Origin of the sequence: Faecalibacterium sp. BIOML-A1 (genome assembly GCF_009679715.1) — a bacterium.
Taxonomy (GTDB): domain Bacteria; phylum Bacillota; class Clostridia; order Oscillospirales; family Ruminococcaceae; genus Faecalibacterium; species Faecalibacterium taiwanense.
The window spans coordinates 115,343-230,685 of sequence record NZ_WKZJ01000003.1 but is presented as its reverse complement, the minus strand read 5'-3'; the positions used below and the strand labels follow the sequence as shown (position 1 = coordinate 230,685).

116 protein-coding genes, 1 tRNA gene, 4 pseudogenes and 1 CRISPR repeat array (2 of these 122 running past the window's edge) are annotated in these 115,343 nt (G+C 52.4%); of the genes and pseudogenes, 87 read left to right on the top strand and 34 right to left on the bottom strand.

From position 1 onward, the window contains the following. Positions 1-1,203: the 3' portion of a M81 family metallopeptidase gene (locus GKG36_RS05330; RefSeq protein ID WP_154259574.1), read on the top strand. Its footprint begins 240 nt before the window's first position; only the last 1,203 of its 1,443 coding nucleotides appear in the window; the start codon falls outside the window, past its left edge; its stop codon occupies positions 1,201-1,203. A 50-nt stretch (positions 1,204-1,253) separates the two neighbouring features. Further along, a complete protein-coding gene (locus GKG36_RS05325; RefSeq protein WP_005942549.1) occupies positions 1,254-2,642 on the top strand; it encodes a M24 family metallopeptidase in 1,389 nt (462 codons plus the stop codon). 63 nt (positions 2,643-2,705) lie between these two features. Here GKG36_RS05325 and GKG36_RS05320 read toward each other — a convergent pair whose 3' ends face one another. Beyond that, positions 2,706-3,263: a hypothetical protein gene (locus GKG36_RS05320; protein WP_154256224.1), complete on the bottom strand. Its 558-nt coding sequence runs from the start codon at positions 3,261-3,263 to the stop codon at positions 2,706-2,708. A gap of 210 nt (positions 3,264-3,473) precedes the next feature. Here GKG36_RS05320 and GKG36_RS05315 point away from each other — a divergent pair, with 210 nt between their 5' ends. The 12 genes from GKG36_RS05315 to GKG36_RS14815 all read left to right on the top strand — a co-directional run bounded on the left by GKG36_RS05315 (position 3,474) and on the right by GKG36_RS14815 (position 19,343). After that, positions 3,474-4,874: a Wadjet anti-phage system protein JetA family protein gene (locus tag GKG36_RS05315; protein WP_005942556.1), complete on the top strand. Its 1,401-nt coding sequence runs from the start codon at positions 3,474-3,476 to the stop codon at positions 4,872-4,874. Then, entirely contained in the window at positions 4,871-5,518 is a 648-nt protein-coding gene (locus GKG36_RS05310) for a DUF4194 domain-containing protein (RefSeq protein ID WP_005920847.1), read from the top strand. Before GKG36_RS05315 ends, GKG36_RS05310 begins: the two co-directional genes overlap by 4 nt. Then, positions 5,469-8,852, top strand: coding sequence for an SbcC/MukB-like Walker B domain-containing protein (locus GKG36_RS05305; RefSeq protein ID WP_005942560.1), 3,384 nt, complete (start codon positions 5,469-5,471; stop codon positions 8,850-8,852). Before GKG36_RS05310 ends, GKG36_RS05305 begins: the two co-directional genes overlap by 50 nt. Next, positions 8,812-10,050, top strand: coding sequence for a Wadjet anti-phage system protein JetD domain-containing protein (locus GKG36_RS05300; protein WP_154259572.1), 1,239 nt, complete (start codon positions 8,812-8,814; stop codon positions 10,048-10,050). The genes GKG36_RS05305 and GKG36_RS05300 overlap by 41 nt, the downstream gene beginning before the upstream one ends. Positions 10,051-10,517: 467 nt before the next feature. Further along, positions 10,518-13,238, top strand: coding sequence for a CRISPR-associated helicase Cas3' (cas3, locus tag GKG36_RS05295; RefSeq protein ID WP_243138978.1), 2,721 nt, complete (start codon positions 10,518-10,520; stop codon positions 13,236-13,238). Beyond that, entirely contained in the window at positions 13,219-14,832 is a 1,614-nt protein-coding gene (gene casA / locus GKG36_RS05290) for a type I-E CRISPR-associated protein Cse1/CasA (RefSeq protein ID WP_154259568.1), read from the top strand. The genes cas3 and casA overlap by 20 nt, the downstream gene beginning before the upstream one ends. A gap of 12 nt (positions 14,833-14,844) precedes the next feature. Next, complete coding sequence (gene casB / locus GKG36_RS05285) at positions 14,845-15,459, top strand: type I-E CRISPR-associated protein Cse2/CasB (protein WP_154259567.1); 615 nt, start codon at positions 14,845-14,847, stop codon at positions 15,457-15,459. Positions 15,460-15,461: 2 nt separating this feature from the next. After that, complete coding sequence (cas7e, locus tag GKG36_RS05280; protein WP_005942576.1) at positions 15,462-16,520, top strand: type I-E CRISPR-associated protein Cas7/Cse4/CasC; 1,059 nt, start codon at positions 15,462-15,464, stop codon at positions 16,518-16,520. Beyond that, positions 16,520-17,182 carry a type I-E CRISPR-associated protein Cas5/CasD gene (gene cas5e / locus GKG36_RS05275; protein WP_154259565.1) on the top strand — a complete coding sequence of 221 codons (663 nt, stop codon included), beginning with the start codon at positions 16,520-16,522 and terminating at the stop codon, positions 17,180-17,182. Before cas7e ends, cas5e begins: the two co-directional genes overlap by 1 nt. A 15-nt stretch (positions 17,183-17,197) precedes the next feature. Beyond that, positions 17,198-17,830 carry a type I-E CRISPR-associated protein Cas6/Cse3/CasE gene (gene cas6e, locus GKG36_RS05270; protein ID WP_154259563.1) on the top strand — a complete coding sequence of 211 codons (633 nt, stop codon included), beginning with the start codon at positions 17,198-17,200 and terminating at the stop codon, positions 17,828-17,830. A gap of 1 nt (position 17,831) precedes the next feature. Beyond that, entirely contained in the window at positions 17,832-18,782 is a 951-nt protein-coding gene (gene cas1e, locus GKG36_RS05265; protein ID WP_154259561.1) for a type I-E CRISPR-associated endonuclease Cas1e, read from the top strand. 111 nt (positions 18,783-18,893) lie between these two features. After that, positions 18,894-19,343 (top strand): 3'-5' exonuclease, encoded by a 450-nt coding sequence (locus GKG36_RS14815; RefSeq protein ID WP_347563245.1) that lies wholly within the window; start codon positions 18,894-18,896, stop codon positions 19,341-19,343. 35 nt (positions 19,344-19,378) lie between these two features. Next, positions 19,379-19,711: direct repeats of the CRISPR family, unit length 28 nt; unit sequence CTTTTCCCCGCATACGCGGGGGTGATCC. Positions 19,712-20,103: 392 nt separating this feature from the next. On the opposite strand, the gene GKG36_RS05250 is transcribed toward GKG36_RS14815, so the two are convergent. From GKG36_RS05250 to GKG36_RS05235, 4 genes are all read right to left on the bottom strand, one after another. Further along, positions 20,104-20,592, bottom strand: coding sequence for a response regulator (locus tag GKG36_RS05250; RefSeq protein WP_154259555.1), 489 nt, complete (start codon positions 20,590-20,592; stop codon positions 20,104-20,106). A 39-nt stretch (positions 20,593-20,631) separates the two neighbouring features. Then, the gene (nagA, locus tag GKG36_RS05245) at positions 20,632-21,768 is read right to left on the bottom strand and encodes an N-acetylglucosamine-6-phosphate deacetylase (protein WP_154259553.1); all 1,137 of its coding nucleotides are present in this window, start codon (positions 21,766-21,768) and stop codon (positions 20,632-20,634) included. Between the two features lie 273 nt (positions 21,769-22,041). Further along, on the bottom strand, positions 22,042-22,392 hold the full coding sequence (locus GKG36_RS05240; protein WP_005942608.1) for a type II toxin-antitoxin system PemK/MazF family toxin: 351 nt from the start codon (positions 22,390-22,392) through the stop codon (positions 22,042-22,044). 136 nt (positions 22,393-22,528) lie between these two features. Further along, positions 22,529-22,936 carry a 4'-phosphopantetheinyl transferase superfamily protein gene (locus tag GKG36_RS05235; RefSeq protein ID WP_005942611.1) on the bottom strand — a complete coding sequence of 136 codons (408 nt, stop codon included), beginning with the start codon at positions 22,934-22,936 and terminating at the stop codon, positions 22,529-22,531. Between the two features lie 161 nt (positions 22,937-23,097). On the opposite strand from GKG36_RS05235, the gene GKG36_RS05230 reads away from it, so the two are divergent. Next, a complete protein-coding gene (locus GKG36_RS05230) occupies positions 23,098-23,343 on the top strand; it encodes an IreB family regulatory phosphoprotein (protein WP_097774456.1) in 246 nt (81 codons plus the stop codon). 198 nt (positions 23,344-23,541) lie between these two features. Here the strand turns inward: GKG36_RS05230 and GKG36_RS05225 are convergent, their stop codons facing one another. Together GKG36_RS05225 and cysK are read right to left on the bottom strand one after the other, a co-directional pair. Beyond that, the gene (locus tag GKG36_RS05225; protein WP_120020418.1) at positions 23,542-24,486 is read right to left on the bottom strand and encodes a tRNA-dihydrouridine synthase family protein; all 945 of its coding nucleotides are present in this window, start codon (positions 24,484-24,486) and stop codon (positions 23,542-23,544) included. Positions 24,487-24,579: 93 nt separating this feature from the next. Continuing rightward, positions 24,580-25,512: a cysteine synthase A gene (cysK, locus tag GKG36_RS05220; protein WP_154259551.1), complete on the bottom strand. Its 933-nt coding sequence runs from the start codon at positions 25,510-25,512 to the stop codon at positions 24,580-24,582. A gap of 222 nt (positions 25,513-25,734) precedes the next feature. Here cysK and GKG36_RS05215 point away from each other — a divergent pair, with 222 nt between their 5' ends. The 4 genes from GKG36_RS05215 (at position 25,735) to GKG36_RS05200 (ending at position 28,221) form a co-directional block, all read left to right on the top strand. Continuing rightward, a complete protein-coding gene (locus GKG36_RS05215; protein ID WP_005942625.1) occupies positions 25,735-26,166 on the top strand; it encodes an RrF2 family transcriptional regulator in 432 nt (143 codons plus the stop codon). A gap of 31 nt (positions 26,167-26,197) precedes the next feature. Continuing rightward, a complete protein-coding gene (locus GKG36_RS05210; protein WP_243138979.1) occupies positions 26,198-26,989 on the top strand; it encodes an NERD domain-containing protein in 792 nt (263 codons plus the stop codon). Positions 26,990-27,200: 211 nt separating this feature from the next. Continuing rightward, positions 27,201-27,533 carry a CidA/LrgA family protein gene (locus tag GKG36_RS05205; RefSeq protein WP_242702883.1) on the top strand — a complete coding sequence of 111 codons (333 nt, stop codon included), beginning with the start codon at positions 27,201-27,203 and terminating at the stop codon, positions 27,531-27,533. Then, positions 27,514-28,221, top strand: coding sequence for an LrgB family protein (locus GKG36_RS05200; RefSeq protein WP_097774460.1), 708 nt, complete (start codon positions 27,514-27,516; stop codon positions 28,219-28,221). Before GKG36_RS05205 ends, GKG36_RS05200 begins: the two co-directional genes overlap by 20 nt. A gap of 133 nt (positions 28,222-28,354) precedes the next feature. On the opposite strand, the gene GKG36_RS05195 is transcribed toward GKG36_RS05200, so the two are convergent. The 4 genes from GKG36_RS05195 to GKG36_RS05180 form a co-directional block, all read right to left on the bottom strand. Further along, the gene (locus GKG36_RS05195; protein ID WP_154259548.1) at positions 28,355-28,804 is read right to left on the bottom strand and encodes a MarR family transcriptional regulator; all 450 of its coding nucleotides are present in this window, start codon (positions 28,802-28,804) and stop codon (positions 28,355-28,357) included. Between the two features lie 12 nt (positions 28,805-28,816). Then, the gene (locus tag GKG36_RS05190; protein WP_082210853.1) at positions 28,817-30,175 is read right to left on the bottom strand and encodes a citrate/2-methylcitrate synthase; all 1,359 of its coding nucleotides are present in this window, start codon (positions 30,173-30,175) and stop codon (positions 28,817-28,819) included. Between the two features lie 441 nt (positions 30,176-30,616). Continuing rightward, a tRNA-Pro gene (locus tag GKG36_RS05185) sits at positions 30,617-30,689 on the bottom strand. 86 nt (positions 30,690-30,775) lie between these two features. Next, complete coding sequence (locus tag GKG36_RS05180; protein ID WP_005942639.1) at positions 30,776-31,660, bottom strand: YitT family protein; 885 nt, start codon at positions 31,658-31,660, stop codon at positions 30,776-30,778. A 408-nt stretch (positions 31,661-32,068) separates the two neighbouring features. Between GKG36_RS05180 and GKG36_RS05175 the strand changes: the two genes are divergently transcribed. From GKG36_RS05175 to GKG36_RS05165, 3 genes are all read left to right on the top strand, one after another. Continuing rightward, a complete protein-coding gene (locus tag GKG36_RS05175; protein ID WP_005942643.1) occupies positions 32,069-33,727 on the top strand; it encodes a glutamine--tRNA ligase/YqeY domain fusion protein in 1,659 nt (552 codons plus the stop codon). A 37-nt stretch (positions 33,728-33,764) separates the two neighbouring features. Then, positions 33,765-34,151 (top strand): FMN-binding protein, encoded by a 387-nt coding sequence (locus tag GKG36_RS05170; RefSeq protein WP_154259546.1) that lies wholly within the window; start codon positions 33,765-33,767, stop codon positions 34,149-34,151. A gap of 76 nt (positions 34,152-34,227) precedes the next feature. Next, on the top strand, positions 34,228-35,679 hold the full coding sequence (locus GKG36_RS05165) for an aminoacyl-histidine dipeptidase (protein ID WP_154259544.1): 1,452 nt from the start codon (positions 34,228-34,230) through the stop codon (positions 35,677-35,679). Between the two features lie 57 nt (positions 35,680-35,736). On the opposite strand, the gene GKG36_RS05160 is transcribed toward GKG36_RS05165, so the two are convergent. Beyond that, on the bottom strand, positions 35,737-36,834 hold the full coding sequence (locus tag GKG36_RS05160; RefSeq protein WP_097774465.1) for a dipeptide epimerase: 1,098 nt from the start codon (positions 36,832-36,834) through the stop codon (positions 35,737-35,739). A gap of 134 nt (positions 36,835-36,968) precedes the next feature. Here GKG36_RS05160 and GKG36_RS05155 point away from each other — a divergent pair, with 134 nt between their 5' ends. Next, complete coding sequence (locus tag GKG36_RS05155; RefSeq protein WP_005942653.1) at positions 36,969-38,132, top strand: DUF819 family protein; 1,164 nt, start codon at positions 36,969-36,971, stop codon at positions 38,130-38,132. A gap of 63 nt (positions 38,133-38,195) precedes the next feature. Here the strand turns inward: GKG36_RS05155 and GKG36_RS05150 are convergent, their stop codons facing one another. From GKG36_RS05150 to GKG36_RS05125, 6 genes are all read right to left on the bottom strand, one after another. Beyond that, complete coding sequence (locus tag GKG36_RS05150) at positions 38,196-38,909, bottom strand: ABC transporter ATP-binding protein (protein WP_005942657.1); 714 nt, start codon at positions 38,907-38,909, stop codon at positions 38,196-38,198. Between the two features lie 3 nt (positions 38,910-38,912). Then, positions 38,913-39,752: an ABC transporter ATP-binding protein gene (locus GKG36_RS05145; protein ID WP_097774466.1), complete on the bottom strand. Its 840-nt coding sequence runs from the start codon at positions 39,750-39,752 to the stop codon at positions 38,913-38,915. Then, positions 39,745-40,770: a branched-chain amino acid ABC transporter permease gene (locus tag GKG36_RS05140; RefSeq protein WP_097774467.1), complete on the bottom strand. Its 1,026-nt coding sequence runs from the start codon at positions 40,768-40,770 to the stop codon at positions 39,745-39,747. The genes GKG36_RS05145 and GKG36_RS05140 overlap by 8 nt, the downstream gene beginning before the upstream one ends. Positions 40,771-40,783: 13 nt before the next feature. Next, positions 40,784-41,662 (bottom strand): branched-chain amino acid ABC transporter permease, encoded by an 879-nt coding sequence (locus GKG36_RS05135; protein ID WP_120079884.1) that lies wholly within the window; start codon positions 41,660-41,662, stop codon positions 40,784-40,786. Between the two features lie 170 nt (positions 41,663-41,832). Further along, positions 41,833-43,050: an ABC transporter substrate-binding protein gene (locus GKG36_RS05130; RefSeq protein ID WP_154259542.1), complete on the bottom strand. Its 1,218-nt coding sequence runs from the start codon at positions 43,048-43,050 to the stop codon at positions 41,833-41,835. Positions 43,051-43,316: 266 nt separating this feature from the next. Continuing rightward, positions 43,317-44,738 (bottom strand): MATE family efflux transporter, encoded by a 1,422-nt coding sequence (locus GKG36_RS05125; protein WP_154259540.1) that lies wholly within the window; start codon positions 44,736-44,738, stop codon positions 43,317-43,319. Positions 44,739-45,126: 388 nt separating this feature from the next. On the opposite strand from GKG36_RS05125, the gene eno reads away from it, so the two are divergent. Both eno and asnA read left to right on the top strand, forming a co-directional pair. Continuing rightward, the gene (gene eno, locus GKG36_RS05120; RefSeq protein ID WP_097781302.1) at positions 45,127-46,425 is read left to right on the top strand and encodes a phosphopyruvate hydratase; all 1,299 of its coding nucleotides are present in this window, start codon (positions 45,127-45,129) and stop codon (positions 46,423-46,425) included. A gap of 443 nt (positions 46,426-46,868) precedes the next feature. Then, positions 46,869-47,882, top strand: a complete 1,014-nt coding sequence (gene asnA, locus GKG36_RS05115; protein WP_005942692.1) for an aspartate--ammonia ligase — start codon at positions 46,869-46,871, stop codon at positions 47,880-47,882. A 148-nt stretch (positions 47,883-48,030) separates the two neighbouring features. Here asnA and GKG36_RS05110 read toward each other — a convergent pair. The 8 genes and pseudogenes from GKG36_RS05110 to GKG36_RS05075 all read right to left on the bottom strand — a co-directional run. Beyond that, positions 48,031-49,470: pseudogene (locus GKG36_RS05110) on the bottom strand (recombinase family protein); the annotation flags it as partial. A gap of 300 nt (positions 49,471-49,770) precedes the next feature. Beyond that, positions 49,771-50,427, bottom strand: coding sequence for a hypothetical protein (locus GKG36_RS05105; protein WP_004851532.1), 657 nt, complete (start codon positions 50,425-50,427; stop codon positions 49,771-49,773). A 589-nt stretch (positions 50,428-51,016) separates the two neighbouring features. Then, positions 51,017-51,676: a hypothetical protein gene (locus GKG36_RS05100; RefSeq protein WP_146746227.1), complete on the bottom strand. Its 660-nt coding sequence runs from the start codon at positions 51,674-51,676 to the stop codon at positions 51,017-51,019. Next, a complete protein-coding gene (locus GKG36_RS05095) occupies positions 51,669-52,592 on the bottom strand; it encodes a Kiwa anti-phage protein KwaB-like domain-containing protein (RefSeq protein WP_154259538.1) in 924 nt (307 codons plus the stop codon). The genes GKG36_RS05100 and GKG36_RS05095 overlap by 8 nt, the downstream gene beginning before the upstream one ends. A 35-nt stretch (positions 52,593-52,627) precedes the next feature. Further along, entirely contained in the window at positions 52,628-53,836 is a 1,209-nt protein-coding gene (locus GKG36_RS05090; protein ID WP_243138980.1) for a hypothetical protein, read from the bottom strand. Between the two features lie 229 nt (positions 53,837-54,065). Then, positions 54,066-55,166: a glycoside hydrolase family 172 protein gene (locus tag GKG36_RS05085; protein ID WP_347563022.1), complete on the bottom strand. Its 1,101-nt coding sequence runs from the start codon at positions 55,164-55,166 to the stop codon at positions 54,066-54,068. A 471-nt stretch (positions 55,167-55,637) separates the two neighbouring features. Continuing rightward, on the bottom strand, positions 55,638-56,438 hold the full coding sequence (locus tag GKG36_RS05080) for a transposase (protein WP_173012889.1): 801 nt from the start codon (positions 56,436-56,438) through the stop codon (positions 55,638-55,640). Between the two features lie 2 nt (positions 56,439-56,440). Beyond that, the gene (locus GKG36_RS05075) at positions 56,441-56,797 is read right to left on the bottom strand and encodes a hypothetical protein (protein ID WP_242702882.1); all 357 of its coding nucleotides are present in this window, start codon (positions 56,795-56,797) and stop codon (positions 56,441-56,443) included. Positions 56,798-56,846: 49 nt separating this feature from the next. On the opposite strand from GKG36_RS05075, the pseudogene GKG36_RS05070 reads away from it, so the two are divergent. Next, a pseudogene (locus tag GKG36_RS05070) lies at positions 56,847-57,002 on the top strand (NAD(P)/FAD-dependent oxidoreductase); the annotation flags it as partial. Between the two features lie 204 nt (positions 57,003-57,206). Here GKG36_RS05070 and GKG36_RS05065 read toward each other — a convergent pair. The 4 genes from GKG36_RS05065 to GKG36_RS05050 form a co-directional block, all read right to left on the bottom strand. Next, positions 57,207-58,601: a PTS transporter subunit EIIC gene (locus tag GKG36_RS05065; protein WP_154259534.1), complete on the bottom strand. Its 1,395-nt coding sequence runs from the start codon at positions 58,599-58,601 to the stop codon at positions 57,207-57,209. 29 nt (positions 58,602-58,630) lie between these two features. Next, positions 58,631-60,094: a glycoside hydrolase family 1 protein gene (locus tag GKG36_RS05060; RefSeq protein ID WP_154259532.1), complete on the bottom strand. Its 1,464-nt coding sequence runs from the start codon at positions 60,092-60,094 to the stop codon at positions 58,631-58,633. A 249-nt stretch (positions 60,095-60,343) separates the two neighbouring features. Next, on the bottom strand, positions 60,344-61,201 hold the full coding sequence (locus GKG36_RS05055) for a MurR/RpiR family transcriptional regulator (protein ID WP_154259518.1): 858 nt from the start codon (positions 61,199-61,201) through the stop codon (positions 60,344-60,346). A gap of 76 nt (positions 61,202-61,277) precedes the next feature. Beyond that, positions 61,278-61,430: a hypothetical protein gene (locus GKG36_RS05050; protein ID WP_173012879.1), complete on the bottom strand. Its 153-nt coding sequence runs from the start codon at positions 61,428-61,430 to the stop codon at positions 61,278-61,280. Positions 61,431-61,884: 454 nt separating this feature from the next. On the opposite strand from GKG36_RS05050, the gene GKG36_RS05045 reads away from it, so the two are divergent. The 10 genes from GKG36_RS05045 (at position 61,885) to GKG36_RS14940 (ending at position 69,759) form a co-directional block, all read left to right on the top strand. Then, positions 61,885-62,820 (top strand): DUF932 domain-containing protein, encoded by a 936-nt coding sequence (locus GKG36_RS05045; RefSeq protein ID WP_154259515.1) that lies wholly within the window; start codon positions 61,885-61,887, stop codon positions 62,818-62,820. Between the two features lie 11 nt (positions 62,821-62,831). Next, a complete protein-coding gene (locus GKG36_RS05040; RefSeq protein ID WP_154259513.1) occupies positions 62,832-63,170 on the top strand; it encodes a DUF3848 domain-containing protein in 339 nt (112 codons plus the stop codon). Beyond that, entirely contained in the window at positions 63,167-64,099 is a 933-nt protein-coding gene (locus GKG36_RS05035) for a lambda-exonuclease family protein (RefSeq protein ID WP_154259511.1), read from the top strand. Before GKG36_RS05040 ends, GKG36_RS05035 begins: the two co-directional genes overlap by 4 nt. Before the next feature lie 121 nt (positions 64,100-64,220). After that, positions 64,221-65,420 carry an ATP-binding protein gene (locus GKG36_RS05030; protein ID WP_154259509.1) on the top strand — a complete coding sequence of 400 codons (1,200 nt, stop codon included), beginning with the start codon at positions 64,221-64,223 and terminating at the stop codon, positions 65,418-65,420. A gap of 72 nt (positions 65,421-65,492) precedes the next feature. Then, a complete protein-coding gene (locus GKG36_RS05025; RefSeq protein ID WP_154259507.1) occupies positions 65,493-66,203 on the top strand; it encodes a DUF1071 domain-containing protein in 711 nt (236 codons plus the stop codon). A gap of 112 nt (positions 66,204-66,315) precedes the next feature. Further along, positions 66,316-67,989: an AAA family ATPase gene (locus tag GKG36_RS05020; RefSeq protein WP_154259505.1), complete on the top strand. Its 1,674-nt coding sequence runs from the start codon at positions 66,316-66,318 to the stop codon at positions 67,987-67,989. A gap of 92 nt (positions 67,990-68,081) precedes the next feature. Continuing rightward, positions 68,082-68,420 (top strand): DUF3846 domain-containing protein, encoded by a 339-nt coding sequence (locus GKG36_RS05015; RefSeq protein WP_154259503.1) that lies wholly within the window; start codon positions 68,082-68,084, stop codon positions 68,418-68,420. Between the two features lie 12 nt (positions 68,421-68,432). Further along, positions 68,433-68,783: an LPD28 domain-containing protein gene (locus GKG36_RS05010; protein WP_154259501.1), complete on the top strand. Its 351-nt coding sequence runs from the start codon at positions 68,433-68,435 to the stop codon at positions 68,781-68,783. A 123-nt stretch (positions 68,784-68,906) separates the two neighbouring features. Then, positions 68,907-69,647: a recombinase family protein gene (locus GKG36_RS05005; protein ID WP_173012888.1), complete on the top strand. Its 741-nt coding sequence runs from the start codon at positions 68,907-68,909 to the stop codon at positions 69,645-69,647. Further along, on the top strand, positions 69,625-69,759 hold the full coding sequence (locus tag GKG36_RS14940) for a hypothetical protein (RefSeq protein ID WP_256466396.1): 135 nt from the start codon (positions 69,625-69,627) through the stop codon (positions 69,757-69,759). The genes GKG36_RS05005 and GKG36_RS14940 overlap by 23 nt, the downstream gene beginning before the upstream one ends. A 332-nt stretch (positions 69,760-70,091) precedes the next feature. On the opposite strand, the gene GKG36_RS05000 is transcribed toward GKG36_RS14940, so the two are convergent. Beyond that, entirely contained in the window at positions 70,092-71,705 is a 1,614-nt protein-coding gene (locus tag GKG36_RS05000; RefSeq protein WP_154259497.1) for a hypothetical protein, read from the bottom strand. A gap of 154 nt (positions 71,706-71,859) precedes the next feature. On the opposite strand from GKG36_RS05000, the gene GKG36_RS04995 reads away from it, so the two are divergent. Next, positions 71,860-72,201: a helix-turn-helix domain-containing protein gene (locus GKG36_RS04995; RefSeq protein ID WP_154259495.1), complete on the top strand. Its 342-nt coding sequence runs from the start codon at positions 71,860-71,862 to the stop codon at positions 72,199-72,201. Between the two features lie 396 nt (positions 72,202-72,597). On the opposite strand, the gene GKG36_RS14810 is transcribed toward GKG36_RS04995, so the two are convergent. After that, the gene (locus tag GKG36_RS14810; RefSeq protein WP_243145073.1) at positions 72,598-72,828 is read right to left on the bottom strand and encodes a LysR family transcriptional regulator; all 231 of its coding nucleotides are present in this window, start codon (positions 72,826-72,828) and stop codon (positions 72,598-72,600) included. Between the two features lie 199 nt (positions 72,829-73,027). Here GKG36_RS14810 and GKG36_RS04985 point away from each other — a divergent pair, with 199 nt between their 5' ends. From GKG36_RS04985 to GKG36_RS04920, 14 genes and pseudogenes are all read left to right on the top strand, one after another. After that, entirely contained in the window at positions 73,028-74,362 is a 1,335-nt protein-coding gene (locus GKG36_RS04985) for a threonine/serine exporter family protein (RefSeq protein ID WP_154259493.1), read from the top strand. A 286-nt stretch (positions 74,363-74,648) separates the two neighbouring features. Beyond that, positions 74,649-76,028, top strand: a complete 1,380-nt coding sequence (locus GKG36_RS04980) for a ParB/RepB/Spo0J family partition protein (RefSeq protein ID WP_154259491.1) — start codon at positions 74,649-74,651, stop codon at positions 76,026-76,028. A gap of 309 nt (positions 76,029-76,337) precedes the next feature. Continuing rightward, entirely contained in the window at positions 76,338-76,694 is a 357-nt protein-coding gene (locus GKG36_RS04975) for a hypothetical protein (protein WP_055194555.1), read from the top strand. After that, positions 76,681-77,766: a DNA cytosine methyltransferase gene (locus tag GKG36_RS04970; protein WP_154259488.1), complete on the top strand. Its 1,086-nt coding sequence runs from the start codon at positions 76,681-76,683 to the stop codon at positions 77,764-77,766. Before GKG36_RS04975 ends, GKG36_RS04970 begins: the two co-directional genes overlap by 14 nt. Before the next feature lie 4 nt (positions 77,767-77,770). Continuing rightward, complete coding sequence (locus GKG36_RS04965) at positions 77,771-78,484, top strand: antirestriction protein ArdA (RefSeq protein WP_005927704.1); 714 nt, start codon at positions 77,771-77,773, stop codon at positions 78,482-78,484. 14 nt (positions 78,485-78,498) lie between these two features. Continuing rightward, entirely contained in the window at positions 78,499-79,548 is a 1,050-nt protein-coding gene (locus GKG36_RS04960) for a hypothetical protein (protein WP_154259486.1), read from the top strand. Positions 79,549-79,639: 91 nt separating this feature from the next. Then, a complete protein-coding gene (locus tag GKG36_RS04955) occupies positions 79,640-80,110 on the top strand; it encodes a PcfB family protein (protein WP_012741698.1) in 471 nt (156 codons plus the stop codon). Then, the gene (locus GKG36_RS04950) at positions 80,107-80,895 is read left to right on the top strand and encodes a type IV secretory system conjugative DNA transfer family protein (protein ID WP_154259484.1); all 789 of its coding nucleotides are present in this window, start codon (positions 80,107-80,109) and stop codon (positions 80,893-80,895) included. Before GKG36_RS04955 ends, GKG36_RS04950 begins: the two co-directional genes overlap by 4 nt. A gap of 633 nt (positions 80,896-81,528) precedes the next feature. Next, entirely contained in the window at positions 81,529-83,436 is a 1,908-nt protein-coding gene (gene ltrA, locus GKG36_RS04945) for a group II intron reverse transcriptase/maturase (RefSeq protein WP_154259482.1), read from the top strand. 137 nt (positions 83,437-83,573) lie between these two features. Next, positions 83,574-84,671, top strand: a pseudogene (locus GKG36_RS04940) (TraM recognition domain-containing protein); the annotation flags it as partial. Positions 84,672-84,760: 89 nt separating this feature from the next. After that, entirely contained in the window at positions 84,761-84,919 is a 159-nt protein-coding gene (locus GKG36_RS04935) for a Maff2 family mobile element protein (protein WP_003500126.1), read from the top strand. A gap of 157 nt (positions 84,920-85,076) precedes the next feature. Then, positions 85,077-85,349 carry a helix-turn-helix domain-containing protein gene (locus GKG36_RS04930; protein WP_002593556.1) on the top strand — a complete coding sequence of 91 codons (273 nt, stop codon included), beginning with the start codon at positions 85,077-85,079 and terminating at the stop codon, positions 85,347-85,349. Next, the gene (locus tag GKG36_RS04925) at positions 85,309-85,686 is read left to right on the top strand and encodes a TnpV protein (protein WP_005927690.1); all 378 of its coding nucleotides are present in this window, start codon (positions 85,309-85,311) and stop codon (positions 85,684-85,686) included. Before GKG36_RS04930 ends, GKG36_RS04925 begins: the two co-directional genes overlap by 41 nt. 29 nt (positions 85,687-85,715) lie before the next feature. Continuing rightward, on the top strand, positions 85,716-86,678 hold the full coding sequence (locus GKG36_RS04920) for a DUF3658 domain-containing protein (protein ID WP_005927687.1): 963 nt from the start codon (positions 85,716-85,718) through the stop codon (positions 86,676-86,678). 61 nt (positions 86,679-86,739) lie between these two features. Here the strand turns inward: GKG36_RS04920 and GKG36_RS04915 are convergent, their stop codons facing one another. Further along, positions 86,740-87,546: a helix-turn-helix transcriptional regulator gene (locus GKG36_RS04915; protein WP_117814525.1), complete on the bottom strand. Its 807-nt coding sequence runs from the start codon at positions 87,544-87,546 to the stop codon at positions 86,740-86,742. A gap of 483 nt (positions 87,547-88,029) precedes the next feature. On the opposite strand from GKG36_RS04915, the gene GKG36_RS04910 reads away from it, so the two are divergent. The 25 genes and pseudogenes from GKG36_RS04910 (at position 88,030) to GKG36_RS04785 (ending at position 107,743) form a co-directional block, all read left to right on the top strand. Beyond that, entirely contained in the window at positions 88,030-88,218 is a 189-nt protein-coding gene (locus GKG36_RS04910) for a hypothetical protein (protein ID WP_117536679.1), read from the top strand. Next, a complete protein-coding gene (locus tag GKG36_RS04905; RefSeq protein WP_005924748.1) occupies positions 88,215-88,556 on the top strand; it encodes a DeoR family transcriptional regulator in 342 nt (113 codons plus the stop codon). The genes GKG36_RS04910 and GKG36_RS04905 overlap by 4 nt, the downstream gene beginning before the upstream one ends. After that, entirely contained in the window at positions 88,549-88,845 is a 297-nt protein-coding gene (locus GKG36_RS04900) for a DUF3847 domain-containing protein (protein WP_154259480.1), read from the top strand. Before GKG36_RS04905 ends, GKG36_RS04900 begins: the two co-directional genes overlap by 8 nt. Before the next feature lie 345 nt (positions 88,846-89,190). Next, a complete protein-coding gene (locus tag GKG36_RS04895) occupies positions 89,191-90,039 on the top strand; it encodes a MerR family transcriptional regulator (RefSeq protein WP_025544158.1) in 849 nt (282 codons plus the stop codon). A gap of 109 nt (positions 90,040-90,148) precedes the next feature. Next, positions 90,149-91,723, top strand: coding sequence for a MobQ family relaxase (gene mobQ, locus GKG36_RS04890; protein ID WP_025544159.1), 1,575 nt, complete (start codon positions 90,149-90,151; stop codon positions 91,721-91,723). 66 nt (positions 91,724-91,789) lie between these two features. Continuing rightward, on the top strand, positions 91,790-92,434 hold the full coding sequence (locus GKG36_RS04885) for a CHC2 zinc finger domain-containing protein (RefSeq protein WP_025544160.1): 645 nt from the start codon (positions 91,790-91,792) through the stop codon (positions 92,432-92,434). Next, positions 92,403-93,740, top strand: a complete 1,338-nt coding sequence (locus GKG36_RS04880) for a virulence-associated E family protein (protein ID WP_008394605.1) — start codon at positions 92,403-92,405, stop codon at positions 93,738-93,740. Before GKG36_RS04885 ends, GKG36_RS04880 begins: the two co-directional genes overlap by 32 nt. 242 nt (positions 93,741-93,982) lie before the next feature. Continuing rightward, complete coding sequence (locus GKG36_RS04870) at positions 93,983-94,180, top strand: hypothetical protein (protein ID WP_002595176.1); 198 nt, start codon at positions 93,983-93,985, stop codon at positions 94,178-94,180. After that, positions 94,181-95,851, top strand: a complete 1,671-nt coding sequence (locus GKG36_RS04865) for a recombinase family protein (protein WP_154259478.1) — start codon at positions 94,181-94,183, stop codon at positions 95,849-95,851. A 90-nt stretch (positions 95,852-95,941) separates the two neighbouring features. Next, positions 95,942-96,025: pseudogene (locus GKG36_RS04860) on the top strand (Maff2 family protein); the annotation flags it as partial. Between the two features lie 40 nt (positions 96,026-96,065). Further along, positions 96,066-96,932, top strand: coding sequence for a VirB6/TrbL-like conjugal transfer protein, CD1112 family (locus GKG36_RS04855; RefSeq protein WP_007887863.1), 867 nt, complete (start codon positions 96,066-96,068; stop codon positions 96,930-96,932). Positions 96,933-96,974: 42 nt separating this feature from the next. After that, entirely contained in the window at positions 96,975-97,616 is a 642-nt protein-coding gene (locus GKG36_RS04850) for a septation protein SpoVG family protein (RefSeq protein ID WP_015567066.1), read from the top strand. 9 nt (positions 97,617-97,625) lie between these two features. Next, on the top strand, positions 97,626-98,279 hold the full coding sequence (locus GKG36_RS04845; RefSeq protein WP_050005645.1) for a hypothetical protein: 654 nt from the start codon (positions 97,626-97,628) through the stop codon (positions 98,277-98,279). Between the two features lie 44 nt (positions 98,280-98,323). Next, positions 98,324-98,710: a PrgI family protein gene (locus GKG36_RS04840; RefSeq protein WP_154259476.1), complete on the top strand. Its 387-nt coding sequence runs from the start codon at positions 98,324-98,326 to the stop codon at positions 98,708-98,710. Positions 98,711-98,789: 79 nt separating this feature from the next. Then, complete coding sequence (locus tag GKG36_RS04835) at positions 98,790-101,057, top strand: VirB4-like conjugal transfer ATPase, CD1110 family (protein ID WP_025543441.1); 2,268 nt, start codon at positions 98,790-98,792, stop codon at positions 101,055-101,057. A gap of 279 nt (positions 101,058-101,336) precedes the next feature. After that, positions 101,337-103,004, top strand: coding sequence for a CD1108 family mobile element protein (locus GKG36_RS04830; RefSeq protein WP_055194533.1), 1,668 nt, complete (start codon positions 101,337-101,339; stop codon positions 103,002-103,004). Positions 103,005-103,026: 22 nt separating this feature from the next. Further along, positions 103,027-103,293, top strand: coding sequence for a DUF4315 family protein (locus tag GKG36_RS04825; protein ID WP_005927622.1), 267 nt, complete (start codon positions 103,027-103,029; stop codon positions 103,291-103,293). Beyond that, positions 103,280-103,927: a DUF4366 domain-containing protein gene (locus GKG36_RS04820; RefSeq protein ID WP_154259475.1), complete on the top strand. Its 648-nt coding sequence runs from the start codon at positions 103,280-103,282 to the stop codon at positions 103,925-103,927. The genes GKG36_RS04825 and GKG36_RS04820 overlap by 14 nt, the downstream gene beginning before the upstream one ends. After that, positions 103,924-104,121, top strand: a complete 198-nt coding sequence (locus tag GKG36_RS04815; RefSeq protein WP_005927616.1) for a hypothetical protein — start codon at positions 103,924-103,926, stop codon at positions 104,119-104,121. The genes GKG36_RS04820 and GKG36_RS04815 overlap by 4 nt, the downstream gene beginning before the upstream one ends. Continuing rightward, positions 104,122-104,523 (top strand): cysteine-rich VLP protein, encoded by a 402-nt coding sequence (locus GKG36_RS04810; protein WP_154259473.1) that lies wholly within the window; start codon positions 104,122-104,124, stop codon positions 104,521-104,523. It begins immediately after the preceding gene. 132 nt (positions 104,524-104,655) lie between these two features. After that, positions 104,656-105,246 (top strand): hypothetical protein, encoded by a 591-nt coding sequence (locus GKG36_RS04805; RefSeq protein ID WP_226942657.1) that lies wholly within the window; start codon positions 104,656-104,658, stop codon positions 105,244-105,246. 12 nt (positions 105,247-105,258) lie between these two features. Further along, the gene (locus GKG36_RS04800; RefSeq protein ID WP_003500078.1) at positions 105,259-105,441 is read left to right on the top strand and encodes a DUF4316 domain-containing protein; all 183 of its coding nucleotides are present in this window, start codon (positions 105,259-105,261) and stop codon (positions 105,439-105,441) included. After that, the gene (gene mobC / locus GKG36_RS04795; protein WP_012741672.1) at positions 105,441-105,782 is read left to right on the top strand and encodes a plasmid mobilization relaxosome protein MobC; all 342 of its coding nucleotides are present in this window, start codon (positions 105,441-105,443) and stop codon (positions 105,780-105,782) included. The genes GKG36_RS04800 and mobC overlap by 1 nt, the downstream gene beginning before the upstream one ends. Before the next feature lie 175 nt (positions 105,783-105,957). After that, complete coding sequence (locus GKG36_RS04790) at positions 105,958-106,248, top strand: CD1845 family protein (RefSeq protein ID WP_055194528.1); 291 nt, start codon at positions 105,958-105,960, stop codon at positions 106,246-106,248. A 79-nt stretch (positions 106,249-106,327) separates the two neighbouring features. Further along, complete coding sequence (locus tag GKG36_RS04785; RefSeq protein ID WP_117535860.1) at positions 106,328-107,743, top strand: relaxase/mobilization nuclease domain-containing protein; 1,416 nt, start codon at positions 106,328-106,330, stop codon at positions 107,741-107,743. A gap of 169 nt (positions 107,744-107,912) precedes the next feature. Here the strand turns inward: GKG36_RS04785 and GKG36_RS04780 are convergent, their stop codons facing one another. After that, positions 107,913-108,278 (bottom strand): helix-turn-helix transcriptional regulator, encoded by a 366-nt coding sequence (locus tag GKG36_RS04780; protein ID WP_173012887.1) that lies wholly within the window; start codon positions 108,276-108,278, stop codon positions 107,913-107,915. 147 nt (positions 108,279-108,425) lie between these two features. On the opposite strand from GKG36_RS04780, the gene GKG36_RS04775 reads away from it, so the two are divergent. From GKG36_RS04775 to GKG36_RS04730, 11 genes are all read left to right on the top strand, one after another. Beyond that, positions 108,426-108,614 carry a helix-turn-helix domain-containing protein gene (locus GKG36_RS04775; RefSeq protein WP_024738628.1) on the top strand — a complete coding sequence of 63 codons (189 nt, stop codon included), beginning with the start codon at positions 108,426-108,428 and terminating at the stop codon, positions 108,612-108,614. Then, positions 108,607-109,299 carry a response regulator transcription factor gene (locus GKG36_RS04770; protein ID WP_154259469.1) on the top strand — a complete coding sequence of 231 codons (693 nt, stop codon included), beginning with the start codon at positions 108,607-108,609 and terminating at the stop codon, positions 109,297-109,299. The genes GKG36_RS04775 and GKG36_RS04770 overlap by 8 nt, the downstream gene beginning before the upstream one ends. 5 nt (positions 109,300-109,304) lie before the next feature. After that, entirely contained in the window at positions 109,305-110,222 is a 918-nt protein-coding gene (locus tag GKG36_RS04765) for a HAMP domain-containing sensor histidine kinase (RefSeq protein WP_154259467.1), read from the top strand. Positions 110,223-110,357: 135 nt separating this feature from the next. Next, positions 110,358-111,284, top strand: coding sequence for an ABC transporter ATP-binding protein (locus tag GKG36_RS04760; protein ID WP_007860248.1), 927 nt, complete (start codon positions 110,358-110,360; stop codon positions 111,282-111,284). Next, positions 111,277-112,062 carry an ABC transporter permease gene (locus tag GKG36_RS04755; protein ID WP_012816192.1) on the top strand — a complete coding sequence of 262 codons (786 nt, stop codon included), beginning with the start codon at positions 111,277-111,279 and terminating at the stop codon, positions 112,060-112,062. Before GKG36_RS04760 ends, GKG36_RS04755 begins: the two co-directional genes overlap by 8 nt. A 2-nt stretch (positions 112,063-112,064) precedes the next feature. Then, positions 112,065-112,844, top strand: coding sequence for an ABC transporter permease (locus GKG36_RS04750; protein ID WP_154259465.1), 780 nt, complete (start codon positions 112,065-112,067; stop codon positions 112,842-112,844). A gap of 7 nt (positions 112,845-112,851) precedes the next feature. Then, positions 112,852-113,313 carry a hypothetical protein gene (locus tag GKG36_RS04745; RefSeq protein WP_118213137.1) on the top strand — a complete coding sequence of 154 codons (462 nt, stop codon included), beginning with the start codon at positions 112,852-112,854 and terminating at the stop codon, positions 113,311-113,313. Between the two features lie 440 nt (positions 113,314-113,753). Continuing rightward, positions 113,754-114,176, top strand: a complete 423-nt coding sequence (locus GKG36_RS04740; protein WP_154259463.1) for a sigma factor-like helix-turn-helix DNA-binding protein — start codon at positions 113,754-113,756, stop codon at positions 114,174-114,176. A 508-nt stretch (positions 114,177-114,684) separates the two neighbouring features. Further along, positions 114,685-114,888, top strand: a complete 204-nt coding sequence (locus GKG36_RS04735; protein WP_118709570.1) for a hypothetical protein — start codon at positions 114,685-114,687, stop codon at positions 114,886-114,888. Positions 114,889-115,021: 133 nt separating this feature from the next. Continuing rightward, entirely contained in the window at positions 115,022-115,198 is a 177-nt protein-coding gene (locus GKG36_RS14555; RefSeq protein WP_165483719.1) for a hypothetical protein, read from the top strand. 89 nt (positions 115,199-115,287) lie between these two features. Then, positions 115,288-115,343, top strand: partial view of a recombinase family protein gene (locus GKG36_RS04730; protein ID WP_005927564.1) — the start only. 1,453 nt of this gene lie beyond the right edge of the window; the window shows 56 of its 1,509 coding nt (coding positions 1-56); it begins with the start codon at positions 115,288-115,290; its stop codon lies beyond the right edge, outside the window.

Below are 115,343 nucleotides of genomic sequence, written 5' to 3'. Positions count from 1 at the left end.
AAAGAGCACATCCACGAGATCGATGGTATGTTCCTGATGCTGCACGGTGCCAGCGAGGTGGAGGGCATTGGTTCCGGCGACCACCACATTCTGGCTGAGATCCGCAAGGTGGTAGGGCCGTACCTGCCCATCTTTGTGGTGTGTGACCCCCACGGCAATCTGTGCAAGGAATATGCCGAGGCCACCACTCTGATCCGCAGCTACCGCGAATCACCCCACACCGACAGCATTGCCACCATGCGCAAGGTAGCCGCCATGCTGTGCGACTTTATGAAAGACCGCCAGAACATCCACTCGGTATATCGCAAGCTGCCCCTGATCCTGGGCGGCGAGCAGAGCGTTTCCGGTGACGAGCCAGTGCGATCCATCAACGAGTATATGGACAAGCTGGAACAGGATCCCCATATCCGCAGTGTGAGCTGGCATGTGGGTTACATCCGCCATGACACGCCGGTGGCTGGCTGCGGCATCGTTGTGGTGCCCCAGACCGAAGCCGACCTGCCCTATGCAGAGGAAGCCGCCGACTGGCTGGCTGTCTACGTCTGGAGCAAACGCCGTGAGTTCCACTACACCGGCCTGACAGCTGCTCCAGACAAGGCTTTGCGGATGGCACTGGAGTTTGAGGGCAAGCCTGCTTTCATCACTGACTCTGGCGACAATGTAACCAGCGGTGCCACCGGCTGGAATACCTACATCCTGCGGCAGGTGTTGGTGGAGAAGGAACTGAAAAAGAAGATCCTGTTTGCCAACATCTGCGACCCCGTTGCCTACCAGAAGCTGGCGCAGCTGGAGATCGGCGCAAAGGCCTGCCTGCATCTGGGTGTGAATCACGATGAGATGTCCCACTCGGTGGAGCTGGATGTGACGGTGAAGGCAAAGGGCACTCTGCGCGGCTACCTGCACCATCCCCACGATGCCGTGTATGGCTATTCGGTGGCGGTGTCGGTGGACGGCCTGCCACTGGATATCAATGTGGCAAGTACCCGCCAGACCATGTGCGAAGAGCACCAGTTCGTGGGGGCTGGACTGGACTGGGACGCATACGATGTGATTGTGGTCAAGCAGGGCTATATCTTTCCGGAGCTGAAGGAAAAGGCTGCGTTCTCGGTCATGTCCCTGACGCAGGGAGCTACCCCGCAGGATACCCGGATCATTCCCTTCAAGCAGATCATGCGCCCCATGTACCCCATTGACAAAATCTGAAACCGGCCGCAGGCCAAATACAAGAAATCAATAACGAGAGGTGTAAGAAAATGAAACAGTACGATATCCGCTTGGCCAAGGTGCCGCAGCCGCCCAAGGACTGTACTGGAGAGCCGGTCATGCTGACGGATGCCACTATCCAGGAACGTCTGGACAAGGTTCTGCGGGGCATGAAGTCCCGCGGTTTTGAGCAACTGGTGGTGTACGGTGACGCCGAACACTGCGGTAATTTCCAGTACCTGATGGGATATTTTACCCGCTTTGAAGAGTCTCTGCTGGTTCTGGACGCCGACGGCACGGCTCACTTTGTGCTGGGCAATGAGAATCTGAACAAGGCGTCCAAAGCCCGTATCCCGGGGCAGGCCGTGCATGTTTCACTGTTCTCACTGCCCAACCAGCCCAACCGTGCTGACAAGCCCCTGCGCACTCTGTTGGAGGAGGCAGGCATTGCGCCGGGCCGCCGCATCGGCATTGCAGGATGGAAGCATTTTACCAGCCCGGTGGAGAAAAACGAAAAACTGTTTGACATCCCGGCCTTTATTCTGGATGCCATCCGTGCCATTACCGGCGGCGACGAGAACCTGTTCAATGCCGGAGATCTGTTCCTTGGCGATGGCGGTGCCCGTACCACTAACAACGCTAACGAGATCGCCCATTACGAATATGGCGCTGCACTGGCTTCAGACGGTGTGCTGGATGCTATGGATCTTCTGGCTCCCGGTGTGCCGGAGACCGCACTGGGCGCTCAGCTCAACCGGCAGGGCCAGCACAACAGCATCGTGACCATTGCCGCCAGCGGCCCGCGCTTCATCAAGGGCAATATGTTCCCCACCCAGAACACGGTCAAGGTGGGCGATACCATTTCGCTGACCGTCGGCTATTCGGGCGGCTCCTCCAGCCGCGCAGCCTATGCAGTGCACGACGCTTCGGAGCTGCCGCAGGGCGCTCAGGATTATGTGGAAAAGGTAGCGGCTCCCTACTTTGCTGCCTATACCCGCTGGCTGGAGGAGATCCATGTGGGCATGACCGGCGGTGAGATGTTCGACAAGGTGGAAGAAATTCTGCCCCGTGCAACCTACGGCTGGTCGCTCTGCCCTGGCCATCTGGTGGCCGAGGAAGAATGGCTCTGCTCTCCGATCTATGAGCACTCCGCAGAGGTTCTGCGCAGCGGCATGATGCTGCAGATCGATATCATTCCATCGGTGCCGGGCTACGGCGGCAGCTGTGCCGAGAGCACCGTGGTGCTGGCCGATGAGACTCTGAAGGAGCAGATCTGCCAGCAGTACCCGGAGATGTGGCAGCGGATGCAGGTGCGTCGGCAGTATATCATCCAGCAGCTTGGCATTCAGCTTTCGGAAGATGTACTGCCCATGTGCGGCACAGTGGCTTATCTGCGGCCCTACCTGCTGGAAAAGGACATGGCATTTGTGAGCCGCTGAGTCCATAAACATCCATGGATGTCTCTGAATACTCTATAATTTTGGCACCCGCCCAGCCTGCAATCAAAAATCCCCGCAAATAATTGCGCGAGAGCTTGAAAAAACGTGAATAAAGAGCACAAATAAAGTATAACAAACCGCCCCGGTTTCCGTAACAGGAAGCCGGGGCAGTTTTTGCGTTGGGTAGCTTGAGCGAGCGACAAGGGGCTGTTGCAAAATAGCCCCAACGAAAAAATGAGATAGACTTCCCCAAAAGGGGTTGCCTATCTCATTTTTTGTTGTAAACTGAAACTGCAATGAACCAGATACAACATGAACAGTATACAGGAAAGGGCGGCATATATCAACAGCTGACCCTGCCAATAAGCGAAAATATTTTAATAGATGAACATGAACCGGTGTATGTAGCCAACGCCCAGCTTGAGGAACTTCCGGCGCTTCTTGATGCGAGGGAGAACCAATATCTCTACCGAATTGTTTCTCCTCTGCATTGCTTTTGACCTCCAGAAGTTCTTTTCCAAATTGCAACGCGGAAAGAGAAAATCTCATCTTTTTCCCCTCAAAAAAGAGTAGAATTTTTTGGAACTGAAAATGTAAAAAGCTGAGCACCTGCTTTTTCACAGAGGCTCAGCTTTGCTATACCTTTTTCTCTGAATTTATGACAAAGTTTTCAACTTTTGGGCTGTTTCAGGCACTCTTTGCTGAAGTTTTCAACGTCTTTCGCTTTTGCTATTTTGCAACAGCCCCTTTTTTGCGTCTTGTTTTGTAAGCGGAAAGAAGGTACAATAATAGAAAAGAAAGCGTATATCAGTCGAATAAGGTGGTAGGCCTATGAAGTTTTTTGAAGCGGTTCCAAGCGAACTTTTCTCGCCGCTGGCTTCACCCAACCGTATTTTATATGCGGATGCACTGGACGTACTGTACGCAGCATACCAAGAAAACCTGAAAATACGGGAAGATGTCTTGTATTCCATGCTACGCGGCAGGCTGGAACAGGAACTGGCGGATGCTACGTTTGAAGATGAAGACATTGACGAAGAGGAACTGAGGGATATCTCTGGCCGCGCTCGTTTTTTGATCCGCAAGCTGTGTAGTAAGGGGTGGTTTGAGAAAGAACGCGGGGACGACTTTGAAGAGTATATCACGATTCCTAATTACAGCAGCCGTTTGCTGGAATTATTCCACCAACTCTGCGATGATAGCCCGGCTCGTGGGTATTCCTATGTGTTCGGAACTTTCTCAGTCTTAAGGACCGCCGACGACAGCAACAATGCTTACGATAAAATGACGGCTCTCTATAGTGCCTACGATAACACAACGGCGCTGATTAGCTTGTTGCAAATGGTCTATCATAATGTGAAGCATTATTTTCAGACGCAGATCGATATGCAGGATGTCAACCAGGTGCTGGCTGCACACTTTAACGACTTCGGACAAAAGGTTGTGGAGGCATATATCCGTCCGCTGAAAATCAAAGATTCAGTGCCGAAGTATCGTGTGCCCATTCAGTCTGTGCTTAGGCGCTGGGAAGAGGATGATACCTTGCTGATGGCGATGGCAAATGAAGCATTGCGTGATAAGCGGGGCAAGACATTGGAAGACTGCCGTGCCGATCTGCTGAGGAAAATTTTCTGGATCGAAGAACGCTATGACAATTTAGAGAAGGACTATCTTGAAGAAATTGATACGCAGGTCCGGCGCTATACCAGGGCAGCAACACAGAAAATAGAGAACCTGACGAACCGAGATCAAAGCGTGCGCGGTAATTTGAATGTTTTGCTGACGGCACTGTCCAGAAACCGCAGGGCGTCTGAGCTGGTGGACCAGATACAACCGGTATTTCAATTGTATGAGCAGTCTTTTTTGTCAGAAAAAAGTCTGTGGTACCGTAAGCGCCCCGAAAAACGGACAAAAACCGCGTCGGTGCTGATACAAGATGATCAGGCACCGAATACAGAAGAACAGGTCAGAGCGGCACAGTTACTGCAATCGAAATATGGCCGGGCAGCAGTAAATGCTTACGTGCAGGGATGGCTGGGAGACGCTGACATTCGTTGCTCGGAGGAGCTCTCGCTTGAAGAGGACAAGGATTATATCATGAGTTTGCTGGCAATCCTTGGAAGCAAAGATGCATCTGCCGGTTATGTGGTCCAGGAACTCGATGGCATTTTTTGCAAAAATGGCTATTCGATCCCGCAAATGCAGATCCGGAGGAAGGAGAAGAAGCCGTGAATTTTGATTTTGTTACCAATGCAACGGCAAAAGAACTGGAACAATTCAAATCTGTCTGCAATCAGCTGCTCAGCCGCACATACATTGTGCGAACCATCTACCAGCCGGGAAAAGGCAGGGTGGATAACCCAGATTATCTTTTTCTATCACGGCACTATGAGGCTGTACAGGAGTACCTGAGCCTGCTGGACTGGGATTTGCGCAGGGATGAACTGAACGGATACTTTTATGTGTTGAACACAGACGAGGCTAACCGTTGCAACCTCAATAAAAAAGAAACGGCGATTTTGCTGGCATTACGGCTGATCTACGAAGAAAATATGGAGCGTTTGGGTTTGGAGCAGGATGCCGTGTGTACTGTGCGGGATGTTCTGGAAAAAGTGGTGACCGACTATCCCGTTTTTCCGGCTAAGCCGAATATGGAAGAGGTCAAACGCGCGTTTACGGTACTGGAAAACCATTCTGTGATTCAAAGACTGGAAGGAAAATTCAACCAGGGCAGCTGCAGGATCGCAATATTGCCCACCATTCTCTCTGCGGTCTCCAGCGAAAAGCTGAACTTGGTGGTGTCTGTTTTGAAAAAGGAGGAAACAGATGAAGAAGCTGAAGAAGATCCTGCTGATCAACTGGCTCTATTTCAGTAAGGAACTGATTGAAGTGGGCGACATCAATTTTCTGACAGGCAAGAACGGCGCCGGAAAGTCAACGGTCATCGATGCACTGCAGATCGTACTGCTGGGCGAGACCAACGCCCGCAACTTTAATCAGGCGGCCAACGAAAAATCGCAGCGCACATTGGAAGGCTACCTGCGCGCCGACATGGATGATAACAGCCCGTATTCCCGTCGTGGTAAGGACTTTTCCACCTATATTGTCTGCGAATTTCAGGATGAGATGGAGGGCAGCAGCTTTGTGACGGGCGTTACCTTTGACTGCCGCAGCGATGGAAGTTACCGTGATACATTCTTTATTTACACGGGGACACTGCCGAAAAATTGCTTTATTGAGCAGGGCGAGGCAATGGAGACTTCTGCACTTCGCCGTTTTTTGAAGCAGAACTATGCACGGGCAGAATTTTACGATACTCAAAAAGAGTATCGCCACAACATGCTTGCAAAGTGGAACGTCCACAACGAGCAGGTCTTACGGATGATGAAGAAGGCTGTTTCGTTCCGGCCAATTGTGGATATCCAAAAATTTATTACGGAGAACATCTGCGATATTCCGGATAAACCCAATATTGAGCTGATGCAGCAAAACATCCGGGATTATAAACGGCACGAATTGCTGGCGCAGCGTCAGCAGGAAAAGCTGGATGCGCTGCAGCAAATCAGCAGGCTGTATCAGGAGATGAACCAAGCCATAGACCGCTGCCAGATCCAGAAGTTTCTGGTACGGTGGGCCGAAAAAGAAGCTGCGCAGACAGAGATCGACCAGAGGGAATTGGAACGAACTGAATGCAAGGAGAACCTTGCAAATGTGAATGAGCAACGGGAGGAGCTTGAGCGGCAGATCGAACAGAAAGAAACGCGCCGCAGTGAGCTGGAGCTGGCCTGCAGGCAGAGCAACGTTTTCCAGGAGGAAGAGCGTCTGCTCAACACGGAAAAGGCTCTGAGAGATGAGCAGAAAAAGCTGGAACAGGGTCTGCAAAATCTTGAAGTGGAGATTAAGCGGGAAGCACGGCATTTGCAGAGATTCTGTGGGGAGATACAAGAACTGGAACCGGAAGAACTTCTCATACCGGTGCAGGAAGCGGCGAACACTGCGCAGAAAGCATATGCTGTATTTACTGGTGACGAGAAGGAATTGTTTGCCTGGCCTGCGGAGTTGTTTGAAACGGGGCAGCAGGCAGCGGCCGAATTGTCGGATGCTGTCCGCAGTGCGGCTCATAAAACAGAGGACCGCATTGCAGAGCTGAAGAAACAAGCCGACCAGAAAAGTGCGGTGCTTGCAAATCTGCGCAGGAACATCAAAGATTATCCCCATGGGCTTCTGCTGTTCAAAGACCGGCTGGAAAAGGATCTGGCGGGCAAAACAGGGCATGCGGTTCCCGTTTATATTCTGGCAGATGTGCTGGAAATGGCGGATGAGCGCTGGCGTGGAGCGGTAGAAGGCTACCTAAATAACCAGAAATATTATCTGCTGGTGGAGCCGGGACACTATCAGGAAGCACTTAATATTTACGACCGGCTGAAGAAGGAAGCAGAGTACCGTGCGTTTGGTCTGGTAGATATCGGAAAACTGCGGGAAAAAGAGACGCTTCGGCCGCTGCCCGGCAGTCTGGCAGAAAAGGTGGAGACAGAAAACAAGCTGGCACGCAGCTATGTGGACTATCTTCTGGGTCGGGTGATATGCTGCGACACGGCAGAACAGTTGCGCTGCTATAGGACGGCAATCACGGCGGAAGGAATGCTGTATCAGGGTTATGTGGCCCGCGCACTTCGGAAGGACCGGATGGAAGATGCTTTCATCGGGCGGCGTGCGGTACAGCTCCGCATCGACCATCTGGAAAAGGAATTGGCCTGTCTGCAGGAGGAGCAGCGGCATTGGCAGCCGCTCCAAAAACAGCTAGCCTGCCTGCAGGACCCGCTTTTTACTCAAAGATTTGTCCGAATCGATGTGGCGCAAAAGCAGGAGGACTACCAGCGCGTCCAGACGATCACCAAGGAAATCGCAGAAGTCAAAAATCAGCTTTCCCAGCTGAATCTGTTCTGGTTGGATGAGCAGCGGCAGATCATTGAGCATCTGAAAGAAGAGATCCTTGCACTTAACAAGGAAAAAGATGCGAAAAATGTGCAAAGGGGCAATCTGGAAAGCCGCATCCACCAGCTGGAATATGAGATCTTGCCGGAAAAATATCAGCGGTATGAGGCCATCGAAGATGGTTTGAAAGAAGGATTCACGGAGGAATACCGAGAAACCATCGGTGTTCCCCGCTATCGGCAGGAGCTTGTCCGCTTGAAAAAGGCAGATGTCATCCGCAAGAACTTCGGCGACAGTTTGGCGCAGAGCACAAAGGCAATGGACGGGGCTCAGAAGAAACTGTTTGCAGCACGCAGAGAATATGCAGAACGGTTCAAACCCTGTGCATTCCAGATCGAGGTGATGGATAACACCGAATACGAGGAAGAACGGCGTACTCTGCAGGAAAGCGAGCTGCCCCGATACAAAGAAAAGATCCGGGCGGCACGGGAAAGTGCAATGGAGCAATTCCAGAACGATTTCCTTGCCAAACTGAAATCCAGCATCGATCAGGTGCAAGAACAGGTGCACAACCTGAACAAGGCCCTGCGCCAGGCACAATTTGGCACAGACAAGTACCAATTTCGCGTAGGGCCAAACCCGGATTATCTGGATTACTATAACATGATCACGTCAGATGAACTGATGGAAGGCGAATCCGGTCTATTCGCACTGCCCTTTCAGCAAAAATACGGCCCACTGATCGAAAAACTGTTCAGTCAGATCACAATGGCAGACGATACGCAGCTCAATACCCGAAAACAGAGCGAACTACAGGAGAATATCGTCCGCTATACAGACTTCCGGACGTATCTGAAGTTTGATTTGGAAACGACCGACCAGAACGGTTCCAAGCAGCTGCTTTCTCAAACACTGAATATGAAGTCCGGCGGTGAAACACAGACACCGTTCTATATTGCAGTGCTGGCATCATTTGCTCAGCTGTACCGTGTGAACGATGCCACCCGCTTTGGCAACACGGTGCGTCTTGTGGTATTTGATGAGGCCTTTAATAAAATGGACAGTGACCGGATCACCGAGAGCGTACGCCTGCTCCGAAAGATGGGGCTACAGGCGATCATTTGCACGCCGCCGGATAAGGTTTCGGACATTATGCCCATTGCTGACCGGACGCTTCTGGTGGACAAGACTGGGTATCGGATGCACATCATTCCCTTTGGAAAGGAGATGCAGAATGAAGGAAGCGCAAGTGATCCTGAACCGGCTGCTGGATAAGTTTGAAAACAGCAAGCATCTTTCCGAACCTAATGTTTCCAGACGCCGGGTAATGCTGCGCATTGATAAAAGGGAATTGCCGGAGTATCAATACGAAGATGCGGTGGTTCGGGATGCATACAATGCTGCGGCACGGGAGCTGGAGCAGCAGGCTTTGGTGCGTCTGGAATGGGCGAGAAAGCAGAGCGTTCTCTCCTGCATCGTGCTGGATCTGGAACGGGTCGCACAGTGCTATGAATGCGCCGACAGAGTGCATCCGCAAAAAAGGGCGGAAGAGGTCGAACGTCTTATTACGCAAAAGTTGGAGGGCAATCCTGTTTCATGGATCGCAGCATGGCGGGATGCTGTATGCACTCAGGCACGGAACAGCATGAGAGTGCCGACTTTTTGTAGAGAGAACGACCATTTGTTGCAGGACCTGCTGCTTACATTCCAGCGGTACGCAGAGCTGTCCGGCAGTGTGACGATGCGTGCATTCAGCAGCCAGTGCTTCCACGACACCAAATATTTTGAGCGAAATGTGCGTGAACTGTTTCTCGGCATTGCACGTAAGTATAATATCCAACTGGCGGCGGCCTGTACGGAAGCGGAACTTGGCGAACGGGATCAGCTTTCATTTCTGGGAATCTATGCCCGTCCAGAACTCTACGAGCTTTCGGGCGATTGCACGATTTTGCTGCAAAAGGGTGAACTTCGACTCAGCGCAGCAGAACCTTATGGCGTAGCTTTGCCCAGTACGCTTATGTCAGAGATTGTGGATATTGACCTGAAAAACAACTGCTGCATTACCTTTATCGAAAATAAAACAAACTATGATGAATATTTGCTGGTGGAAAAACAGCCGGAAGAACTTGTTGTTTATCACGGTGGCTTTCTGAGTCCGCAGAAGAAAAAACTTTTTGAAAAACTGGCCGCTGTGGCAGGAAAAAACATGCAAATACGATTCTGGGCAGATATTGATCTGGGCGGTTTTTGTATGTTCGAAAACCTGCAAATGGTGTTCCCACAACTTGAGCCCATGCGTATGGAAGGACTCTTTGTGGAACAGTACCACAAAAACGGACTGAATCGGCCGGAGCAGTATTTGCAAAAGTTGCAGGAAGAGCGGAATGCGGGAAGACATCCGCTGTTTGCCGATGCAATCGATAAGATTTTGCAATACGGGGTCACAATCGAACAGGAAATATTTCTGGAGTAGGATCTGTACGAAGATAAAAACGCTTGTTGACCTATAAAAACGTACTATCATTCTTCCCAACGCTCTGTAATTTTGGCACCTGCCCAGGCTGCTATCAAAAATCCCCGCAAGTGATTGCGTAAGGGCTTAAAAAAGCACCAATAAAATAAACGAACCGCCCCGGTTTCCGCAATGGAAGCCGGGGCGGTTTTTTATACAAAAAAGAAATCGTTTTTTTGTAGCTTTGATGAATTGGCGCAGAGTCATTGACAGCAGAAGGGCAGAAGCGTATCTTTGAAACAGAAAACGGAACCGGGCTATAAATAGCATGTTTCTTTACCTTGCGAGGACACTTTCGTTTTGATGAGGCACGACCCGGTGTGCCGCTTTTTTCATTTGCGGAGATAAAATACAAAAAGTACGGATTATAGTACACATTATCTGTTATGCTCGGTACATGGAAGGCACACACCGGAAAAGGAGCAAAAATGCGAAGGACGTTGAATAAAACAAGGTTTTTGGCCGGTAAAACGGACCCGGAAAATACCAGCCTGTGGCTGCCGCTCTGGATGCATCTGTGGGATACGGCGGGCATCATGGAGCGGCTAGTCCGGCAGTGGCTCCCCGAAAGCGTAAAACGGGCCATGGGCTTTGAGCGCGAGGAAGCGTTGCTCGCACATGCCCGGTTTTTGGGTGGAATCCATGATATAGGCAAGGCTACGGTAGCCTTTCAGGCAAATATCCTGCGCACCCTGCCGGAGGCGAGGCAGCGGCTGGAAACGTTGACGCCGCTGGACTGTCCTGAACAGAATCGCCGGGAGTCGCCGCATGCCCGGGCGGGCGAGGCAGTCCTGCTGTGGGATGACTGCCCCGGCGGGATCGCCTCCATTGTGGGGGCGCACCACGGCAAGCCACAGAGCTGCGCGGCGGTCGATGATCAGTTAGAGGGTTGGGAGAGCAACTACTACCCCAAGGGACAGAAAAAGGTCTGGGAGAACTTCTGGACAGAACTGCTCATGACTGTTTTGCAGGACTGTGGCTTTGACGACACAGCGGAGTTGGATGATCTGAATCCGCAGGAGGAAGTGCTTCTGACCGGACTTCTGATCATGGCAGACTGGATCGCCAGCAATACGGAATACTTTCCCCTGATCCCGGTAGAGGAGTTGGGCAGCATGGAGGATTACCCGGCGCGGGTGGACAGGGCTTGGGAAAAGCTGGCGCTGCCCTTCCCGTGGGAGGCACAGCCGGGCATCGCAGACCCGCAGGAGTTTGCGGTGCGGTTCGGCTTTGCGCCCAATGCGGTGCAGAGGGCTGTTCTGGAGGCTGTGGATACCGCAGCGGAACCGGGCATCCTGATTTTGGAAGCACAGATGGGCGTGGGTAAAACCGAGGCGGCGCTGGCCGCTGCGGAGGTCATGGCCAGCCGGTTCGGGCTGGGTGGTGTCTTTTTCGGGCTGCCCACACAGGCCACGGCAAACGGCATCTTTCCCCGGCTGCTTGGCTGGGCAGACACACAGTCTGAGGAGACGCTGCCGCAGGCTATAAAGCTGGCACACGGCATGGCAGAACTGAACGAGTGCTATCTGCGGCTGCAGGGGCGCGGGGTGCAGTTGGAGGAGGACGCGCAGGAAGCGCATCAGGTGCAGGTACACCAGTGGTTTCGGGGAAACAAGCAGGCACTGCTGGCAAACTTTGTGATTGGAACAGTGGATCAGTTGCTGCTGGCGGCACTTGCCCAGAAGCACGTTATGCTGCGGCATCTGGGGCTTGCGGGCAAGGTGGTCATTATTGACGAGTGCCACGCCTACGATACCTACATGAACTGCTATCTGGACCGTGCACTGGAATGGCTGGGCTGGTACAAGGCGCCGGTCATCCTGCTGTCAGCCACCCTGCCTGCCCGGCGGCGCGCGGAACTGGTCGAGGCTTACCAGCAGAAAAAGGCTGTCCCGGACGTCCCATGGAAAACCAGCTGCGGCTATCCGCTGCTGACATGGACGGACGGCGCAGAGGTAAAGCAGACGGCCATCCCACCAGACGCACCCGGTAAAACGGTGCAGCTGACCACGCTCACAGAGCCGGAGTTGCCCGCGCTGCTGCGCCGGAAGCTGGCAGAGGGCGGCTGCGCGGGAGTGATCGTCAACACGGTCAAAAAAGCGCAGAAGATCGCGCAGCTGCTGCGGGAAAGCCTGCCGGACAAAGAGGTGCAGCTGTTCCATGCGCAGTTCCTGATGCCGGACCGCGCAGCGCGGGAAAACCAGCTGATGGCACGCATTGGCAAGGGCTCTGAACCGGAGCGCCGGAACGACCTGATCGTGGTGGGCACGCAGGTGATGGAGCAGTCGCTGGACATTGATCTGGACGTTCTTGTTACAGAGCTTTGCCCCATGGATCTGCTGTTGCAGCGCATCGGACGGTTGCACCGTCACCGCCGCAGCCGCCCCGCCCCATTGCAGCAGGCCTGCTGCGCGGTGCTGGACACCGGGGAAGATGCCTTTGATGCGGGCAGCGAGGCGGTATATGGACAGTGGTTGCTCTGGCGCACCCGGAAGTTTCTGCCCCGGAGCATCCGGCTGCCGGAGGAAATCTCTCCGCTGGTGCAGCAGGTCTACGGCTGGGAGCGGGAAGCTCCCGGTGGAGCGCAGGGGGAGGAAATGCGCTGCGTATATGAGCAGACGCAGGAGAAAAAGAAAGCGCGCGCCGAGGCGTACCTTGTGCCGCAGCCGGAAACGCACCGGCTGGCGCAGTTGAATACGCTGGACGACTGGATGCAGAACGAGGGTGCCCGCTCCGACCCGGCGGCGCGGGCAGCAGTGCGGGACGGCGACCCCTCGGTAGAGGTGCTTGTAATGCAGTGTCGGGCAGACGGCAGCATCCACTTTCTGCCGTGGCAGGAGGGTGGCAGCGCCGTAGCTGCTGACAGCCCGCCCCCGCCGGAAACGGCACTGAAGATTGCCCGGCAGAAGCTGCGGCTCCCGGCGGTGTTCGGCAAAGCGTGGAAGGTGGATAGGGTCATCCGGGAGTTGGAAGCGGACAACCGCAGCGGACTTGCGGCGTGGCAGCTGTCTCCGCTGCTGCACGGAGAGCTGGTGTTGCTACTGGACGAAAACCTGACCGCCCATCTTGCGGGCATGGAGCTTTGTTATGACCGTGAAAACGGCCTGACCTACCAAAAGGAGGAAACGGATGAAGGAGATCGAATTTAACCTGTTGACGGAGCCGTGGGTCCGGGTTCGTCGGCCAGATAATACGGTGCAGGAAGTTTCTTTGACGGACGCACTGCTCCATGCGCAGGATTATGTGGATCTGGCAGGCGAAATGCCCACGCAGGATGCCGCCGTGCTGCGGCTGTTGCTGGCGGTGCTGTTCACCGTGTTCTCCCGGGTGGATGCAAAGGGAAAACCCCAACCGCTGGCACAGAGCGATGATGCACTGGAGCGCTGGAGCGAGCTGTGGCAGCTTGGGCATTTCCCGGCAGAGCCTGTCCGGGACTATCTGGAGCAGTGGAAGGACCGCTTCTGGCTGTTCCACCCGACACACCCCTTCTGGCAGGTGCCGCAGGCAAAGATCGGCACGGAATACGGCGCGGCCAAACTCAACGGTGAAATGTCGGAAAGCAGCAATAAACTCCGGCTCTTTCCACTGTATGCGGGGCAGAGCAAGGAGCAGCTGAGCTATCCGCAGGCGGCGCGGTGGCTGCTGTGCGTGAACGGCTATGATGACACCTCCGCGAAGCCAAAAGGAAAGGGACTTCCGTCAGTAGGAGCCGGGTGGCTGGGCAAAATCGGTTTTATTCAGGCACAGGGCGATAATCTGTACGAGACCCTGATGCTGAACCTGACGCTGCTGCGCGACAGCCGGGAATGCTGGGGCGAAAGCAAGCCCTGTTGGGAATTGGAAGAACCAAAGAGCGCGGAACGGACAGAAATTTGCTGCCCGGACAACCCGGCACAGCTGCTCACCCTGCAATCCAGAAGGCTGTTGCTGCACAGGACAGGGGAGAATGTGGATGGGTTCTGTCTGCTGGGAGGAGATTTCTTCCCCAGAGAAAACGTCTTTGCCGAACAGATGACCATCTGGCGCACGATGCCAATCAAGAAAAATGAACCGGTGGTGTTTGTGCCCTGTCGTCATGACCCGGCTAAACAATTCTGGCGGGAGTTCCCGGCGGTCTTTTGTCAGGACAGCGGGCATCGCCCGGGCGTTGTATGCTGGATCGAAAAGTTGCAGGAAAAGAGATTGAAACTTCTGGATCCCCGCAGAAAGGTACATTTCCGTATCTCCGGTGTCCAATATGGCGATAAGGACTTCTTTGTAAATGATTCTTTCAGCGACAGCCTGACCTTTCAGGCAGGGATTCTGGATGAGATAGGGCGTCCATGGCAGAGTCGGATCGTCAGAGAAATCGAGCGCTGTGAACAGACAGCGGCGCTGGTAGGACATTTTGCGCAGGAACTGGCAATTGCCGCCGGTGACCGGAATGAAAATGCAGGCGGCGCGGTTCGTGCACAATTCTACTTTGCAGTGGATCAGCCTTTTCGGCAGTGGCTGCAGGCGATCGACCCGGAGCAGGACGACCCGGATGAGGCAGCGCTGCGCTGGCAGGCGCAGGCGCGAAACATCGCGGAAAAGCTGGGAAAACAGATGGTGATGGAGGCCGGAAATGCCGCCCTGAAGGGACACCGCATTGTGGTGGATAAGGATAAAAAGACCGAGCGCACCATCCTGTATACCTCGCCAAAGGCCTATAATCGTTTCCGCACAAGGCTTTGGGAGATCTATCCCAAAACAGAACCATAAAGGGAGAATTGTATGAAAACACAGGACGTCAAACTGTATGCGGCGCAGCAGCTGCACAGGCTTCAGTCTCTGCCGGACAACCAGCGGCGGGCAGAGCTGGCAAAGCTGCGTCGGGGCATCGGCCACGCACCCGGCGAACTGCCGGAACTGTGGGGAAGTTTTTTGCTGGAAATGCCGGAAAGCTTTCAGGGCCGCAGTGCTCCCTCGGCGGCAGAGTGGGCGGTCTACCTTGCCCTGACCCTGTATGCTATGCATCAGCAGGGGAACGACCGCCCCATGAACTGCCCTGGCAACACACTGGGGCGTGCGGTGCGGCAGCTGGCAGAGCGGAACAGTGCCGGACAGGACTGGACCGAGGCCAGTGTGCTCCGGCGGTTCAACGCGCTGGCCACCGCAGAAGAAATTACCGAGATCAGCTACCATCTGCGGGGCATGATCCAGCTGCTGAGCGCGGCAAAGGATGGCGGCATCCCGCTGGACTATCCGCAGCTTGCGGCAGACCTGTATGAATTGCAATGCACCGACCCGCGGTATGCGCAGACCCCCGCCAATGTTCGTCTACGGTGGGGACAGGACCTGTACCGCGACCCGAAGCCTGCACCGGATGAGAAAGAAAAGGAGAATTGATCATGAATAAGCGCCTGTATGTTGATTTCCACATTTTGCAGACCGTCCCGCCCAGCTGCATCAACCGGGACGATACCGGCAGCCCAAAAACGGCAGTGTACGGCGGTGTGCTCCGCGCCCGGGTATCCTCGCAGGCATGGAAGCATGCCATGCGCGCAGCCTTTGCGGAGAATGCTCAGCTGGACGTGGGCAAGCGCACTAAAAAGGCCGCAGAACTGGTGAAGGCGCAGATCCTTGCACTGGCCCCGGAACTGGATACGGACAAGCTGGCAAAAAAAGCGCTGGAGAATGCGGGCATCAAGAGCGACGATAAGGGCACCAAGGCACTGTTCTTCATGAGCACTGCGCAGGCAAAGGCATTGGCAGAGCTGGCTGTGGAGGGCTCTGCGGATAAAAAGCAGTATCGGGATGCCCTGAAAGCGGCGCCCTCGATGGACATGGCGCTGTTTGGCCGTATGGTGGCAGATGACCCTTCTCTGAACTATGACGCCGCTGCGCAGGTGGCACACAGTATCTCCACTCATGCTGTGCAGAACGAGTACGATTACTTTACCGCCGTGGATGACTGTCAAGCAGAGGACAACGCCGGTGCAGGCCATCTGGGCACGGTGGAGTACAACTCCTCCACCTTGTACCGCTATGCCACAGTGAACGTGATGGAGCTGGCCGGGCAGCTGGGTGCAGCGCAGGCCGCGGAAACGGTGCGGGCCTTTGGTGAGGCGTTCCTCTTCTCCATGCCCACCGGCAAGCAGAACACCTTTGCAAACCGCACTCTGCCGGATGCGGTATATGTGACCCTGCGGGAGGATCAGCCGGTGAACCTGTGCGGCGCATTCGAGCGTGCCGTGCCCCGCAGTGCGCAGGGGTATGCCGCGCCTTCCAAGGCGGCACTGGCACAGTATGCGCAGCAGATGTACAGCAGCTTTGCCGAGGCCCCGGCGCAAAGCTTTACCGTGGGCAGCGGGCTGGAGGAACTGGCTCCGGCGCAGACGGCAAAGGCTATGCTGGACGCACTGGAAAAGGCTGTCCGGGATGCACTTGCCGGAAATGAGGTGGGGTAATGGCAACGCTGTTGCTTCGGCTGGCAGCGCCTTTACAGGCGTGGGGCGCGGACTCCAAATTTGAGACCCGCAAGACGGGCCGTGAACCCACCAAGAGCGGCGTGATCGGCCTTTTGGCGGCAGCTCTGGGGCTGCGGCGGGACGAGCGCGAAGCACTGCTCCGATTGACCGGGCTGCGGTTTGGCGTCCGCGTGGAGCGGGAAGGGCAGCTGCTGGTGGACTACCACACGGCAAAGACGCAGGATGAAAAGACCTCTTATGTGACCTACCGCCATTATTTGCAGGACGCCGTGTTTCTGGCCGGGATCGAAAGCACCGACACTGCACTTTTGCAGCAGCTGCAGCAGGCGCTGCTGCACCCGGCCTTTCCGCTGTATCTGGGCCGCCGCTGCTGCCCGCCTACCCGGCCGCTCTGTCTGGGAGTACGCTCGGGCAGCTTGCAGGAGGTGCTGCAAGCGGAACCGCCCCTGTGTCCGGGACGGCAGAGCCGGATCTTGTTGGACGCCGACCCGCTGGAGCCGGGCACGGCTCCGCAGCGGGATATGCCGGTGAGCTTTGACCCGCATCATCGGCAGTACGGCTACCGCTCGGTACGGGAGCTTTGGCAGAAAGTGCCGGACAGCCCGGAGACTACGGAGCACGATCCGTTCCGGGAATTGTAAAAAGGGAGCGAGAGAATGTATTTATCACGGGTAGAACTAGATCCAACCCGCCGCAGCACCATGGCTGCGCTGTCGGCACCGCAAAAACTGCATGGCGCAGTGGAAAGCGCTTTTGCAGGGGAGCGCCGCCGCAGACTGTGGCGGTTGGATCGTCTGGGAGAGCGGTTGTATCTGCTGCTGCTCAGCGAAGATGCGCCAGAGCTGTCCGGCGTGGTGGAGCAGTTTGGCACCGGAGCGGCTGCGGAGACCCGCAGCTACGACCCGCTTTTACAGCGGGTGGAGCCGGGCAGCTGCTGGCAGTTTCGGCTGACCGCAAACCCCACCAAAAGCAGCAAAGACCCCCAAAACCCCGCAGCGCGGGGAACTGTAGCCGCACATTGCACGACACAGTACCAGAAGCAGTGGCTGTTGGAGCGCGCCGCAAAGCACGGCTTTGCCCTGCGGGAGGAGGAATTTACCGTGACCCGGGTGCAGTGGCAGCACTTTGCCAAGCACGGCACCCGGCCGGTGACCCTGTTGGCAGTGACCTATGAGGGCATTTTGCAGGTGACCGATGCAGAGCAGTTCCGGGCACTGCTGTGTCAGGGCATGGGGCGCGGCAAGGCCTATGGCCTTGGACTGATGACCGTTATGCGCGGAGGAAACTGAGATGGACGAGATGCCGGGCATGATCCGGCCGGACCTGCAGGCGCTGCCGCAGGTGAAAGACCGGATGACCTTTCTGTATCTGGAACACTGCACCCTTGGCCGACAGGACGGCGCAATCACCGTTACAGACGAAAAAGGGATCGTTCAGATCCCGGCGGCGGGCATCTCGGTGCTGCTGCTGGGGCCGGGTACACGGGTGACCCACCGTGCCATGGAACTTATGGGTGACACGGGCGTGGGTGCTGTCTGGGTAGGTGAGCACGGTGTGCGGTATTACGCCCATGGCTGTCCCCTGACCACCCACTCGCAGCTGTTGCTGCGGCAGGCAGAACTGGTCAGCAACACCCGCAAGCACCTGGATGTGGTACGCAAGATGTATCAGCTCCGTTTCCCGGACGAAGATATCTCCCGGCTGACGATGCAGCAGCTGCGGGGACGCGAGGGCAGCCGTGTGCGGCAGGTATACCGCAAAGCTTCCAAGGATACCGGTGTTCCGTGGAGCGGCCGACTGTACCGCCCGGAGGATTTTGCATCGGGAGATGCCGTCAATCAGGCGCTTTCTGCCGGTCACGCCTGTTTGTACGGTCTGGCGCACGCGGTGATCGTGGCATTGGGCTGCGCCCCGGGTCTTGGCTTTGTTCATGTGGGGCACGAGTGCTCCTTTGTGTACGATATTGCCGACCTGTACAAGGCCGAGGTGACCATTCCCATCGCCTTTGAAGTGGCGGCACAGGCTCCGGACGACCTGCCGGCCGTAGTGCGCCGCCGGGTGCGGGATGCCATGGTAGAGCATCATATTCTGGAGCGCATGGTGCATGATATCCGGTATCTGCTCCTGAATGAGGATGAGCGGGAACAGGAGCCGGAAGCTGTTTATCTGTGGGACAACAAAGTGGGCACTGTGGCCAACGGCATCAATTATTTTGAAGAAGAGGGTGATGAAACATCGTAGTTCTCACCATGACGAACTGCCCGCCAAAACTGCGCGGGGATCTGTCCAAATGGTTGTGCGAGATCAACACGGGCGTTTATGTGGGCAATGTGAGCAGCCGCGTCCGATTCCATCATCGAATATGGAGCGCTGCGGGTCCGGGACGGTGTACCGGTGGAGGAGCTGACCATGCTGGTCTGCGTGGAAGAAAACGTTCCGGCAGAGATCACAGCCCTGACAGGACTCAGCGCTGCGGAATTGCAGCAGGGAACAGAACCACGGGAAGCGCTGAATAGCTTTTTGTTGTTTATTGGCAAAGACCCACTGGTGGGACATAATATTGCCTTTGATCTGGAGTTTCTGCGCATGACCTGCAAACGATATGGCTTTCCGGCACCGACCAACCGCCAGATCGACCTTGCACAACTTGCCCGCCGAAACCTTACAAGGATCGCAAATTATAAGCTGGTGACGCTGGCACAGCATTTTCAGCTGGCAGAAAAAGTGGAGCATCGCGCCCTGCCGGACTGCCGTCTGATACAACAGTTTTATTGCAAACTGAAGGAAACAGCGGTACAATAGCAACAGGAGGCACGGTGCTACGGGATCTTTTTAGTCTTTTCCCCGCATACGCGGGGGTGATCCCAACATGCTGGAAGAAATCGAGGACGTAAGCCACTTTTCTCCGCATACGCGGGGGTGATCCCTTGGCTTCCTTAGCTGCGTGGGTGTCTTTCTGCTTTTCCCCGCATACGCGGGGGTGATCCTGGCGTCGTCAAAGTGCCGGGCTATGAGCAGCTCTTTTCCCCGCATACGCGGGGGTGATCCTTTGGGCAAACCGTTTGATCGCTGGCACTAAGACTTTTCCCCGCACATGCGGGGGTGATCCCCACAAACCGGTGTACAGCATGGCGTACACGCCCTTTTCCCCGCATACGCGGGGCTTACAAAAAAGAACCACGGGCGCAACGGAAAGTGAAATGATATTTCTGGAAAGGAGAACTCTGCAATTTTATCGCCCGCCCAGGCTGCGATCAAGAATCCCCGCAAGTAATGGCGTAAGGGCTTGACCCGACACAAATAAAGCATAACAAACACCCCTCGGTTTCCTGCTGCGGAAGCCGAGGGGTGTTTTGCGTATTAAGGGTGGAACGAATGCGCACTGTGATTTTATTCGGCCTTCAGGCGGAGCAAAGTGCCGGACTTTTCAATGCGGTAAAAACCTGCGCTGCCGTCCACGCCGAACTGCAGCTGCAGCTTGAGCGAAGAGTGCGACAGCGCGCGCACCGAAGGCGCGATCCAGTGCACCAGTGCCAGCAGCAGCGGCAGGGTGACGACCAGCTCAGTGGCATCCTGCAGTGCGGCCCAGAACTTCGCAGTAGAGCAGCTGGTCCAGATCGATGCGGGAGATGCCGGTCTTGCAGTGCAGGATCAGGCTGCGCTGGTCGGCGCGGCGGCACTCGGCGATCACCGAATCCGTCAGACGGAAAAAGCTGTCCTCCCAGATGGGCTTGAGCTGGTAGAAGTAGGCACCCACCACATAGGATTCCACTGCAAACTCGGCGGAGGAAGTGAGAAAGATGATCTTGACGACGTTATCGTACTGCCGGATCTCCTTGGCAGCGGTAATGCCGTTTTCGGCCGGCATGATGACATCCAGAAACAGGATATCGTACCGGGTGCCCTTTTCGATCTCGGCCAGCAGATCCAGCGGGCTGTGAAAGGCTGTGCACTGGATCTGGACACAGCGCTGGGCGCGATATTTTTCCAGCAGGGCAGAGAGCTGGTCCAGAACTGTTTGGTCATCGTCGCAGAAGGCGATCTGGATCATAACGGGTTTAACACATCCTTTGTTCGCGTCAGCCAGAAATTACAGCTGGGCCTTGCCCATGCAGTAGGTCTGCAGCACATCGTAGTTGTCGTCCAGCACCACAAGGTCGGCATCCTTGCCGATCTGGATGGAACCCTTGCGGTCGTCCAGATGCAGGCAGCGTGCCGGGTTGATGGTGCAGGCGTTCAGTGCATAGTTGAAGGGCACCATGGCCTCCTCCACCAGAATGCGCAGGCCCTTGTTGATGTTCAAAGTGGAACCGGCCAGCGTGCCGTTGTCCAGATGGGCGCTGCCGTCCGGGTAGATGGTGATATGGTTGCCGCCAAAGATATACTCGCTGCCAATGGGGGTGCCCTTGGCCATCAGTGCATCCGAGATCATGATGGCGTAATCCGGGCCTTTGCTCATGAAGTAGTTGTTCAGGGCAGCAGGGGTGGAGTGGCAGCCGTCGCAGATGATCTCGCCGTACATGGTGCGGATGCGGTAGGCTGCGCCCACCAGACCGTTGGCGCGGTGGGCGAAGGGGGACATGCCGTTGTACACGTGGGTCATGGAGCGGGCACCGTTGGCATAGGCCAGCACGGCCTGCTCATAGGTGGCGGCACTATGGCCGATGCTGACCACCACGCCGTGCTCGGTCAGGTAATGGGTCAGTGCAAACCCTTCGTCGTGTTCCGGTGCAAGGGTCACATAGCGGATGTGGCCGCGTGCTGCCTGCTGGTAGTGCTTGAACTGCTCCACGCTGGGCTTTGCGATGTACTCCGGAGGCTGTGCGCCCTTGTACTTCATATCGAGGTAGGGGCCTTCAAAGTGGATGCCAAGGATCTCGGCACCTTCGTAGCTGCCCTCCATCACGTCGGCCACATTGGCCACGGCGTTGGTCAGCACCTCCACGCTCTGGGTGACGGTAGTGGCCAGAAAGCTGGTCACACCCTCAGAGACGATATGCTTTGCCCAGTAGCGCAGGCCCTCCGGCTTTGCGTCGTTGGTGTCGAACTCGTAGGCACCATGGCAGTGGATATCCATAAAACCGGGCACGATGCGCTTGGAGCCATAGTCCACATCGGCCTGCTTTTCACCATAGGGGAAGATGCCGGTGATCTTGCCCTGCTCCAGCTCGACTGCGGCAGAAATAAACTGGTCGGCGATCCATACTTTTTTGCTCTGGATGATCATATAATCAGCCCTCCGATATCATCATAAAACCTGCATATGCTGCACACGACAGCACAACCATTCTGCAGAAAAGTATAGCATTTTCTGGCGGGAATAACCAGCCTTCGCGCGCCTTTTCAAAAAAATTAAGCTGGAAAATGAAAAAACGATCGCAGTTTGCACAAAGAAATAGCGTAAAATCAGAAACCCGGAGCCTTTTTGAGCCGTTTTGGCCGAAAATAGGTTCCGGGTTTTGTGCATGATCTTTTCAGAGAGCTGTTTTGCAACAGCCCCTTAATATGAAGTAAGCCCCAGGCTTACATCCAAAGCCTGATCCACACGTTTCTGATCTTCCGGCGTGATCTGCCCGGCCCGCTCCCGCAGGCGGTGCTTATCCAGCGTGCGGATCTGTTCCAGCAGCACCACGCTGTCCTTGGCAAGGCCGGTATCCGCTGCCCGGATATTGATGTGGGTGGGCAGGCGGGCTTTGTCCAGCCGGGATGTAATGGCCGCAGCGATCACGGTAGGGCTGTGCCGGTTGCCGATCTCGTTCTGCACGATCAGTACCGGGCGCACGCCGCCCTGCTCCGACCCCACCACCGGCGAAAGATCTGCGTAAAAAACTTCTCCTCTGTGTACCTCCATGGAATCTCCCTCCCTGCATTTGGAGGATGCGCCCCGCTTATGTGATGCGTCCGGCGCATCTTCGTCTGATTTCAGTATGAGCCGGCTGCGCGCCGGTTATGCAGCGCAGGGGATATTCCATTGTATGCACAAAGGCTTACAGAGTTTCCAGTGTGCAGAAGGCCAGTGCCATGCCGCCCTCGTGGCTCAGAGAGAGCCGGGCGGCAAGGCCATGGGCCTGCATCCATTCCGCCGTCTGTCCGGAAAAATGATAGGCAGGTGCACCGCTTTCCAGCCGGACAGCCTCGATCTCACACAGGGAGAACGGCTCCCGCAGGCCGGTGCCTGCCGCCTTTAAAAAGGCTTCCTTGGCGGCAAAGTTGGCTGCGGCGCTGGCAAGCCGGTGGGCGGCGCTGCGCCCGGCGGGCAGCGGTTCGTCAAGGCTCAGCGCAGCGCGTTCGGCCTCGCCGTACACCCGGCGGATAAAGGCTGCAGCGTGTGCGCCGGTAAGGCTTTTTTCCAGATGCGCGATCTCGCACAGGTCGCAGCCGATGCCATACAGCATAAAGGCCCTCCTTCTGCCGCATTTGCGGCGGTGCAGGCCGTCAGCCTGCAAAATCAGGACCGGAAATTTTATGCAAACTGTGCAAATCCGGTCTGTTTAGCTTGAAGTTTCCTCGCAATTCGTGTACAATGAATGTAGTTCTTCCTAAGGGGGTGTATTCCGTGAGTGGCGAGACCGCTATTTTTTCGATCCACGACAAAAAGGACTATGAGATCCATGAGATCGTACAGCAGGTGTACGATGCTTTAAAGGAAAAAGGCTATAATCCGGTCAATCAGCTGGTGGGCTATATCTTGTCCGAAGACCCCACCTACATCACGACCTATAAAAATGCCCGTTCCATGATCCGCAAGGTGGATCGTGACGATCTGCTGCAGGCCATGCTGCGCAGTTATCTGAACGTCTGATATCGCTTGTCTGCTCATGCCCCGCCGTCGCTATGATGGCGGGGCTTTTTCATAATAGAATGCAGATGCCGTTTACCGTTACAGCCCCTCCGGTGAAAACGCAATTCAGAAAAATCCGCAGATCTTTCTGAATTGCAACTATATAAAATAAAATTTTCGCTGAAGATGGCCAGAGCGAAACGGAGGCCATTCCAACCGTTACGGTCGGAACGGCAGCGTAAAGATCTGGTTTACGACGACCTCATATTCCCACGGTTCCCGCACCTTGCGCAGCTGCTTTTCCAGCTTTTCGGCCCCCTCAAACTTGTGAATGAGGTAGAACCAGTGCCCCTTCATGCGGCTCACCGCGCACCCGGCGCTGCCGAACAGTTCGGAGTATCCGTGGTAGAGGTCGTCAAGGTATCCGCGCAGCTCTTCCCGTGCGGCCGGTGCGCCGCCGCGTGCTTCACGGAAGAGCGCCGGATCCGCAATGATGCCGCGCCCCACCATGATGCCGGACAGCTGCGGATACTGCGCTTCCAACGTGTGCAGGTCCGCAGCGGTGGTCACATCGCCGTTGTAGCACACGGGCATCCGGCACCCGGGCAGGGCGGCAGCAAAAGCGGCACGGTCGGCCTGCCCGCGGTAGAGCTGGCGCATCACACGCGGGTGGATGGTCAGCTCACAGATGGGATACCGGTTATAGATGTCCAGAATGGCAGCAAATTCTTCCGGCTTTTCCACGCCCAGCCGGGTCTTGACCGAGATAGGCCCTTCCGCATTGGCAAATACGGCGGCAAGAAAAGCGTCCAGCTTGACGGGGTCGCGCAGCATCCCGGAACCCTTGCCTTTGGCGGTGACGGTGCCGGAAGGACAGCCGAGGTTCAGGTTCACCTCGGTGTAGCCAAGGCCGCGCAGCTCGCCGATCATCCATGCGGCAAGTTCGCCGTCCTTTGCCAGCAGCTGCGGGATCACCGGTGCGCCGGGGTTTGCCGCAGGGGCAAGCTCGGCCATCTTCTTTTTAATGAGCACCCGGTTCTCCGGCGGGGAGATGAAAGGGGCATAGTAGCGGTCGGCATTGCCAGCAGGGCCGAACCATTTCTGGTGTGCCTGCCGCCACACCCGGTCGGTCAGGCCCTCCATGGGGGCAGCATAGTAATTCATGGGCAAATCTCCAAAGTGTTTGATAGGGATATTGTAACAAAAAACTCCCGCCCTGTGAAGTCACAGAACGGGAGAAGCGAGCTTTTTGAAAGATCAGTCTGCAAACAGCGGGGTGGACAGATAGCGGTCGCCGGTATCGGGCAGCAGGACCACGATGTTCTTACCGGCATTCTCCGGGCGCTTTGCCAGCTGCAGGGCAGCATAAACAGCAGCACCGGAGGAGATACCCACCAGCACGCCTTCCTTGTGGCCGATCAGACGGCCGGTGGCAAAGGCATCGTCGTTCTCCACGGCGATGATTTCGTCATACACCTTGGTGTCCAGTACGTCCGGCACAAAGCCCGCGCCGATGCCCTGGATTTTGTGTGCGCCTGCGGTGCCCTTGCTCAGCACAGGAGAGGAAGCAGGCTCTACAGCCACCACCTTGACGTTCGGTTTTTTGCTCTTCAGGTACTGGCCCACACCGGTCACGGTGCCGCCGGTGCCCACGCCTGCCACAAAGATATCCACCTTGCCATCAGTATCCTCCCAGATCTCGGGGCCGGTGGTCTCGATGTGGGCCTGAGGGTTGGCCGGGTTCACGAACTGGCCGGGGATGAAGGAATTCGGGATCTCCTTTGCCAGCTCATCGGCCTTGGCAATGGCACCCTTCATGCCTTTGGCACCCTCGCTCAGCACCAGCTCTGCACCGTAAGCCTTCATCAGCTGGCGGCGCTCCACGCTCATGGTCTCGGGCATCACGATGATGATGCGGTAGCCCTTGGCGGCTGCCACAGCGGCCAGACCGATGCCAGTATTGCCGGAGGTAGGCTCAATGATCACGGAACCTTCCTTCAGCAGGCCCTTTTCCTCGGCATCATCGATCATCTTTTTGGCGATGCGATCCTTGACAGAACCGGCCGGATTGAAGTATTCCAGTTTGGCAATGATGTGGGCAGGCAGCTCCTGCTCCTTTTCAATGTGGGTCAGCTCCAGCAACGGAGTATGACCGATCAGCTGATCTGCGGCAGTATAAATCTTGCTCATTGTAGTTTCCTCCCTGATACAGTTATGGGCACATGTGCCCTGCTGGACGACCTGGTTCCAAAACCTTTATACCAACATTGTTTGTGGGTTTGATGGTATTATAGACCCGTTCTGTGCGGTTGTCAATGGATTTTTTGAAAAAAGTGGGATTGAAATATTATTTACCCTGTTGTATAATAGGTTAAAAACTCAATCTATAACCAACAAAGGAAGTACACTATTATGATCGTGTCCACCAAAGGGCGCTATGCACTGCGCGTGATGATCGACCTTTCCGAGCATCAGTCTGAAAAATATGTCCCTCTCAAGGAGATCGCTGCCCGGCAGGAGATCTCGGAAAAATATCTGGAAAACATCCTTAAGGTGCTGGTGCAGAACGGCTTTCTGGAGGGCTTGCGCGGCAAGGGCGGCGGCTACCGGCTCACCCGCAGCCCGGATCAGTACACCGTGGGCGAGATCCTGATGCTGACCGAGGGCAGCCTTGCGCCGGTGAGCTGCCTGACCCCCAATGCGACCCCCTGCTCCCGCATGGCAAACTGCCGCACCTACGAGATGTGGAAGGGGCTGGACGATCTGATCTCCAACTACTTCGGCAATATCACGCTGGCCGATCTCGCCCGGCCTGATCAGGCCGGAAATGATTATGTGATCTGATATGACAATAATCGAGTGGACTATAATTGCCATGATTTCATTGATTGCTCTATGCATCCTCGGTGCCTTTGTGGCTGCTATCCTTGCAGCTGTTTGGGGAGAAGACAAGGGACACGCAGGCGAAATGCAAATTTACAATGTACTGGAACAACTTGAAGGGCAAAAAGCAATTATATCCAACTGTTATCTGCCGCTAAAAGATAGCGGAACCACAGAAGTTGATTTAATCTTAATTCATGAATCGGGTATCTATGTGATTGAATCAAAAAACTATAGCGGCTGGATTTTTGGCAGTGAGAATCATAAGTATTGGACGCAAAGTTTGCCAAACCATAGCGGACAAGCCGAAAAGTATCAGTTTTATAACCCGCTTTGGCAAAACGAAACGCACGTACGATGCTTGAAAAGCTTATTGCAGAACAATGAAGTTCCATACTATTCTTATGTGGTCTTCGGCAACAACTGTGAGATAAAGAACTTACATTTAGTGAGCAACCGGCATCGCGTAACTTATTATAGATACCTTTTAGGGGAATTATCTGAGAACGCAAGAAGCGTTGGCAGGTGTTTGACTGACGAACAGATAAATGCTTTTTATGCACTACTTCTTAAGTTTACAGACGCATCAGTTGAACAGAAAGCAAGACATATAGAAGAGGTTCGAGCAAAACACTACCCCATTATCCAACCAGATGGAACATGGACATGTCCGCAATGCGGAGGACGGTTGGTTCCTCGGGTGGCCAGACGGGGCTCTGGAGCCGGAAAAACATTTTGGGGCTGTTCGAACTATCCAAAGTGCCATTTCATCTATAATGAATAGTCTTTTGACGCACCGGAAAACCGGTGCGCCTTTTTTTGCACAGTTCTCGGCGAAATGTGCAATTTTTCTTATCCAGAATCACGGTTGATGGATTGGGGCTCCTGCGGTATACTTTACCCTTGATGTGTCCATTTACGCTTTTGATCGAGGAAAGGGGAACTTTACTACGAAATATATTTTTCAGTTCGCGCGCATTCTTGCGTTTTGTTTTTTGGGCGAGATCCTTCATGTAGTGCTGCCGCTGCCGGTCCCGGCCAGCGTCTACGGTCTGGTGCTGCTGCTGGCAGCGCTGAACTTCAAGCTGGTAAAGCTGGACGATGTGAAAGAGGTTGGAACCTATCTCACAGGCATCTTCCCGCTGTTGTTCGTGCCCGCTGCCGCCGGTGTGATGGAACTGTGGGCAGAGATGGGCGAGATGCTGTTGCCCATCCTCGTTGCTATTATCCCGGTCACTGTGCTGGTGATGGTGAGTGCAGGCAAGACCACGCAGGCCCTGACCGGCCGCAAGAAAAAGGAGGCTGACAATGACGCAGCTGCTGAATGATTTTTTGTCCGGCTCCGCAGCATGGGGCGTTCTGCTTACGCTGGCCGCGTTTGCACTGGGCACCCTTATCAATAAGGTGACAGGCAAAGCCATTTTTAACCCGCTGCTGCTGGGCAGCATCTTTGTGATCATCTTTCTGTCGGTGTGCAGCATCCCGTATGCGGACTACAAGGCCAGCGCGGCACCGGTGAACTATCTGCTGCTGCCCGCCACCGTGGCACTGGCCATTCCGCTGTATGAAAAGATCGACCTGCTGAAAGAGAACGCCGCCGCCATCATTGCGGGTATCTCGGTGGGCACGCTGGTGAGCCTTGGCAGCGCACTGGCGCTTGCACTGGCGCTGGACCTGACCCGTGAGCAGTATGCCACCCTGCTGCCCAAATCCGTGACCACCGCCATCAGCATGGATGTGGCCGCTGAGCTGGGCGGCATTGCTGCCCTGACCGGTGCGATCGTCATTGTTACCGGCATCGTGGGAGCGCTGCTGGCTGAGACGGTGTGCAAGATGTTCCACATCACCGACCCCATCGCCAAGGGCGTGGGCATCGGAACTTCGGCCCATGCCGTGGGCACCAGCAAAGCCCTGCAGATGGGCGAGGTGGAAGGTGCCATGAGCGGCCTTTCCATTGCGGTGGCCGGTGTGCTGACCGCAGTGCTCTGCCCGGTGTTTGTGAACCTGATCCGGTAAAGGATTTAAAATAGCCGCTCTGGCTTTTTTCAGTAGAATTTATTTATTGATCCGGGAACCTCAGTTTACAACAAAAATGAGATAGGCAACCCCTTTCGGGGGAGTCTATCTCATTTTTTTGTTGAGGCTGTTTTTATACGCCGCTGTGTTCCCGTTCATCCTTCAGGATGGCCGTCACGCTCTGCATGGTGCTTACTGCACGATGCAGTTCTTCGTCGCCAAGCTCTGCACGCAGGCGGGCGTAACAGCGCTGCATGAACGCGCGCTCCTCCGCCATCAGCTCCACAGCCTTGCTGGAAAGCTCCACATAGGTGCGGCCCGCTTCACGGTCGGTCTTCCATGCCACAAAGCCATTGTCCTGCAGCTTTTCAACGGCCTTGGAAAGCTCTGTCACCTTCAGGCCCATAACGGCAGCAAGGTCAGCCAGATAAACCTTACTGTCCGGGTGCTGTTCGGCCTGCATCTTGATGTAATATAAGATCAGGTAATCCGCCCGCTGGATGGTGCTGAACACCTTGTCGATATCAAAATTGTGCAGGAAGAACCATTCTTCCGGGTGATGTTTCAGTTCCACGCTCATCATGCATCCTCCCTGTTATTCCCGCTCATTGCGGCGGATATATTCGTGGGTGCCGCCAAGGCTCTTGTAGGCCGGGCGGATGATCTTGTTTGCGCTGAGCAGCTCTTCAATGCGGTGGGCGCTCCAGCCCATCACGCGGGCCACGGCGAACAGCGGCGTGTACAGCTCCATGGGGATGCCCAGCATATCGTACACAAAGCCGCTGTAGAAGTCCACATTGGGGCTGACACCCTTAAAAATTTTGCGCTCCTCCGCGATCAGCTGCGGGGCCATGTGCTCGATCTTGTTGTAAAGGGCAAGGTCCTTGTCGCGGCCTTTCTCGTGGGCCAGCTGTTCCACATAGCCCTTGAATACCACCTCACGGGGGTCACTGAGGGAGTACACCGCGTGGCCCATGCCGTAGATCAGGCCTTTGCGGTCAAATGCTTCGCCGTGCAGCAGTTTTTTCAGGTAGGCTTCCAGCTCTTCATCGTCCTCGGTGTCGTGCAGGTTTTCGCGGATGTTCTGCATCATCTGCATCACCATCAGGTTGGCACCGCCATGGCGCGGGCCTTTGAGGGAGCACAGGGCAGCCGCCATGGCCGAGTAGGTATCGGTGCCAGACGAAGTGACCACGCGGGTGGTAAAGGTGGAGTTGTTGCCGCCGCCGTGCTCGGCGTGCAGCAGCAATGCCACATCCAGCACGCGGGCTTCCAGCTCGGTGTACTTCATATCCGGGCGCAGCATCCGCAAAAAGTTCTCTGCGGTGGAAAGCTCCGGGTCCGGCCGGTGGATGTACATGCTGCCGTCTTTTTCGTAGTGGTTATAGGCATGGTAGCTGTACACGGCCAGCATGGGGAAGATGCCGGCCAGCTGGATGCTCTGGCGCAGCACATTGGAAATTTCCAGATCACCGGCCTTGGGGTCGTAGGATGCCAGTGTGAGCACGCTGCGGGCCATGGAGTTCATGATATCGTGGCTGGGGGCCTTCATGATCACATCACGGGTAAAGTTGGTGGGCATGGTGCGGCACTCGCCCAGCACGCGGCAGAACTCTTCCAGCTTTTCCTGCGTGGGCAGCTCACCAAACAGTAGCAGATAGCCCGCTTCCTCAAAGGCAAAGCGGCTGCCGGACGACCCGCGGATCAGGTCTTTCACGTCGTAGCCGCGGTAGAGCAGCTGACCGTCGGCAGGCTTTTTCACCCCGTCCACATACTGGAAGGCGCGGATATCGGAGATATTGGTCAGGCCCGCCAGCACGCCCTTGCCGTTTTCGTCGCGCAGGCCCGCTTTAACGCCAAACTCCTTGTACAGGTCCTTGCTGATGCGGTCGTGTTCGGCGCACAGCGGCTGCTGCTGGTCGAAGTATCCCATTACGTTCTGCAGATGATCCATTGGTAGTTGCTCCTTTCCCATTGCCGTCAGCTTGCGCTCACTTGGCAGGCCATCAGGAAGTTTTCTCTGCGAACAGCCCGGAACTTCGGTCCCGCCCTACTGCCTGTGGCAGCAGGGTACCACCCCCAGGACATTCGCTGGAGAAACTTCCTGCCGTCCTGCCCGAAAAAACCGTATTGATTCGGGACGGCATTCACTTACATTCAGAATACTCTTTAAGATTACAAAAAGGATATTTCGGTGTCAAGGTACTGTTTGTAAATAAAAAAAGAACAAAATCGGAAAGCTGCCGGGTGCGCATTTGCCCTTTAGCGCAGGGACAGTTTTTGAGACGGTAACGCACAAATAAGGCATCTTCCAGCCGGATCTCAGGGGACTGGCAACAAATAAAGCCACGACGAAACCGCATTTGTAAACGGTTCATCGTGGCTTTTTGTCATATCGGAGTGGCGAGACTCGAACTCGCGGCCTCCTGCTCCCAAAGCAGGCGCGCTACCAACTGCGCAACACCCCGGCATCCGGCGGCACTGCTGCACCGCCGGAATATAGTATATCGTTTTTGGAGCGGTTCGTCAATAGCGGCGTGGCCCTGCCATGCCTTTAATTAAAGGAGCGGAAGCCCTTGCCGATGATCTCACTGGAATTGACGATGGTGATAAAGCTCCGGGGGTCGTTCTCCCGCAGGAAGTTGCGCAGCTGCAGGGCCTGACGGCGGGTCAGCACCGTCACCAGCACGCTCAGCTCGTGGTGGGTGTAAGCGCCGTAAGCCTTTTCCACGGTAGCGGAACGGTTCATTTCCTTGATGATGAAGTCCAGAATGGGCTGCGGGTTGGACGTCACGATGGTGCACACCTTGCGCAGGCGGATGTTCTCGATGGCGCCGTCCACCACAAAGCTCTTGCCGATCAGGCCAAGGATGCAGTAAAGGCCGGTGCCCATGCCGAACCGCCATGCCGCCGCCAGCACAATGAGGATATCGCTGACCATCAGGGCTTTGCCGATCTCCATAGAGGTATATTTTGCCAGAATCAGGGCCACAATATCCGTACCGCCGGTGGATGCACCGATGTCGAACACGATCGCCGCACCCAGAGCCGGCAGGAACACGGCGAACACCAGATCCAGCATGGCATCGCCGCTCATGGAAACGTTGACGGGATAGAGCCACTCGCACACCGACACAAAAAAGGACAGCGCAAAGGAAGAATAGATCGTCCAGCCCATGGTCTTGATGCCCAGAAAGACGAAGCCCAGCACCACCAGAATCAGGTTGATGATCCACATAAAGCCGCCCACGTTGATCTTAGGGAACAGGTCTGCCAGCAGAATGGACAGGCCCGAGGTGCCGCCAAATGCAAAATGATTGGGATTTTTAAAGTAAACGATGCCGACCGCCGTCAGGATCAGGCCGAGATTCAGCTCACCGAAGAAATTTAAATTCTTCAGCATATTTTTCCTGCTGAACGCTTCTTTTAAACTGTTCATGGGGTTCCTCCTATTTTAAACACGGCAAAATGCGCTGTATGCCATGCAAAAATATACTCTCCTTGCACGGCGGTGTCAAGGGATAGGGAAAAAGTTGTGGAAAACAACATGAATTGGGGATTTTTCGGATGGGAGAACTCCTTCAGTCAAAGCCTGACGGCTTTGCCAGCTCCCTCGGGGAGGGAAGCCTTTGGCAAAGAGGAAAAGCTTTACCGTACTGCCAAGGGCCCCATCTCTGAGGGGGCTGTCACCGAAGGTGACTGGAGGAGTTAAGCTCCCCCTCTCGGGGGAGCTGGCGAGCGTATGCGAGACTGAGAGGGTTTTCTCTTGAAGAAATCGGCAGAATAGTGTATTATATAGTATTATGGAACATATAGGCACTTTGTGCCTTTGACAGGGGGAAAACACATGGCAGATAAAAACTTTCTGACCGACATCATCGACGCTGATCTGGCCGAGGGCAAGATCAGCGAGATCCATACCCGCTTCCCGCCCGAGCCCAACGGCTACCTGCACATCGGCAGTGCCAAGGCCATCTACATCAACTGGTCCATTGCAAACCAGTACGGCGGTAAGTTCAACCTGCGTCTGGACGACACCAACCCTGCCCGCGAGGGTGAGGAGTACGTGAACAGCATCATCGAGGATCTGCACTGGCTGGGTGCCGACCCCAACGGCGGCATCTTCTACGGCAGCGACTACTTTGATAAATGCTACGAGTATGCCGAAAAGCTCATCATGGAGGGCAAGGCCTACGTGGACGACCTGACCCGCGATGAAATGCGCGAGTACCGCGGTGCCGATGCCGGCAAGCCTTCCCGTCCCTCTCCGTGGCGTGACCGCACCCCGGAAGAGAATCTGGATCTGTTCCGCCGGATGCGTGCCGGTGAGTTCCAGGAGGGCGAAAAGACCCTGCGTGCCAAGATCGATCTGGCCAGCCCCAACATGAACATGCGTGACCCGGCTATCTACCGCATCAAGTACGCCGAGCATCACCGTCAGGGCAGCAAGTGGTGCATCTACCCGATGTACGACTTCGCACACCCCATTCAGGATGCCATTGAGGGCATCACCCACAGCATGTGCAGTCTGGAGTTCGAGAACCACCGTCCGCTGTACAACTGGGTCATCGAGAACATCTTCGGCACTGCCTTCCCCAAGCAGCGTGAGTTTGCACGCCTGAACATGACCAACACCGTCATGAGCAAGCGCTACCTGCGTGAGCTGGTGGAAATGGGCATTGTGGACGGCTGGGACGACCCCCGTATGCCCACCCTGTGCGGCCTGCGCCGCCGTGGCTACACCCCAACCTCCATCTTCACCTTTGTGCGGGAGGCCGGCATTTCTAAATCCGACAACCTGATCGACATGCGCCAGCTGGAAGCCTGCATCCGCAGCGAGCTGGACCTGACCGCTCAGCGCCGCATTGCCGTGCTGGACCCCGTAAAGCTGATCGTAGACAACTACCCGGAGGACAAGACCGAGTACTTTGATGTAGCCAACAACCCCAACCGCGAAGCCAACGATACCACCACCCGCAAGGTGGCCTTTACCAAAGAGCTGTGGATCGAGAATGAGGACTTTGCCGAGGTGCCGCCTCCCAAGTTCAAGCGCCTGACCATTGGCGGTGAGGTGCGTCTGATGGGCGCTTACATCGTCAAGTGCACCGGCGTGGAGAAGAATGCCGACGGCAGCATTGCCGCCATCCACTGCACCGCCGACCTCGAGACCGGCAACGGCAATCCCGCCGACGGCCGCAAGGTCAAGGGCACCATCCATTGGGTGAGTGCCGCCCATGCCGTGGATGCCGAGGTGCGCCTGTACGACAAGCTGTTCACCGAGGCCAACATGAACGCCATCCCCGAGGGCAGCGATTACAAGGACTACCTGAATCCGGAAAGCGTTGTTGTGTGCAAGGGCTGCAAGCTGGAAGAAAGCCTGAAGGACGCAAAGCCCGGTGAGAAGTTCCAGTTCGTGCGCACCGGCTTCTTTACCCCGGACTCCAAGAACCCCGGCGTTTACAACCGCGTCGTCACCCTGCGCGACAGTTTCAAACCCGCAAAGTAAAAAATATATCACGTCAAAAGGGAGCATTTGATCTTTTATGAAGAAACTCACCCGGAATGTTATCATCATGGCTGTTGTCACTGTCATTATGGCAGTTGTGCTCGGCCTGTACATCAAGTACACCGGCACTGTGCCCGCTGCCGACAACGCCGCCAGCCTGACGGATGGCATCTATACGTCCAGCGCTCAGGGCTGCCTGAGTGATGTGACCGTCACCGTCACCGTCACCGGCGGCCGGGTGACCGGTGTGGAGATCGATGCATCCGGCGAGACTCCCGAACTGGGCGGCATCGCTGCTGAAACTCTGGCAGACCAGCTGACCAAGGCCGGTTCCACCAGCGGTGTGGACGCTGTTGCCGGTGCTACCATGACCAGCGACGCTGTGTTCACCGCCATGGACGACTGCCTGAGTCAGGCAGAGTAAAGACTCGAAAGACCGGCATGGCTCACAGCTCTGCCGGCCTTTTTTCTTAAAATATAGCACAAGGAGAGGGAACATTATGGGCGTATTATCCAATCTGGAACCAGCTTCGGTTTTTTATTACTTTGAGGAGATCTGCGGCATTCCGCACACCTCCCACCACGAAAAGGCACTGAGCGACTACTGCGTGCAGTTCGCCAAGGCCCACGGCCTTGCCTGCCGTCAGGACGAGATGGGCAATGTGCTCATCAAGGCACCGGCCACACCCGGATACGAGAAGGAGCCGGGCCTGATCCTGCAGGGCCATCTGGACATGGTGGGCGACAAGACCGCCGACTGCCCGCTGGATCTTGAGAAGGATGCCATCCACCCGGTCGTAGACGGCGGCTATGTGTGCGCCGAGGGCACGACCCTTGGCGGCGACGACGGCATTGCCGTGGCCTATGCGCTGGCTGTTCTGGATGCAAAGGACATTCCCCACCCTGCGCTGGAGGTCGTGCTGACCGTCTGCGAGGAGGTGGGCCTGCTGGGTGCGTCTGCCATGGATTTTTCCGACCTTGAGGGCCGCCTGCTCCTCAACATCGACTCAGAGGAAGAAGGCGTGCTCACCGCAGGCTGTGCGGGCGGACGCCGCGTCGAGTGCCATCTGCCCATCACCCGTGCGGCTGTGACCGGCACCGCCGTGAAGGCGGACATCGCGGGACTTGCGGGAGGGCACTCCGGCACCGAGATTCACAAAGGCCGCGCCAACGCCATCGCTCTGCTGGGGCGCTACCTGACCCTGCTGTCTGACCACGGTGCAGAGTACGCTGTGCTCACCCTCTCCGGCGGTGCAAAGGAAAACGTCATCCCGAAAGAAAGCAGCGTTACGCTGGTGCTGCCCGCCGGTATCACCGAAGCCGTGCGCGCTGCCGGGGCAGACTTTACCGCGCAGATGAAAGCAGAATTCGGCACTGCTGACCCGGGCATCCGCCTGCAGCTCACCGAGGAGGGCTGCGGAGAATACGATGCACTGGATGCGAACTCCGCCGAGCGTCTGCGCAAAGCCCTGCTGCTGATGCCCTGGGGTGTGCAGAGCATGAGCATGGATGTGCCCGGCCTTGTGGAGACCTCGCTGAACCTCGGCGTGGCCGAGATGAGCGGCACCGAAGCCATCCTGCGGTTTGCCATCCGCAGCTCGGTGCCCTCGGCCAAGGAGCTGCTGAGCTGCAAGGTACAGTCTCTCACCGAGCTGCTGGGCGGCAGTGTGCGGTTCCACGGTGACTATCCTGCGTGGGTCTATGCCCGCGAAAGCGCCCTGCGCGACCGCTGCGTAGCTGTGTACGAGGCGCAGTACGGCGAAAAGCCCCAGATCGTGGCGCTGCATGCGGGTCTGGAATGCGGCATCCTCTCGGGCAAGATCGAAGGGCTGGACTGCATCTCCTTCGGCCCGAACCTGCTGCACGTCCACACCCCCAACGAGCGCGCCGACATTGCATCAGTGGCCCGTGTGTGGGAATACCTGAAGGCTATTCTGGCTTACAAAGAGTAAAATCTGTACATAAAAAATACGCCGTGCATTGCTGCACGGCGTATTTTTTACGGCATATCAGTCCAAATACTTGATCTTGCCCGGCTCAATGCCCTTGATGCCAAGGCCCGGCTCGTTGGAAACAGTGATGTCTTTTTCGTTGAACACTGCACCGCCGAGGATGGGGTCCTCACTGCACAGCACGGGGCCGTCCAAATCCACGCGGGTGATGATCTGCTTTGCGCAGGCCAGATGCACGGCGGCATTCACGCTGATCTTGGCTTCCAGCATACAGCCGATCATGCACTCCACGCCGTACACCTCGGCAGCGGATGCGATCTTGAGGGCGTTGTACAGGCCGCCGCACTTCATCAGCTTGATGTTCACGAGGTCTGCGGCTCCCATCTGCATGATGGTCAGTGCGTCCTGCGGGGAGAACACGCTCTCGTCGGCCAGCACCGGCACATAGGAGCGCTCGGTAACATACTTCAGGCCTTCAAAATCGTGGGCCTTGACCGGCTGCTCCACGAATTCGAGATCAAGGCCCTTCTCCTGCATTCCGTTCAGGATGCGCACAGCTTCCTTGGGGGTCCAGCCCTGATTTGCATCGATGCGGATGCAGGTCTCCTTGGGCACAGCACCGCGGATGGCGCTCAGGCGTGCAATATCCTTTTCCGGCTCTTTGCCCACCTTGACCTTCAGGCAGTCGTAGCCGCGGTCGATGGCGTTCAGGGCATCGCGCACCATCTCTTCGGGGTCGTTGACGCTGATGGTGATGTCGGTGACGATGGACTTCTTTGCGCCGCCCATCAGCTTGTACACAGGGATTTTGTACAGCTGGCCGTACAGATCCCACAGGGCCATATCCACAGCAGCCTTGGCGCTGGTGTTCTTCTGGATGCAGGCATTCAGTGCGATCATCAGGTCTTCAAAGTCGTCCACATCGCGGCCGATGATGGTCTTTGCGATATGGTCGCGGATGGCACCGATGATGGCACCGGTGGTGTCGCCGGTGATCACACCGGTGGGAGGTGCCTCACCATAACCCACAGCGCCGGTGTCGGTGTGGATCTCTACGATCACATCCTCCACGCTGCTGACCGAGCGCAGGGCCGTCTTAAAAGGCACGCGCAGCGGCACGGAGATCAGACCGAGACGTACTTCCGTGATTTTCATGCAAAAACCTACCCCTTTCGATAAAAAAATATTGCCAGATTATGAAATCTATGGTAGTATTGTATACGAAATTGTCGATATTGTAAAGACAATTGTCCGCAAAAAATTGCACAAAAAGAAAGGGGATTGGGTTCATGATCACAAACGGTTTCACCTACATCGCCGTGCTGGTGTTCATTGCCGCACTGCTGGTGTGGCTGCAACGCTACACGAAGTCGAAATTCTTCGACTATGCACCACCTATCGTTCTGCTGTACCTCATTACCATGATTCTCTGCACGCTGGGTGCATGGGACATGGAGGCCACCAAGCCTGCCTACTCCGTGCTGAAAAACAACCTGCTGTATGCAATGATCTTCCTGATGCTGCTGCGCTGCGACATCCGCAAGATCATCAAGCTGGGTCCCAAGATGCTGGGCGGCTTCTTTGCCGCTTCCGTCTCCATCTCGTTGGCCTTCATTGCCACCTTCGCCATCATGAAGGGGCCCCTTGGCTCCGAAGCATGGAAGGCACTGGGCGCTCTGTGCGGCAGCTGGATGGGCGGCTCCGGCAACATGATCGCCGTGCAGGCTGCGCTGGACATCGGCGAAGCTGACATGGCCTACGCACTGGTGGTGGACTCCATTGACTACTCCATCTGGGTCATGTTCCTGCTGTGGGCCATCAACCTTGCTCCCAAGTTCAACAAGTGGGTCAAGGCCGACACCACCACGCTGGATGAAGTGTCCCGCCGTCTGGAAGAGGACGCAAAGGGCAACGAGGATAAGGCCAGCTTTGTCAACCTGATCTTCCTGCTGGGTCTGGCTCTGGTGATCTCCGCCTTCGGTCAGGATATCGGCGCAGCCCTGAACGGCGCAATGCCCTTCCTGGACAAGGCCACCTGGACCGTCCTGCTCATCACGTTGTCCGGCCTGATCGGCGCTGTCACCCCCGTGGGCCGCATGGCAGGCAGCACCGAGCTGTCCAACCTGCTGCTGTACTCCGTGGTGGCATTGCTTGCCTCCCGCGCAAGCTTCCTGGAGCTGACCGATGCACCCGCATGGATCCTGGCAGGCTTTATGATCCTGGCCATCCACGGCATCATTCTGGTGCTGCTGGCAAAGATCTTCCATCTGGATATGTTCACCTGCGGTGTTGCATCTCTGGCAAACATCGGCGGTTCCGCATCCGCTCCCATTCTGGCTGGTGCCTACAGCGGCGCTCTGGTGCCTGTTGGCGTTCTGATGGCTCTGATGGGCTACGTCATTGGCACGGCAGGCGGCCTGATTACCGCAAATATCATGTCTCTGCTGGCATAACAAATACTGCAAAAAAGGGGCTGTTGCATGTGCAACAGCCCCTTTTCTTATACGATTTTTTGCTTAGCCGCCCAGATATGCGCTGCGCACGCGCTCGTTGGTCAGCAGTTCGGCACCAGTGCCCTCCATGACCACACGGCCCGTCTCAAGGACGTAGGCACGGTCTGCCACGGAAAGAGCCATCTGTGCGTTCTGCTCCACCAGCAGGATGGTCATGCCTTCCTTGTGCACGTTCTGGATGATGTCGAAGATCTCCTGCACCAGCAGCGGCGAAAGGCCCATGGAAGGCTCGTCCAGCATCAGCATGGAAGCGTTGCTCATCAGTGCACGGCCCATAGCCAGCATCTGCTGCTCGCCGCCGGACATGGTACCGGCCAGCTGCTTGCGGCGCTCCTTCAGGCGGGGGAACAGCTCAAACACCTTTTCCTTGTTGGGTGCAATGGTGGAAGCAGGCTGGGTGTATGCACCCATGTCCAGATTTTCTTCCACGGTCATGTGCAGGAACACATGACGGCCTTCCGGCACATGGGCAAGGCCCGCTTCCACGATCTTGTGGGCGCGCATGCCCTTGATGCTGCTGCCCTTGTACAGGATGTCGCCGGTCTTGGGCTTCAGCAGGCCGGAAATGGTCTTCAGGGTGGTGGATTTGCCAGCACCGTTGGCACCGATCAGGGTGACGATCTCGCCCTGATCCACCTCGAAGGAGATGTCCTTGACGGCGTGGATGTTGCCGTAATAGACGTTGATGTTATCAACTTTCAGTAACGTATCAGCCATGGCTTAGCCCTCCTTCTTGCCCAGATAGGCTTCGATGACCTGCGGGTTGTTGCGGATCTCATCCGGCGTGCCCTTGGCGATGATGCGGCCGAAGTTCAGCACGGCAATGCCCTCGCAGATGCCCATGACCAGGCTCATATCATGCTCGATCAGCAGCACGGCGATGTTGAACTCGTCGCGGATGCGGCGGATGGTCTCGGTCAGCTCTGCAGTCTCGGAGGGATTCATACCGGCAGCAGGCTCGTCCAGCAGCAGCAGCTTCGGGCTGGTGGCCAGTGCACGCATGATCTCCAGACGGCGCTGTGCGCCGTAGGGCAGGCTGCCTGCCTGCACATTGGCGAGGTCTGCCATGTGGAAGATATCCAGCAGCTCCAGAGCACGCTCGGTGCACTTCTTCTCTTCCTTCCAGTAGTTGGGCAGGCGGATCAGCGAAGATGCCAGATTGTACTTCATGGACTCGTGCAGGCCCACCTTGATGTTATCGATCACGCTCAGTTCCTTGAACAGGCGGATGTTCTGGAAGGTACGGGCCACGCCCATGCGGTTGACCTGATAGGTCTTTTTGCCGGCGGTGGGCATACCATCGATCAGGATGGAGCCGCGGGTGGGCTGGTAGACGTTGGTCAGCAGGTTGAACACGGTGGTCTTACCGGCACCGTTGGGGCCGATCAGACCGGTGATCTCGTTGCGGCCGATCATCAGGTTGAAGCCATCCACGGCGGTCAGACCACCGAAGTCGATGCCCAGCTCACGCACGTCCAGAATGGGCTTTTTGTCCATGTCGCGGTCGGTCAAAAAGCCGCCGGAGGGCACACTGTGCAGCTTAGTCTGGTATTCACTCATGGTCTTTGCCCTCCTTTGCTTTCTTCTGGAACAGTTCGCCGTTCATGATCTTTTCCACAATGCGGCTCATGGAGAAGTCGTAGCTGCCAAGCAGGCCGCCCGGACGGAAGATCATCATGAGAACCAGCACCAGTGAGTAGACTACCATGCGGTAGCTGTCAAAGCTGCGGGTCGCCTCGGGCAGGATGGTAAGCACGGTCGCGGACAGGATAGAGCCCAGCATGGAGCCCATGCCGCCCAGAACCACCATGACCAGAATTTCGATGGACTTCATGAAGCCGAAGGTGGAGGGGTCCAGAACGCCCAGATAGCAGGCGTACAGGCCGCCGGCCAGACCGGCAAAGGCGGCGGAGAATGCAAAGGCCATGACCTTATAATAAGTAGTCTGGATGCCGCAGCTTTCGGCAGCGATCTCGTTATCGCGGATGGCCAGCACGGCACGGCCGTGGCGGCTCTTCATCATGGCGTGGATGGCAAAGCAGGTAATGACCACGCAGATGAACACATTGGCGAAGTTAGAATACTTGGGGATGTTCTTCAGGCCCTTGGCACCGTAGAACAGCTTGAAGCCCAGCACATCATCGATGTTGTTCAGGGTGATGCGGATGATCTCGCCAAAGCCCAGCGTCAGGATGGCCAGATAATCACCGGTCAGGCGCAGAGCAGGAATGCCGATCAGCACGCCGAACAGGCCCGCCACGATGCAGGCCAGCACCAGACCCACGACAAAAGCGACACCGGAGGGCAGATTGCTGTATTTCGTGAACAGGGCACAGGTGTAAGCACCCACGGCCATGAAACCGGCGTGGCCCAGCGGCAGCTGGCCCAGATAACCGGTGGCAACGTTCAGCGAGACAGCCAGAATGATGTTGATGCCCACGGTGAGAAGCACCTTGTTCTGGTAGGTGGACAGCACGTTCTGGGTGAGGAAGGACAGGCCCACGAACAGCAGAGCCACCAGCACGGCGTTCATCAGGTAGCGCACGGGCATTTTGAGCGTTTTGCGTTTGGTATTCATCTTCATGCCCTCCTTACACCTTTTCCTGAACCTTGCGGCCAAGGAAGCCGGTGGGCTTGACCAGCAGCACGATGATCAGGATCGCAAACGTGACGGCATCCTTCCATGCGGAAAGGCCGATGGCGGAAACAAAGCACTCACACAGGCCGATGGCGATGCCGCCGATCATGGCACCGGGGATGGAGCCGATGCCGCCCAGAACGGCTGCAACGAAGGCCTTCAGGCCAAGCATGGAGCCCATGGTGGGGGTCGCCTGCGGGTAGCTGCAGCAGTACAGCACCGAGCCGATACCGGCCAGTGCGGAGCCCACCGCAAAGGTAAAGGAAATGGTGCTGTTGACGTTAATGCCCATCAGGCGGGCAGCGTCCATATCCTCAGACACGGCACGCATGGCCTTGCCGAGCTTGGTCTTCTGCACAAGGAAGGTGAGCACCAGCATGGACAGCACCGTGACCAGCAGGGTGATGACAGAGGTGAGACCCAGCGGCACGGAGCCGATGTGGAAGGTCTGGTTGGTGTAGTAGGCCGGAATGACCTTTGCACCGGAACCAAGGATCAGCTCTGCAGTGTACTCCAGGAAGAAGGACACGCCGATTGCCGTGATCAGCAGGGAGATACGGGGTGCGTTGCGCAGCGGGGTGTAGGCAATCTTCTCGATCACAACGCCCAGCAGCGTGCAGGTGATGATGGTGGCGCACACAGCGGTGACCGGGCCAAGGCCCAGCTGATTCATCACGAACCAGGACATGTACGCACCAACCATAATGACATCGCCATGGGCAAAGTTCAGCAGCAGGATGATGCCGTACACCATGCTGTAACCCAGTGCGATCAGTGCATAGATGCTGCCAAGGGACAGGCCGTTGATCAGCTGGCTAAAAAACACTGTCATGGACTGATACTTCCTTTCTTTGCGGCGGAGGACCCGCCTTTTGGGATGCACTTTTTTACCAAAAAAGCGGAGACAGCCGAGCAAAACCTGTTCCGGCGGTCTCCGCAATGGGTCATTTATTTCTGAGTACTGCCTTCATGCCGCACACCGGTGCGCAGGATCAAAGCAGATCAGAACATTTCCTTCAGAACGGGGGTTGCACCGTCGAAGCACAGGATAGCGGTCTGCTTGACGGGGTTGTGGTGCTCATCAAAGGTGAAGGTGCCGGTGATGCCATCAATGGTGCCGCCTGCGATAGCATCGATGACGGCCTGCTTATAGTCGTCATCACCAGCGGTCAGGCCGGCATCCTCAGCAGCCTGAATGCCGTAGACAACGGTCATGGCAGCATCGTAGCCCAGAGGAGCGAAGCCGTTGGGGTACTCCTCACCGTACTCAGCCTTGTAGGCATCCTCAAAGTCAGGGTTGGAGCCCTTTGCGTAGTTTGCGCAGAAGTAGGCATCCTTCAGCTGGTCGGCAGTTGCGTAGCCTTCCAGACCATCCCAGCCGTCGCCGCCCAGGAAGGGAACTGCCAGACCGATGCTCTCAGCCTGAGCCAGGATCTGACCGACTTCCTGATAGTAGTTGGGGCAGAACACCACTTCGGGAGCCTTGCCCAGAATGGTGGTCAGCTGGGTCTTGTAGTCCACATCGCCCTCAGAGTAGGTCTCCTGATCGACGATGGTGCCGCCCAGGCTCTCGAACTCGTTGACGAAGTTCTCTGCCAGACCCTCGTTGTAGTCAGCGCCCTTCTGGAAGATGACGGCTGCCTTGGTGTAGCCCAACCGCTGGTAAGCGTAGTCAGCCATCTTGATGCCCTGGAACGGGTCGGTGAAGGTTGCGCGGAACACATTCTCGTTCACGGTGTCGGTCTCGGCATCGTAGGTGACAGCCTCAGCGGTAGCGGAAGCGGTGACCATGGGCATGTTGTAGTCTGCACTCTCGGCAGCAATTGCCAGAGTCGGGGTGGTGGTAACATCGCCCACCAGAGCGGTGATGCCCTGATCGCACATCTTGGTGAAGCAGGTAACAGCCTGAGTTGCATCGCCCTGCTCATCCATGGCGATGATCTCCAGCTGCTTGCCGTTGATGCCGCCCTTTTCGTTGACCTGCTTCAGGTACAGGGTAGCGCCGTTGACAACGGCCTGACCGTAAACGGAAACATCACCGGTCAGAGGTCCAAGAACGCCCACCTTGATGGTGTCGCCGGAAGCAGCGGCACCAGAAGCTGCGGTAGAGGCGGAAGCAGCAGTGCTGTTGGAAGAACCGCCGCATGCAGTCAGAACGCCGGCTGCAGCAACAACACCTGCAGCGGCCAAGAAATTACGACGAGAAATCATCTTTTTCATAGTGAATATCCTCCTTAGGAGCATTCGTGCTTCAGTATAAAAACGGAAGCAAGGCCCTCTTTCCCTCAAAGCGACCTTGCTTCGTTATCAATATTATAGACCTGTGAGCCAAAATCCGCAATTCACAAACCGTCCATACTTTCAGGGGCATTTTGTGGATTTTGTTGCCAAAATAGCCAAAAACAGTGGGTCTGTTTTGTGCACTATTTCAATTGCTTCATTTTGTTTGTGTGTCAGGTGAACACAATTCACAAGTGGCAAAAGGGTTACAGGGTCTCCATTTCGGCATCTGCGGCGAACTCGGCCTCTGCACGTGCCTCGGCAGCTTTGCCCTCTGCTTCCGCTTTGGCCGGAGACTCTGCAAGGACCTTGCGGATGGCGGTGAAGTAGAACACCAGCGACAGGCCGGTGCCGATGCACCAGCCCACGGGCCATGCCATCCAGATGCCCGTGCTGCCCAGAGCAGTGCTGCTCAGCACAATGGCGATGCCCACGCGCAGGATTAGGTCGGAGAAGGTGGCGATCATAAAGCGCACCATCATGCCGCAGCCGCGCAGGATGCCGTCAGTGACCAGCTTGAGCGACACCACAAAATAGAAGGGAGACAGGATGCGCAGGAACAGCATACCGGTGTCGATGGCCGGACCCTGCGGGTCATTCATGAACAGCAGCAGCAGGAAGCGGCCGAAGAAGAAGTACAGGAGCACGATGGGCACGCAGATAATCCACACCAGATTGCGGCCTGCGCCAAAGCCCTTGTGCACACGGTCCATCTTGCCCGCGCCCATGTTCTGGGAGGTGTAGTTGGAGATGCCGTTGCCCAGCGTGGTAAAGGAAGTGATGACCATGTTGTTCAGCTTGACGGCTGCAGAGTAGCCTGCAATGACACTGGCACCAAAGGTGTTGATGACGCTCTGCAGGATGATGTTGCCCACAGAGACGAAGCTCTGCTGCAGGATGCTGGGGATGGCGACCATGGCTACCTTGCCCAGCATGTTCCAGGAGAAGAGCACCACCTTGTGGGTGGACTTGAAGGCGCTGATGCGGCGGAACACCACCACCATGGCCAGCACGCAGCTCACACCCTGACACAGGAAGGTGGCCCATGCCACACCGGCTACGCCCATCTTGAGACCGGCCACGAACAGGATGTCCACGCCGATGTTGGACAGGGACGAGACTGCCAGAAAATAGAAGGGCGTTTTGCTGTCGCCCAGAGCGGAGAAGATGCCGGTGGCGATGTTGTAGAAGAACATGAAGGGCAGGCCCAGCACGTAGATATCCAGATACAGCGAAGAATCTGCAAGGATCTCCTCCGGGGTGTTGATGAGCTCCAGCAGGCTGTGGCAGCCCACAAGGCCGATCAGCATCAGCACGGCGCACAGCACGGCAGAGCCGATCAGGGAAGTGTAGACCGAAGTCTTCATCTCATCGTAGTCCTTTGCGCCAAAGTAGCGGGACACGATGACCGAGCAGCCAATGTTGCAGCCAAAGGCAAATGCAATGAAGATCAGGGTGATCTCGTAGCTGTTGCCCACAGCAGCCAGTGCATTCTCGCCGATGAACTTGCCTGCAACAAGGCTGTCGGCAATGTTGTACAGCTGCTGGAAGATGATGCTGCCGAACATGGGCAGGCAGAACTGCCACAAAACCTGTGACGGCTTGCCGACCGTCAGATCCTTATTCATATAGAAAATCCTCCTCTATCTACCATAAAGAAACATATTAAAACCAAAAACAGTATAGAGTCGTCCTGACAAAAAGTAAAGAAAAATTTTAGTATATCTGCCATATGAAATTAATATGATAAGTATGATGCATCCCCGCTGCTGCCAGTGGGCAGACTGTAAAGACCAGCTGTTTCCTGCTTTGCCGGAATGTTCTGCCCCATCAGCTGCCGTTTTTTGCCCCTTAAAAAGTTTACATCCACAAACATGCGCATCGGCTCTTGCACCGGGCCGGAAAGCGTGGTAGGATACTATTGGTTAGTTAGACATAACTATCATAATTGGCCGTCACCCGTCTGCCCGCCCCGGGCAGCACAGGGAAGGAAATGATATTCAGGAGGTTTTCGAGATGAACGATCTGGAAATTGAATCTGTTGTAGGCCGCGAGATCCTGGACTCCCGCGGCAACCCCACCGTGGAAGCGGAGATCACTCTGGCCGACGGCACTGTGGCACGCGGCTGCGCACCTTCCGGCGCATCCACTGGTGAGTTTGAAGCTCTGGAGCTGCGGGACGGCGACAAGGGCCGCTATCTGGGCAAGGGCGTGACCAAGGCTGTTGAGAACATCAACACCGTCATTGCTGATGCTGTTGTGGGCATGGATGCCTCCGACATCTACGCCATCGACGCTGCCATGATCAAGGCCGACGGCACCAAAGATAAATCCAATCTGGGCGCAAACGCCATTCTGGCCGTGTCCATTGCCGCCTGCCGTGCAGCCGCTGCTTCTCTGGATATGCCGCTGTACCGCTTTCTGGGCGGCGTAAACGGCAACCGTCTGCCCGTGCCCATGATGAACATTCTGAACGGCGGCGCACACGCCACCAACACCGTGGATACGCAGGAGTTCATGATCATGCCCGTGGGCGCGCCCTCCTTCAAGGAAGCTTTGCGCTGGTGCGCGGAGGTCTTCCACGCTCTGGCTTCCATCCTGAAGGCCAAGGGGCTGGCTACCTCCGTGGGCGATGAGGGCGGCTTTGCCCCCAATCTGTCCAGCGACGAGGAGACCATTGAGACCATTCTGGCCGCCATCGAAAAGGCCGGTTACGTGCCCGGCAAGGACTTCATGCTGGCTATGGATGCCGCGTCCTCCGAGTGGAAGAGCCCCAAGGGCAAGGGCTTCTACAAGCTGCCCAAGGCCGGCACCGAGTTCACCTCCAGCGAGCTGATCGCACACTGGAAGAGTCTGGTGGAAAAGTACCCCATCATCTCCATCGAGGACGGCCTGGATGAAGAGGACTGGGAAGGCTGGCAGGAGATGACCCGCGAGTTGGGCGGCAAGGTCCAGCTGGTGGGCGACGACCTCTTTGTGACCAACACCGAGCGTCTGGCCAAGGGCATCGGGCTGGGTGCAGGCAACGCGATCCTGATCAAGCTGAACCAGATCGGTTCTGTTTCCGAGACGCTGGAGGCCATCAAGATGGCCCACAAGGCCGGTTACACCGCCATCAGCTCTCACCGCTCCGGCGAGACCGAGGACACCACCATTGCCGATCTGGCCGTGGCGCTGAACACCTGCCAGATCAAGACCGGTGCTCCCAGCCGTACCGAGCGTGTTGCAAAGTACAACCAGCTGCTGCGCATTGAGGAGCAGCTGGGCGGCAGCGCCGTTTACCCCGGCATGGCAGCTTTCAACGTAAAGCGCTGAAGCTGTTGAAAACCAATTGATCTTCCGGCACCCGTACTGCTTTTGCAGCGGCACGGGTGCCGTTTTGTTTTCTCCCAATTTTTTCCTGCAATCTGCTGCTCTGCCCAGCCGTATTCCATGCATGCCGGGCATTTTGGCCCGAAATTGCAAAAAAAGGAGCAAAACATTCATGTTATCTACTCTGATCTCTCTGCACAAGCTGCTGGGCACCGGCGATTTTGTAAAAGTGCTGCTGATCCTGCTGAAGGGGCTTTTCGGCTGATGCAAAGCCGCCCTTCTCACTGCGGAAACGGGACTGCCTTACCGGCGGTCTCTTTTTTTGCCTTCTCACTTTACTTTCTTAAAAAAATATGCCATAATGAAACAAGTATTTTCCGGTTCAAAAGCCGTGCCCTGTACTGGGAAATCAGGGCCAGAATCCAACAGAAGAGGGGTATTTTGTTATGAGCAAAACCATCATCCCGGCAAACTATACGCCCGCGCTGAACCTGTACGACACGCAGCGCGCCATTGGTACGGTCAAACGTCTGTTTGCCGACACCCTGTGCGCCACACTGAACCTGTACCGCGTGTCTGCTCCGCTGTTTCTGGAAGCATCCACCGGTCTGAACGACGACCTGAACGGTGTCGAGCGCAAGGTCACCTTTGATATCAAGGAAAGCGGCATTGAGGCACAGGTGGTGCAGTCACTGGCAAAGTGGAAGCGCAAGGCCCTGAAGGACTACGATTTCCGTGTGGGCAAGGGCCTGTACTGCGATATGAACGCGATCCGCCGCGACGAAGATCTGGACAACCTGCACTCCATCTATGTGGATCAGTGGGACTGGGAAAAGGTGATCCGTCTGGAAGACCGCAACGAGGCTTACCTCAAGAGCGTGGTGCGCTCCATCGTGTCCGCTGTCTGCGCCACCGAGATGAACCTGCACGCCATGTTCCCCCAGCTGCAGGAGCTGCCGCTGCACAGCCCCAACGTCACCTTCATCACCACGCAGGAGCTGGAGGACCAGTACCCGGACCTGACCCCGAAGGAGCGTGAGAACGCCTTTGTGAAGGAGCACGGCACCACCTTCCTGATGAAGATCGGCGCTCCGCTGAAGAGCGGTAAGCCCCATGACGGCCGTGCCCCCGACTATGACGACTGGGATCTGAACGGCGATCTGCTGTTCTGGAATGACCCGCTGCAGTGCAGCTATGAGCTGAGCAGCATGGGCATCCGCGTCAGCCCTGAAAGCATGGACAAGCAGCTGACCATGGCTGGCTGCGACGACCGCCGCGCCCTGCCCTTCCACAAGGCCGTACTGAACGGTGAGCTGCCTTACTCCATCGGCGGCGGCATCGGCCAGAGCCGCCTGTGCATGCTGCTGCTGGGCAGCGCCCACATTGGCGAAGTGCAGGCCAGCGTCTGGGACGCAGCCACCCGCGAAGCCTGCGCCAAGGCAGGCATCCCGCTGCTGTAAGCAGGTTTTCCACACAAAGATTCAAAAGGCAGGATACCACCCTCAGGGTGGTACCCTGCCTTTGTTCGTTTTCTGCCTGTATCCGGGGAGAAATAGTTCGAGTCCTGTACCGCCCACCACGAGTCCCCAGACCAAAAGGTCTGGGGACTCGTGGTGGAGCATTGTCCACAGCACTCGAACCTAAAACCTCTTCACGGGTAACCGTCTTGGCATCGTCCGTGAAGTTGAAATTGAGTACGACCCGGTCATCAAAGACGTAGACCGAGTTGACAAAGGTATCAATGATCTGCCGCTGGTGTTCCGTACTGCCCACGTCACCCTTGCGGAATTTTTCAAGCCAGAACCGAATCCACTCACGGGTCAGGACGGGCTTTTTCAGCTCTTCCTCCAGAATGCTGGTGTTCAGGGCTTCTTTCCGGGCTTCCAGCTCGTCCAAACGCTGCTTGGTGGTCGGGGTCAGGATGCCCTGTTCAATGGCTTCCAGAAGGTTTGCCAGCCGCTTCTCTGTGTCCCTGAGCTGGTCTTTCAGGACAGGCAGCCGGGTGTTCTCCTTCTGCTGGGCTTCCATGACCAAATCTATCAGCTGTTCGATGATTTCATCGCTAAAAATCACCTTAATGGCAGTGTCCACCACGAACCGCTCCAGAGGCTCCTTGCGGATGGCTTTCAGGTCGCAGTGCGCCTTGCCGTGGCGTTTGGCGTTGCCGCACTTGTAGTAATAGTAGGTGTTTCCCATGTGGCTGGTGCCGCTTTCGCCACCCATCAGGGTGCCGCACTTGCCACAGAACAGCTTGGTGGTCAGCAGATAGCTCACATCCTCTTTTGCAGGCCGACCGTGGGCGATCTTGTTCTGCTCAAAACGCTGCTGTACCCGGTTGAACAAATCCTCGTCCACGATGGCGGGAATGCCGCCCGGTGTCACGATGTCTTTATAGCGGTACTCTCCTATGTAGCGGCGGTTCCGGAAGATCTGGAAGAAGCTGTTCTTCACGAACGGCTTCCCGGTGCGGGTACGCAGACCGCGCTCGTTCAGGGATGCTGCGATCTTCTCGGCCGGTTCGCCGTCGGCATACCGGCTGAAGATTTCCTGCACGATGGGAGCCGTCTCCGGGTCGATATGGTACAGCCTGTCCTCCTTGCCAATTGTGAAGCCCAGCGGCACCACACCGCCGTTGTACTTGCACTGGAGGGCGTTTTCGCGCTCACCGCGCGCCACTTTCAGGGCGAGTTCGGCGGAATAGTATTCCGCCATGCCAATCAGCATACTCTCCACCATAATGCCTTCAGGCCCCTGCGAGATGGGTTCCATGGCAGACACCAGATGGACACCGTTCTTTTCCAGCTGGTACTTGTAGTTCACGGCATCGAACCGATTCCGGGCAAAGCGGTCGAGCTTCCAGACCAGAACCACATCGAAGATTTTCTTCGCGCTGTCCTTTATCATCCTCTGGAAGTCCGGGCGGTCATCCGTTTTGGCAGAGTAGGCACGGTCGATATAGGTGCCGACCACGGTGATACCGTTCTTCTCGGCGTAGTCCTTGCAGTCGCGCAGCTGCCCTTCAATGGACGCTTCGCGCTGGCTGTTCAATGGACGCTTCGCGCTGGCTGTCAGAAGAATAGCGGGCGTAGATTACGGCGGTCATGGTTGCACCTCCTTGGCGCGTATTCGACTTGCCTTTATAGTATCGGGTCAAGCGCAGCTTGTCAACAATCTGCGAGCAGATTGAAATGTGAAAATTGCGAAACGCAGCGAAAAAGGTGAGAGCAAGAATCGTCCCGTGGCCACAAATTTTCAATTCTGAAAATTCTTGCCCCTTTGGGACAGCTTCTTGTTGGGGCGTGCCTGCCCCAAACCCTGCTGGAACGAGTACGGCAAACTGGAAGTTGTTTATCCAAAATGAAATGGAATAACCATATCAAGTAAAACTGCAAGAACTATACTAATCGTTCCCATTAGCGCAGAACTCCTCAATGTGTCTCTCCTCAAAACAATAAGTCCAATAATAAAGACTATCACTTCCAAAACAGATTTTGCATTAAAATACCAGCATCCATATACAAAGCACATATTGAACAATACTGCCAAAATCAGCGCTGATAGTATAAATGCCAGTTTGCTTTTCCCCTTTGCATACCAACAGACAAAAGCCAATAATGGAGAAACAGCTGTAAATCCAAACCAAATCATCGCATAACTTCTTGGGAAAAATCCTGCAATATAGTTTGAATACAAATAGTAGCTTGCAACCATACCAACAAAGAATACAAAAACATTGATGCTTGCTCTTATTGCAGAATTGCTATAAATAGAAATACACAGTGCAATCAATATCCAGATTGCAAAACGCCCAAGAAAATTACCAATATCTAAAACTCCATTTATTGCCATAAGCACACCTGGAAGTTCAGTTTGACGAAAATCCAGATATTTTGAGAAAGTTCCCAAAGCTATTCCGAGAAACAATATCGCTATGGTATTTATAAGTTTTCTATTATTGGATATTGGATTTTCTGCATTCCTTATATCATTCAAAAAATTTATCATAATTACCCTCACAAATTCCGATTTACTGGGCTAAGCCGAGTATACCACACTCCACCATGAAAGAACACCCCGATATAGTGAAATTTTGCCATTTTTCTGCGTACGTGCGTACACGCTCCGCAGGGATTCTAAGGAGCTTGACCCCTTGGCACACAGACTTTGGCACAAAGTCTAGTGTGTTACACCTTGTCAGAGGTGTACAGGCTCCCGGTACGCACGTACGCAGCGACTACTCACAAACGCGCCATATAGAGGGGGACGACCAAGTTCGCACAAAGCGAACTTGATTCCGCAAAGCAAAAGGCAGGATACCACTATCATAGTGATACCCTGCCTTTGCTCGTTTACCGTTCCGAGTAGTCCTTCCGCAGAACTTCCGATAAACAAAAAACGTACCCGAACCCTTTCTCGTAAAGAATCGGGTTCGAGTACGAACTGTTTGGTGGAGAATTAGGGACTCGAACCCCAGACCCCCTGCGTGTGATGCATGATGACTTTTCGTTTTTTAGAACGATGATTCGTTAAATAGACTCGATTTGCTACAGATTTGCTACAAACGGCAAATTGAACACGTACATTTTTCTATAGCCTACCGCCCTTCTTTCATAACTGGATAGCATACAGAAAAGTCATGCTGACTAAACGTCACAAAAAGTTTTTCGCCCATCATTCTGTTTAACGGCACTCTCGAAAACACTTTAATTTCAAACTCCTCAATTTCTTTTTCATCATCTTCTTCTAATTTTAAGTTTTTATGATAGACAATAGAAAAAGATTTGTAACGTAGTATATTCAAGACGGGATTCACGAAATACATTTCATTTACAATATAAACCCATATAATCAGCACCATCAGAAAAGAAAAAATCAAGACATCTTTAGGAACTGTCGGATCAACACTAAAAAAAGAAATCACGAACAAAGAAAAATACGTAAAGTAATAGTCCGCCGTGATATTTTCAGCCTTTACTAAAACGACCACTTCTTTTGATAGCTTTTTAGCTTTCAGAAATTTTCTATGGAATCGGACAATTCCAACAATCCCAACCATAAGAAGAATTAGCCAAATTGAAAATTGACTGACATTAAAGTAAAACCCTTTTGATTGATTCAGCAATGAGAGTCTCCAAGTTATGTTTTCAATTGGTGAAAACATACTTTTTGCTTCACATAAATTTTCCAAACCAAAAATAATGAATAGTGGCAAAAAGCAACTTATTGCTAACGCCAGTCTGTCAAATTTACTCACTTTCCATCATTCCATTCAGCTCCTTTGTTATCAGGTCCAAATTAATCCGACCACACAAAATTCCCATAACCGCTTCAAATGACTTTTTGTCTATAACAATCTTATCATTTTCTGTGTACGATATAAAGGACAACCTTGGCTGATGCTCAATTTGTTCTCTGATATACTGTGGAGAAAATGTCCTAATTTTTTCAAGACGTTTTTGCATAATAATTTTTGCCATAGAATTTTTGTGACGCTTCGATTTTACCAAAAAATCCATGAATATGTCGCTGTCATCAATAAATCCCATGCTGCGAATTTCCCGTTCATTTGCGGCCACTTGATTTTTAATAACCTCATCAAACTTAAATATTCTATTAAAGTTCACTTCGTTAATAATATAGCATTTTTTGTCAAAGATAACCGCATCTACCCATGGTGTCAATGCTAGCACATTTCCAGATTGCTGATGAAATTTTCCTGTTTCTTTTTTTGTAAAGCAAATATTGTTTCTATACCATGCTGCGACATTACGATAGACTGTCAGAAAGTACACATGTTCACCATTATCAAATTCGATGTCCATCATTATAGTGTTTCCACTACAATTGTAGTCTTCAACTGTAATTTCAGCCCTATTCACATTCTGCAACCTATCCTTTGCGGTCACCATTGCCGGCCAAAGATCTAGGACTTCCGTATTAATAACTTGCAAAGTATTTTTTTCGACTGTATCTGGAATAAAGTCCACAAACTCGCTTTCATCTGTTGTAACTGATAGTGTTTCAAAGTATTTTTCCAGCAACACACTGCTCACTTCTTCAGGAAAAACTTTTATCTTCTTGGGGTTGCTATTTCTCAAAATGAACAGATTTGCATTTACCACATTGTCCTGTTTAGCAAGAATACACTTAAAGTCTTCTGTATATGTCATAATTTTTTCTCCTCATGTACTCAAATTGATATAAGTTATCTGAAGCTTTCGTTTGCTTTTAGAGCATGTAGCCGCACTTGAAACTTTATCAGCCAGTTTTTATATTTAGGAAAAATGTCAACTGCCACATCAACAAATTGATTTAATCCAATTTTCCTCAAAGCCTCCATCGCTGCTTCTTTCTGGCTCAAATGCCGCTTTCCAACAGTCAGGCAGTTTGCACCATCCAGCGTGTCATACTGCTGGAATGCTCGGTTGAAGTCCATCAAGTCATGCAGACGGATAGGTCGATTTGTCTCATTGTCCACCAACAGACCCCAGTTTCCCCAATGGCGGTCAGTGTTTCCCACCAGATAGTCCAAAATGTTCATCATATAGTATCCGTGGGCATCCAGTTTCAGAATTTTATCCAGCGTGTTCCAATCATGGTTTGTGCAGTAGACATCATAAGCTGCATACGTCACAAGGCTATATCGCTGCGAGGTCATGATTTTACTGATAGAAAGCGGCTCATTCTCAAACATCCCCTGCTCATACAAAACCTGATGACAGTCAAAGCATCGGCAGATCTTACTTGCCAGCACTTCGCGCTCGACTGCATCTTGTCCGCCAGCTTTATAAAGATAGAAGCCTTCCTCTTTGCGCACCCACACTTTAGGATAGCATCCGCCAGTGGACAAATCATTTGCCAAAAGATGGGCATTTGTCACAGCCATCTGATGCCCACGCAGTGCAATGTCCACAAGAGCATTGCTTAAAGAATGTGTGTAGAGATTGATATCCTCAAATCTGATATTCTCTTTTTCTCCTTTTACCCAGAACACATCCAACAACGATAGGCAATGATACGAAAGCGCGATCTGTGCACGCTCCCGATCCGTAACACTCTGGAATGCGCCAATGCTGTTCAGGATTTCCTTTGCATAAGTACGGTCACGTGGTATCAGCCGAGATGCACACCATGAATGGAAGCTAATCACATTATTGATTCGAGTATCAAAGTCATTCGATTCTTTCAGCACCAGACCGTAGGGCATGAAATCTTCAAAATAAATTTTGCACTCACCAGCCGTGCTCACCTGTGCTACACATTTTTCCGTGTGCATAATGTAGTAGACTGTCGCTTTGCCCATCGCCTCCACCACCTTATTTGACTGATGCACGTTTTCTTTTCTACCATTGTACCTTCTTTTATGTTCCAAAACAAGATGTAAAAAGCTCTTGGCCTCTTTATTAAAGGCCAAGAGCTTTTTGCTTGCTGCTGAACTTCGACTTTGAAAATCGTGTTCAGCTTAATTTTCAATCATTTACACTTTGCGTTTCAGATAATTCTTCCCAGTCTTCCGGATTTCCGCATCTACGGAGATACTCATGCCCGCCATCGACTGCACACAATCCGCAAGAACAGAATTTGAAATCATGCACAGAGTATGCAAAGTCATGAAACATATAAAATAGGAAAAGCGTCAAAAATCATCTTGGCCAGCGCTCTTTTCTGGACATGAGTGGCGCGAATGGTACATGAGGATGCGTCTGGTACCAGTAAGCTGTGGTAGCGACATCATCCTGACGTTCAAAAAGACCTCCGTGACTGGCACCAATCTGCTGCAGAGTTACCTTAAGGTCCTTCTCAAAAAGGATAGGATCAAGAAGGTGCCAGCGGTAGAAGCTGCGTTGTGGCATCTGATCATCATTGTGGTAATCATTATGAAGGAAGGTATCGTGGCTAGAGTAGTAAGGATAGCCAAGATACGGAGTACAGTACTGATTTTCAACGGTTTGGCCATTTTGCTGTGTTGCAAAGCTCCAGGCACCGCCGAAGTAATCTTCTGTTCCGGTTCCGCAAATGGTTGGATAATCCTTGTCTCCATCGATGTAGAATTTCATCTCACCTTCTCCGTACCAGTAGCGTTCGAGGCTGGTAAGCGCAAGATAAGTTCCAACGTACTGGCCTTTCCCTTTGATGTTGTCGAGGACAACGTAGTCTTTTGCCTTTTCCGTTATGCGCTGACGACGCCACTGGGCATGGAAATAGGCAGCATCCTCCGGAACCGTTGTCAGGCAATAGTCGATCTGATAAAAGAAAGCCGGAATCGGCTCATCACACTGATTTTCAATGGTAATACGTGCGTTTTTACGGAACGGCATCGGAAAATAGCTGTTGAAACCACGGGTCGGATTGACAGCAATCGGGACTGAGTTTACCTGGTAGGAAACACCGAAGCCGCAGCAGAAGAAATCGCCAAGCGGGCATTCAACGGATGGGAATTCTTCATCGTCCCAGTACATGCGCAGAACAAGATCCCGCAGAACATAACGGCTACGTTCACTGGTACGGTCTGTAACGGTGATCCAGATGTGCTGAATCATGCCTTCTCCCTGGATCTCACCAAGTGTTACGGTCTCTCCTGCTTCTATTTTCGGGATACACGGGGAACCTTTTCTGGACGGACCAAGATCGCTGGATGCCATGCCGCCTTTTCCTTTTTCTCCGTTCCGGTTTTCCCAGTTGATGGAACGGGACTGTCCGTTTTTCAGCCGGAAAATATTCTGTAAACCACAATCAAACATCATATATTCCTCCTACTCACAAATGAGCAACTGTCTTTTATGTTGAATTGAATTCATTCAAACCATTCCGCTTAACAGGTACAGTCTCCACCCATGTTCCAGTTGATTCCTTGAAGGGGATTGCTTGCAAAGTTGTTATTATTGTACACTTTTATTTGTATAAAAGCAATGTGCTACTGCCATAAATCTTTAGCACCACACTCATGAATGCATAACCACAACATGAATTTTAACAAACAGACAGATAAGCCGACTCAAAAAGAAACATCATTGTAGACCAATTAAGCAAAGTCAATAGCACAGGTAGCCAATAAGAACGAAATCGAACGGTTTGAGTTCGGTATTCATCGCTTATAGCCCTGCCATCGCTTACACCAAGTAAAGAACAAGGGTAGTGAAAGATGCCAAATTCAAATTTTTCGTATACCAAATAAGGCCCTGTGTTTGTTTCAGGGCTTGAATCTCTCAAAAACTTCAGGCTACTTTTACAAATCCCTGTTCAACAGCATGCTGCTCTGGCGTTTTCAGTTCGAAGGGCATCTGGTCACGCAAGACTGCAAAGACTATAAAGACCAGTTTGTGCATTGACGCTGCTTGAGCAACCTTTGCCGGTTTGTTTTTACATTTCTTTTCATAATAACTGAGCAGTACGGGGTTCGCTGCAGAGTCCTTTCCACGCTTACAAATCGAATTAACCACTCCCATGTGAAGTGCAGCTCTTGCATAGGGAAAGCCACGTTTTGAGAGCTTGTTCTTTGTTCCTCTGAATGATCCGGATTGCCGCTCTGTTGGGTCTAAAACCCAATATGCTGCAAGCTGTTTCGGCTTCTTGAACAACGAGATATCTCCGATTTCTCCTAGTAAAAGGGCTGCCGAATGACTACCAACACCAGGGATGCTTTGCAGCAAAGAAACGTTGTTTCGCATTTCTTTTATCTGAGCCAGCAAATTATCTATTGCGGTTTCTATTTGAAGCACACTTTCGGACAATGTACGAAGCATTTGAATGGTACACACAATGAGTGTTTCATCGGCACATGAATGAATCCCCAATGTCTGCGCTTTTTGCGCTGCGGAGATTAGCAATCCAGCTTTCTTTTTAGCAAAACTATAACCAGACTTGCTTGCAGCAGCAATCACTTCAACCAGTTCTGATTCTTCCTCTACAAGCAAAATGGTCAGCGTTGGAAAACGTACAAGCACAGCGCAAGAAGTGACGCCTCCCACATCGGAAAAGACCTTACCGGCAAAGGGACGGTTCTTTAACTGAATCATATTCATTCTCCAAATCGCATGATGTCCAATGGATGGCAGTGGATGGGTTTGCCTTTTATAACCTGCATCTGCTGCAGTCTGATCCTGATCGCAGACCAAGAAACCCCAATCCGTTGAGCCATCTCCAGAATTTTTTCATAGTTAGGGTCAGACACTGATTTGTACAGAATCCCATTTGGCAGAGTCAACGCTACACGTTCTATTTCGGCATTGATCAGAAATGTTGGCATCAGCAGCTCTGCTGCAAGGGTATCCGCCTGCCATTCTTCCCACGAGGGCTTTCCGTTTCTCTCCCGATAGGCAATGTGCCCACGGCACTTGACTGCTTTTCCGTAGTCGTTCGGAAACAGATCAGCCAAAATCTGATGTGCTGCTTCATGCGCTATTGTGAAATTCCGGCATGCACATTTTCAGTTTCAGGGCTGTCCGGGCCTGTATTTTGTGGGCGAAACACTGGACTGCGCCGGCAGCTGCGGCGGCTTCAAACTGCACTGGGCCTTCGGCAGCGGGATCGCGGCAGGGCGGGACGCCGCCCGCCGTGTTCAGCGGCAGCGGAAAAAATAGCTGTGCAGAAATGCGGAACACCCGGAGTTTGCCCGCATCGTGTTCCACGGCCTGCGGCATTCCAGCGCCACTTGCCAGTCGATTGAAGGGCACAAAAGGATCCTTGCACATCATAGAAAACGGCCGCCTGCTGCATCCATCGGTGCAGCAGGCGGCCGTTCTTTCATTTACAGTTCTTCGCTGAAGAACTTCTTCATTTCCTTCTTATCTTCTTTGGGAAAAATCAGTTTTTTCCTCAAAGCCCAGCACATAAGTAACCACCGCTGCAACAACGATCGCTGTCACGATCGCAATGCTCATGGCAACGATCGTGTTCTGGAAGATCGGCAGCGCCAAAACGGTGGAGTAGCCCATCACATAGGCTTTTGCGCCCAGCAGACCAGCAGCCACACCGCCGACAGCACCACCGGCCATCACGCCGTACATGGGCTTCTTACGGGGCAGGTTGATGCCGTAGATTGCGGGTTCCGTAACACCGGCCACGATGCAGCCAAACGCGATAGACAGTGCTTCGGCGCGCTTTTCAGCGTCCTTGGTGCGCAGTGCCACACCGATGCAGGCGCCGCCCTCTGCCATGTTGTGCAGGATGAATGCAGGGCGGAACACGGCATCATAACCGGGGTTCGTCAGCGCCTGCGTCATGAACGGCACCAGGCCAAGGTGCATACCGCACATGACCAGCCAAGGCAAGCAAGCAGCCAGCAGACCCACAGTGATAAAGCCGATCTTATCGCCAAGGAAGCCAAAGACAACGGCCAGATAGTTGCCCAGATAACCGCCCAGAGGTGCCAGGACCGTAAAGCCCAGAACCACCGTCACCGTGACGGTGCACAGACCGACCAGCAGGGACTTGAAAATTCCCGGAATAATTTTATTAAAGAATTTTTCCAGATAGTAGGCACACAGCGCGATCAGCAGGGCAGGCAGCAGAGAACTGGAATAACTCATCAGACGCACCGGAAGTCCCAGCAGGGTGATCGGCTCACCTGCGGCCACCAGCGCTGTATACTTGCCATGCAGCAGAGCAGCGGCACACATCATGGAGTAGATCGGCGTTCCGCCCAGCTTCTTCGCAGCGCCATAGGCCGCAAAGATGGGCATAAAGAAGAACGGCGCATCGGCAAGACCGCTCAGAAGAGCGTAGGTCGCAGTATCTGCAAAGCCCGCATTGACCAGCGTGATCAGCAGCAGAACCACCTTCAGCATACCGCCTGCCACCAGACCCGTGATCATCGGGGCGACCGCTGCCGAAACATACTCCAGCACAGCCACGCCTGCGCTCTTCAGCGTCAGCGGCTTTTTTTCTGCCGGAGCGTCCAGATTTTCGTTGACTGCTGCGCCTTCCAAAAGGTCAAAGTCTTTGACCACCGTTTCATACACGGGCAGCAGGTTTTTCCCTAGGACGACCATGAGCTGCCCGCCAGCATAGATCACGCCCAGAACGCCGGGAACTTTTTTCAGTGCTTCCTGATCTGCTTTTTTCAGATCCTTGACCACAAAGCGCAGACGGGTCATGCAATGCGCAACGCTGTTGATGTTTTCTTTTCCGCCAACCAGCCGAACGATCTCCGCTGCGGCGCTTTTTGCATCGAATGCCATTTGATTTCTCCTTTTCTGTCCAATTCCTGTTACTCGGCCCAGAGCTTTTCGCCATTGCTTGCAATGACATCCTTCATCCAGTAATAGCTCTTTTTGGGCTTGCGTTCCAATGTGCCATTGCCCTTATCATCCATATCCACATAGATGAAGCCATACCGCTTTTTCATTTCGCCCGTGGAAAGGCTGACAAGATCGATCGGAGCCCACATGGTGTAACCAAGGCATTGTACACCGTCCGTCACGATTGCTTCCATCATTGCCCGCAGATGGTCTTTCAGGAAAGCAATGCGGTAGTCATCCTGAATGGAACCATCTTCTTCCACCTTGTCCACTGCGCCCAGACCGTTTTCTACAATAAACAGCGGCTTCTGGTAGCGATCCCACAGTTCGTTCAGCAGGAAGCGCAGCCCCAGCGGGTCAATGGGCCAGCCCCACGGGGTCAGTTCCAGATACGGGTTCGGATCGCCGCCGATCACGTTCATTCTGGTTTCTGTGCTGCACACATTGGAACGGTAGTAGCTGAAGGAAACATAGTCCAGCGCGCCAGCTGCCAGAATCGCATCATCTCCCGGTTCGGTGTGCAGGATCACGCCCCGGCGTGCCAGAAGGTCTGCCGCATAGCTGGGATAATAACCACGTGCCATGGTATCAATGAAGTAATAGCTTTCCCGCCGCTTCTGCAAACGGGTAAACACATCCTCCGGCTTGCAGGTTGCCGGGTAAAGCTCACTCATGGCATACATGGCACCAAACATACTGCCCGGCATCATTTCATGGCCCAGTTTCACGGCGCGTGCGCTGGCAAGGAACATATTGTGCACCGCGTTGTAGTGGGTCTGGTTGTCGCACTTGTGGGTACCGCAAGCCGCAAAGCCGCGGACCGCGTTGATCTCATTAAAGGTAAGCCAGTATTTGCAGCGCTTGCCGTACCGCTCAAACAGTGCTTTGCAGTACCGCACGTAGCAGTCGATGGTGTGGCGGCTGGACCATCCATCGTATTTCAAGGCCAGTGCAACCGGCAGCTCATCGTGATGGATCGTGACCAGCGGCTGCATTCCATGCTTTTCCAGTTCGGCAAAAATGCCATCGTAGAAGCGGAATCCTGCTTCATTGGGTTCCAGTTCATCGCCAGTCGGGAAGATCCGGCTCCAGCAGATGGAGAACCGATAAACATTCATGCCCATGCCTGCCAGCAGTGCAATATCTTCTTTGTAGCGGTGGTAATGGTCAACCGCTTTGTGGCTGGGATAGTAACGATCTTCGTACAGACAGGGTTCTGCGCCGTCCGGGAGGGAATCCGGTGCAAAAAAGCTGCTGGGGAGTTCGCCAAACTGACCATCTGCCGTTTTGAACGTGTTGCAGCGGGGATGTTGTACCGAACCGTCGGTTTCAAAGTCATGAGTGGACAGACCGCGTCCGTCCTCCTGATAGGCACCATCAAACTGAAAATCCGCAGTTGCACCGCCCCACAAAAAGTTGTTGGATAGCTGCATTCTGAGAAACCTCCTTGTATTGTGAAACATCCGGGGATGCTGCCCCGTATTCTGATCGACCGGTCTGGATCTGGCATGAGTGTAGCAAAAAAAGAACGTTCTGTCAGCAGTTTTCGCAATTCGGAAAAAACGAGTCTAAAACCATCCATTCTGCACAAATCATTTCTCTGATTTTTGTGCAGAAATAATCGCTGTATAGCAAAAAAGCCGCTCTGTTTCTGGAAACTTCCAGCACAGAGCGGCAAATTTTTAAATTCTGTTTTCTTTAAGCAGCTTTCTGCTGCGCAGATATTCATGGTAGCGATAAGCCAGCAGATCCGTCAGAACTGCATATAAAATACGGTGGGTATGTACTTCACGGCAGTGACGATATAATAAGCAATAGTCGACCAGCGGATTTTTTTCTGCGTCCGGGTTGGAGGTGATCATCACGATCTTCCCTCGGAAGTTCTCAAATGCCCAGTGCGCGCGTACCGAATCCGTATTCTGCGGACGCTGCACATATTCACCGCTGTCACTGAACACGATGACCAGTGTTTTATCGTCCGCATTCCGGATATAATCCGCCTGTTTCTGGTCATCAATGTTCGTCACGATAAATTTGCGTTGGTCGCGCAGCTTTGTCTGCAGATCCAATGCAGCCGTTTCAGAAAAGTCACAACCAAATGCTGCAACCTTTTCATAATGGTAAATTTCTGCTGCAAGCCGATCCAACTTTTCCCAGTCCAGCAATTCATAGGTCATACGGATATCCCGGAGCACCGCATCCACATAGGCATCCGTCGAATGTTCATCAATATAGCGCATAACATCCGTTACGAAATAGTTTTCGCGCTGTTTTCGATTCAAATTGATCGCAGCCTGTTTTTGGAATGTCCGATAGTCCTCATAGCCAAGAATTCTGATAAATTTGGAGATCGTGGATTTTGACACTGCACACAGCGATGCCATTTCCTCAATAGAAATCATGTCCAAGTCGCCATAATATTGCAGCATCTTCATTGCGATGCAGTACCATGTAGAACCGGGAAGGTTTTCATTCAGGATGTAGAGCAACCGTCTGTGCAGCGTTGTGGCAAAGTCGCCGCTTTCCTCATAGCGCATCATGGCAAGGCATCCTCCCTTTTCGACAGCAGTTTTTGATTTTATTATAGCATTGAAGTTGTCGTTATGCAAAGCCCGTCTAAGTTCGGCTCACGATGCGCAGAATCTTCACCGTTTCCGGTTTTGACGGCTCTTTCAGCACGATGCTTTTGAAATAATTGCGGTTCGGGATCTCTGCCCGGTGCACCAGAACATCGTTCCAGTCCTTCATGCAGGGCTGGATGCGGGTCACGCTCCCGGTTCCGGCAATCCCTGCATTACCTGATACGGCATCTGTATCTACCAATGGTGTTGCAACGGCTGCAACTGTCGATGATAATCTTACCCAAATCTAATTATTCGACTAACACATTATTTTCTACTGTATGTAGTAAAATTTCAATCTATAACTTTCTCAAATTTCAAATTTTCACCCAGATATAATAATCATGATCCAAAGCCTCTGAGTCGAAAGACTCAGGGGCTTTTTTATGTCTGGAGGTGAGCATTTTGTTATTCCGCACCATCACTATCATTATTACCATCGTATTTTAAAGCGCAGCTGCGCAGAAAGGAGAAAGCATTATGAACTTTTGGTCCGAAATCGTCAAAGAGGTTGGCACCGTCCTGGTGGAAGTCCTCGTCCGCATCGCTGAAGAAATGGAAAACAACGACTGAGCAAAATACACTGAAAAGGAGATTTTACTATGCCTGCAAATGTTGAAACGATGTTCTCTGTCCGTGAGACCCCTTGGCACGGCCTTGGCCGGATCATCATGGATGCCCCTGCAAGCCGTGAAGCCTTGGAACTGGCCGGTCTGGATTGGCAGGTGGACAGCCGCAATATCTATTCCGGCACGGGTGCTATGATCCCCGGCTATCGCGCAAATGTCCGCAGCACCGATGATGCTGTTCTGGGCGTGGTATCTGATCGCTACCGTATTGTCCAGAATGAGGACGCATTCCAGTTCACCGATGACCTGCTGGGTGAGGGCGTTACTTACGAAACTGCCGGTTCTTTGCAGGGCGGCAAGAAGGTCTGGATGCTGGCAAGGCTTCCGAGGAAATATCTTATCGCTGGAGATCAAGTAGTACCATATCTTGTGATTTTCAACAGTCATGACGGCAGTTCTGGTGTGAAAGTGGCCATGACTCCGATCCGTGTAGTCTGCCAGAACACGCTGAACCTCGCGCTGAATACCGCAAAGCGCAGCTGGACTGCACGCCACACCGAAAATGTTCTGCTCCGCGTGCAGGATGCCCGTGAAACCCTGCAGCTGGCCAGCAACTATATGGTTGAACTCGGCAACCGTGGCGAAGAGCTGGCTCGCATCGATTTATCCGATCACAAGGTGCAGGAGTTCATCAATGAGTTTTTCCCGATTTCTGAGGACCTGTCCGATTGCCAGCGGAAGAATAACCTGCGCCTGCAGGAAGATCTGAAGGCTCGCTATTATAACGCACCGGATCTGGAATGGGTCGGCAAGAACGGTTGGCGCTTTATCAACGCAGTCTCCGATTTTGCCACCCACGCGGATCCTCTCCGCAAGACCAAAAACTACAACGAGAACCTGTTCCTGCGCACCGCAGAGGGCAACCCCATGATCGACAAGGCTTACAAGATGGTGCTGGCAGCAGCATAAAGGAGCAAGCCATGAATGATGTAAATAACCGCATTTTCAGGGAATTCACGGAATTTTTTGACAACGTTGAGAAGAATGCTTCTGAAATCAGCGTTACCATGGCTTATGAGATCACGATGAAAAGTACCATCAGCACCGCCATTGTTGTTTTGGAATCCGAGGGCAGACTGGAGGAGCGCTACTGGAACCATCTCAGGGTGCAAAATAATATTCTGGATTTTCTTTACGACATGTGGGTTGGCTCTTGCCATTCATTGGCCAGCGACTTTTCCACAATCATGAAAGACTTGGTGGAATACGACTTCATCATTACCGAATCAATTATGAGAGAAAGGATGCAAAGTGCATGAAAAGATTGATTTCAACTTTGAACCTGTCCAAAGAGGATTGGCTCCGCTACCGCAAGTGCGGTATTACCGGCACGGATGCCGGTGCCATTCTTGGTCTGAATCCCTATCGCTCAGCATTTCAGGTGTACCACGATAAAATCAGCGATACCATTTGGAATATCGACAACGAGGCCATGCGGCAGGGACGTGACTTGGAGGATTATGTGGCGCAACGCTTTACCGAAGCAACCGGTCTGAAAGTGCGCCGTGCAAATGCCCTCTACCAGAGTGAGGAACATCCGCTGCTTCTGGCAGATTTTGACCGCCTGATCGTTGGACAGAAGGCCGGGCTGGAGTGCAAGACAGTCTCGCCGTTTTCTGCAGACAAATGGGCTGATGGAAAAATCCCTGCACATTACATGGCTCAGGTCAATCACTATCTGGCTGTCAGCGGTTTTGACTGCTGGTACATTGCTGCTCTGATTTTCGGGAAGGAGCTGGTGATTCACAAAATCACAACCGACAAAGAAGTTCTGAACAACCTCATTGCCAAAGAAGAGCACTTCTGGAAATACAACGTGATGCCCGAAATTCCGCCTGTACCTACCGGAAGCGAGGGGGATACACAGCAGATCAATCAGCTGTACTCTGCAGATGATCGAAACAAAACTGCCGATCTGAATCCCATCCGCAATCTGTTGGACAAGCGGCAGGAGCTTTCTGATCAAATCGAGCAGATGGAACAGGAGAAAACAGCTATTGAGCAGCAGGTCAAGCTGCAAATGCAGGATGCCGCTTATGGCACAGCACCGGGCTATAAGGTGTCGTGGGTATCCTCCGAAAGTAAACGGGTAGACTCCCAGCGTTTGAAGAAAGAACAGCCCGATATTTTCAATCGGTACAGCAAGAATGTAAGCAGCCGCAGGTTTACCATTATCCATGCAGCATAATTTTTGTACGCCTATAGGAACACAAAATTTGCGCTTCAGCTATTTTTGTTTAATAGAAAAGCACAATACTGTTTACACAATAATAATTGTATGCTAAGATAAGAATATGAGGTGATGCACGATGGTTCTGCGCAAAAGTTATTTGGATAAGATCATTCCTTTTATCGATCAGGATCTGATCAAAGTTCTGGTTGGAATCCGGCGCTGTGGAAAAACAGTCCTTCTCGGTCAGATCAAGGACGTGCTCCTCCAGCGCAACATTCCCGCACAGAACATTATTCAGGCCAATTTTGAGTCCATGCGCTTCCGCAACACCCGTACTGCAGAAACGCTTTACGACTACATCGCAAAAAAAGCGGAAGGCTGCACCGGCAAAATCTATATTCTTCTGGATGAGATTCAGGAGGTGGAGCGCTGGCAGATTGCAATCAATTCTCTTCGTGTCGATTTCGATTGTGATATTTACCTGACCGGCTCCAATTCCAAGCTGCTTTCCGGCGAACTGGCAACCTATCTTTCCGGACGATACATCCAGATTCAGGTTTTCCCCTTTTCGCTGGCCGAAGCAAAACAGCAATGCATTGAAAACGGAACCTATACTTCGGATGAAAAGCTCTTCGCAGACTATTTGAAGTACGGCGGTTTTCCGCAGCGTTTCTTCCTCCCTGACGATCATTCAATCACCACCTATCTGGACGATCTTTACGAGGCTATCATTGTCCGTGACATCATGCTGCGCCACAATATTCGCGAACAGACCGCATTACGTAATGTCCTTGCATTCCTGCTGGATAATATCGGCAATCCGTTTTCTGCCCGTAATATCAGTGGACGCATGGTTTCGGAAGGAATCAAGACAACCACTGCTACCGTACTGAACTACGTTGATTATTTCAAGGAAGCCTTTATCCTTCTGAATGCAAGCCGCTATGATATCAAAGGAAAAGCGCTCCTGTCCAGCACAGAAAAATACTATGCAGTCGATCTTGGCCTGCGGAATGTTATCAAGAAAAGCGAAAAGCTTGACAGCAACAAGCTGTATGAGAACATCGTATATCTGGAAATGCGGAGCCGTGGCTATGAAGTTCAGGTCGGCAAGCTGGACGACACCGAAATTGATTTTATCTGCTACCGTGGAGATGAAAAGCTCTATATTCAGGTTGCTTACCTGATCACTCCCGCCGATGAAGAACGGGAGTTCGGTAATCTTGAGCGGCTGCACGACAACTATCCTAAGTATGTTATCAGTGGTGATTTGGTGAATTTAAGCCGAAACGGAATCATTCATCGAAACATCATTGATTTTCTGCTCAATCCGTAATTTTCACATCATGGGGCACAACAGTTGACGCTGTTGTGCCCTTTTTTCTTTATCAGAATTGGAGGCATTCTTATGGAAAATCCATTCGTAAAATTATTTGCTATCGACTTCAAAGATCATCTGGAAGTCAAAAAGTCCGGCAGCACGGAACTTAAATATGTAAGCTGGGCGTATGCTTGGGCGGAGGTGAAAAAGCGGTATCCTTCTGCCAGCTACGAAGTCAAGAAATTCAACGGCCTGCCCTATGTTTATGATCCCATCACCGGCTTCATGGTGTATACTACTGTCACGATTGAGGGCGTTTCGCACGAAATGTGGCTGCCTGTACTGGATGGCGCAAACAAAGCCATGAAAGCTGTGCCTTACACCTATACCACCCCGAAATGGGACTACAATCCTCAGACCCGCCGCCGTGAAAAGATCGGCATGGAAGAACGCACCGTAGAAGCAGCCTCCATGTTCGATGTGAATAAAGCTATCATGCGGTGCTTGGTAAAGAACCTTGCTATGTTCGGCCTTGGTCTCTATGTCTACGCCGGAGAGGATTTGCCGGAAGATGCTGCACCGCAGCCAGAGGCAGAACCGCAAAAGCAGCCGAAACCGAAATCCTCTACCCCGAAGCAGGAACAGCCGCCTGTGCCCTGCATCTGCGCCCGGTGCAATCAGCCCATCAAGAGGGTTAAGCTGAAGGATGGTTCCATCATGCAGGCGGCAGAGTTTGCAGCCACCCATGAGGGAATGTGCGCAGACTGCTATAAGGCAACCAGATTGAACGTAGCATAATAAAACTGCTCTATTTCGATGTCACTTGATTCTTGTATGATTCTATATTTCATGGTACACTTACAGTAGTAAGTTCTGAAAGCTCACCTCTGTGAGCGGAAAGGAGCATTGCATGAAAGATTTAATGTTTCCTGTTGGAATCTCGAATTTTGAAAAGATTCGAGAAGGCGGGTATTATTATATCGACAAGACCAATCTGATTTCTGAACTTCTTAGCGGAGGTATCGCTGAAGTAACATTGATTACTCGCCCTCGTCGTTTCGGAAAATCTCTCGGTATGAGCACTCTCGCAAATTTTCTTGACATCCGCAAAGACAGCAAGCAGATGTTTGAGGGATTGGCGATTTCCAAAAATACGGAACTTTGCAAAAAATGGATGAATCAGTGTCCTGTGGTCTTTTTCTCTTTCAAGGACACGGACGGTCTGACCTTTGAAAGCGCCTATGGAATGCTGTGCATGAAACTGGCATTTGCATTTCAGGATTATCGATTTCTTTTGGATGACCCCGCTATTTCCGACGATGACAAAGGCATCTTTAAGCGGATTCTGGGACGCACTGCATCCATAGATGAAACCAAAAGCTGCTTTTTGCTGTTGACCCGGATGCTGGGAATCCATTTCAAAAAATCGGCGGTCGTCATTCTGGATGAGTATGATGTTCCCATTGCAAAAGCCAGCAGCAACGGATATTATTCGCAGATGCTGGACGTGATGCGGGCTATGATGAGCACCACGCTCAAAGACAATACTTCGCTTGACTTTGCTGTTATTACCGGCTGCCTGAAAATTGCAAAAGAAAGCATCTTTACCGGGACGAACAATTTTGTTTCGGATACGATTCTTTCTCCCCGGTTGAGCGAATCCTTTGGGTTTACACAGGCAGATGTAGATCAAATGCTGAAAGATGCTGATCTTGAATCGCAGTCTGCTGAAATCAAGACATGGTACGACGGTTATCATTTTGGCGATGCAGACATTTATTGTCCGTGGGACGTAATCAGTTATCTGCGGGATTTCCAGTATGGTGTAGCACAGAAGCCGAAAAGCTATTGGAAAAACACCAGTGATAACGCCATCATCCGTTCTTTCATCGACTATGCAGGCAACAATATCACCACAAAGCTTGAAACTCTGATGGCTGGCGGCTCTATTGTTCAGCATATTGAAGAAAACCTGACCTACGATTATCTACACTCCTCTGAGGAAAATCTTTGGAGTGTGCTGTATCTGACAGGTTATCTGACCAAGGTGCGGGATAAGGATCTGACAGATTCGCTGCCGGATGGTTGCTCTGCATTGATGATTCCCAATGCAGAGATTCGGGAAATTTTTGAAACCACTGTAAGCAAATGGTTTGACGACAGTGCAAAGGCATGGAACCGCAGCCCGTTGTTTGATGCAGTCTGGAGCGGAAACAACGAAGCTCTGACAAAAGAGATGACCAAGCTGCTGCGTATGACTATCAGCTACCATGACTATCGGGAGGATTTTTACCACGCTTTCCTTGCAGGCATCTTTACTGGTGCTGGCTATGTGGTAGAATCCAACAAAGAGCATGGCGAAGGACGCAGCGATGTTATTGTAAAGGATATCCGCAATGGTCGTGTGGCAATTTTTGAAGCCAAGTATGCAAAAACTCTGGATGCTCTGCCGGATGCCTGTGATACTGCTATTCAGCAGATCAATGACCGGATGTATGCGGCGGACTTCCGGGATGACTATGATGACATCCTCTGCTATGGCATCGCATTCTTCAAGAAACGCTGTATGGTAAGGAAAAAATAATTATTCACTTAGGGGAGTATCTTCGGATGCTCCCCTTTACTTTTTGCAGGACAGTCCGTGTGGGCTGTCCTGTTTTTATTTGGAGGCACACAATGAAAGAAGAAAAAATCAAAGTCCTTGCGCTCCTGCCAATGGAGCTGCCAAAGGAGATCGAACTGGACAACACCCTTGAGGCCATGCAGAAATTTGTAGGCGGGCTGATCGAATGCATCACATTGAGTGACACCGGTTCAGAGGTCACACTGGTCTGCAATGATGAAGGCAAGCTACTTGGCCTGCCGCTCAATCGTCCGCTGTGGGATGGAGCCGATGTTCTTGCCGGGCCGGGATTTCTGGCCGGATGTGACAACGAAGGGAATCTGACTTCCCTGCCGCAGAGTACAATGGATTTCTACAAAGAGAAATTCAGAGCTTTTATCATTGAAATCTAAGGAGGACAGATTATGACCTTTCATGCAATGACCGAACACTACGAAGAGATCACGGTTTGCGGAAAGCCTGCACTGTTCACCAGCATCCGCATCAGGAGAGATACCATCCCGGACGGCTTGTACGCTTACGATGTCCGGCACGATGATGAGTGCCGGGGCATCCCTTGTGAGATCGCACCCTTCGTGATGGTCAACCACTGGGGCACCATCATCCTTGCGGAACCGCTGGAACTGCCGGATGATGGGCGGCGATATATTGACGAGGATACCGACTGGAACTACGCTCCTTTGGATGGCGAGGACACCGCCAATCACAAACCGTTCACTACCATTTCTGATTTTATGACTGCCTATGCCCACTAAAACTGTATTAAAAATACCGTATATTCTGTTTTGTATTAAAATCAGCCGTTTTCAGACCATTTCAAGGTACAAAACACAGTCTTAAAAATGTCGCTCGTTATCTTTGAGCCAGAAAGGAGACGCATGAACATCTATGGCTATTGCCGTATCTCTACGGCAAAGCAGAGCATTGACCGTCAGATCCGCAACATCAAGGCAGAATACCCGACTGCCCATATCGTGCAGGAAGCCTATACTGGCACATCCATTTTTCGCCCGGAATGGCTGAAGCTTTACCGGGTTCTGAAATCCGGGGATATGGTGGTATTCGATTCAGTATCCCGGATGTCCAGAAATGCAGAAGAAGGTTTTACTCTGTACGAAGACCTTTACCACAAGGGCATCCGGCTGGTGTTCTTGAAAGAGCACCACATCGACACCGAGACCTACAAAAAAGCCCTGTCCGGCAGCATTGCCATGACAGGGACAAATGTGGACTTCATCTTGAAGGGCATCAACGAGTATCTGATGGCCTTGGCAAAGGAGCAGATCAAGCTGGCCTTTGAGCAGTCCGAAAAAGAAGTTGCCGATCTGCACCAGCGCACCCGTGAGGGCCTTTTGACGGCCCGGCTGAACGACAAGCAGGTTGGCCGTAAGAAAGGCATTGGCTTTGAAACGAAAAAAGCCAGAGAAGCCAAGCAAATCATCCGCACCCATTGCAAGATCTTTGGCGGCACACTTGACGATGCCGAGTGCATGAAGCTCACAGGTCTTGCCCGGAATACCTATTATAAATATAAGCGTCAGATTCGTGCCGAACTGATAGCTGAACAGGATTTGCCGAAAGGAGCAAGTATCTTTTATGAACCGCCAAAATCATTCTGAGCCAGAAAACAGGTTCACCCCGGAGGAACAGCAGGAGTTTTTGGAACTTCTGGCCCAGCTTACCTCGGAGCAGCGTGAAGCACTGAAAGAAGTGCTCAAGTCCTTTACTTAACAAAAATGTGCAGGGCGGCATTGCTGCTACCCTGCACATTTTTATTTTTTGTTATACACGTTCTACTCTAATGCTGCCAGTACGAGCATCTTTGATGATACGGAAACGAGAGCCGCAACCAGCGCAGCTTTTTGTCTGATTTGTTCCGCCTCCAAGGATCACTCGTGCCAGCTCGTGCCCACAATCAGGGCATTTGATAACCTTCATAGCCATATCAAAACCTCCATTTGAATTTGACTTATCATTTTAAACCGTCGTCCGCCGAAGTCAAGCAGTGTTACCATCTTCTTTGTTTTTACACCATACCGCACGTAGTTCAATAGCGGTTTCCTTCATAGTAGGCGGTTTCCTTCATAGTAGAAATCGTATGCCACCTGTAAGAATTCGTCTGCTGTGTCAAATTCATCACCACTGTAATCTGAAACGAACCAATTCCCACCGTTATCCACCGTAAAGGTCAGCTTCACATCACAGGCAGTCGGTTCATCGGCCATACCCATTGTATAATCAAATGTAGTGTAGGTTCCTTCCATTATTACATTGCCCGTTGTGTCATCATAATACCAACTGTAATAGGTAGAATCCTCAAATAGATAATCCATGACCATGCCATAGGTGATCTCATCCAATTCAGGATGATCCGGATCATCGTTTTCCCAGCCATCCCAGACCGTACCATAGACTTCGTCGATAACTTTATCCGCACCACTAATATAAGCGTACTCGTCATCAGAATCTTCCTCCGTATAATCAGAGGTACTGTTTTCCGAATCATTCCACACCGTATTATCTGATACCGCCACCTCGCTTTCTACCCTTGTTGCAACACTCGTTGATGTTGTTTTATTCATGCCGAGATAATATTCATTCAGCATGTTCAAAATAATCATTTCCTGAAGCCAGTCCAGTTCCGTTCCATTGCTGGTAACATGATCCAAATTAAAAGTATCATCCGAATTCAGAACAAAATAGAATGTAAACCGCAGTGTTCTTCCACTTTCAACGACTCTATCACCGGTATAGGTTACAATTTTTTTGCCGTCTTCTTTATAATTGTCCCATTTAGAATCATCGAAATATGTATCAAAAATCTCGTCAAGCGTTGCATCTGCACTGAAAATACTGGGCATCTGGCTGTCCGACAACCCACATGATTTTATGGAGTCCATATTGAATCCACCGGACGCAACTGCTGCAATCACAACGATGACTGCGATGGTAGCAACCAGATTTATGATCTTCTTCTGTTTCAGATACCCATGAACCGCTTTCTTCTCCTGCTCCACCTGCACGGCAGAAAGCATTTCCGGGTAAAGCAGCGAGATAATCTGCGAATAGATCATATTTCCAAACAGATAATACCGCGACTTGTTTTCTTCTTTTTTACTGGGGACACTCAAAATACTGAGTTTGAGACCATTTTCTGTATTCTGAACCTGATATGCTCCGTACTTTTTGCTGTGGAACACCACTGTGTCCGCTGTATCTGTGATTTGCTCTACTTCTGGCGCTGCAAATCCTCGGCGAATCACATCTACTGCCTCTTCCCAAGTCATTTCTTCTGGCAGATATAATGCCCCTTGGTCACGAGCTGGATCGAACACCTTCAGATAAATGTCATCTCTGCAAAACAGGCCATATATAATAGGCACGACCGCGCTGAGCAAAGCTGATTCTATAAAGTTCCAAATGCCCGCTCCGCCTAAACAAACTACAAATAAGATTAAAAATGCCAACGTTGCAAAATAGGCGATTTTCAGTTTTTTCTTCATATCTTCCCAGATAATCAGAAACTGCGTTGTTTCGGTGAAAAGGACGTGATACCCGTTCCATCCATCAGACTTTTTCTTTTCTTCCCACGCTTCTTCTCTCTTATCAAGAATCTTCATGGTATTTTGTCTGCCGCCACCGGTTTCTTCGTCCGGAACCTTTTTAACCTCTTCCATAATAATTTGCTCCTTTTTGTCTGTCGTTCGGTCGTTCGTACGGATATGGAACGCTTTATGCTAAAAATATTATACGATATATACAATTATGAGTCAAGCACCCAGACAATAAAATCGTAAGTACACACTACGATTTATCCAAGGAGGCCGAACCATGGAACGAGAGAAGCCCACATTTGATATCCTAGGCCGCATTGAACAGGAACGCCTTTCCCGTGGCTGGTCTGAGTATGCCCTCGCAGAGAATTCAGGTCTGACACAATCTACCATTTCTACCTGGCGCAGACGGAATCTTCAACCCAATGTAGCTTCTCTTGAGAAAATCTGCTCTGGTCTTGGTATCTCGCTTTCCCAGTTCTTTCAGGAGGAAGACTCTGTTTACTTAACCTCCGACCAGAAGGAACTTCTTGATCTCTGGGCTAAACTCTCTCCTGCTCAAAGAACTGCGGTCTCTCAAATGCTGCGTTCCTTCCTATATATAAAGGAAGAGGTATAAAATTTTTTCCGCTCGTGAGCCGCTTGTGTCAAAAGCGAATTTCCGCGAGCACCCTCTCACGGCACACCCATTTTCAGAATGGGTGTGCTACAGGGGCGCTTGCAAAAATTCACTTTCGACACGCGCGTCTCACTCACGGGCTGTATTTTTGTAGCTTCTTATATAAGATAAAATTCAACTATTCCGCAGCAAAACACGAGGCTGTTGCACAAGGATAGAAGCCCGTGCAGCAGCCCTTTTTCTTGCTCTCTCGGCACAAAGATGTGGAAAACCAGTGTCAAACGATCAAAATATTGAAAACATAACGTTAAAGCAAAAGACCAGAGTTATTTAGCCAAAAGGCTTTACAACTCTGGTCTTTTTTGTTGGGGCGTGTGCAACAGCCCCTCTTTGTTCTTATTTTATCTGCGGTGTATCCTTTCGCTGCCGGGAGGATCTCAGATATTCCAGCAGCGTCTGGCTCACCACAGAGCTTTCCGTCTTGGAAAGCGCCAGCCCCACTTCCTGTTCCAGCTCCCGGATAGCATTGGTCAGGCTGGGCTGAGAAATATAGAACTGCTGCACTGCATGGCTGATGGTGCCGGTGCCGGCAACAGCCGTGACATAGCGGAGTTGTTGAAGGGTCACGGCAGTTTCCTTTCGGCGTGTTTTTTCTATCCTACCGCAGAGCCGCCAAAAACGCAACGTATTTTCTTCTTTGAAATACCAAACGAACATTGCCGACATATCCAAGATACGTTTTACCCGCCCTGCAATTTCCCTTATAATAGCACCGCAGTCTTGAAACGGCTGCAACATTCCCATATCACAAAGGAGGCTTTCCGGTATGGGACAACGGCAAAGTGAGATCATCAAAAATCACATGGAAGTCTACTGGCACGACTATGCGTCGGCCAGCAAGGGCGTTCCCATTACCGAGGCGGGGCTTGTGGAAAAAGCCTCCGTCATTGGACGCACCGGGCTGATGCTGCTGGAATGCGGCACCGGCGCATGGCGTGTCCGAAGCTCCATGAACACCCTTTCGCGGGAGCTGGGAGTCACAACAACAGCGGACATCGGCCTGTTGTCCATTGAGTTCACCTGCTTTGACGGTGACCAGTGTTATACCCAGTCACTCTGTCTGACAAATACGGGCGTGAATACCTCCCGGCTGAACCGACTGGAGCATTTCGTCAACGACTTCGACCGGGAAGGAAAATTTATGACCGGCGAAGAACTGCACAGCCACCTCGATGAGATCGAGCGCATCCACGGCTTGTATTCGCCCATCGCACTGGGCTTTGCAGCCGCACTGGCCTGCGGTTGCTTCACCTTTCTGCTTGGCGGCGGCATTGTGGAAATGCTGTGTGCCTTCTGCGGTGCAGGCATCGGCAACTTTGTACGGTGCAAGCTGACAAAGCACCATTTCACCCTGTTTCTGGGCATTACGGCGTCGGTCTGTTCAGCAAGCCTCGTGTATGCCATCCTGCTGAAGCTGGCCGAGGTGCTGTTTGCCGTATCGGCGCAGCACGAGGCGGGGTATATCTGCTCCATGCTCTTCATCATTCCGGGCTTTCCGTTCATTACCAGCGGCATCGACCTTGCCAAGCTGGATATGCGCTCCGGGCTGGAACGTCTGGCCTACGCCGTCCTCATCATTCTGGTGGCAACCATGACGGCTTGGATCATGGCACTGCTGCTGCATTTGCAGCCGGTGCAGTTCCCTGCCCTGAGCCTGACACTCCCGGAAGAGATCGTGTTCCGGCTGCTGGCAAGTTTTGGCGGTGTGTTCGGCTTTTCGCTCATGTTCAACAGTCCCCGGAACTTGGCAGTCTGCGCCGCCCTTATCGGTGCGGTAACGAACACGTTCCGGCTGGAGCTGGTGAGCCTTGCGGGCTTTCCGCCCGCTGTTGCAGCGTTTCTGGGCGCACTGCTGTCCGGATTGCTGGCCTCCTGCCTGAAGAGCGCCGTCGGTTATCCCCGCATCTCCGTCACCGTGCCGTCCATCGTTATCATGGTACCGGGACTGTATTTCTACCGTGCCATCTATAATCTGGGCATCCTGTCTCTGATGGATTCCGCCACATGGTTTGCAGATGCCATTCTCATCATCGTAGCACTGCCGTTAGGGCTGATCTTCGCCCGTGTTATCACTGACAAGACTTTCCGTTATTGCACCTGATGTGCAGCATTTCCATTCTCCCATATAAGGCAAAACGCAGCGAATCTTTTAACGGTTCGCTGCGTTTTGTTTTGCTGTGATGCACTTATAAAGGGAGTTCGTTGCAACGGTGTACAAAGGGAACATAATAAAAAACTTAATAATGGACTGCCAATCTTACACAAAGTACCGCCCAAACGAGACTACGGGCGGTATTTTTGTATCATGGCGGAGAAAGGAGGAACTTCCCACGGGGGCTTGACTGAAAAGTTGAGCCCCTTTTTTCATGCCAAAAAACAGGAGGTAAATGCTTATGGCAGATGATAAAACCACAAAAATGCCGGAACAGCCGGTAACGGATAGCGGGCCGGGCAAGGAAACACCTCCCGCTCCCCCAAAAGAGCCGGGGAAGGTTTCCGTTTCCCCGGAGCCGGAAAAAAAGACGGAACCGGAGGTAAAGAACCCGCAGGTTTCTGTCTATAACTTCGCTGAAATTATGAAGGAAAAGAAAGCCGAGGAACGGGCGGCAGCTCCCGGCGTGGAAAAGCCTGACCCGGCAAAAGCGGAGAAACCGGAAAAGCAGCCGGAGGCTCCGAAGAAAGCGGAGGAAAAACCCAAAGAGCCGGAACAGCCGAAGCGCCGGGGCCGTCCCCCGAAAGCAGATAAGGACAAGGCCGCAACCCCGAAGCCCAAAGCTCCTGCACAGAAACCGGAAAAGGCGGTCAAAAAGAAACCGGAGAAAAAAACGGCTCCAACGGTACAGGCCGCTCCCGCTCCGAAGGAACCCGAAAAACCGAAGGATGCACCACGCCGGGGCAAGGAACAGATTGTCTATATCAAGCTGAACGAGCTCCACGCCTTCAAGAACCATCCCTTTGAGGTTCGGGATGATGAAGAAATGCGGGCTATGGTGTCCAGCGTCAAGGACAAGGGCGTGACCCAGCCCGCTATCGTCCGTCCCCGTGAGGATGGCGGCTATGAGATCGTGTCCGGCCACCGCCGCCAGAAAGCCAGCGAGCTTGCCGGATATACGGATATGCCCTGTATCGTCCGAAACCTGACGGATGATGAAGCCATCACCCAGATGGTCGAGGATAATCTGAACCAGCGTGAAGAAATCCTCCCCAGTGAGCGGGCCAAAGCCTTGAAAATGCAGCTTGAGGCCATCAAGCACCAGGGCTCCCGCACTTCGGGCCAGATTGACCCGAAGGACGCTGGCAAACGCTCCAACGAGATCGTGGCCGAGCGCAATAAGATGGCGGTCAAGCAGGTGCAGCGGTATATCCGTCTCAATGAGCTGGTTCCCGACCTGATGAAGCTGATGGATGAAAAAAAGCTGGGCTTTACTACGGCGGTGGAGCTTTCCTATGTCAGCAAAAAGAACCAGAACTATATCGCCGTTGCCATTGACAGCCAGCAGTCCTCTCCTTCGCAGGCGCAGGCAAAGCGTATGCGTGAACTGGACGAAAAGAAGCTGCTCAACGGGGATGTGATTGACGGCATTATGATGGAGGACAAAAAGGAGGTAGACAAAGTGATTTTGACAGGTGCGGAACTGAGCAAGTATTTCGGCAAGGAAACTACGCCGAGGGAAATGAAGGACCAAATTATCAAGCTGCTGGACGACTGGAAGGGCCAGCAGAAGGAACACGAAAAGCCAGAGAAGAAAAACGAACAGGAAAAGTAAGCCGAAACTTCGGGTCAACGTGGCCCGAGGATTGGGGGGCTCTGCCCCGCGCCCCGAAGCTCTGGAGATATAAATTATTCCCCGTCGCCAGTTATTCCGTAGCATAGCCGGGAAAATCAGTCAAGGGCAGCGCCGCCGCAGGCGGTGCCAGAGGCACCCTTGACGGATTTCTCCCGGTTATGCTTTTTCCCGATCAAGCGACGGGGATATAAATTCTCCAGAGCCGTTCCCCTTCCCGGGGGAAGGGGCGGAGGGGTTGGGCGATACCTTGCTTTTCCCTAAACCAAAACAGAAATGGAGGTTCAACCAATGAAACGACCTTTAGCATACCTGACCGCCGCATGGAGCGGCGAGCCGGATGTTGATATGGAGCTGGCGGCCCACTACTGCCGCCTTGCTTATGAGGCGGGCTTTTCCCCGATCTGCCCGCTCTTGTATCTGCCGCTGTTTTTGAATGACAGCGTTCCCGAGGAACACAAGGCCGGGATTGATATGCGCCGGGATATGCTGCGGCGCTCCCACACCCTGATCGTCTGCGGCAGCGCTATGGACGAGGATGTAAAAAACGATATTGCGGTTGCCGGGCGGCTGGGCATTGCGGCGACCACACTGGAAGGGGTGCTTGCCGTGAAGGGACACGGCACCCCGGGCCATGCCGGACATTAAGCTGGGGAGCCTTTTCGACGGAATCGGCGTGTTCCCTCTGGCTGCTTCCCGGTGCGGTATCCGTCCGGTCTGGGCCAGCGAGATTGAAAAAGCGCCCATCTCCATAACCAAAAGGCACTTTCCCGACATGGTGCATTTGGGGGATATTACGAAGGTGGACGGCGGGAAAATCCCGCCGGTCCATGTAATTACCTTCGGCTCTCCCTGTCAGAACCTTTCTCTGATCGGCAACCGCTCCGGCCTTGCCGGGGCAAAATCAAGCCTGTTCTATCAGGCGTTTCGTATCATACAGGAAATGAGGGATGCTACTGATAACCTATATCCAGCTATCGCTGTTTGGGAAAACGTCATGGGAGCGTTTTCTACAAATGACCGGATGGACTTTAGAGCCGTCCTATCCGCCTTCTCGGACACCGAAGTTCCAATGCCTCCTTCGGGAAGATGGGGAAACGCCGGAATGGTGCGAGGGGGAACGCCTGATGTGTGCTGGCGGCTCATGGACGCCCAGTATTGGGCAGGCTCCCGAAGGCTGGCACGAAGGCAGCGGATTTTCGTCGTGGCGGATTTTGGAGGCAGACGTGCCGCAGACATACTATTTAAGCCCCGTCCAATGCTCCCACTTCCTCCGCCTTGCGGAGAGGGCGGGCGGGCCGCCGCCGAAGGAGATCGAACAGCTTCTTTTGAAACAGGGCGGCAGATACCAGTCATCCACCCCTTTCAGTGCTTCCGTATGCGGGGAGCGGCAAAAAGGCAGGAAGAAACGGCCTTCCGAAACAGCTTCGGATTACCAACTGACCCTTTTCCCACTCTTTTAGCCAGTGATGTAACGCCCTTTGCCTTCTGGTATGAGGGCGACCCGGAGGGCGGCTGTATCCGTTTTCTGACGGAAACGGAAAGCGAACGGCTGATGGGGCTGCCGGAGGGCTGGACAAAGTACGGGGCGGACGGCGTGGAGATCCGGCCTCTGCAACGCTACAAGGCGCTGGGAAACGCGATTGCCCTCCCTTGCGCCGATTACATTATGGCCGGGATTTATGAGGTGCTGGCTGACCGGGCCGGAAAGGAGGAATGAGCCCATGTTTGAAGCCTATATAACCAATACAGCCCTATACCCCTTAATGGGGATCGAGGTAGGGACAACGGTACATTTCCCCATGACGACACAGGAGTTGCAGGCCGCCCTTGCCAAAATCGGGATAGACGGGAAACGGTACAGCGAAGTGTTCTTTACCAGCTTTGACAGTGATGTGCTGGGGCTCTACGATCATCTCTACGAATGTGAGAACATCGACGAGCTGAACGAGCTGGGCCACGCCCTGCTGGAAGTACGGGATAAGGGCGGACTGGAAACCTTTGAAGCCGCTCTTGTCTTGGGAAACCACACACGGAGCGTGAAGGATTTGATAAACCTGACCCAGAACCTTGACCTTTACCGCTTTTACCCGGATATTTCTGATGATGAAGGGCTGGGCCGTCTTTACGCCGACGAGCTTGGGACCATCGACATACCGGAGCACATTCAGAACTACTTCGATTATGAGGCATACGGGCGGGATGTGCGTATCAACGAGGGCGGCGTATTCGCTCCCGGTGGGTACGTGTCGGCAGTCCCGGAGGGCTTCAAGGAGTATTACCACGGGCCGCAGGACATTCCGCCGGAACACCGGATATTTGCCTATCCTGAAAAGGCCGAGCCTGTCCACTCCATTCTCGCTGCACTCAAACGGTTTCAAGAAGCCCCACCCGCTCCGAAAAAGGACAAGGCGGGGCCTTCTCATGAAGAACGGTAAGACTTCGGGCCAGCATGGCCCGAAGCATAAAGGAGGTGCATACCATCAACTATTATCCTATCAATGAAGGAGCCGCCCGCCGGGCAAAAGAAATGAACAGCTTTTCCGACTACAAGGAAGGGAGCGCAACGGCGGAATACCGGGCAATGGTGGACAAGGCCGCCGCCATAGCGGAAAAGCAGAAATCCCGGGTGGACCCCATGTACCATGAGAAGATCGACCATCTGTTAGACACCTACGCCCGCAAGCTGGCCGAAAACATGAACCAAGGCTTTGCCATTGACGCGAGGGTTCCCTCTGTGATGATCGCCGGACCTGCCAATTTCCCGGTGGGAAAGAAGGAAAAACAGAACCGGGCGCGGGACAGCAACATGGAGGAATGGCGGCATATTCAAGGGCTGCTGGATAAGATACGCAGCACCGGCATGGGCGGGATCAGCGCCGATGACCCGGCAGCGATTGAAAAGCTCCAGAAGAAGCTGGACGGGCTGGAACGCTCCCAGCTCATTATGAAGGAGGTCAACGCCTATTACCGCAAGCATGGCAAGCTGGACGGCTGTGCGCTGCTGTCGCCGGACCAGATTGAAAAGCTGAAAGCAAGCATGGCGTCAAGTTGGCGAAGCGACCCGAGGCCCTTTGAAAGCTACCAGCTTACCAACAACAATGCGGAGATCCGCCGGGTAAAGGCCCGTATCGAACAGCTTTCCAAACAGGCACAGCAGGAATTTTCCGGCTGGGAGTTCGATGGGGGCCGTGTGGAAATGAACCGGGAGGACAACCGCTTGCAGGTGTTCTTTGACGGAAAGCCTGACGCGGACACCCGGGCCGAGCTGAAAAGCAGCGGCTTTCGTTGGGCTCCCAGCGTGGGCGCATGGCAGAGGCAGCTCACGGACAACGCCATCCGGGCGGCTGACCGCTTGGAATGTATCAAGCCGCTGTCCGGCGAAAATCCTTCCCAGCTTCAAAAGAAGCCCTCTATCTTGCAAACCATGCGGGAACAGGGCGAAAAAGTCCAGACGGAGCCGGAAAAGAAAGCCCCGTCCGGCAGGGATGCCGAGCGGTAAGCCTCGGGCCACATTGGCCCGAGGTTTTCTGTTCCCCGAGACTGTACGGGGGCCTCCCGGATAGCGGGAACCCCGACGGAAAGGAGGTTTTATGCAGGAAGAAGTAAACCAAAAAACGGTTGCCCTTTCGATCAGGACAACGAAGCTCACAGGAAAAGTGCTGGCTGCCGCTCTTGGCAAGGTGGTTCGGGCGCTGCAAAAGCACCACCGGAAGGCGCTGACCCCGCAGGGACGCCAGAGCGTGAAAAAGCTGATGAACCACTATGGCGGCAAAAGTGCCATGCCCTATGTGGGAGCTCCAAAGGATTTTGACCGGATCGCGAAGGAGTTCCATGTGGACTACGCTTTCCATAAAGTGAGCCCCGGTCATTACCTGCTGTTTTTCAAAGCCAATCAGGCGGACGCTATCACGGCGGCCTTCCAGAAGTACAGCGCAAAGGTGCTGAACAAAGAGCAGGACAAGGCTTCCATCCTCGGCCAGCTTCGGAAATTCACGGAGCAGATCAGGACACAGGCAAAGGAAAAGCAGCGGACCAGAGAGGCGGTGAAGGACGGACGTTGAGTGACAAGATCAGAAAATATGTGCTCCCAAACCTGCCGTACCTCTTTGTGTTCTGGTTCTTCTCCAAAATCGGGGCGGCCTACCGGATCGCCCCCGGCACAGACTTCGGGACAAAGCTCATGGGGATGCTCGATACCTTCCCCAAAGCCTTTGAAACCTACTGGCCGGGGCTGGGCGGTATTGACCTGCTGGTGGGCCTTGCCGGTGCGGCTGGGGTGTATCTGCTGATACAGTCAAAGATCAGGCAGGCGAAAAAATTCCGGCGGGATGCGGAGTACGGCACCGCCCGCTTTGGAACAAAGGAGGATATAAAGCCGTTTGTAGACCCTAAATTTCAGAACAATGTCATTCTGACCGGGACGGAGTTCCTGACCATGAACACCCGTCCGAAAATACCCGCCAATGCCCGGAACCTAAACGCCTGTGTCATCGCCTCGTCCGGTTCGGGTAAGACAAGGTTCTGGCTGACCCCGCAGCTCCTTCAAGCTCATTCCTCGTATGTGGTGGTAGACCCGAAGGGCGGCACCCTCGATCAGTGCGGGCGGTTCCTGCAACGGGAGAAATACAGGGTGCGGGTGTTCAACAGTATCGACTTTTCAAAATCCATGCACTACAATCCGCTGGCCTATATCAAGACGGAAAGCGATGTTTTGAAATTCGTTACTGCTCTGATCGCCAACACCAAAGGCGACGGCAAGGAGGGCGACGAGTTCTGGACCAGTGCGACTCGTTCGCTGACGGTAAAAAGTCAGCGGACAAACAACAAAATACCGTTGTTTGGATAACTGGTAATTCGACAGGTGGAATGACGGGGTAACGCCCTGAAACGCCTGCCCTCGGTGGGCGTGCATCGGCAGCAAAGCCAGTGTACGAAGCCCCACGACAACGGCTGAGAGCAACCGTAGCCACCGCCAACGGCGGCCGAAAGCGGTCTGGAGGCAGACTGTGTTGCCTATATGCCAAGGGTCCACAAAATACCCATGGTTAGAATGTTCGCCGTAGCGGGCGAACTGACGAATCCGCGAATGTACGGGTCTATAAGAAGACCATATAGAAATGTATGGGTGCGTTTAAGCGCAGCCGGTGTGGTTTAGTAGAAATTGGCCCTGCGAACGACCATGTTGTGTTACAGGCACATCCCAGCTGGCAGGCTCATAGTGGAAACCTAAAGGTATAAATGCACAGATAGGATTACCGGAACGAGGAAAGGCAGCGGCTTCCTTAAGGAAGAACCTGACGAAGAACAATAAGCAGGTGAACCGCTGCTGAAAAGTAGTGATCGAACCGAAGAAGTCCCTGTAATGGGGATGGAGGAATGGTCACAAGTCGAATTGTGGAAACAGGCATTATTCAATCCAATCATAAGGATTCGAGTAAGACCAAAAGGGTCACTTTTCTCAAACGGGAGGTGATGCCTTATGCCAAAAGAAAGGAAAAAAGTCCTGTGTATGGACGCCCAGCGGCACGCCGAGTATTACGGTATGCAGCAGACATTTGACGAACTGTATGCCAAAAGCAAAGCCGGAGAAGTATTCAACGGCCTGATGGAACTGGTCCTAAGCCCGGACAACATCATGCTGGCATACAGGAATATCAAAACCAACACAGGCAGCTACACAGCAGGAACAGATAAGCAGAATATCGGTGACATTGGACGGCTTCCACCGGCTGAGGTCATCGGTAAGGTCAGAAAAATTGTCACAGGCAGCGAACACGGCTACCGTCCCAAACCAGTGCGCCGGAAGGACATCCCAAAGCCAAACGGAAAAACCAGGCCGCTGGGTATTCCATGCATCTGGGACAGATTGGTGCAGCAATGCATCAAACAAATCCTGGAACCCATCTGTGAAGCTAAGTTCAGCAACAACAGCTATGGGTTCCGCCCGAATCGGTCAGTGGAGCACGCAATCTCCCGTACTTACTCCCTGTTACAGCGGGCGCATTTACACTATGTTTTGGAGTTTGACATCAAGGGATTCTTTGACAATGTGAACCACAGCAAACTAATCCGACAGCTTTGGGCGCTGGGTATCCAGGATAAGCAGCTTCTATTCGTAATCAAGCGGATTTTGAAAGCGCCTATTCGTATGCCGGATGGCAGCACGGTATATCCAACAAAAGGAACACCGCAGGGTGGGATTATCTCCCCGCTGCTGGCAAACGTGGTGCTCAATGAGCTGGATCACTGGATTGACAGCCAATGGACGGAACACCCCGTAGCAAACCGCTGCGGAACATGGCGCACCATCCGCACCTCTGAGGTCTTTGACAAGAGCAAGGGATACCAGAAAATGCGGAACAGCAATCTCAAAGAAATGTTCATCGTGCGCTATGCGGATGACTTCCGTATCTTCTGCCGAAATCGTGAGGACGCGGAGAAAACCATGGAGGCTGTTACAAGGTGGATTACCGAGCGACTGAAACTGGAAGTCTCTCCCGAGAAAACACGCATTGTCAACGTCCGTAAGCGATATTCTGAGTTCCTTGGTTTCAAAATCATGGTGTACCGCAAGGGTGAAAAGTATGTCGTGAAGTCCCATATCTGTGACAAAAAGCTACACTTGGAAGAAAGCAAGCTGGTGGAACAGGCAAAGCGCATCGCAAAACCAGCCCAAGGGCGAACACAGTCGGATGAAATTGGCTTGTTTGACGAAATGGTGCTGGGCATCCAGAACTACTACAGGATTGCTACCTGTATCAGTCTGGACTGCCGAAAAATCCACCGCAGAGTCATGACAGTGCTGACCAACCGTTTGAACACGGAATCCGGCTGCCAGCTCGCCCGGGAGGGCGGTGCCATGACGGACAGCGAAAAGGAGCACTACGGTGCTTCCCAAATGGTGCGGTATGTGTCCGGTATCAACCGACCAATCTACCCCATTGCGTTCATCAAGTATAAAACCGCAATCGGTATCAGCGCCGCCGTCTGCTGCTTCTCTCCGGCGGGACGGAAAAAGATACACGATAATCTGGAGATGGATACGACCCTGTTTGCATATCTGCGGGAACATCCGCCACAAAACTACAGCATGGAATATGCCGATTGCAGGCTCTCCCTGCTGTCTGCCCAAAAGGGCAAGTGTTCCGTCAGCGGCGAGTTGTTTCTGAATCCGGACAGCATCGTGTGTCACATGAAGGTTCCAAAGGAGCAAGGCGGCCAGGAGCGATACAGCAATCTGGTGCTGCTCCATAGGCGGTATCTTCCTTTGCTGACCGACCAAGACGCTGCCGCTCTCAAGAGCATGTGCAAGCAACTGACTGTAACAAGAAAACAACTGACCAAAATCAACAGCCTGCGTACTGCTGCAAAACTGGTAGCAATCTAAAAAAAACTTTCTATTGGTGATTGATTAAATGCCTGATAACACAATCGATGGAACGCCGGATGCGGTGAAAGTCGCATGTCCGGTGTGGAGTGGGGGAAAATCTAGCGATTACTTCAAAGGATTACCTATCACTATAAGCCGAAACCCTCTTGTACTGCGCCCTTGTGGCCTACATCGTCTTTGAGGGGCCGGAAGAAGAACGCAACATGAATACGCTGGTGGAAATGATAAACAGCATGGAAGTCCGGGAGGATGACGAAACCTTCAAAAATGCGGTGGACTATATGTTTGACGGGCTGGAACGCCGCAGCCCCCAGCACTTCGCCGTGAGGCAGTATAAGAAATACAAGCTCGCCAGCGGCAAGACAGCCAAAAGCATTTTGATTTCCTGCGGTGCAAGACTGGCTCCCTTTGATATTCCCCAGCTTCGGGAGATCATGTCTTATGACGAGCTGGAGCTTGATAAGCTGGGGGACGAAAAATCGGCGCTGTTCTTCCTTATCAGCGACACGGACACCACCTACAACTTTTTGGTTGCCCTCGCTTTCTCGCAGATGTTCAACCTTCTGTGTGAACGGGCTGACAACACCTATGGCGGGCGTCTGCCCTACCATGTGCGGGTGCTGTGGGACGAGGCTGCCAACACCGGGCAGGTGCCGGGGCTGGAAAAGATCGTGGCAGTCATCCGCTCACGGGAGATCAGTCTAACGCTCTTTTATCAGGCTATGAGCCAGTGCAAGGCATTGTACAAAGACCATTCCGAAACCATCATGGGAAACATGGACAGTATCGTGTTCCTCGGAGGCCGGGAGGCTTCCACCCTAAAGGATATTTCGGAAAACTGGCTGGGCAAGGCCACCATCTCCATGCAGACCGAGGGCCGAAGCCGGGGGCAGTCTGAAAGTTACAGCCAGAATATGCAGCGGCTTGGCCGGGAACTGATGACCACCAGCGAGATCACCACCATGCCCGGGGATAAATGTATCTTGCAGCTTCGGGGGCTCCCACCCTTCCTGTCCCCGAAGTATGACTTGAAAAAGCACCCGAATTACAAGTACACAGCCGAATTTGATAAAAAGAAAAACGCCTTCCGCTTGGAAAGCCTGTTCCGCCACCGGCCATTGAGACTAAAGCCGGAGGACGAATACACGGTGTACGAAGTGGACGGCTCCGACACGGACGAAGAAGCTGACCTGTTGAATTTCGATGATCTGGACAGCGACGAGTTTGTGTAACTTCGGGCCATGATGACCCGAAGCGCCGCCGATGTGGGCGGCTTTTTTTGTACCCGAAACCATCAAACAAACAAAATGGAGGAACGTATATGGAATTTTTCAATCAGGCAATCGACATTCTTAAAATTCTGGTCATGGCTCTTGGCGCTGGTCTGGCGGTATGGGGCGTCATCAACCTTCTGGAAGGTTACGGGTCGGACAACCCTGCGGCAAAAAGCCAGGGCATTAAGCAGTTCATGGCTAATTAGTTGGAACAAAAAACGAAAGGAAGAGCACAATCCAGACGGTATCAGCGGCAGGCTACAAGAATAAATTGTGATTTCACAAGATTGGTGCTATAATAAGAGAAAAGTTCCTGCCGGGGCAGCCGCCCCGGTGGTATGGATAGAAAGGCAGGAAAACAATATGCACATCAGCTATAAACCACTCTGGCACACACTGTTAGAGCGTGATATGAGAAAAGAGGATTTAAGGCTTGCCGCTGGTATGACAACAAATATGATTGCCAACATGAGCAAAGAGGGAAAGCACATCAGCATGGATACATTAGCCCGTATCTGCGAAACGCTGAATTGTGAGATTACCGATGTGATTGAGTTAGTACCAGACGAGCCTGCTTCCACAGGAGGTAAGGAACATGAGCGAATTGAAACCAAGAATAACGGAAAACGGAATTGATTATATCCTTGTCGGAGATTATTACATCCCGGACTTGAAACTGCCGGAGGAACACCGCCCTATCGGAAAGTACGGACGGATGCACCGGGAATATTTAAGGGAAGTCCACCCAGCCAGATTGAATACATTGATACTGACCGGGGAATTGTGGACATATCTTGCAGACCTGAACGAACAGGCACAGGAACGGTTAGACACCATCATGGAGCAGATGAAAACTGCCGAGGGCGTAACCGAGGAATTGAAGCGTACCCACCAAATGGAATGGGTGCAGCGTTGCAATAACATTCATAACCGGGCAGAAGAAATTGTTTTGCATGAGATGATTTATTCATAACGGGAGCAATTAAATCGGAGGTATATAAGATGATTGAAATTGTATTTGGTGAAAGTGCCTGTGGAAGTTTGAAAATTGCCCAAACTTACGGCAAGGGAAAGTATAGAGGAAGTGCTGTTTCAATATTTATGAGGCATGAAGACGGGAGTGTTCCATCTTCAGATGAAATGAAAAAAGCACAGCTTCAAGCACAGGAACAAGAACGCATTGCTTGGGAGAATGCTATTCCATTGGGAGGCAAGAGCTGTGATGTTTATTGTTTTGATATGGCTCTTAGTGTGGGAGATATTTCTGATAATGGAATTGGCGAACAGCGGAAAAATGTTTTCAAGAAAATGCTGTCTGTCTGCTTTGTAGAGGATTTAGATTATCAGGTTGAAGAAAAAATACAGAAAATTAAAACTACATTGACCTCAGTGATTGAACGATATGTAGCTGGGGAAGAAATTCGCATTTGGTATAGCTATAATCCAGATGAGCTTTGTGGTATGTATTGGCTTATGAAACAACTTCAACCCTTAAACTGCCAGACAACAATTTATTTGGTTAAGTTACCTACATGGGAATATGGAAAAGAAAATACTATGACATCCAAAATAGCATGGGGCGAGGTCTCTCCTGGCGAATGGGGAAACTATATAACTCTACAAGAGAAAGCTAATCCTGTATTTCTTTCAGCTTGTGCTATGAAATGGAATCAACTTCAAAATGAAAATGCACCTTTGCGTGCAATGTTAAATGGTAAATTGCAAAGCGTTTCAGAAGATATATATGATAGTTTCATTCTTCGTGAAATTGCGGAACAGCCAGAGCAATTCAAAATGGCTATTGTCATAGGTAATGTTTTAGGAAAATATCAACTTGGAATTAGTGATGTATGGATTTCCAATCGCATTGATAAAATGCTTGAAGATGGTGTGTTGGAAATTATACAGGACGCACCAAAGGGAGAAACAAATTATCGCCGAATATTAAGAAAACGAATGAAGTAATAACCACAGCACAAACCGCTGCTACATGGAATCCAACAAACCATGCAACAGCGGTTTTCCTTTACCGTTTTTTCCTCTGGTTGATAGGCGTTCCCGTTTTCTTTGATTTTTGGAGAATCCGAATAAGCCAGCGAAATTCTTCTTCCGATAAATTTTTGTAGTTGATACCGAGCTGCTTGCAGTAAAGCACTGCCAGTTTTTCCAAACGGCTGCCCTTGAAATTTTCGACCGCTTCCAGATTTTCTTTCAGTTCATTGGCAACAGTGGTCTGGGGCGCACTCTCACTATCCTTTTTATGGGTTTCCCGAATATCCCGGATAATCAGGTTTAGGTCATCCAGAACCATGTGGCTGAAATATTCATCATCACTGATATGGGCGGCTTGCAGCACTTTCAAATGTGGGTCATCTTCGCCAGGGCGATACCGTTCTATGATTTCATGCCGGACAGTATCGACAAGGGTGTTGAGGTTTTGAATCTGCATGGTGGCAATCCCATCCACATAAATCTCAATGTCCGCAAGAAACTTGATAAAGTCCTTATGGGTGGCAAGTTCGCAGAGCAGACGGTTGTTGATCCGTCCGCTTTTCAGAAGTGCAACCATTTCATCGTTCAAATGCAGCTCCGTCAGTGGCGTGTTGATCTGCTCCCTGTTCTCTGTCCGGCACAGCAGATAATCGACGGAAACCCCATAGAAGTCTGCCAGCGTGATAAGGTTGCCATGATTGATTTCCTTAAAATCTTCTTTTTCATAACTGCCAAGGGCTGATTTAGAAATACCCGTTAGTTTTGATAGTTCTTCCAGATTTAAGCCTTTGTCCTTGCGGAGTTCCCAAAGGCGTTCCTGTATGCTTGTTGCTCCTTTCATGGGCACACGCTCCTTTCCAACGGTTTCATTGCTGCCGCTTATCTGGATTATATCACACTTTCCGTAATCGTGGAAATTTCTGATTTTTACCCTTAATTCCTACTTTGTGGACATACGGCACAGGGCACAAAAATGTTCTATGATACAGGTAGTTCATCGATGGATTATTCCAATCGAATGACCAGCCTGTGTGGGATATGCTTCCCCGGCGATGTAGCGCCATGAATTTTGGCAGGGATATGGAGGAACCCTGACCGAAACGAGCGTACCAAAGGGAGCGATACGCCGCTGTGAGATTCAGGGGAGGAACGACACCGGGGAGAACTGGCGAACTGACACCGAAATGATACCGAAACACGACAATCTGATAGGGGGATAGTCTACCCTATCGCTGATACTTCGGGAGATTTTAAGCGGCTCTATGGCTGTAATTTTGCCGAAAATCGCCCCGAGACCATACACTAAAACGGGAGGAAACACAATATGCCGAGAATGAGCAAAAAGAGGAAGCATGAGCTTTCCTTTTACCTCAATGACCGGGGGCGTGTCACTTACAACGAATTATGCCGGAAATGCCAGCATGGGTGCAAGCAGAGCTTCCGGGCGGTTGTGATTGACTGCCCCTGTTATTTATCCAAACGAGCAAAGAAAAAGGAGGAACACACCGAATGAATTTTGAATTTATGACGATAGACACACCATTACCGCCCTGTATGCCATTTCCCAGAGCGTTGACAGGATTTCCAGTCAGCAGCACCGCAAAGGTCATGTACTGCCGGATGCTGGACGCTATGCTATCCAAAGGGAAGGAGGACGAGAACGGAATCCTGTTTGTCTGCTTCCCCATCACAGCCATTGCCGCAGTCCTGTCCCGCAGCCCCATGACGGTCAAGCGTTCTCTGAATGAACTGGAAACCGCCGGACTTATCATGCGGGTGCGTCAGGGCATTGGAGAACCAAACAGGATTTATGTGCTGATACCGGGAAAGGAGGACGCTGCCCTTGCCTGATACCTCAAAACTGGAAAAGCTCAACCGGGAGTTGGAAAAAAGCGAAAAGAAACTGCGGAAAGCCATCAATGATGAAAAGGCATTGCAGCACCAGTTGAAGCAGCTTACCCGAAAGGAACGGACGCATCGGCTCTGTACTCGTGGCGGTATGCTGGAAAGTTTTCTGCAAGAGCCGGAACGCCTGACAGATGATGATGTCATGCTGCTGTTGAAACTCATTTTTCACAGGCAGGACACGCAGGAACTATTGAAAAACCTGCTGGAACGGGAGAAGCTGGAAACCCCTTAGTTTACTAAGGGCGCAATTATACACCACCCAAAGGTTGGTGCATTGCGTTCTCCGAAGGCTCCTCGCCGGAGGGCTGTGATTTTCCGCAGCCACGGACTGCTCCAAATCAAACAGGGGACGCTACACTTCCCCTGCGCTGGCTTTCGCCAGCTACCCTTTTGTGGACTTGCCATCTGGGGACACCTTGCGTTGCAAGCTGTTCCCAGCCGACAAGTTTTACAGAATCAGTTTTCTGTCTTTTGAGAAGAAATGAAAAATGTTATACTAAAAAATGAAAATGCCTATTGACTCTCACGGAACGTCATAGATTAAAGTTACCTTATCAGGAACAGGAGGTCAGCAGCTATGAGGACAGTAAAAGAAATATCAGATTTAACAGGTATCAGCGTTCGCACGCTTCACTATTATGATGAAATCGGGTTGTTAAAGCCAACAGAAAAAAGTGATGCGGGATACCGGCTTTATGACGATAAGGCACTGGAAACATTACAACAGATTTTATTTTTCCGTGAGTTTGATATCTCCTTGAAAGAAATCAAAGCTGTTTTGGACAATCCGGCTCTTGAAAGAAATCAGATTCTACAAGTACAGCGAAAAATGTTGGTAACAAAGAAAGAACGAATGGAACGTCTGATTGCCAGCATTGATGACATTCTGAAAGGAGAGAACAAAATGGATTTTACAATTTTTACCAAAACAGAAGTAGAAGAAATGTTCCAAACCATGCTTGAGCATATGCCGGAGAATATGAGAAACATTGCAATTAAAGAATTTGGTAGCATTGAACAATGGAAAAAGCATTATATGGAAGTCGTATCTTCGGAAGAAATGCAGAAAGGCTATGCAAAGGTAGTTGAATGGTATGGTGGAAAGGACAAGTTTCTGTCTGTTGCCCGAACTCCCGTCAGCAAAGAAGTTGCAGAAAGCTATAACAAACGGATAGAAGCGATTTTGCAAAAACTGATTGCAAAACAGAATTGTGACATAGATTCTTTTGAAGTAAAAGAGCTTGTTGGAGAATATGGCTTTGTTATGAAACAGCTTGCCCAGATAAAAGAAGAAAAAGGCTTTATGATGGCACAGACGCAGTATTACCGCAATGAACAAATCAAACCAATGATAGACGAAAAATACGGTGAAGGGGCTTCTGATTTCTTTGCACAGGCAATAGAAAACTATTATAAAGTTAAGTAATCTTGAATTTTAACTAAATACCCGCCGCCCCCAGCGGCACACCAAGCAGGAAATCTGAAAAAGGTCTCCTGCTTTTTTTATACCTAAAATCGGAAAGGAGGAACACTAAATGCCCTGTCCACACAATCAAATCTCCATCGTCCAGCGTAGCAACCGCCAGTCTGCTGTTGCCGCCGCTGCTTACCAAAGCGGCGAAAAGCTGTTCTGTGAATACGACCAGCAAGTGAAGCACTACCCAGAAAAGCGTGGTATCGTCCATAATGAAATCCTGCTCCCGGCAAATGCCCCGCCAGAGTATGCAGACCGCAATACCTTATGGAACGCCGCCGAAGCTGTTGAGAAGCAATGGAACTCCCAGCTTGCAAGGCGGTGGGTGCTTTCCATTCCCAGAGAGATACCGCCCGACCAGTACGCCGCCCTTGTCCGGGATTTCTGCAATCAGCAGTTTGTTTCCAAAGGAATGTGCGTGGATTTTGCCATCCATGACAAAGGGGACGGAAACCCTCACGCTCATGTCATGCTGACTATGCGGGCAATGGATGAACATGGGAAATGGCTTCCCAAGAGCCGCAAGGTTTATGACCTTGACGAGAACGGGGAACGGATAAAACTTCCGTCCGGCAGATGGAAAAGTCACAAGGAAGATACGGTTGACTGGAACGACCGCAAGTATTGTGAAATCTGGCGGCATGAATGGGAGATCATCCAGAACCGCTATCTGGAAGCCAACAACCGCCCGGAGCGGGTGGATCTCCGTTCTTATGAAAGACAGGGGCTTGATATTATCCCTACCGTCCATGAGGGTGCTGCTGTCCGGCAGATGGAAAAGCGAGGGATTCAGACCAACATCGGAAATCTGAACCGGGAAATCAAAGCCGCCAACAGCCTGATGAAGTCTATCCGGCAGCTTATTAAAAATCTCAAAGGCTGGATTATCGAGCTTAGTGAAAAACGAAAAGAACTGCTTGCGGAAAAAGCTGCGGAGGAAGCGGTATTTCTTCCCAATCTGTTGATGAAGTACATGGAGGTACGAAAGGCAGAACGGAGCGACTGGACACGGGCGGGACAAAACCGTGGAACTTCCAAAGACTTAAAGGCAGTCAGCGAAGCCCTGTCCTATCTTCAGAGAAAGGGACTTTCCACCGTGGAGGATTTGGAAAACTTTATAGAAACGTCCGGGAAATCTGCCGCCGACTACCGAAAGCAGATGAAGCCAAAGGAAACCCGCAGCAACGTGATTGACGCTATCCTTGCCGCCCGGACGGACTGTAAGGAATGTAAGCCCGTTTATGAGAAATACCAGAAGATATTTTTCAAGAAAACTAAGGAAAAATTCAAGCTGGAACACCCGGAGGTTGCCCGGTTTGAGAAAGCCAGTGCCTACCTTGCCAAGCACCCGGATGATAAGGACAGCACGAAAAAGGAGCTTTTGCAGGAACAGGCGAAGCTTGTGGGCGAAATCGCAGACTTGAAAGTACCGTTGACCGAGGTGCAGGAAGATTTGAAGAAGCTGCGGGACATCCGCTACTGGGTACGGAAAGCCACACCCGGCACAGAGGAAAGCAAAGAGCCGCCCAAGAAGCAGCCCCTCAAAGAAGTCTTGCAGGATAAGGCTGACGAGAAGAAAGCACAGAAAAACGCCCCGGCGCAGACGAAACACAAACAACAGGATATGGAACTTTAACAGGCACTTGTCATTTTCAGATTGAGAATGATAAGTGCCTTTTCTTTTTTACAAGGAGGAATTGATTTGAATGTATTTGAAGCTGTGAAGCAGTCCGTTACGACAAGACAGGCTGCGGAGCATTACGGAATCCGGGTAAACAGAAACGGGATGGCTTGCTGCCCGTTCCACAACGATAAGACCCCCAGCATGAAGCTGGACAAGCGTTTCCACTGCTTCGGATGTGGTGCAGATGGGGATGTGATTGATTTTGTAGCTGCCCTGTACGGGCTGGGGAAAAAGGAAGCCGCCGCACAGTTGGCGAGTGACTTCGGGCTTGCCTATGAGGACTGGAAGCCACCGGGCAGGGCAAGGAAGCCCAAGCCCCGGCAGAAATCCCCGGAAGAACAGTTCCGGGAAGCAAAGGCACATTGCTTCCGTGTCCTTGCCGATTATCTACACCTCTTACGGGTATGGAAAACCGACTATGCCCCGCACTCCCCGGAGGAAGCGTTTCATCCCCGGTTCGTGGAAGCCTTGCAGAAGCAAGCCCATGTGGAATATCTGCTGGATGTGCTGCTGTTCGGGGAGACAGAGGAAAAAGCGGTTTTGATTATGGACTACGGAAAGGATGTGATACAGCTTGAACAGCGAATGGCAGAGCTTGCAGCCGCAGACGCAGCAAGAACTAAAAAACACCATGAACGCCATGCAGCCGCCCCAGAGCGTTGAGGAAGTAAAGGCAACTCTGGAAACCACCGAGAAAGGCGGCGTCCGCCAGAGCATACGGAACTGCCTGACCGTATTCCAGCGTGACCCTGTGCTTGCCGGGGCAATCGCCTACAACATCCTGACCGACCGCAAGGACATCATAAAGCCCATCGGTTTTCACAGAGAAAGCACAGCCCTGACCGATACGGACATGAAGTATCTGCTTCTCTATCTGGAGGAAACCTACGGGCTTACCAGTGAGAAAAAGATTGAAACCGCCATCGGGATTGTGGCGAATGAGAATAAGTACCACCCCATCCGGGATTTTCTGAACAGCCTTGCATGGGACGGGACTGAGCGCATCCGCTTCTGTCTGCGGCACTTTCTGGGAGCTGATGTGGACGATTACACCTATGAAGCCTTGAAGCTGTTCATGCTGGGGGCGATTACAAGGGCATTTAAGCCCGGAAGCAAGTTTGAAATCATGCTGTGTCTGGTAGGCGGTCAGGGGGCTGGCAAATCCACCTTCTTCCGGCTGCTGGCAGTCCGGGACGAGTGGTTTTCCGATGATTTGCGGAAGCTGGACGATGATAACGTGTACCGCAAGCTGCAAGGTCACTGGATAATTGAAATGTCGGAAATGATGGCAACCGCCAATGCCAAGAGCATTGAGGAAATCAAGTCCTTTCTAAGCCGCCAGAAAGAGGTTTACAAAATTCCCTATGAAACTCACCCGGCAGACCGCCCCCGTCAATGCGTGTTCGGCGGCACTTCCAACGCCCTTGACTTTCTCCCCCTTGACCGTTCCGGCAACCGCCGATTTATCCCGGTCATGGTGTACCCGGAGCAAGCCGAGGTTCACATTTTGGAGGACGAAGCCGCTTCCAGAGCCTATATCAGCCAGATGTGGGCGGAAGCAATGGAGATTTACCGAAGCGGCATGTTCAAGCTGTCATTCAGCCCAGCCATGCAGCGGTATCTCAAAGAACACCAGCGGGATTTTATGCCGGAGGACACCAAAGCCGGGATGATACAGGCTTACCTTGATAAGTACACCGGGGAAACGGTCTGCTCCAAGCAGCTCTACAAGGAAGCCTTAAACCACACCTTTGATGAGCCGAAGCAATGGGAAATCCGGGAAATCAACGAGATAATGAACCAGTGCATTACCGGGTGGAACTACTTTTCCAATCCGAGGATGTTTGCGGAATACGGCAGACAAAAGGGCTGGGAGCGTGAAATCCCGGCAACGGACACCGACAACCCGCCCGAAAAATCTATGGACGGTTTTGTGGAGGTCACAGAGCAGATGGAGCTTCCATTCTGAAAATGACAGCCCGTTGCCGACTTCGTTGCTATCCCGTTGCCGAGCCGGTTGCCGGGGAAAATCCCTTATTTCCGGGCTTTTTCCCTCTCTGACAACCAAAACAACAGAAAAATAAAAGAAAAGTATAAATAGTAATCAACGCCAGATTGAGATTGTTTGCAAGGTCTTTTGAAGCCCGTTGCCGGACTTCGTTGCCGACCGTTCTCTGTCTGGCTATTTTCATGTATGGAGGATAACTGCCTATGGCGAAAAATAAGACCAAGATTGAAGTGACAACCGTATTTGACGGGGAACTGGACGCCACCGATGTGTTCGTCAGCCTGATTTCCCAGAAATACGGCAAAACAAATACAAAAGAATATCTTGCTAAAAAGAAAGATTTGAAGTATAATGAAGATGAGGTTCAACAGAGCCAGATACCGTCTGGATTGTGTGGGTAAATGGCTATGATGAACGAAATGGAATACAGAACAATCGGTTCGGCACTTGCCGGAGGGTATCGTGCAGCGGTCTATTGCAGGCTGTCAAAGGACGATGACCTGCAAGGCGAAAGTGCCAGTATCGCAAACCAGCGTGATATGCTGGAAAAATACTGCGAAAAGCAGGGATGGGAGGTTGTGGCAGTCTATCAGGACGATGGCTTCACAGGTCTTAACATGGAGCGTCCTGATTTACAGAGAATGTTGAGAGCCATTGAGCGCAGGCAAATCAACCTTGTCATCACGAAAGACCTCAGCCGACTGGGGCGTAACTATCTGCAAACAGGGCATTTGATTGAGGACTTTTTCCCAAGAAACGGTGTCCGCTATATCGCCATGAATGACGGTATCGACACTCTGCGGGATAACAACGATATTGCCCCGTTCAAGAATATCCTGAACGAGATGTACAGCAAGGATATTTCCAAGAAAGTCCATTCATCTTATCTTCTGAAAGCGCAGAAAGGACAGTTTACCGGGTGTCTTGCCCCGTTTGGGTATCGGAAAGACCCGGAGGACAAGAACCATCTGCTCATTGACGAGGAAACAGCCCCGATTGTGCGGCTGATTTTCGGATATGCCCTGAACGGTCATGGTCCGAACTATATCCGCAGACGGCTGGAGGAAGAAAAAATCCCCTGCCCTACATGGTGGAACCGGGAACGGGGGTTTCGCAATACCCGCACCAAATGGGAAAAGAAAGACCCGGAAAACGGGCGGTATATGTGGGACTTCTCCGTTATCAAAGATCTTTTGATGAATCCCGTCTACACCGGGGCGATTGCTTCCCAGAAAAAAGACTACCGTTTCAAAATCGGAACGATTGGGGAAAAGAAGCCGGAGGACTGGATTGTGGTGGAGGGACAGCATGAACCGCTGATTGACCGCATGAGCTTTGACATTGTGCAGAACAAGCTGAAATCCCGCCAGCGTCCGGGGCAGACAAATGAAATCAGCCTGTTTGCCGGATTGATAAAATGCGGCGAGTGTGGGAAATCTCTGACGATACGCTACACAAACGCAAAACATCCCCAGCGGATTTATTCCTGCAAGACCTACAATGCCTTTGGAAAGAACCACTGCACCCAGCACCGGATTGACTATGACACCCTTTACAGCCATGTGCTGCGGAAAATCCGGGAATGTGCCAGAGCCGCCCTGATGGACGGGAAAGCGGTTGCTGACCGCCTGACCAATACCTGTGAAGCCGAGCAGCGGGAACAGCGGGAAGCAATGGAACGCTCCCTTACAAGGGACGAGGAACGGATTGAGGTTCTGGACAAAATGGTAATGCGGCTTTATGAAGATATGATTGCAGGGCGTATCAGTGAGCAGAACTTCAACACCATGCTGGAAAAGACACAGACCGAGCAGACGGAACTTAAAACAAAAGTGTCCGAGGGCAGAAAGCGGCTGTCCGATGAAGTCCAGCTTGCCAATGACGCAAAACAATGGGTGGAAGCCATTCAGGAATACGCCAACATTACAGAACTGGACGCAGCCACCCTCAACCGCTTAATCAAAGAAATCGTCGTGCATGAGCGCATTGACGAAGATAAAACAAGACACATTTCTATCGAAATTCATTTTAATCTCAAACCCATCCCGGAGGTGGAACAGGTCACTGCCTGACCTGTCCCGCCGGGACGGTTCTCTTAAAAACACCATATAGATTTTTTGTACGCCGCCGCCCGCCATCGAGCAGAGTTTTACACCTAATTGGGGATAAAACAGCTCATGGCGGGCGGCGGTGTCGTTCTGATCGGCCTTCAGCTTATCCCTCTGCTGTCCGGTCTGTTCAGCTAAGTGTCACCCGTTGTCCCTTTTCCAGAAAAGGAGCTGATGTATGGACTTTATCATCGACGCAATCGTTGAATGGCTGAAAGGTCTGCTCGTCGATGGTATCATGGGAAATCTGGACGGCCTTTTCGATAACGTCAATCAGAGCGTTGGCGAGATCGCCACACAGGTAGGCACGACCCCGGCGGACTGGAACGCCGGGGTCTTTTCCATGATACGACAGATCTCTGAAACTGCCATCTTGCCAATCGCCGGGGTCATCCTCACTTTTGTAATGACTTATGAGCTGATACAGATGCTCATAGAACGCAACAACCTCCATGAAGTTGACACATGGATGTTTTTTAAGTGGGTGTTCAAAACCTTTGTGGCTGTGATGATCCTGACGAATACCTTTAATATCGTGCTGGCGGTCTTTGATGTGAGCCAGCATGTGATCCAGCAGTCAGCGGGCATTATCCAGAACGGGACAGAGATCACGCCGGATGTGCTGGACAGTCTGCGGACAGAGCTTGAAGCGATGGAGTTAGGCCCTCTGTTCGGACTCTGGCTACAATCCTTCCTGATCCAGCTTACCATGATTGCCTTAAACATCGTGATCTTCGTCATCGTATATGGCCGTATGATTGAAATTTATTTACTCACAAGTTTAGCGCCTATCCCGTTTGCCACCGTCCCCAACAGGGAAAACGGACACATGGGGCAGAACTATTTCCGCTCTCTCTTTGCGGTGGGCTTTCAAGGTCTATTGATCTTGGTCTGTGTCGCCATCTATGCGGTGCTGATCCAGAGTATCGCCACCGACGGCGACCCCATCGGGGCAATCTGGGGCTGTGTGGGATATACGGTGCTGCTGTGTTTTACCTTATTCAAAACAGGCAGTCTTGCAAAATCCATCTTCGGCTGCCATTAAGAGACTTCGGGCCATGATGACCCGAAGCGGAAAGGAGGCGGTATGCCTCGGCGTTACAAACAGGGTGCGGACGGACAGCCGCACCCGGCTTTCTACGGAAAGCTCCCCGAAGAATTTTCTAAAGCAGACACCATGCGCTTTATGGTGGAAACCGATCTGAAACTGTCCGGGTGCGTATCGGCGGACACGCTGGCGGCACTCCGGGCGGAAGGCTATGACTACAAGGACGGGAACCTTGTTCCCGCCGGAAAGGAGGAAACCATGCAGGAAAAGGTTGCAAACACCACCCCGGCCGCACCGTTGAAGCTGGATGTAAGCGTGCGGGTCATCGAACCTGTGAAAAATCTGATGGGCTTTGCCAGCGTGAAATTCAATGACTGCTTTGTGGTGGAAAATCTGAAAATCGTACAGGGCAGCAAGGGGCTCTTTCTTGGGATGCCCAGCCAGCCAGACGGCAAAGGCGGCTACCGGGATATGGCCTACCCTGTCACAAAGGAGTTCCGGGAACAGCTCAACACCGCTGTTCTGCAAGCCTATGAGGCAAAGCTGGAACAGATGGCGGAGCGCGGCTCTGTGGGGCGTGCGTCCATCAGCGACCAGCTCAAAGCCGGAAAAGCGGCTGCCGAACAGGCAAAGGCAGAACGGCCTCCGAAGGAAAAGCCCAGCCGCAGCGCAGAGCGTTGACCTCGGGCCATGCTGGCCCGAAGCAGAAAGGAGGCGGAAACCATGCCACGCAAACGGACGGGCTATGACGCGGCCTGCTATTACGACGGAAAACTGCTGGGCCGCTGTACCAAAGCGGACAGCGATGCCTATACCCTGTTGATGAACGCCTGTGGTGGGGACGCCGCCCGGGTCCTGCGGGAATATGCCTATTTTTCCCCGGAACTTCGCGCCATATTGGAAAATGCGGCGCTCATGCAGGCGGACCGGAACCGGACGGGCGGAATGTTCCATGCGCCGAAAAGTTCCCCGTGGGGCGAGGTGCAGAGCTGTGAAACCCTCTGTCCAGGGGTGTTTCTGGTATCTACCGCCAGCCACGGCGGAACGATGGTGGCAAACGAGGTAGCCGCCGTCCTCTCCCCAGCGGCCAAAAAATGCGGCTTCAAGGACAAGGGCTATATTTGCTATGAGGAGGACGCACAGGAAAGCGTAGTGCTCCGGGAGCTGCTGGACAAAAAGCTGTGGAAAATCCCTGACCGCATTAAGGACAAAGGACAGTTTGAAGAAAAACTCAATCAGTCCATCCGGCAGTATCACCCCGAATACTGGCGGGCAAGGCAGAGCGGACGAGAGGCCGCCGAAGCTGCCCGCAGCACAGCCCCGGCCAAAGAGGCCGCAAGATAACCTCGGGCCATGCTGGCCCGAAGCAGTAAAGGAGGTGTACCAAAATGGCCTATGTGCCAGTACCAAAAGACCTTTCCAAAATCAAGACAAAGCTGGCCTTCAACCTAACGAAGCGCCAGCTTGTTTGTTTTTCCAGCGCGGCGGCGGTGGGCCTCCCGGCTTACCTGTTTTCCCGTGGCAGTATCGGGAACAGTGCCGCCATGTTCCTGATGATCAGCCTCATGCTCCCGTTCTTCTTTCTGGCTATGTATGAACGAGACGGTCTGCCGCTGGAAAAAGTGCTGAAAAACATCATCCGCACCCGGTTCCTCTATCCCCGTGTGCGGCCTTACAAAACCGAAAACTTCTATGCGCTGCTTAGCGCCAGAAAGGAGGCGCAGCCGATTGCGAAACAGCAGAAGGGCCGGAAAGCCCGCAGGCAGAAAGCCTGAAAAGCAGGGCCTTATCGGCCTGTTCACGAAAGGAAAGAACATTCCCACCACCGCCCAGCAGACCCTCCCTTACCGGGAAATGTACCGGGACGGGGTGTGCCGGGTAGCGGACCGCTATTACACCAAAACCATTGAATACGAGGACATCAACTACCAGCTCGCACAGTCCGAAGATCAGGCGGCCATCTTTGACGGGTGGAGCGCCTGCCTCAACTACTTTGACAGCAGCCTTCCGTTCCAGCTTTCCTTCCTCAACCACCGAAGCCGCCCGGGCAGCCGGTACAGCGTGAACATCCCCATGCAGGATGACGATTACAACAGCGTCCGGTGCGAGTATGTGGAAATGCTGGAAAACCAGATCGCCAAAAGCAACAACGGCATTGTTCGCACAAAGCTCCTGACCTTCGGCGTGAACGTGGACGACCTTTCCACCGCCAGGGCAAGGCTGGAACGTGTAGAGGCGGACATTTGCGGGAACTTCAAAAAGCTGGGCGTCAAGTGCCGCTCCCTTTCGGGGCTGGAACGGCTGGAGCTTCTTCACGGGCAGCTTCACCCCGGCAGCGGCTCCCCCTTCCGGTTTTCATGGGATATGATCCCCAAAACCGGGCTTTCCACCAAAGACTTTATTGCCCCGGACAGTTTCGATTTTCGTTTCAGCCGTCTGTTCCGGGTGGGGACGACTTGGGGCGCTGCCTCCTACTTGCAGATTTTGGCCTCGGAGCTCTCGGACAAGCTGCTGGCGGAGCTTTTGGAAATGGACGCGGAAATGACCATCACTCTCCATATCCAAACCGTCGATCAGGCCGCCGCCGTAAAATCTATCAAGGCCAAAGTCTCCGACATTGACAAGATGAAGGTGGAGGAACAAAAGAAGGCAGCCCGGTCAGGGTACGACATGGACATACTTCCACCCGATCTTGTAACGTACAGCAACGACGCAAAGACCCTTCTGGAAGATTTACAGAGCCGGAATGAAAGAATGTTCCTGCTGACCTTCCTTGTGGTAAACATGGCCCCGACCCGCCGGGAGCTGGACAATGACCTGTTCACGGTGTCCGGTATCGTCCAGAAATACAACTGCACCTTGAAGCGGCTGGACTTCCAGCAGGAGGACGGTTTTCTTTCCAGCCTTCCGCTGGGCCATAACGGCATTGAGATCAAGCGCGGCATGACGACCAGCTCCACGGCCATTTTCGTTCCCTTTATGACGCAGGAGCTCCGCATGGATGGCGAAGCCGTCTATTACGGGCTCAACGCACTTTCCCATAACGTCATCATGGCAAACCGGAAAAAGCTCAAAAACCCCAACGGCCTGTTCCTCGGCGTGCCGGGCTCCGGCAAATCCTTTGCCGCAAAGCGAGAGCTTGTGAACGTGTTCCTTGCCACCCGTGACCGGATCATTGTGGTGGACCCGATGGGCGAATACTCGCCCCTTATCAAGCGGCTGGGCGGACAGGTCATCGAGATCGCCCCGGACAGCCCCCACCACATCAACCCGATGGACATTGACCTGAGCTTTGACGAGGAAAACCCGATGGCGCTGAAAGCCGACTTTATCCTGTCGCTGATGGAGCTGATCGTCGGCGGCAAGGATGGCTTGCAGCCGGTGGAGCGGACCGTCATTGACCGCTGTGTACGCCAGATGTACCGGGAACACTTGCAAAACCCGGAAACAAGCAAAATGCCGACCCTCCAAACGCTATATGACCTGCTCTGTTCCCAGCCGGAGGGCGAGGCGGTGCGGCTGGCAACGGCCCTTGAAATTTATGTGTCGGGTTCCCTTAACGTATTCAACCATGAAACCAATGTGGACTTAAACCGCCGTCTGGTATGCCTTGACTTAAAAAAGCTGGGGGCCGGGCTTCGGACGATTGCCATGCTCATTATGCAGGACTTGGTAAACTCGCAGGTGTCCATGAATTTCCTGCGCGGTATCGCTACATGGTGCTACTTCGACGAATTTCATGTGCTGCTCCGTGACCGTCTGACGGCAAGCTATTGTGTGGCGATCTGGAAAATGCTGCGAAAAAAAGGGTGCGTTCCAAGTGCTTTAACGCAGAACGTGAAGGATTTTCTGGCAAGCCCGGAGATCGAGAACATCTTTGAAAACTCAGACTTCCTTGTGCTTCTCTCGCAGGCACAGGGGGACCGGCAGATTTTAGCCAAACAGCTTGGGATCAGCCCCCATCAGCTTTCCTATGTGACCCATACCAATTCCGGCGAAGGGCTGCTGTTCTTCGGAAACACCACCATCCCGTTTGTTGACCGCTTCCCACAGAACACAGAACTGTACGCCATTATGACCACCCGCCCGGAGGACAAAAAACAGGAAATGAACCGGGCATAACACACTTCGGGCCATAATGGCCCGAGGTTTGGAAAGGAGGGATACATCATCGAAAAGAAACCGGACAAACGGAATTTTCAAAGGCCGGGGCCGACGGAGGATACCGGGGGCAATCGCCCCGGACCGGCTGAACGGGAAGGACCTTCCCCTGCACCATCCCGACGCCTGCGGTTTGAGGACGAGGATACCGGACAGGACAGCCCTTCGGGTCATGATGGCCTGAAGTCCAAAAGCGGTAAGTTTCAAGAGGACAGCCGGAAAAGCCGTCCCTCTGACCGCATGAGGCAGGAAGATGAAGCGGGCGGGCCGCAGGATACCGGCAAGGCACAGGAGCCGGAGGGCTCCGCCGAGAAGGCCGGGAGCAAAAAGGACAAGTACCAGAAAGCACAGGCAAAAGCGGAACACGCCGGGGAAAAGCTGGGAAAGGCCCGGGAGAAACTGGACAAGACCGAGGCAAAACGGGCAGCGAAGAAGCCGCCGGGGCTTGCAAAAAAGGCAGTCCGGGGAGCCCGTACAGAAGCGTGGTTCTATGTCCACAACAAGATACACGAGGTTGAGCATGAAAATGTGGGTGTGGAAGGAGCCCATAAATCCGAGCTGGCCGCAGAGGCCGGAGCCCGGAAACTGACCCGCTATGCCAAACGCCGCTGGCGGGAACACCCAGCCCGGAAGGTGGCAAAGTGGGAACGGAAGGACATAAAAGCCCGGGCCAATGTGGATTTTCAAAAGATGGCCTCCGAGCACCCGGAACTTGCCAGCAATCCGCTTTCCCGTGTGCAGCAGAAATGGAAACTGAAACGCCGGTATTCCAAAGAAGCAAAGGCGGCTGCAAAACAGGGCGCAAAGGCCGCAAAGAAAACCGCTGCCGCTTCGGGAACTGCGACCCGTCGGACGGCGCAGTTTGTGACCCGTCATCCCGTGGCGGTGCTGGTCCTGCTCCTGCTGTTGCTGCTCTGTTTTCTTGTGTCGGCGGTAAGCTCTATCTTTCCTACGCTTGGCAGCGGCCTTGCCAATGCGTTATCCGGCACCTCCTACGCCTCGGAGGATACGGACCTGCTGGGCGTGGACGAGGACTACACGGCACTGGAAAACGAGCTGGCGCAGACGGTAGCGAACATCGAAAGCACCCATCCCGGCTATGACGAGTACCGCTATTCCGTGGACGAGATCGGCCATAACCCCTATGAGCTGGCGTCCTATCTCTCGGCAAAGTACCATGTGTATTTCCGGGAACAGGTGCAGGACGAACTGCGGGAGATATTCGAGGCACAGTATGAGCTGACCTTGACGGAGGAAGTCGAGATACGCTACCGCACCGAAACCAGCACCGACCCGGAGACCGGGGAAACCACCACCGAGGAAGTCCCCTATGAGTATTACATTCTCAATGTGACCCTCACAAACAAGACGCTGCCCGCCGTGATCCTGCCGAGGCTTAACGAACAGCAGCGGGAAATCTACACCGTTATGCAGCAGCTCAAAGGCAACAAACCCTATCTGTGGGAAGGGATTTACAACGGCGGCGAAGATACCGGCCCCAGCTATGAGATACCCGGCGAGGCGCTGGATGACCCGGCTTTTGCGGCGCTCATGGAAGAAGCCACAAAGTACATCGGCTGGCCCTATGTGTGGGGCGGCTCCAGCCCGTCCACCTCCTTTGACTGTTCGGGCTTTGTCTGCTGGGTGTACACGGCCAGCGGCGTCCACAACCTGCCCCGTACCACGGCGCAGGGCATTTACAACCAGTGTGCTATCATTTCCCCCTCCGAGGCAAAGCCCGGCGACATTATCTTTTTCACGGGAACCTATGACAGCCCCGGCCCTGTGTCCCATGTGGGGATTTATGTGGGCGACGGGATGATGCTTCATTGTGGTTCGCCCATCCAATACGCAAACATCAATTCAAGCTACTGGCAGACACATTTCTATGCCTTCGGGCGTTTGTGAGCCAGAGGAAAGGAGTCCTTGCATGAACAAGATCGACAAGCTCGATAAGGAACTGGAAAAAGCCCGGGAGAAGGCTGCCGAGTGGCAGGCCAAAATCCGGGAGCTGGAAAAGCAGAAACAGGAGGAAGAAAACAGCCAGATCGTGCAGGCGGTGCGCTCCCTCAAACTGACGCCCGCCCAGCTTATGGCTTTTCTGAATGACCCAAAAAACAGCCTTACCGCTTCGGGCCATACTGACCCGAAGCCGGAGGCACCCGAAAAGGAGGACACAGCCCATGAAGAAAATTAAATACCGCAGGCTGGCGGCGATGGCTGCCAGCCTTTTGTGTTGCCTGATCTTTACGGTCCCGGCCTATGCACAGAGCAGCGAGCCGCAGCCGGAGACAGCTTCCGCCCCGGCAGAAACCGAAGCAGAGCCGGAAACCCAGAACCCCTTTACCCCGGACGGGACGGGAACCGTGGTGGACAACGCCACCGACGAGGATGGAAAGGAGTTCTACACCATCACCACCGCAGACGAGAGCGTGTTTTATCTGGTGATCGACAAACAGAAAACCAGCGAGAACGTCTATTTCCTCAATACCGTTACCACAGACGACCTTCTGCCTCTTGCTGAACAGGGTAAGGAACCGCCCAAAGAAGTGACCCCGGAGCCAGAGCCAAAGCCCACCGAACCGGTGGAGGAAGTACCGGAACCCGAGCCGGAGAAAAAGGACAGCCCCCTTCTCTCTCTGCTCCTGATCGGTGCGGTGGTGCTGGCCGGCGGTGGGATTGGTTACTATTTCAAGATTTACAAGCCGAAGCATGAGGCCCCGGATTTGGAAGATGAATACTGCGAATATGAGGACGGGGAGCTGGAGGAGATCGCAGAGGAACCCGAGGACGAAGATACCCCGCCGTGGGAGGAAGATACGGAGGAATGAGAATGAATTTTACAAGCAGCCCTTTTGAACGAATGATGAAGGAAGTACCGCACCCCGGCTGGGACAATGACGACCCTTGTAAGGGATGCCGTTATTACAAGGAGTGCAAAGGAAAGAAAAAACAGTGCCGGAAGAAGTTCCGGGCGCTGATCGTGGAGCCCCGCCCTTCGGGCCATCGTGGCCCGAAGTCTTAAATGGACGCCCGGGAGCTGACCCGTGACGAGAAGAAGAAAATCCGTTCTCTGGTCACGGGGATGTGTGCCAACTATGACAGGGAAAGCGGCCTGTGCCTTCCTCTGGACTGTGCCTGTTATATGCTGCACAAGTGCTGGACAGGGGCGTACTGCCGTTACTTCCGTGAGGCTGTCCTGCCCCTTGACCCGGAGCTTCAAGCGGCGCTGACAACGGAAGGCATCTCCCCGGAACTGCGGGCCTGTGCGGTCTGCGGAAAGGCGTTTTTGCCCGATGGGCGTCAAGCCTACTGCTCCGACGTCTGCAAGGCCGAAGGAAACCGTCGGAAAAGCCGGGAACGCATGAGGAAAATGCGGGAGAAAAGGCCGGGCGGCTGTTACGATTTGCCGCCTCCAAAGGCTTGACATTCCGGGCTTTTTTGAGGGTGTTTCCGGGGTAGGAATATCTTATTACATTTCTCCCCGGTCTGCCCTCTTATTTCGTAACATCCAGCACTTCGGGTCATGTTGACCCGAGGCACAGAAAGGAGGGATCTCTTGGAGACAGTACAAGGATATGTGATTTTGAAAGCTGCCACCTTTGAAACCGGACACGGCTTTGCGCTGGGGCATAATCCGGGAGCGCCGAGCCCCTTTGTGACCTGGCAGTTTACCGAGGGGGAAAACGGCCATCGGGATTACTACTGGGGCCGCTATGGAACCAGTCAGGCGTGGGCGCAGCGGGACTTTGACCGCCGGGTGGACGACTATCAGCAGCTTTACCATGCGGCGGTCAAGCATACCGAGCTGGGACCGGAGGGCGTTTACCGCTATTATTCCACCCAGCGGCCCGTGGACATAGGAACTTACCCGAAGCTGCCGGATAACCAGCCTCTTTCCATCGTCAACTACGACGATGACAGGCGGCGTCCTGTGGCAGACGGCAGTCTGATGGCATGGGGCGAACTGACCTACGCAAAGCCGCTGACCGAAAAGCAGATGGAGGATTATGAACTGAAACCAGCACCGGGCAATCCTGACCGGGTGCGCCCATCCATTACCGCCCGGCTCAAAGAAGGAACCAGAGGGCAGGAACCCCCGAAGGAGCCCGGCCAGAAGCGGAGCCATAAAAACCATGAGGAACGATAAAGGAGGATCGCCATGCACGAAAAAGACAACTATCTGAAAACCGCCGAGCTCTCCACAGAGCAGAACTGCAACATGATCGACGGCGTACCCAACAACACGCCCATCCCACCCACGCCCCCGGAGCTGGACGCAAAACCGCTTGATAAGGTAAAGGAACCCAAAGAGCGCCGGAAAGGCCGGGAGCTGGAACGCTGATGGAGAACCGCAAGCGGAATGTCCATCTGCACGTCATGGTAACGCCGGACGAGCTGGCAGCCATCCATGAACGGATGGCTGAGGCGGGCATTTCCAACGCCGGGGCTTATGTACGGAAAATGGCTCTGAATGGGTATATCCTGCACATCGACCTTGCGCCCGTAAAAGAGCTGATCTCTCTGCAACGGCGCTGTTCTAACAATCTCAATCAGGTTGCCATACACGCACATACCTATGGCGTGTACCCGGAGGAAATCGACGGATTGAAGCGGGACTATGAAAAGCTGTGGGGCGAGGTGTCAAAGGTGTTGCGGGAGCTCTCCGAGCTGGTGGCAAAGTAAGACGAGGGCGGCAGGCTTCCGTTGCGGGGCTTGCCGCCCTGCTCTTTTTTTACCACTTCGGGCCAGTATGACCCGAAGGTTTGGGACAGGATTCACTAATCTTTCGCAACATTTATGTCCCCGGGCAGGCATGATAAAATAGAGGTAGGAAGGATAGATAAAGGAGGTTTTGAAGATGAAGATACTGCTGAAAATATTGGTTGCTCCCTTTGCTTTGGCGTTGTCCCTTCTGGCGGCTCTGCTGGTGTTCCTGTTGGATATTTGTGCCGTCCTGCTGACGATTGCCTCTGTGATCCTGGCGGTGCTGGGTGTCGCTCTCTTTTTCACGCCGACGCCCATAGGTGGGATTGTATTTCTGTTTCTTGCCTTCCTTCTTTCGCCGTATGGACTGCAAGCGGCGGCGGGCTCCCTTCTTTGGGCGCTGGACGGAGGCAAATCCGCTCTGTACCGGTTTCTGGCAAGTTAAGCAGCCTCGGGCCATACTGGCCCGAAGTCGGGGCGGTCTGAATGGGCCGCCCCTTTCTCATGGAAAGGAGGAATGATTTTTGGCTACCACAACTTTGTTACAGCGCCATGCGGGCGAAGGCGAAACGATTGCTGAGGCTATCCGGGATTGTCTGGACTATGGCAAGGACCCGGAGAAAACAGAAAGCGGAAAGTATATCTCCGCTTATGAATGTGATCCGGCCACCGTGGCGGACGAGTTCCTTTTGGCAAAGGCCAGCTATGCCGCTATGACGGGCCGGGAACAGAAGAAAGAAAATAATGTGCTGTGCTATCAGATACGACAATCCTTCTATCCGGGCGAGATCACCCCGAAGGAGGCGAACCGTATCGGCTATGAGCTGGCTATGCGCTGGACAAAGGGGCGGCACGCTTTTATCGTTACCACGCACACCGATAAGCAGCACATCCATTGTCACATTTATTACAACTCCACCACCCTTGACTGCACTCGGAAATTCCGAAATTTTTGGGGCTCCAGCTTCGCCCTTCGGCGGCTCTCTGACAGGCTGTGCCTTGAAAACGGGCTGTCCATCGTGGAGAACCCGAAGCCCCGGAGCAAGAGCAAGTATCGGAACTATGGGGAGTGGCAGAAAGACCGGAAAGGGCCGCTTTCCTATCAGGACCGACTGCGCCTTGCTATTGATACTGCGCTGGCGGAACGCCCCGCTGATCTGGACGAATTTCTCAATTTGATGAAGCGGGCCGGGTATGAGGTCAAGACGGTTCGGGGCGGCGGTATCAGCTTCCGGCTGACCGGGCAGGGACAGGAACGCTTCACCCGTCTGCGTGCCTCCACGCTGGGGGACGGCTACGACTTGCAAGATGTTCTGTCCGCCATTGAGGGCAAAGAAAAACGCCCCGGGCGCTCAGAGCGGAAAATCAGTTTGGCGGTGGATATTCAAGCAAAGCTGGCTGCCGGTAAGGGGCCGGGATATGAACGCTGGGCGAAGGTATTTAACATTAAGCAGATGGCTGCTGCCCTTGCTTATATACAGGACAATGGCCTGACCGATTATGAGCAGTTGGCACAGAAAGCCACCGAGGCAGCAGACCGTTTTCATGCCATTTCCGAGCAGATCAAGCAGACGGAACAGGCCATGAAAACCAATGCCGGGCTAAAGGCCGCAACGGTTCAGTATGCCAAAACCCGTCCAGTCTTTGAGCAGTATAAGGCGACGAAGTACAGCCGGAAATTCCTTGCGGAGCATGAGGCCGACCTTGAACTGTACCGGGCTGCACAAACGGAAATGCGCTCTCTGCTGGGCGGGGCGAAGCTCCCCAAAATGGATGTGCTGAAGGAAGAAGGCCGTAAGCTCACAGCAAAGAAAAAACAGCTCTATGGAGAATATCAAAAGGCACGACGGGATATGCAGGAGATCGTCACGATCAAAGCGAACATTGACACTCTGATGGGCTACACCGAACCGGGAAGAAAGCAGGAAAAGGAGCGTTAAGGTTATGAAAACAAGGAGCAAAGCGACGCTGACACTTCGGGCCATGTTGGCCCGAAGATACGGGTTTGGGGCGAGCCCCAACAAGCCGCCTTTGTGCCACTTGTGGCCACAGAGGCATTGCTTGCCACTTAGCGGCAGCCCCTAAAATGGCGCAAAAAAACAGAGGCCCTTATTCTGGAACCTCCGTTTCTCTGGCTTTCTTAATGCCTTCGGCTGTGGCTTCTATCACGACAAGCTCTTTTTCATTCATGGAGTTTAGAAGAACATCAATGTGCTTTCTGCAAGAGCTTGACCTTGCCCCTCCGTCCGCATGAATAAACTGGTCAACTGAAACGTCAAACATGGTAATGAGTTTAACAAAAAGGTCGAAACTGGGATACTGACCTTTGTTCTCAATATTCATAATGGTACGGGAGTCACGGTCTACTAATTCCGCAACATAGGCTTGTGTCCATCCCTTTTCTTCTCTGGCCTGTTTGAGAGCCGCCCCGAGGCCGTGAAAGTCAAACCTTCTTTCATTTTGGTTCATTCTCATATCACCCTATATCATTGTACATTTCGGGTTGGATTATGAGAATGTAATGGAATTTTACATAAAGTAGTATTTCATTTCATCAATATGCAGCCTCCAACTTGTACTATTCGAGATAAAGAACTATAATGTACTCTGTGGAGGTGCGAAATGGACTATATGACATTGAAAGAGGCCGCCGAAAAGTGGGGCGTGACACCTCGTAGGGTAAATTATTATTGTGCTGGTGGACGTATCCCCGGTGCTGTGAAAATGGCCGGTGTTTGGCTGATCCCAAAGAACGCAGAAAAGCCGATTGACGGAAGGACAAAACAAGGGAAGGGGTTGCACCATGAATAAAATCCTGATTATAGATGATGACAGAGAACTGTGCGCTTTGATTAAACGTAGCGTACAAGCAGAAAACATAGAAGCTGATTTTTGTAATACCGGAAAAGAGGGCTTACAAAAATTAAGAGAGCAGGAATACCAGCTTGTGGTGCTGGATGTGATGATGCCCGGCATGGACGGGTTTGAAACGCTGGAAGAAATTCGCAAGGAGTACAGCTTGCCGATTTTGATGTTCACATCTAAAAATGACAGCATTTCTAAAGTACGGGGCTTACGGGCCGGAGCGGACGATTATCTTACAAAACCGTTTGATATGGACGAACTGATTGCCCGTATTGCGTCCCTCATTCGCCGCTACACCCGTTTTAATCATCAAGCCGGAGCTGTGCAAAAACTGGATTTTGATGGATTGCAGATTGACCTTGAAAATCGTTCTGTTACTACATCAAACGGCACTTTTGAACTGCCCCCAAAGGAATTTGATTTGCTCCTGTACTGTGCAAAACATCAAGGGAAAATTTTGACCAAACAGCAGATTTATGAGGAAGTATGGGGCGAAGAATATTTCTATGATGACAGTAACATTATGGCGATTATCAGTCGGCTTCGTAAAAAATTAGAAGTCAATCCTTCAAGCCCAAAGTATATACAAACGGTCAAAGGGATTGGCTACCGGTTTAATAAGGAGGTGTAGTCAGCATGGAAATTATCGTATTCTTGTCCATTGTGATTGCTGTTGTGGCTGTATTGACTTCCATCGTTCTCGTTCGGCGTGTAAAAAAACAAATAGCAGAAATGACCGATGTGCTGGTTGATGTGAAAAACGGAAATGGCAACCGGCGTATTCTATCTGCAACAAATGAACTGACAGCACCTCTTGCCTATGAAATCAATGAGATCGTTGTGGCCTATGAAAGCAGACTTTCAACTGTACGGCAGACAGAAGAAACCAACCGCCAGCTTATGACGAGCCTTTCCCATGATGTGCGAACGCCCCTTACTACTCTGCTTGGGTATCTTGACGCTGCACACAAAGGACTGGTCACAGGAAAAGACCGGGATGATTATATTGAAACCGCCCGCCGGAAAGCCCATGATCTGAAAGAATATATTGATGTACTCTTTGACTGGTTCAAGTTAAATTCTAACGAGTTTGCTTTGGAGATCCAGAGTGTTGAGGCCGCAGAGCTGACAAGAAATATCCTCATTGACTGGATACCGATTTTTGAGGATAAACAGGTTGAGTATGACATCGATATTCCCGAACAGCCTGTCCGGGTAAGATTGGATATGGATAGCTATATGAGGATCATCAATAACCTTATTCAAAATGTAATCGCTCATAGCCATGCAGACAAAATTAAAATTTCCCTATCGAAGAAGGAAAACAGCATGGAGCTGTTGCTGGCGGATAATGGAGTGGGAATTGAGAAAGAAGATTTGAAACACATTTTTGAACGGCTCTATAAGTGTGACAAAGGACGGTCTGAAAAAGGAAGCGGACTTGGTCTTTCTATTGTCCATCAGCTTGTAGAAAAGATGGGTGGGAGTATAACAGTTGAAAGTTTGCCGGGAAAAGGAACTGAATTTATGTTGCTTTTTCCTTTGGAGAGTTAAGCGGGTTCCCGTCTTTATGGCGGGAGCCTTTGTCATTTTAGCTGAATTTCAAATTGCAAGGTTAATGCAAGGTTGCGGCAAGGTTAATGCAAGGTTGGCGTGATAGAATACCTTACAGAACAGGAGGTTTTGAATATGGATACAAATTATATCATTGAAACAAAAAATCTGACGAAGCAATACGGCTCACAAAAGAGTGTGGCTGACTTAAATATCCATGTCAAGCGTGGGAGAATTTATGGTCTGTTGGGTAGAAACGGAGCCGGAAAAACCACTACCATGAAAATGCTGTTGGGTTTAACGAAGCCTACTTCCGGTGAGGTCAAAATCTGGGGAAAGTCTTTGCAAGGGAATGAAAAGAAGTTGCTCCCCCGCATTGGCAGTCTAATTGAGTCCCCCGGCTTTTATCCCAATCTGACCGGCACAGAGAACCTGCGTATCTTTGCTACTCTGCGGGGCGTACCAAACAATCATGCTATCAAAGATGCTCTGGATCTGGTAGGACTGCCCTACAAAGATAAAAAGCTCTTTTCACAGTATTCTCTTGGTATGAAGCAGCGGCTTGCCATCGCCCTTGCCGTTATGCACGATCCGGAGCTTTTGATTTTGGATGAGCCGATCAACGGCCTCGATCCCATCGGTATTGCAGAAGTACGTTCCTTTATTCGTGAGCTTTGTGACGCGCGAGGAAAAACCATTTTGATTTCCAGTCATATTCTTTCGGAGATTTCCTTGCTGGCTGACGATATTGGAATTATCGACCACGGCGCATTGCTGGAAGAAGAAAGCCTTGCTGAGCTGGAGCAAAAAAGCAGTAAGCATATCCGTTTTACGCTTTCGGATACTGCACAGGCAGCAAGAATTTTGGAACGCAATTTCCATGAAAACCATTTTTCCATACAGGACGACCACAATCTGCGCCTGCACAACCTTGATCTGCCTGTGGGTAAAATTGTAACTGCCTTTGTAGAAAACGGATTGGAGGTATCAGAAGCACATACCTGTGAAGAAAGTCTTGAAGATTACTTCAAGCGTGTGACAGGGGGCGAAGGAATTGCTTAAACTAATCAAATGCGAATTTTTGAAATTGAAACGGAAGAAATTTATTCCGCTTATTATTCTGGCTGCTTTCCTGTTTCCAATCCCGCTGACTTATCTGATGACAACGCCCTCTATGATGGAGCGATATACAGATCGGGCAGATGCTTTTGACGGACTATTTAACATGGTGTTGGGATATGGTATCCAGTTTTTACTGCCCTGTATTATCGGAGTGATTGCCGCTATCCTGTTTTTTATGGAACGCGACAACGATACATTCAAAAATCTGCGTACAATTCCCGTAACCAGCACGCAAATGGTGCTTGCAAAGATTATTGTCCTCTTTCTTTTTGGAATTGTTTTTTGTGTGGCTTCTACCATTGCAACAATTCTTTGCGGAATTGGAACATTAGAAGTTTATGGAATTGGTTATAAGCTGTTTTTGGCGGTTGAAACGGGGATCTTCATTACGGCAGGAACACTCCCATTGATTGTCCTTGTTGTCTTTTTCAGTAAGACCTATGTTTTTTCCATTTTGTTGTGTGTCTTTTACAGCGTTCTGAACATGAGTGCTACGGCATTGTTTGACACACTGCCTAAAACTATGTTATGGCTTCTGCCCACGCCACTGACTACATTTTGGAGTGCGGGAGATATGGCGGCTCATGGGATAAAAATGGACTTGGAGCAAATGACAGGGCTAATTCCCTCAACATTTCAAGTTGTATTCATTCTTGGGATCATGGCATTGGTTTCGTTCTTACTAATTGACAGATTATATAAGCAGAGGGGGGAATAAACATGGTTCGCATTGTAAAAACAGAATTTTATAAATTGAAAAGGTATCATATCCTTTGGGCGGGCGTTGCACTCATGCTCCTATCCGTCCTGCTGACCTTGTTTACCTCTATGGCGAATGATGGTTCCGTTTGGGATTTTGCCTATCTTACAGAACAGGTCATCAAAAACAATATGTCCATGATTTTTCCGATGTGTATCAGCCTAATTGCTGGATATATGATTTCTCGTGAGCAGACGGATGACACATTGAAAAATATTCTGACTGTGCCGATCTCTTTTAAGAAACTGTTGACCGGAAAATTGATTGTGTGCGGCGTATTGTCTATTATTTTCGGGCTGATATGCAGTCTGTTTACAATCATAGCAGAAATGATTGTGAGATTTCCCGGCTTTGAGATTTCCTTAGCTCTAAAAGCAGCCTTGCAGATTACTGCGGTTAATTTCTTTTTATATCTTGCGGTTCTGCCGATTATCGCTCTTACTTGTCGGAGGGCAGGTAGCTTTTTAGTCGGTGTAATCATTGCTTTTGTCTATGGATATGGAGGGATGTTTGCCGCAGGAAATATGACATTAGCAAACCTTTATCCGATTACCGCAAGTCTTGGAATGGTAGGCTACCGTAGCTATGATACCGCAGTCAACTGGAATATCGGAACCTGTTCTTGCAGTCTTGCGCTTGCTGTCATTATTTCTGCCATCTTGATTTTGTGCATGAAAGAACGAGAAGCAACCCAAACAAAGAAAAAGGCCAAAAAGGTAGCTCCAAAGAAAGGCTGGTGATGATTTTATGAAGAAAATAGTTTTAGCATTAACATTCGTCCTTGTGGGAAGTTTTATGCTTGCTGGCTGTTCAAAAGATGAAATTCTCAATCATTACAATAACATTGTTCAATCTGCGGGCTCCATAGAACTGACAGGGAAATCGTCACTGCAAGGGGAAAAAGAAAAAGGAATTGATGATTATACAGGGACTTATACGGCTGATTATGCGAACTTTTCAGGTACAGAGTATTTGTTCGGAGGAACTTCCATAAAGAGAGAAGCCGGTAAGGAGCTGTCCATTGATTGCACCTTGGAGATTACGGAAGGTACTGCAAAAGTATTTTGGATTTCTGGATCTGATGAAGCAGTCACGTTGATTGAAGCAACCGGAACTTATAGTGACACAATTACACTTCCTGATGGTGGAAATTATATCGGAATTGAATGCGAGAGTTTCACAGGAAGCATTGAATTAAATATTGAATAACATTCTGCCGGACGACGGCAAAAGAAAAAAAGCCGTCGTAGAGCAGACAATTTGACACGCCCATTTGAAACGGCGGCTTTGATTTTCAGAGCCGCCGTTTCTTTGCGTTTGCACAAACCAATGACGACTTGCAGGGACACGGTAGCCGATTGGAGGTTGATTTACCGTGTCCTTCTTTTTATTTCGCAGTATCCATGATCTGCACCAGTTAAAAAAAGCGTAGCTCCCCCTCCGGGACAGTCTGGTTATGAATGTGAAATTAGAAAACACATAAATGAATATGTAATTTCATGCGTCCGTGTGGCTTCATGCCGCCCGGGCGCTTTTGCGTTCTTATGGGGCTGCTTCGGGTCATGTTGGCCTGAAGCCATTCCCCGGTGCCGCTCCCCGCCGCCTTCGTTTCGGTCACTCGTCAACCAACAACCGAAACGGAGGTCAATATGGCTATTATCAATTTGCGGGACTATTACCCATTCTATACATCGGATTGCTTCATGGAAGTATCGGAAGAAGTTGCAGAAATGTTCAAAGAGTTTGATCGTAAAGAGGCTGCGTACCGGCTGCGTACATACCGCCACAAAGCCTACTATTCCCTTGATCGGGATGACGGGCTGGAGCATGAAGCTCTCTTTGTCGCCTTATCTCCCCATGAACTGTATGAGCGGAAAGTGACCATGCAGGAGCTTCATGCAGCGATTGCCAGTCTGCCGAACAAACAGGCAAAACGGATTTACGCTCATTTCATTCTCGGCATGACCAAACAGGATATTGCCCGGGCAGAGGGCGTCCATGAAAAAGTGGTTCGTGTCGCAATCGAGCGAGGTCTGCGGCGCTTAGAAAAAATTTTGAAAAATTCTTTGTAAGGTGTACCGATTTAGGCCGGAAAATGAAATGGCTTATGAGAGGTAAAACACTTCGGGTCACAATGACCCGAGGTTCAGACAAGCCTCATGCAGATTGAAAATTGAATAAAAAGACACCCGGATACGAAGGGGAACACGCTGTGTGACAGACCCGCCATGACCTCGGATTTCAGAGAATACAGTCTTTGTAAAACTGAGCGAGCGAACAGGTTCATGCCATAGGTGGGGGCAAGGCTGGCTCCACCGGAACAGGCGCAGAACCCGGATACTTGCGTTTAGTCACAGTCCGAGCGTTGAAGCGGCCTTGTAAGCCGTGAGCCGTCGCAGGCAATGAGAACGCCTTGCCATCAGAATGGGGAGAGTTGAAATACTATGGGGCATGAAGCCTATGTCCGTCCGATGTGTCTGAAATGAAGTGAAAACCTATGGGGAGTCCCCGGCAATGCTGTCTGATGATAGGCCAACCGATCCGGCGTGGCTCCCCATCTTTTCAAAAAAGGAGCATTTTATGGGAAATGCGTTTGGAATGATCCCCGGCTTGGAAACGGACGAATGGAGCAATGACGCCTGCCGCGGTTATGTCATTATGGCAATGGAGGACTGCGGATTTTCAAAGAAGGATATACGGCGTGTTGTGGGGCAGCTTTATGAAGTATTTGACCTCAACAGCGTGGAGGACGCCAAAGAAAAGTACCATTCCAGTCCTTACTGACCTCGGGCCATATCGACCCGAAGTGGAGAAAGCTCAAAGGGCGGCACCTGCTGGGTGTCGCCTTTTGACATTTCCCCACAGGACAAGCGGGAAAGGCAGGCATATACACGCACTTTCGCAAAGGAGGTTTTCAATGACGCAAGCTGTCACTTATGAACGAGAAACAAAGTCTGTCGCATTTCAAGGGAAGATCATTGTGCTGGAAAGCCTCACGCCGGTACTTCCCCCGAAGGAGAAAGCACAGCGCAAAAAAGAAATTGAGCGTTGTCTTTATGAGGTGTTCAGAAAATATGGGGACAGATTTCCCTAATCATTCGCAACATTGTTGTCCGGGGCTGCTGATGGTATAATATAGTTGTAAGGTTGGTAGCTCCATTCCAACAAGGAAAGGAGCCCAATATGGAATTTATCAGAGAAGATTGTATTTACGCAAGACAGTCAGTAGACCGCAAGGA

Coding starts and splice junctions, on each gene's coding strand:
- GKG36_RS05325 (WP_005942549.1), top strand. CDS start 1,254: ATGAAACAGTACGATATCCGCTTGGCCAAGGTGCCGCAGCCGCCCAAG.
- GKG36_RS05315 (WP_005942556.1), top strand. CDS start 3,474: ATGAAGTTTTTTGAAGCGGTTCCAAGCGAACTTTTCTCGCCGCTGGCT.
- GKG36_RS05305 (WP_005942560.1), top strand. CDS start 5,469: ATGAAGAAGCTGAAGAAGATCCTGCTGATCAACTGGCTCTATTTCAGT.
- GKG36_RS05300 (WP_154259572.1), top strand. CDS start 8,812: ATGAAGGAAGCGCAAGTGATCCTGAACCGGCTGCTGGATAAGTTTGAA.
- cas3 (WP_243138978.1), top strand. CDS start 10,518: ATGCGAAGGACGTTGAATAAAACAAGGTTTTTGGCCGGTAAAACGGAC.
- casA (WP_154259568.1), top strand. CDS start 13,219: ATGAAGGAGATCGAATTTAACCTGTTGACGGAGCCGTGGGTCCGGGTT.
- casB (WP_154259567.1), top strand. CDS start 14,845: ATGAAAACACAGGACGTCAAACTGTATGCGGCGCAGCAGCTGCACAGG.
- cas7e (WP_005942576.1), top strand. CDS start 15,462: ATGAATAAGCGCCTGTATGTTGATTTCCACATTTTGCAGACCGTCCCG.
- cas5e (WP_154259565.1), top strand. CDS start 16,520: ATGGCAACGCTGTTGCTTCGGCTGGCAGCGCCTTTACAGGCGTGGGGC.
- cas6e (WP_154259563.1), top strand. CDS start 17,198: ATGTATTTATCACGGGTAGAACTAGATCCAACCCGCCGCAGCACCATG.
- cas1e (WP_154259561.1), top strand. CDS start 17,832: ATGGACGAGATGCCGGGCATGATCCGGCCGGACCTGCAGGCGCTGCCG.
- GKG36_RS05250 (WP_154259555.1), bottom strand. CDS start 20,592: ATGATCCAGATCGCCTTCTGCGACGATGACCAAACAGTTCTGGACCAG.
- nagA (WP_154259553.1), bottom strand. CDS start 21,768: ATGATCATCCAGAGCAAAAAAGTATGGATCGCCGACCAGTTTATTTCT.
- GKG36_RS05240 (WP_005942608.1), bottom strand. CDS start 22,392: ATGGAGGTACACAGAGGAGAAGTTTTTTACGCAGATCTTTCGCCGGTG.
- GKG36_RS05235 (WP_005942611.1), bottom strand. CDS start 22,936: ATGCTGTATGGCATCGGCTGCGACCTGTGCGAGATCGCGCATCTGGAA.
- GKG36_RS05225 (WP_120020418.1), bottom strand. CDS start 24,486: ATGAATTACTATGCTGCCCCCATGGAGGGCCTGACCGACCGGGTGTGG.
- cysK (WP_154259551.1), bottom strand. CDS start 25,512: ATGAGCAAGATTTATACTGCCGCAGATCAGCTGATCGGTCATACTCCG.
- GKG36_RS05215 (WP_005942625.1), top strand. CDS start 25,735: ATGATCGTGTCCACCAAAGGGCGCTATGCACTGCGCGTGATGATCGAC.
- GKG36_RS05210 (WP_243138979.1), top strand. CDS start 26,198: ATGATTTCATTGATTGCTCTATGCATCCTCGGTGCCTTTGTGGCTGCT.
- GKG36_RS05200 (WP_097774460.1), top strand. CDS start 27,514: ATGACGCAGCTGCTGAATGATTTTTTGTCCGGCTCCGCAGCATGGGGC.
- GKG36_RS05195 (WP_154259548.1), bottom strand. CDS start 28,804: ATGATGAGCGTGGAACTGAAACATCACCCGGAAGAATGGTTCTTCCTG.
- GKG36_RS05190 (WP_082210853.1), bottom strand. CDS start 30,175: ATGGATCATCTGCAGAACGTAATGGGATACTTCGACCAGCAGCAGCCG.
- GKG36_RS05180 (WP_005942639.1), bottom strand. CDS start 31,660: ATGAACAGTTTAAAAGAAGCGTTCAGCAGGAAAAATATGCTGAAGAAT.
- GKG36_RS05175 (WP_005942643.1), top strand. CDS start 32,069: ATGGCAGATAAAAACTTTCTGACCGACATCATCGACGCTGATCTGGCC.
- GKG36_RS05170 (WP_154259546.1), top strand. CDS start 33,765: ATGAAGAAACTCACCCGGAATGTTATCATCATGGCTGTTGTCACTGTC.
- GKG36_RS05165 (WP_154259544.1), top strand. CDS start 34,228: ATGGGCGTATTATCCAATCTGGAACCAGCTTCGGTTTTTTATTACTTT.
- GKG36_RS05160 (WP_097774465.1), bottom strand. CDS start 36,834: ATGAAAATCACGGAAGTACGTCTCGGTCTGATCTCCGTGCCGCTGCGC.
- GKG36_RS05155 (WP_005942653.1), top strand. CDS start 36,969: ATGATCACAAACGGTTTCACCTACATCGCCGTGCTGGTGTTCATTGCC.
- GKG36_RS05150 (WP_005942657.1), bottom strand. CDS start 38,909: ATGGCTGATACGTTACTGAAAGTTGATAACATCAACGTCTATTACGGC.
- GKG36_RS05145 (WP_097774466.1), bottom strand. CDS start 39,752: ATGAGTGAATACCAGACTAAGCTGCACAGTGTGCCCTCCGGCGGCTTT.
- GKG36_RS05140 (WP_097774467.1), bottom strand. CDS start 40,770: ATGAATACCAAACGCAAAACGCTCAAAATGCCCGTGCGCTACCTGATG.
- GKG36_RS05135 (WP_120079884.1), bottom strand. CDS start 41,662: ATGACAGTGTTTTTTAGCCAGCTGATCAACGGCCTGTCCCTTGGCAGC.
- GKG36_RS05130 (WP_154259542.1), bottom strand. CDS start 43,050: ATGAAAAAGATGATTTCTCGTCGTAATTTCTTGGCCGCTGCAGGTGTT.
- GKG36_RS05125 (WP_154259540.1), bottom strand. CDS start 44,738: ATGAATAAGGATCTGACGGTCGGCAAGCCGTCACAGGTTTTGTGGCAG.
- eno (WP_097781302.1), top strand. CDS start 45,127: ATGAACGATCTGGAAATTGAATCTGTTGTAGGCCGCGAGATCCTGGAC.
- asnA (WP_005942692.1), top strand. CDS start 46,869: ATGAGCAAAACCATCATCCCGGCAAACTATACGCCCGCGCTGAACCTG.
- GKG36_RS05105 (WP_004851532.1), bottom strand. CDS start 50,427: ATGATAAATTTTTTGAATGATATAAGGAATGCAGAAAATCCAATATCC.
- GKG36_RS05095 (WP_154259538.1), bottom strand. CDS start 52,592: ATGACATATACAGAAGACTTTAAGTGTATTCTTGCTAAACAGGACAAT.
- GKG36_RS05085 (WP_347563022.1), bottom strand. CDS start 55,166: ATGATGTTTGATTGTGGTTTACAGAATATTTTCCGGCTGAAAAACGGA.
- GKG36_RS05080 (WP_173012889.1), bottom strand. CDS start 56,438: ATGATTCAGTTAAAGAACCGTCCCTTTGCCGGTAAGGTCTTTTCCGAT.
- GKG36_RS05065 (WP_154259534.1), bottom strand. CDS start 58,601: ATGGCATTCGATGCAAAAAGCGCCGCAGCGGAGATCGTTCGGCTGGTT.
- GKG36_RS05060 (WP_154259532.1), bottom strand. CDS start 60,094: ATGCAGCTATCCAACAACTTTTTGTGGGGCGGTGCAACTGCGGATTTT.
- GKG36_RS05055 (WP_154259518.1), bottom strand. CDS start 61,201: ATGATGCGCTATGAGGAAAGCGGCGACTTTGCCACAACGCTGCACAGA.
- GKG36_RS05045 (WP_154259515.1), top strand. CDS start 61,885: ATGCCTGCAAATGTTGAAACGATGTTCTCTGTCCGTGAGACCCCTTGG.
- GKG36_RS05040 (WP_154259513.1), top strand. CDS start 62,832: ATGAATGATGTAAATAACCGCATTTTCAGGGAATTCACGGAATTTTTT.
- GKG36_RS05035 (WP_154259511.1), top strand. CDS start 63,167: ATGAAAAGATTGATTTCAACTTTGAACCTGTCCAAAGAGGATTGGCTC.
- GKG36_RS05030 (WP_154259509.1), top strand. CDS start 64,221: ATGGTTCTGCGCAAAAGTTATTTGGATAAGATCATTCCTTTTATCGAT.
- GKG36_RS05025 (WP_154259507.1), top strand. CDS start 65,493: ATGGAAAATCCATTCGTAAAATTATTTGCTATCGACTTCAAAGATCAT.
- GKG36_RS05020 (WP_154259505.1), top strand. CDS start 66,316: ATGAAAGATTTAATGTTTCCTGTTGGAATCTCGAATTTTGAAAAGATT.
- GKG36_RS05015 (WP_154259503.1), top strand. CDS start 68,082: ATGAAAGAAGAAAAAATCAAAGTCCTTGCGCTCCTGCCAATGGAGCTG.
- GKG36_RS05010 (WP_154259501.1), top strand. CDS start 68,433: ATGACCTTTCATGCAATGACCGAACACTACGAAGAGATCACGGTTTGC.
- GKG36_RS05005 (WP_173012888.1), top strand. CDS start 68,907: ATGAACATCTATGGCTATTGCCGTATCTCTACGGCAAAGCAGAGCATT.
- GKG36_RS14940 (WP_256466396.1), top strand. CDS start 69,625: ATGAACCGCCAAAATCATTCTGAGCCAGAAAACAGGTTCACCCCGGAG.
- GKG36_RS05000 (WP_154259497.1), bottom strand. CDS start 71,705: ATGGAAGAGGTTAAAAAGGTTCCGGACGAAGAAACCGGTGGCGGCAGA.
- GKG36_RS04995 (WP_154259495.1), top strand. CDS start 71,860: ATGGAACGAGAGAAGCCCACATTTGATATCCTAGGCCGCATTGAACAG.
- GKG36_RS04985 (WP_154259493.1), top strand. CDS start 73,028: ATGGGACAACGGCAAAGTGAGATCATCAAAAATCACATGGAAGTCTAC.
- GKG36_RS04980 (WP_154259491.1), top strand. CDS start 74,649: ATGCTTATGGCAGATGATAAAACCACAAAAATGCCGGAACAGCCGGTA.
- GKG36_RS04975 (WP_055194555.1), top strand. CDS start 76,338: ATGAAACGACCTTTAGCATACCTGACCGCCGCATGGAGCGGCGAGCCG.
- GKG36_RS04970 (WP_154259488.1), top strand. CDS start 76,681: ATGCCGGACATTAAGCTGGGGAGCCTTTTCGACGGAATCGGCGTGTTC.
- GKG36_RS04965 (WP_005927704.1), top strand. CDS start 77,771: ATGTTTGAAGCCTATATAACCAATACAGCCCTATACCCCTTAATGGGG.
- GKG36_RS04960 (WP_154259486.1), top strand. CDS start 78,499: ATGGCCCGAAGCATAAAGGAGGTGCATACCATCAACTATTATCCTATC.
- GKG36_RS04955 (WP_012741698.1), top strand. CDS start 79,640: ATGCAGGAAGAAGTAAACCAAAAAACGGTTGCCCTTTCGATCAGGACA.
- ltrA (WP_154259482.1), top strand. CDS start 81,529: ATGCCAAAAGAAAGGAAAAAAGTCCTGTGTATGGACGCCCAGCGGCAC.
- GKG36_RS04935 (WP_003500126.1), top strand. CDS start 84,761: ATGGAATTTTTCAATCAGGCAATCGACATTCTTAAAATTCTGGTCATG.
- GKG36_RS04930 (WP_002593556.1), top strand. CDS start 85,077: ATGCACATCAGCTATAAACCACTCTGGCACACACTGTTAGAGCGTGAT.
- GKG36_RS04925 (WP_005927690.1), top strand. CDS start 85,309: ATGAGCGAATTGAAACCAAGAATAACGGAAAACGGAATTGATTATATC.
- GKG36_RS04920 (WP_005927687.1), top strand. CDS start 85,716: ATGATTGAAATTGTATTTGGTGAAAGTGCCTGTGGAAGTTTGAAAATT.
- GKG36_RS04915 (WP_117814525.1), bottom strand. CDS start 87,546: ATGAAAGGAGCAACAAGCATACAGGAACGCCTTTGGGAACTCCGCAAG.
- GKG36_RS04910 (WP_117536679.1), top strand. CDS start 88,030: ATGCCGAGAATGAGCAAAAAGAGGAAGCATGAGCTTTCCTTTTACCTC.
- GKG36_RS04905 (WP_005924748.1), top strand. CDS start 88,215: ATGAATTTTGAATTTATGACGATAGACACACCATTACCGCCCTGTATG.
- GKG36_RS04895 (WP_025544158.1), top strand. CDS start 89,191: ATGAGGACAGTAAAAGAAATATCAGATTTAACAGGTATCAGCGTTCGC.
- mobQ (WP_025544159.1), top strand. CDS start 90,149: ATGCCCTGTCCACACAATCAAATCTCCATCGTCCAGCGTAGCAACCGC.
- GKG36_RS04880 (WP_008394605.1), top strand. CDS start 92,403: ATGAACGCCATGCAGCCGCCCCAGAGCGTTGAGGAAGTAAAGGCAACT.
- GKG36_RS04870 (WP_002595176.1), top strand. CDS start 93,983: ATGGCGAAAAATAAGACCAAGATTGAAGTGACAACCGTATTTGACGGG.
- GKG36_RS04865 (WP_154259478.1), top strand. CDS start 94,181: ATGGCTATGATGAACGAAATGGAATACAGAACAATCGGTTCGGCACTT.
- GKG36_RS04855 (WP_007887863.1), top strand. CDS start 96,066: ATGGACTTTATCATCGACGCAATCGTTGAATGGCTGAAAGGTCTGCTC.
- GKG36_RS04850 (WP_015567066.1), top strand. CDS start 96,975: ATGCCTCGGCGTTACAAACAGGGTGCGGACGGACAGCCGCACCCGGCT.
- GKG36_RS04845 (WP_050005645.1), top strand. CDS start 97,626: ATGCTGGCCCGAAGCAGAAAGGAGGCGGAAACCATGCCACGCAAACGG.
- GKG36_RS04840 (WP_154259476.1), top strand. CDS start 98,324: ATGGCCTATGTGCCAGTACCAAAAGACCTTTCCAAAATCAAGACAAAG.
- GKG36_RS04835 (WP_025543441.1), top strand. CDS start 98,790: ATGTACCGGGACGGGGTGTGCCGGGTAGCGGACCGCTATTACACCAAA.
- GKG36_RS04830 (WP_055194533.1), top strand. CDS start 101,337: ATGAGGCAGGAAGATGAAGCGGGCGGGCCGCAGGATACCGGCAAGGCA.
- GKG36_RS04825 (WP_005927622.1), top strand. CDS start 103,027: ATGAACAAGATCGACAAGCTCGATAAGGAACTGGAAAAAGCCCGGGAG.
- GKG36_RS04820 (WP_154259475.1), top strand. CDS start 103,280: ATGAAGAAAATTAAATACCGCAGGCTGGCGGCGATGGCTGCCAGCCTT.
- GKG36_RS04815 (WP_005927616.1), top strand. CDS start 103,924: ATGAGAATGAATTTTACAAGCAGCCCTTTTGAACGAATGATGAAGGAA.
- GKG36_RS04810 (WP_154259473.1), top strand. CDS start 104,122: ATGGACGCCCGGGAGCTGACCCGTGACGAGAAGAAGAAAATCCGTTCT.
- GKG36_RS04800 (WP_003500078.1), top strand. CDS start 105,259: ATGCACGAAAAAGACAACTATCTGAAAACCGCCGAGCTCTCCACAGAG.
- mobC (WP_012741672.1), top strand. CDS start 105,441: ATGGAGAACCGCAAGCGGAATGTCCATCTGCACGTCATGGTAACGCCG.
- GKG36_RS04790 (WP_055194528.1), top strand. CDS start 105,958: ATGAAGATACTGCTGAAAATATTGGTTGCTCCCTTTGCTTTGGCGTTG.
- GKG36_RS04780 (WP_173012887.1), bottom strand. CDS start 108,278: ATGAGAATGAACCAAAATGAAAGAAGGTTTGACTTTCACGGCCTCGGG.
- GKG36_RS04775 (WP_024738628.1), top strand. CDS start 108,426: ATGGACTATATGACATTGAAAGAGGCCGCCGAAAAGTGGGGCGTGACA.
- GKG36_RS04770 (WP_154259469.1), top strand. CDS start 108,607: ATGAATAAAATCCTGATTATAGATGATGACAGAGAACTGTGCGCTTTG.
- GKG36_RS04765 (WP_154259467.1), top strand. CDS start 109,305: ATGGAAATTATCGTATTCTTGTCCATTGTGATTGCTGTTGTGGCTGTA.
- GKG36_RS04760 (WP_007860248.1), top strand. CDS start 110,358: ATGGATACAAATTATATCATTGAAACAAAAAATCTGACGAAGCAATAC.
- GKG36_RS04750 (WP_154259465.1), top strand. CDS start 112,065: ATGGTTCGCATTGTAAAAACAGAATTTTATAAATTGAAAAGGTATCAT.
- GKG36_RS04745 (WP_118213137.1), top strand. CDS start 112,852: ATGAAGAAAATAGTTTTAGCATTAACATTCGTCCTTGTGGGAAGTTTT.
- GKG36_RS04740 (WP_154259463.1), top strand. CDS start 113,754: ATGGCTATTATCAATTTGCGGGACTATTACCCATTCTATACATCGGAT.
- GKG36_RS04735 (WP_118709570.1), top strand. CDS start 114,685: ATGGGAAATGCGTTTGGAATGATCCCCGGCTTGGAAACGGACGAATGG.
- GKG36_RS14555 (WP_165483719.1), top strand. CDS start 115,022: ATGACGCAAGCTGTCACTTATGAACGAGAAACAAAGTCTGTCGCATTT.